Origin of the sequence: Thalassotalea atypica, from assembly GCF_030295975.1 — a bacterium.
In the GTDB taxonomy this organism is placed as follows: Bacteria; Pseudomonadota; Gammaproteobacteria; order Enterobacterales; family Alteromonadaceae; genus Thalassotalea_F; species Thalassotalea_F atypica.
In genome coordinates this window covers 1,672,472-1,787,814 of sequence record NZ_AP027364.1, presented here as the reverse complement: position 1 = coordinate 1,787,814, position 115,343 = coordinate 1,672,472, and the positions used below count along the sequence as shown (strand labels likewise).

Below are 115,343 nucleotides of genomic sequence, written 5' to 3'. Positions count from 1 at the left end.
GTTAGACGACGAAGATTTTCAAACGCATATTGGCTTAACTAAAAGTGAACTAGAAGTCGTTTTAAGTAAACTAAATGGTTCAGTGTAAATATATACATAACAAGCTAATAAATAAGGACAAAAAACAGTTGGCTGTTTTCGTTCCTCAACATTTTAGCCAACAATTTTTTACCCATTATTAGGGCGTTATAAGTACTTCAAGGATTGAGTCTGTGTTCAAGAATAAATGGAGATTATCATTTTTTATTTCTCTTCTATTGCTCATTACATCAAACCTATTTTGGTTTTACGCTGTTATTGATCAAGCAGTAAGTTATTCCTATTTATCGGACTCAAATGACGATGCTAACGATTCTATTAAAGCTTTGGGTGGGCTAATCGTAAAAGGTGCGCAACAATATAGTCAAAAGGATATTTTGCACTTGCTTCGTCAAGCAAACCCTGACGATTTTATCGTTGTAGAAGGTAATAAAATAATCGCTAATTCTTCGACTTTTACCTTTAAAAACGATAAGTTAATTAGTGTAGAGTAATGTACTTATAACAAGTCATTCAAAAGGACAAAAAACAGTTGGCCGTGCTCGTGCCTCGCTGATTTTGGCCAACAATTTTTTGCCTCTTAATGAGGCGTTATATACGCTGGTAAATTCAGCTAACATTCAAAACTCATATAAGGAAATGGAAAATGGGTAAATATAATTTTATTGTAGGCATTACACTTTTATTATTTGTAAGTGATACCTTCGGTGGCTCAAATGGTAAAGATGCGATTTGGCATTCAGTTCACAATAATTCTTACCGCACAGCGGAAGAAATCAAACGAGATGAATTCCGTAATCCAGAACAGGTGTTACGTTTTTTTGAAATTAATGAAACATCTTCAGTAGGTGAAGTCGCACCTGGCGGCGGTTGGTATACCCATATACTTGCACCCTTATTAAAAGATAAAGGAAGGTATGTAGGGTTGCAACACAACCCGGCTTACTATGGAAAGTGGCCTGACTGGGCGAAAAAACTTTCTGCCTATCCGGAGAAAATAAAAAGTGAACAAGACTTATACGGGAATAACGCGATTGGTACTTGGTTACCGGCCGTTGAAGGGTTACCAGTAGAGGCGGCGTCATTAGATTTTGTTTTTATCACGCGTACAATGCATAACTGGCAAAATCAAGGAAGGTTAGAAAATGGACTCAAGCAATCTTGGCAAATATTAAAAGACAATGGTGTTTTGGCCATCGTGCAACACAGGGAAGATGAAAGCTCTACAAGGGATCGTGAAGCTTCTTCGAAACGTGGGCGTTGGAAACAATCAGATCTTATTAGTGTAATTGAATCATTTGGGTTTAAATTAGTAGCTAGCTCAGAAATGAACTCTAATATTAACGACACAAAAAACTATGAGAAAGGTGTTTGGACATTACCTCCAAGCCTTGCATTGAAAGAAAAAGACAAAGAAGTTTACACAAAAATCGGTGAATCAGATCGTATGACTCTTAAATTTGTTAAAGTTTCATCATAGGTAATAGCAGTATAAATATAGAAATATGTAATGCGCATATAACAAGTCAATCAAGCAGGACAAATAACAGCTGGCTGTTTCTCCTACGTAGCTAATTTTAGCCAGCTATTCTTTGCCTCTTATTTGGGCGTTAGGCATACAAGGAAGTCATGAGTATTAAATACATATTGTGCATCGCATTTTCATTGTTCTCTTTGCAATCTATTGCTAGTGAATGTTCAATTGATGAAACCAAATACGAAAAATCAATTGAATTACATAGTGAAGGTAATGGTAATTTTTTGGTTTCTGCTCCTGTTGAATTAGAGTCAAAAAAACTTGTAGCAATGCGCCTGAACGTCAAAGTTAATGAACCACTTGCGCAAAGTGTCCAAGGTGAGCTAAAGATAAATATTGTTGAGGGGCGTGGGTATGCCCATATCAACAAACATAGTTCTATAAATTTACAAACTTCGGTAACTATCTTTCATGAGGATTCTACAGGCTGTCCAATCATTACGGTTAAGGCGTTGTAGGTATGCCTAACAAGTTGCTCAAGTTTGTTCGTAAACTCACAGGGACAATTAACAGTTGGCTTGGCGCTTCGCGCAAGTATAGCCAACAGTCAATTGCCCCTTAGCAAAGCGTTATGTGTCAAAAGAATTCTTACTGTATTAAGTTGTTAAAACTTAGCTAAGTATTTAAAGTAAGGCGCATTAATCAGGTGATTAAACTTTTAAGTTCAAGGATTGAATTTACCATTCGTAGTTCTTTTCCTTTTAAACTTTCTAGTTCAATTACAAATTTAAACTTATGTGTTTAATCAAGCGCTCAGGTTACAGGCGTAACCGCCCTGCTTTGGTCAAACACATAACAAGTTGCTTAAATGGACAAATAACAGTTTGCTCGCGCTTCGCGCATTATAGCAAACCATTATTTGCCAGTTAGCATAGCGTTAGGTGAAACGGAGGCACCAGTTGTCTAATGAATAGAAAATTCTCAGTTTATCTAGATTTTATAAGGTTTGCGGCCGCTTTAGCAGTCTTTGTTTCGCATGTACCCGGATTCGCTGGGGGATGGTTATGGCAAGTGGCAGGTTTTGGGCATGAAGCTGTAGTCATATTTTTTGTTTTGTCAGGTTTTGTAATTTCTTATGTCGTTTTTGAAAAACAAGAAAGTGCTATTAAATACACTGTTAGTAGGCTTTCTCGAATTTATTCAGTTGCTATCCCTGCGTTGTTTTTAACACTTTCACTATACTATCTAGGACAAGAAGTAAATCAAGCGGCATTTGTCTCGTTAAATGAGAAACTAAACGATCCAATATTGACACTCATTTCGGCTTTTACATTTACAAATCAAAGTTGGCTCGCGAGCCCAGTTTTTTCAAATTTACCATATTGGTCACTTGGGTATGAGGTTCTTTATTATTTATTCTTTGGGATTCTAGTATACTCGCGAGGTAATAAACGTGTAATGTTGTTAGGTCTTGTATGCTTACTCATGGGGCCGAGCATTTTACTTTATTTACCTATCTGGCTTGCAGGTGTTTTCTGTTTTAAAAAGTTAAAAGTCTATAATCTTTCATTTGGTCTTTCATTACTTTTGTATAGCATTTCTATTATAGGTATTGTCGTACTCTCTGTTAGTTCTATACAGTCTGGAATTAACACGTTTATGCTTAATATACTTGGAAGTGATTTTTATAACATTCTTTTAGAGCCTGCCGAAAAATTTGTTTCTGATTATGTTTTAGCGTTATTTGTCACTTTACATATATTTAGTAGCTATCATTTAATTAATAACTCTAGCTTTCTCTCTATTGGTAAAAAAGTTGAATTATTAGTTAAAGAAATGTCTTCACATACTTTTTCTCTATATTTATATCATATGCCAATTCTTTATTTTATTTCTGCTCTGTTTCCATATGACTCCTTACCTATATTAAATCTTGCATTTTGTTGGTTCATTGTTCCTTTATTAATTTTTCTTATAAGTAATTTTACTGAAAAAAAGAAGCACAGATATGCAATATTTTTTAATGCTATTTTTACAAAATTTTCACCTAACAATGCCTTAAAGTCGGATTCGTAACAGTTGGCTCGGTTCCGCTTCGCCTAACATTTTAGCCAACTGTTACTCACCGCTTAAGGCGGCGTTAGCTATTCAAGGAGAGTTTGGTGAAAATTAGAAATGTAGTATTAATTTCGGTGAGTTTACTTTTGAGTGCATGTGCCTCAACAAGTGATTCTAATTCAAGTAATAATGTCGCTGATGAGTCGGTTGAGACTATAAAACAAGGTATAACCGATAAACACCCAATAAGTTATATCACTTTAGCTTCCAAATTGTTGAATGAAGGTAAACTTGATGAAGCAGCTAAATGGTACTACGTTGGTCAAATGAGATTTAGAGCATATCTAATGGCTAATCCAAATTTGGAAAAATCAGGAGATCCTGCACTTTATGGCTCTTTAAAATATGTTGTTGGTACTCCAATCAATGAATACGCTGGTCAAAACCCAGATAACTGGGTGAAACTCATCGAAGAATCTATTAAATGGCATAGCGATAATCCAAATGGTTTTACTCCAAAATCAACCAATAAAGAAATCTACAAAGAAGTTGAAGCTAATTTCTTTAAGTTCCGTGATTATGTTTTAGAGAACAAAGAAAAAATTCGTGAGCAAAGAGCTAAGAACGGTTTAAAGAATAGCTAACAAGCAATTAAAGCGGGACTTTTTACAGTTTGCTTAGTTTCGCTGCGCTACACATTTTAGCAAACTATTAAAAAGCCCCTTAATGTGGGCGTTAGCTACCCATTAATGAACATGGACGTAATATGAAAGTTTTGTTTATCTTATCTATTATTTTCTTTTCTACATACAGCGATGCTGTTGTGAAGAGACATGATGTTCCTCCTGAAAATTATGTTCTTGATAAAGTGCCTGAATACCTTATTGATATGCCCCATGAAGGGCATGGTGTATTAATAAATTCACAATGGGTTTTAACGGTAGCACACACTATTTTTTATGATTATGTCGGTAAAGATTTAATAATTGGTTCAAAAGCTTATGAAATAAAAAGCGTTCATATACATCCTGATTATACAGAACCTAATAAAAGTTTACTTAAAGGCGACTTAGCGCCTTTAATGACCTTTTTCAAATCTAGAAGTGATATTGCGCTCATCAAATTATCAACAAAGGTTAGTGGTGTTAAACCGATCAAAATATACAATGGCAAAAGTGAAAAAGGTAAAACAATAACTGTTTATGGTAAGGGGGCGACCGGAACCGGATTAACAGGGGAAAATATTGATACAAAATCACTTCGTGTAATAAACCAGTTTCAAAATGTAGTAGAAAATGCAGAAGGCAATTGGTTAGCATTCAAATTCGATGAACCGGAAAATGCATTACCACTTGAAGGTATGCATGGCTCTGGAGATAGTGGTGGCGCTTCTATCGTTATTCAACAAGGCATCCCCTTTCTTGTAGGTTTATCAAGTTGGCAATTTGGGCATGGTGATATATCAACTTTTAAAGGTGGTTTGTATGGTACTACTGCATATCAAGTTAGGGTATCGAACTACTATGACTGGATATCAGGTGTATTGGGTAGCTAACAAGTAACTAAAGCGGGACAAATAAAGCTTGGCTTTTGTCGCTGCGCTCAAAATTATAGCCAAGCTAATTATTTGCCCCTTAGTTGGGCGTTAGGTTCACTGATATGGAAGGTCGAGCATTGCGTAGAATTCTAATTGTTTGGGGTATCGTATGCCTATTGTCGCCTATAGCTGCATTTATGCACTATCCGATTATGAAAGTGTCTACACCGCAAGCTGTTAGAAATATTGAGCAAATCATATCTAAAAGTTCAGAGATTAGTTCCGAGACTTCAAATCAATTAAAATTCGCGTTAAATTGGATATTAGGCAACGATAAAGGCTTAAAACGTCATAGTAGCTGGAGCTATAAGCTTTTGAGTGTAATAAGTATTTTATCAGCTCTTATTAGTTTTTACGTAGCATATAGCCTAAGGAACCTAACAAGGCAATAAAGCAGGAAAATTTACAGTTGGCTGTTTTCACTGCGTTCAACAATTTTAGCCAACTACAAATTTCCCCTTATTGGGGCGTTATGTTTTCAATACGATTCGCTAAATTAGTTTTACTAAATAGGCTGTTATGAATATTTATAGGGTGGTTGGATTTGTACTGGGATGTTGGATACTATCCACAACTATTGGAGACTTAATCTCTGGTTCAGTATCCGGGTTTGGAGCTGGTAAAATTGGTTCAGATCGTACAATCACATTCAATTCAAATCCAATTGAGTATGTTGTTCAAATTGGTAGTTACCTTGTAATAGGTCTATTTTTAGTCGTTGGTTCAATTAGAGCCACTACTACGAAAGAGTAAAGTAAAAACATAACAAGAACTTCAAACGGAAAAAATACAGTTGGCTGTTTTCACTCCGTTCAACATTTTAGCCAACTATATTTTTCCGCTTAAGTAGGCGTTAGCTGCTTTGATATCAATCATTAGTAAGGTGCCTTAATGAGAATTTTAGTAACAGGCTCTGCGGGTAGAGTCGGGCGTGCAATCTATATTAAATTAATGCGAACACATGATGTAGTCGGCATTGATAAAACGCCTTGTTCAACAGCCGATTACATTGGTGATATTCGTGATAGTACTCTGATTGATGGGGTTCTTGAAAATATTGATATCATCATTCATACCGCGGCTCTTCATGCTCCTCATGTTGGTTTAGTGCCAGATTCAGAGTTTCAATCTATCAACGTGGACGCGACTGAGAAACTGGCTTTGGCTGGCGTAAAAGCAGGTATTAAGCACTTTATTTTTACCAGTACAACTGCGTTGTACGGTTATGCTTCGACGCCTAAAGGCATTTCAGGTTGGATTAATGAGGAGGTTGCTCCGCAACCTAAGTCGATTTACCATAAAAGTAAAATTGTTGCTGAAACTAAGCTAAAAGAAATTTCAAACCTGTTTCAGCTTCCAGTGACTGTGCTGCAAATGTCGAGATGCTTTCCTGAGGCTGCGGATTTAATGGCAGTATTTCGTCTGACTCGTGGTATTGATGCTCGAGATGTAGCAAATGCTCATTTATGTGCTGTGGAAAAACTCTTAAGCGGTTTTAATCGTTTTATAATTTCAGGTGCAACACCTTTTCATCTTTCTGATTGCGAAGCTTTATATACTGAAGCTGGATCTGTTATTAAGCGTAAGTGCCCAGAAATCGCGCTAGCATTTAAACAAAGAAATTGGCAGCTACCTCAAAGCTTAGATCGCGTATATGATTCATCGTCCGCACGTGAGAAATTAGGTTGGTCACCTATACATGGTTTTGAAAGCGTTTTGGAAATGTTAGATACTGAAACAGCAGAAGTATTGCCAATTTTAAAACGCAGCTAACAAGAATTTCAAGCGGGACTGCTAACAGTTTGCTCGGTTTCGCTTCGCTACACATTTTAGCAAACTATTATCAGTCCCTTAAATGGGCGTTATGGTTACTGATAGAGAGTGGTCTGTATTTTTGATTTTGACCTTCCGGACGGCTTTACGCTGCCCTTAGTCGAAACCTTATCAATGTTCCAGTAAAGGATGTATACGTAAAAATGCCAAAAATAGTGAAAGACAATAACGATGGTACCTTTACCGTTTATAGCGAAAAAGAGTGGCTTCAACGCAGAACAGGTACCGGGATATCGATCCTATTGATCGTGCTTTGTGCCTTTATTTATTTTTTTGTGAGTAATCTCCTTAATACCCAAGTAATTAAGGACTTTGGATTTCGCCAGTACCTTAGTAACTTCACCCATTTTTACGGAGGTGATCGCTGTGTTTGGATAGCAGGCGACACTGATGGCAATACAGGCACGCTTTTTAATCTGTATGCAACCCCAGATATAAATAGCCGCGTTGTGAAAGAACTGTCTTATCCAATCATGGTTCAATATCGTGGCAAAGAGTCGTCAGAGTATATAGAGGTAACAGAGCACTCTACGTATACGCGGCCCGTTCGCTGGAGCGCAGTAACAATCTACAATGACGAAGATATAATGCTAAATGGTTATATGGATCGCGGTCTCGATGATAGCGTTCACGAGTCACATCATTTCGCTATAAAAGAAAATTTAGTTAACGTATATTCCTCTGACTTTGCTCGCCACTATAACTTTGACAATAAGAAGTTAAGAGGCAATCGATATTCACTGTACTTAGATGTACTTTGCAATCCAAGTCTTGTTGAAAACTTAAACTAAGTATAATAGGCAACTCGCTGGTTATTTGTGCTAGCTAGCGTTTATGAGGGAAATATGAATTAGGGCCTTATTCAATTGGATGGCGCTATTTTAGATAAAGAAAAACCATAACAAGCGCATCAACTGGACAAATACTGGTTGGCTCCTACGCTGCGTTTCGGATTATAGCCAACCAGTATTTACCTGTTATCGGGGCGTTATGTTTTTTAATTTTATTCATAACTATAATTAATATTAATTACGGTATTTATAGGTCAAATTTATGCACCAATTAACGTTTGAAGAAAAAAGTGCCATTAAATCGTCTTTTAACCAAATAGCAGCAAATAATGTACGTTTTGGAGAGCAATTTTTTAAAACATTATTTGAAATGGCGCCTTTAGTTAAGCCTATGTTTAAAAAGGAAATTGGAATTATAGAAATTCACTTTTATGAAATTATTAGTACTGCTGTTTCCAAAGTAGATAATTTCGAAGAGATTAAACCAGTGTTATTTGACCTAGGTAGAAAGCATAAAGATTATGGTGCAGTAAAAACCCAGTTTAACGTAGTAAAAGCTGCTTTAATTTTAACTATTCAATCTGAACTGAGACAACAAAGTAATGCGTTAATAGAAATTGCTTGGGCTAACTATTATGATAATATCGCGGCGGTGATGATTGAAGGGCTTGAAAGTGGTAGTTAATTTAGTAATTGTTAGTAGGCAGGAAACTTCTGTAAGTGTATCCAAAACATAACAAGCGCATAAAGCAACGGGACACGCAAAGCTTGCTCGGTTCCGCTGCACGTTTTAGCAAGCATTACTCAGCCCCTTAACAGGGCATTCTGTTTCTATAGGATTACGGTGTTTAAATTAAATATTGATAAACAATTGGAACTTGTTCTGGTAGAGCCGTCTTTTGCAAGTAGTTATTACAATATTGTAAAAGATGAAATAGATTATTTGAGTAAATGGCTTGTTTGGCCAAAGTATGCTGATTCTGAAAAGTTTTTTTTATCATTTGTGAATAAATCACTCGAAGACTATAAAAGTGGAAAGTCTTTAACTTGTGCAATTATTTATTGTGATAAATTAGTGGGAAATATTAGTTTTAATTCAATATCTAATGAACTTAAAAAAGTAGAGGTCGGTTATTGGTTAAGCTCCAAATGCCAAGGTAAGGGTATTGTGACTAAGTCGCTATCAAAACTAATATCGTATGCGTTTAATTCATTAAATATGGAAAGAGTTCAAATATCAGTAGCAACTGAGAATGTACCAAGCCGAAATATTTGTAAGCGTTTAGGTTTTGCATTTGAAGGAGCCATTAGTAATAGTGAAAATTTAAATGGTCGTATTGTTGCTCACGCAATTTATAGCTTGAGTAAAGAGCAGTGGGCCGAAACACAACAAACCATTCAAGCAGGATATTGATCCCTCCACTTTAGCGGACAGCAATTAAATTTATTGTTACCAAAGAGTTTAACCATGGGACATACAAGACGACACTACGACCAATATTCATTAGCATAAAAACTTAATTGCTATTTTATTAGCTTTACAGCAGCACATCTTAGCCACCTATATTTTCTGTTTAATAGGCGCTATGTGCTTACAAGATTTTATCTCTGTGCTCTTCATAAGAAATATTCTTAAGGAGCATTATAAAATTGTCGTATTTTTTCAATCTTATATTTGAAAATCAGTTTATCTTAATACCACTAAATTCTATAAACCGAGATAAAAATGATCAGAAAATGTAGTACTGATGATATTGAAATTATATTGTCTATTTGGTTAAGCGCATCCGTCAAAGCACATGACTTTATCGATGCTGATTTTTGGGCATCACAAGTATCAAATATGCGTGAAATTTATCTTCCCGCTTCAGAAACATATGTGTTTGAACAAGATTCAAAAATTGTTGGATTTTATTCTCTCCATGAAAATATTTTAGCTGCCATATTCGTTGATATTAGGTCGCAGGGGCATGGGATAGGAAAAGCGTTACTTGCACACGCACAAACCATAAGATCCCCTTTATCACTTTCCGTATATAAAGAAAATACTGCAAGTTATGAGTTTTATTTATCACAAGGTTTTTTAGTTATTAGCGAGCAAAAAGACAAACATACAGGCCATCTAGAGTTTACAATGAGCACGCCCACATAACGAGGTGTTCAAGTTCATTCCTGTCTTCGCCCTCCAGCCGGCTGCGCAGCGGCTTAGCTTAGGCGGTTTACAAAATTGATGAATATGCTTATTAACGAAGAAAAAACCTAGCAGGTGGAATTTGGCACAACAAGTTAGATAAAAGGACAAATAACTATTGGATTTTGCTCCTTCGTCACTTATTTTAACCAACTATCATTTGCCTCATAGTGAGGTATTCTGTGAATAATCAACCACGGAGTCTCAATGAAAGTATTACTTTTAATATTGTCACTTAGTTTTGCTTGGTCTGCTTCAGCAAGTAAAATTGATCTTGAGAAATTTGCTCAAACCTATTTTAAGGCGATGGTCGCAACTCAAGCACCAAATGCAACGAAAGAGGATCTTGAAAACTATTTATCTCAACTTACAGATGATATAGGGCACTCGCATTTACCATGGATAACAGACGACTCAAGGTTACCTGATGGAAAAGAAGCAATGCGAAAAGGCATGTTATTTTATTTAGGCGCTCACACTGAATTTAGTGCTGAGCTTCTTGATGTGTTTATTTTCAACAACTCAGCTATTGCTATTAGATATAAGAAAAGTGCAAAGGGCATCCACCCTGAAAGTAAGCAGCCTATTGCTTATACACAAACCATGATGGAAGTGCTCGAAATGGAAAACGGTAAAGTTGCTGTTATTCGCAAATACCACAAGTAGAGCTTGGTTTTTGAAGCGGCTCTAGATATGGGATTAATAAATCAAAAAATAAAATAGTCTTTAAGTGCGATGGCGGCAACAATGTTCATCAATGAGTAACTTTAAGCAAGTATTAATAGCCACTTAACATGGTGTGAAGCTTGATGTTGATACGCCCAAAACACACTCTGTTGACTATCTTGTAATGTACAAACGCGAAAATGAATGGCGTATTATCAATAAAACAATTATCGCAAGAGAAAAACAGTAGTAACGAATTTGGAAGCACTAGAGTTGAGCTTATTTATTGAGCCGCTCAAAGAGTTAGCTGACTCAACGCACGGTTCAAAGGTTTCATACATTAATGGATATTGTAGATCCTATATTCTTTATGGGTTTTGCCCTATGCTTAATAAAAATAGCGGATTTGCAATAATAACCTATTAAAGAAGTACCAACTAACAAGTTAAATAAAGTGAGACTACTGGTTGTATGCCCTGCTCTGCTTTACGTTTTCGCAAACAATTTCTAGCCCTGTTGTGAGGCTATTTAAAAGGACTTCGTTCATGAATTTAAAACTCAAGCTAATACTCTCTGCAATGATGCTAGTTTTGACATGTGGTTGTAGCACTTATAGCACAAGTGATTATGGAACTACGGATGTTATTAAGAAAGAATCATTGTGTGTAAATATGGAACCAGCACAGGAGATGAAATGTAAGGAAAAAGAAGAAAGCTTACTGATAGGGTTAGGTGCCGACGGTAATTGTAATCACCCCTATGAGTACGAAAAGAACAGGTGTAAAAGTGAACAAGCAAAGCAAAGAAAGGCGCTAGATCAATCACTTAAAAAACACACGGACAAATAACAGCTTGGTTTTTGCGATTAAGCGGCTTATTTTAGGCAATTGTTTGTTTCCTCGATAGCATTATACCCACGGATGGCCCATTGAAAGTTGTAGTATTATCAGATATTCATAGCAATGTTTACGCACTCGACGCTGTTATTAACGATACAAAAAAACATGCTGTGGATCTAAAAGCAAACCTTGGCGACATTCTCTATGGCCCAATTGCTCCGAATGCTACTTACGAGTTATTGATGGAACACAAGTTTATTACGATTTCGGGGAACCAAGATCGTCAAATTTATGAATCTACGCCTGAAGAAATAGAACTGAACTCTACCTTGCAGTAAATGACAGTAAGAAAAGACATCGTAATGACTGGGCTCATTTTTTGTCTACCGGAAGAAGGGTATAAACATATATGCAAATGACCGAGGGTTTTCACTTCGATTCACAGCTTTGGCAAATTATGATACCTAATAGGCAGGCATGACATGTTTAATAGAGTGAGTAGATGTTTCAGAATTTGTTAAAAATAGTGTTCTTATCCTCATTTCTTTCAGGTTGCGCTGAAAGAGCAATAAATATTAATGATAAAGATGGAAATATTGTTGGCGGCTGCATTGCTGGCTTTGATTGGCATTTATATGGCCTACAAGACTCTATCGATTATATGTTATACGAGTGTGCTAAGGATTCCATTGAGAAAGGTTTCACGATATCAGACAAGAGGTTACTCACGTTAGATTTTACACTTCCAGAGACTCCAGACGGTGCACCTTGGAATAAAAAACTGGCAATGTCGCTCTTTCATGAAGGGAAAATAAAGGAGCGAAAGCTGGGTTATATTCTTGCCGCAATAGAATACGAGTACCAGAAAATCGTATGGCCTGCGAAAGATGATTTGGCCAATGGAAAAATAACAGCAGCTGAGTTTGATAAATTAGAGAAAGAAGCACGATTCAAGTGGCTTGGTGAGTAAAACACAAATCACGCATAGGATTTCTCGGGATTGTAGTAATCCTCAGTGTTTCACTTCTTAGGTGCAAGTATCAGCCTTTCCAACCTCTTAGTGATAGAGTAAAAAAGGATTTAGGTAAAAAGGACTTATGCCACGTAGCCATAAGCTGTAACTCTATTAAGAAATCTGTATTATTTTATACAGATATATTTGGCTTCAGTGTTAATAGCGATTTAGGCTATAACAAAGGAAACATTAAACTTGATGTTGGCAATGGCACGTATATCGAATTATTTCCCTTTGCTATGTATCAGACAAAAGGTAGAGGCTGTATTGCTCACTTTGCGCTACGCGTTGACAATCTGGCTATGGCAATAGAGCACATGGAAAGTCATGGGCTTGATATTTTACGTGGACCCTTTACAGTGCGCTTTCTAGAATCCACAAAAGTGATAAACAAAGTGGCATTTTATGCGGGCCCTGACGGAGAAGAAATAGAACTCATTGAAAGCTTAAATTCATAACACGCAAGTCACAAAAAGAGAGGCGTTGGCTTTTGACTTTGAAGGCCAATCAAAAGCCGTCCTTCTAAAACTTAACGACCAAAATAATACAATAAGAAAAGGGAATAAATAATGTTTCGTTTGATGCTAATCTTATTTTTACTCACGTTTAACGTCAGTGCACAACAACCTATTATTAGCGGCTATGTTGACAGCCACCAATCAAAAATTCTCAATCAGGAACGTCGCTTTATGGTCGATGTACCTGAAAACTATCACGATAATGATCTTACCTATCCAACACTTTATGTCATTGACAGCGATTTTCAATTTCAGCATGTTTCTGCAGTAGCAAAGAATTTAGCTCGCATGGGTAAAATCCCACCAATGATTGTTGTTGGTGTCGCTAACCAAGGTAATGCTGACTATATCTATCACACCACTTGGCAGGTTGAAGGAGAGCACGACTTTGGCGGCGCTAAATCATTTCACCAGTACATAGCAACTGAATTAGTTCCTATTATTGATCAAGCATATCGCACAAACGACAATCGCATTATGTCAGGCTATTCACTAGGCGGTTTATTTACCACGTACACCATGATCCAAGCAGACACGCCTTTTAATGCCTTTTTAGCCATGAGTCCGAGTTACTGGGTAGACGACTACGCCGCTGCAGACAATATTAGCCAATACATTGGTGCACAATTAAAACAAGGCAAACAACCTGCACCATTATTTCTATCGGTTGCTAACGAGCAAGGCATGGGTGTTAAAAAGGTATTAGAAAAACTGCAGGCTTTGAATATAGAAAACTGGCCATTACAATTTAAAGCTTACCCTGATGAAAATCACTTCAGTACTTCGCTACCCGCTATTGTCGACGCACTGACTTTCCTATTCAAAGACTTCTACGAAGACGGGTACGCCTTAGCGGAACACAAAGACATTGACGATGTACTCGCGACATTTAAGCAAAAACAACAGCACTATAATGGTTTTAGAATCGAGTGGTTACAGGCCTATAAACTTGCTCGATATGTTTTTTCTTCCAAACAAATCGATAAGGTAGATGCATTGCTTGCTGCTGTAGAAAAAGACTTTCCTAGCTCTCTACTCAGTGTCACTAACTATTTAGCAAAAGGGTTCAATGCAAAAAAACGCTTTCAAGAAGCCCAAACGATATTAGACAAAGTGGCAGTACAAGGGAAAAATAATGCCCTGTGGCATCATCAATACAGCAAAGCAATGGCTGGGCTAGAACACTCTAAAAAAGCAGAACACTATCAAACAACGGCGATGCAGCTTGCAGATAAACAACAACTACCTATGTGGCAAATTTGGGAAATGAAGTAGCCCGCACTGTGGCTTAAAAACGACATTAGATTTTGCGCCGATAAAACATAATAAACACTGAATAACGGTACTGATATAGCCCTGTGCCGTTTCACATTTTCGCCAGCTAGCGCTTATTGGCTATTGATGAATTTAACTGATGGAGTTCATATTGAACGGAATCAAAACAAATAGACTGTGTATTCGCAAAATAACTCATAAAGATGCAAATGCATTATCAAAAGTATTAGCCGACCCAATCGTAATGAAATACTCAACTGTAGGGGTGCATTCGAAAGAACAAATCAAGGCGTATATTAACAACTGCCAGAAGCAATATGAGCAAAAACAGTATGGACGCTGGGCGATTTATGAATCAACTAATACAGCGTTTGTTGGCATTTGTGGCCTAAACGAAGATGAGTTAGATTCAAAAAAAATAATTCACATTAATTATCGACTGGCGATTCATCAACAAGGTAAGGGCTATGCTATTGAAACAACACGGGCTTTATTAGGTTATGCAAAAAACACATTAAAATTAAAAGCTGTGCATGCGCTCATTGAACCAGAAAATATTGGCTCTGTTAACGTGGCAAATAGAACAGGCTTTGAATTGATTAAGTCGTCAAATTTCCGTGGTTTCAAAATTGATGTTTACCAAGTGACGTTTTAAAGGTTATATGATTTTTTATTGCTGTAGAGCAAATATTAAAGCGAAGACACATCGAAATCTTGGATAGCCACTCTAGGTATTATTGCTGAGTCTTGGCATTACACTGCTGGAGACTGTGATAGTTGCGGTGAGGGTGGTTACGATTAAGTCAGTTTTTCTGGACTTAAACAACCCTAAACTCAACAATTGAACTTAGGGTTGTTGATATAGCCAAGGAATTTATGGCAAGGTAATTGTTACCTTAGTGCCCTTTCCTTCCTCACTTTCAATCTCAATATTGCCTGATAATTTTTCTTTGATCAGTTCATAACTAGTGCTCATACCTGCACCAACGTATCCACGGTCACTTGCAGTAGTAAAAAATGGTGTAAACACTTGAGCCAACACCTCTTTACTCATCCCTTTACCGTCATCAGCCACGGTAATTTTAGCACCGCCTTTCACTCCTTTTTCAACGTTTAACGTTAATTTACCATGGCCTTTATTGTCAAAACCGTGCTTCAACGCATTATTAACCACACTCATTAATACCAGTGCAATATAGCTAGGTACTGATCTAATCGTTAAAGCATTTTCGCCAGTATAATTATATGCAGTGCTGCTTTGCTCAAACTCAAATTGATAAAGCATCATCATTTTTTGAATGTATGCAATTAAATCAAATTGCTGAACGTCAGTGTCGTCTTGGTCTGCGGCGATGGTATTAAAATTATCTAATAGGGTTACAGCAGACTTAAGCGAGCTAGCTTTAGCACTATCACCACTTGACTCTAATTGCTCATGCAACTCATCTAACGACACGTTAACCGCATACGTTACGTCCGTAGCAATGTAACCAATGGCCGCTAAGTTTTCTGATTTAACTAATTGATTTTCTCTGACTGACAACAGTGAAGGTTGCGTTTCATCCTTGTTTGCCTTTTTTCGCATGGCAAATACAGCAAATAGAGACGCTAAAGCAATAACGACACAGACATAAAACAAGAGTTGAAAAATACTAAGGCTTTTATTTTCATCGGTCATTGCTTTTAGTTTCGCCGCGTTGTTGTTCACTATTTGTTTTTGTTTGCTCAACTCGTCGGTAAGCTCCATAAGCGTTTGTTCTTGCTCTTTAACTTTTTCTTCAGCCGCTAGCTGTAAATCACCTTTGCTCATGCTTAGTTGAGATTCTTGACCCTCAAGCCGCTCTTCCAAACGTTGTAGTGTTTCATCTTTAGTTTTGATGTCTTCACTTTGCTTTTCGATTTTCTGCTGTACTGCCTTTAAACGCTCAGACTCTTTCTGCAATGCTAAAGATTGCTGCTTTGACTTTTCAGTAGTTATTTTCAATTTTTCATTGAGTTGAGCCACTGACGCCTTTTGTTTAGCTAATTCGTTTTGCAGTGCTAACAACTGCTTTGCTTGCTTGTTCTTTTTCAAAAAGGTAGGACTAACCGACAATACATCATCATTATTTGAGGTGAAAAGTGACAGCTCTGGCAAAGTCAGATTGCCCTTAGCAATATTGTCTTCAATAACGCTAAAGCCAATTTTAGTTGTTTTTTCGTTGTAAGAAAGATCAATCATGGTTTTTGAAACGTCTTTAATACCTTCGGTTACCACTAGCACATTTGAATCATTAGTGATTTTATTCGTTAGTTTTAACGCTCTTCGTTTATTGGGTGAAGACACATATAAAATACGAACATCTTTCGCTTCATTAGAGGTTTTAACCAAGCGTACAGATATGTCTTTTCCCTTTACGCCTTTATTAGCAAAGAATTCACTAAAGTATTGATATTTTTCAACGTCGTCATAAACACCAATGACAAACTGAGGTTGTACGGCTTCAGCGGACCAAATAATGTACTTAGCGAACTTACTCACCAATACGGCTTTTTCATAATCAATGGCACTAGATTGTGCCCAAGTTTGACCACCAACAACCAAGGCTACACTGACAACGAACATCACAAAGCGAGACTTTAATTGCGCAAACTTCCCTTTCATAACAATCCTCTTACAACATTTTAACAACACATTTGGTTACATATTACGTTTTACACTCTTTAAATCAATCTATTTATTAATGCGTTAGCTAGTTGTTCTCAGCTCAAGTTCTTTTCGTCAGTGCCCTTTGCACAAATTTTAGCGAAGCTAGCCAACATGAATGACTTATGACAACATATATGCTTGATTGGGGTAAAATGGAGGGAATGGTGATTAAACCAACGGTTTGGGTTCAGCCAGGGGTGGTGATTATTTACGGCTCAAGCCTCGATGCGGCGCCGCACAATCACCATGCAATACAAGTGATTTGGCCCAATAACGACGCTTTGTGTAAGTTAAATAGCAAAGCCACTTCAACGCTCACTATAATAGACTCAAACGTAGAGCATCAATTACAACTGTCTGCTGGTTGGATTTTGCTGGTGGAGCCTATGTGTGAACTAGGGCAAGCCTTAACAAGTAAATTAGCAGGACAATCCGTTAGCCGAATTCCACTAACTAACCATACCGAATTAGTGCCGACTAAAATCAGTGATGTAGCAATACAGTTAGCCCCTTTATTTGATGCCTTATCATTGCAGCATTCAATATTTGCTCTTAAAACTACGGTGCAAGATAAGAGAGTACAGGAGCTAATTGCCGATCTCGATCTATGCTTACAAGGTGACTGTATTAAACCAACGCATTGGCGGGCTTCAGAAGTGGCTGAGCAATTGGCTCTGTCGGAAAGTCGTTTTCTCCATTTATTTAGTCAAGAGCTTGGTATAGCTTGGCGCCCTTACTTATTATGGCGACGCATGATGTGCGCCATCCAGGCTTTAATTAACAAAAGCTCGGCAACAGAGGCCGCTCACCTTGCAGGATTTTCAGACAGTGCCCATTTAAGCCGCACGTTTAAAAAAAATTTCGGTATGACCATCAGGCAAGCCTCGTCACTTTTTGCAGCTAGATAGCGCGCAATAAATCGCTTTAACAAAAAATTCGGCTAGATTTAGCCAAAGTTAGCCAGTTTATTCAAGTTTCCTGTAAATCAATTATTTAATATTTGTACATATTGTTGGCTCTGATTGCGTATGCAGCCTGCCATAACCTTTTACGAACTCGATAAAGAAACCATTATGCAAACATTATATCGTTCATTTTTCATCTTCATTGCATTGGCAATCGTATCATCCGTTTTGGTACATGGCAGTATCGCTGAGCTATCCATATTTCATGGGCTTATTATTCATCCAATCGCGTTGTTATCCGGCCTCTCTTTGTTGTCGTTCGCCGTTAAAACCCAGCAGAAAAAATAAATATTTGACAGCTAAAATATAGGAACACTTTATGAACCAAGTATCAAATGACTTTTTACAAGCAACAAAAATTCTTGATTTTAATCACCCTAAAATTCAAACCCTCATCGAACAAAAAAAGTGGCGAGAGCTCGCTCCTTATGACGCTGTAGGGGCAATATATCATTTTGTGCGTGATGAGATATGCTTTGGCTATAGCTTTGATGATCGCTTATCCGCCAGCCAAGTCCTTAGCGACGGTTACGGACAGTGCAATACTAAAGGCACCTTATTAATGGCACTATTAAGAGCTGTTGGTATCGCGACGCGCTTTCATGGTTTTACTATATACAACGAATTACAACGTGGCGCTATTCCACATTACCTTATCTTTTTTGCTCCCAAACGCATCATTCACAGTTGGGTTGAAGTCTACCTCGACTATCGCTGGATAAATCTTGAAGGTTATATCATCGACAAGCCCTTTTTAACCCAAGTACAAAGTAGCTTTGCCGACCAATGTCAGCAGTTCTCAGGCTATGGCATTGCCACTAAATGTTTAGCCACACCAGATATAGACTGGCAAGGAAAAGACACCTACATTCAAAGCGAAGGCATCGCGGATGATTTTGGTGTGTACACACAACCCGACGGGTTTTACGAGACTCATGGCAGCAATTTATCAGGTGTTAAAAAACTTCTATTTCGCTATGTGCTTCGACACTTAATGAACAGGAATGTTAACAATATTCGTGCAAATGGCATTAGCTAAAACCAATCGAACTTAGTTTTTTAATCGTTCAAAGTGATACAATTAGTTGAACTGCTATTTGATGGAATAATACATAAAAGATGATCAGCACTAGACCTGCAATGTTAAGTGATATCGACACCCTGCTCGACTTTGAACAAGGCGTAATAGCCGCAGAACGCCCGTTTGATGTCAGCATCAAACCAGATCATGTCACATACTACAACCTTGAAAAACTGATCACTGGCGATGATTCCTTGTTATTAGTTGCGGAGGAAAACGGTATATTGGTTGGCTCTGGTTATGCCCTGATCATGAACTCAAAGCCATTTGAAATACATGCGAAATTTTCATACCTTGGTTTCATGTTTGTTGACCCAAACCACCGCAGAAAAGGCATCAATAAATTAATCATAGATGACCTAATTGAATGGAGTAAAAGCAAAGGAATGGTTGAAATTCGTTTAGACGTGTTTGACAAAAACGAGCCGGCGGTACGCGCCTATGAAAAAATAGGCTTCAGCAAGACCTTAGTTAAAATGCGCATGGATATTAAGTAATAAAGCAAAAAGTTTAAACATCAATCTACAAACAATAAAAGAACACTGCATGAACATAGAAATACTCGATAACCCTGACCAAGCATTGATTGACTTTCTCGATGGGAAGATCGCCGAATTTAACTGGGCTAATTGGGAAGTCAGCGAACGATTACCTCTGGCGGTACAAATAAGGAATGACCTAGGAGATGTGGTTGCAGGCGCCTATGCACGTACATTCGGCAATTGGTTGTTGTTAAGTACCTTATGGGTCAGTAGCGAGCTACGCGGTAAAGACAAGGGTAGCGAAGTGTTACAAGCTATTGAACAAGCAGGAAAAGAAAGAGGTTGTAAAAAATGCCTACTCGATACACTAAACTTTCAAGCCATGCCGTTTTATCTAAAACACGGCTACGTGACCCAATGGGTGCAAGAAAATTACCCAGAGACCGGTTGTAAATATTTTATGGTCAAAGAGCTTTAAGGAGACTTCGTGATACCTCAAAAGTATACTAAACTTGTTTTTTCATTTTTCATGGCACTCATGATGTCATGCATCATGTCATTGGTGGTGACCACGTTTAACATTGGTCTAGTTGACGGATTATTTCAGGCGTGGCTTAAATCGTGGGGATTTGCCTTTATCGTTGCCTTTCCAACCATAAATGTCGTCGCCCCTATAGTGCAAAAGCTGGTGCAACTTGTCATTAAAAATCAGCCATCATCACCGAGATAGTAGTAAAATAAGTCACTATTTTTTTTCTTCCATCACTAGAGGATGCACTTATGAAATACTCCGTATTTATCGCCACCAGCGTTGATGGTTTTATCGCCCGCGAAGACGGCAGTATTGACTGGCTAGACAACGCAGGCAATAAAGATGCAGACATGGGCGAGCATGCCGATATGGGTTTTAACGCTTTCATCAAAAGCGTTGATTGCATGATCATGGGTCGCAACACCATGGAAATTTTATCTCAATTCAACCTATCACCAGATCAATGGCCTTATGGCGACCTCCCTATTTTCGTGTTAAGTCGAACATTAAAAACGTTGCCTGAAAATGTCACCAGCAAAATGACTTTATGGTCAGGTGGTATTGAAGATTTAATTGCCAAGCTCAACAACGAGAACTTTCAGCATGGCTATATTGATGGCGGCCAAACGATTCAAAGCTTTATTGATTTAAGATTAGTCAATCAACTTGTTCTGACGCGCGCTCCTATATTATTGGGCAAAGGCATTCCATTATTCACTGGCAATGAAGAAACAACTCAAGACATCAAACTAGAGCACGCCTCAGCCATTGCTTACCCTAATAATTTTGTGCAGGAAAGATACAAAGTACGCTACGATTAAGTCATCAACACAATTAAAACTGCAATAAATTCAAAGGCAGAACCACAATGCAAAAGTCCATTTCAGCCTTACTGGTGATTGTTGCAATTATTCACTTAATACCATTAACTGGTGTACTCGGCGCTGAACAACTTAGTTCGCTTTATGATATAAACCTAGCCGATCCAAACCTTATTATTTTGATGCGCCACCGCGCAATATTGTTTGGATTACTAGGCGCATTTATTTTGTATGCTGCATTTATAAAACAGCTGCAGCCCCTTGCAATAACGGCGGGTTACATTAGCGTTATTTCATTTCTAAGTATTACCCTTTTAAACGAGAGTGTTAATGAAGCGATAAATAGAGTCATTATTGCCGATATAATTGCATTGGTTTGTTTGGTGATAGCGACGGGGTTCTCGATAAAACAAAAATGATCGTTTAATCTTCCAAAATTGCAACACTCCATTACCACTTTGCAACAGCTCTGCTTCCAAACCGTGACAATTAACCACTTGTTTTTATTGTTATTTATGTTAGGTTACTGGCTATTCATTCAGGTGTTAGATTGGCGGCGCCTTGATTTGTCTATTAATAAAATATACAAGGACAGTGTTGTGCACCAGTACAGTGATATATATGGCGATTCCAATATCGTAGGCTATCAAGTAGACGAAACGTCATTAACTGTTTGGTTTAAAGACGTAGTAACTCCCTATATTTACAGTTATATGTCAGCAGGTGCAGAGCATATCGAGGTGATGAAAATCTTGGCTGCTTCAGGTCGTGGGCTGAACGACTATATTAATAATAATGTTCGGTTCAAGTACGTAAGGCAAGCCAAGGATACCGCGGACTATCTCATTTTTTTCAACAAACATTTTACTTGATTCCCCCTCAACTGTTTCGCATTATAGTCAGTCAAATTTCAGACGCTTTAGCTGCCTTGTATTACATGCTTTACATATAATTCAATAATGTCTAATTTCATCACCTTATTATTCGAGTGTTAGATAAAATGAATAAAAACTCAATTTCTCAATTTATCGGCGTGATTGTTAGCATCATCGTCATATTGGTCCTCAACAAATTTACTATTGTGGATAACTGCTTAGATCATGGTGGCCAATTTAATTATCAAACTGGAAAGTGTATCTTAGCTAATAGCGAAATCTATACTGCCGAGTACACAAACTATTTAATCGCTTTGTATTTTCTGATGGGCATACTGGTTGCTTATGTAACATCTAAATTTATCAGAAAAGCATTAAGCAAAAACTAGCTAACCACATTAATTAATAACAACATTAGTCTTAACCGCGAAGCAAAGTCACTATAGGATTGTCATCGATGAAGAAAATTAACATTAGCGAAAAATTCGATTTATTTAGTGAGCTTTGGACACCCAAAGTGATTGCTGAGTCTAACGGACAGTTAGTCAAAATAGCCAAAGGCGAAGGTGAGCTAGTTTGGCACAAACATGATAATGAAGATGAACTCTTCATTGTATTTAAAGGGCAGCTAACTTTGCAGTTAAGAAGTGAAGATATCGTACTTAATGCTGGTGAAATGTACGTTGTACCTAAAGGGGTTGAGCATTGCCCTAAAGCCACACCGGATACTCACTTTATGATGGTTGAACCTTCATCAACGGCACATACAGGTGACACCAACAGTGAACTCACTGTCTCATCAGATAAACAAGCTTGGATTTGATTAAGTTTAAATAAATTTACACAAAAAGCCCTCGACAGAGGGCTTTTTTAATTCACAAATCATAAATGGGGTGGTTAAAGTAAAGCGTTTAACCGCTCAAAACCACGTTCTAAGTCCGCAATCAAATCATCCACGTCTTCTAGGCCAATGTGCAAACGAATTAGTGCTGCTTTGTATGGCCATGTGGTCGCGCTCCGCAATGCATTTACGTTTTGTACAGCAAGAATTAAACTCTCAAAGCCGCCCCAAGAATAGCCCATTTTAAAATGTTCCATACCGTCGAGTAATGAAGTAATAGCATCATTATTACTTGCTTTTAATACAAACGAGAACAGGCCGTTTGAACCAGTAAAGTCACGTTTAAAAAACGCATGACCTGGACACGATTCGAATGCAGGGTGCAATAATGTTTCTACTTCATCACGCCCTTGTAGCCATGTAGCAACTTTAATGGCATTTTTCTCATGCTGAGCCATACGAACGCCTAACGTACGTAAACCACGTGCCGCTAAATACAAATCATCCGGTGAAGTACACTGCCCCATGATGTAACTGTTTTCACGTAGAGTTGGCCAGTATTTTTCTGTGGCAGTTGCCGTGCCGAGCATCACGTCTGAGTGGCCAACCACATACTTAGTTGCCGCTTGAATTGACACATCAACGCCTAGTTCAAACGGTTGGCAGTTGATCGGCGACGCCCATGTGTTATCGAGCATGACGATACAATCATGCTGGTGCGCTACCTTTGCAATACTTGGAATATCTTGCACTTCCATGGTGATAGAGCCCGGTGACTCTAAAAACACGATACGCGTATTATCTTGAATTAACGCTTCAATTCCTGCGCCAATAAGTGGATCATAGTAAGTGGTTTCAACACCTAATTTTTTCAGCATTTTATTGCAAAAATCACGCGTTGGCTCGTAAGCCGTATCAACCATTAAAATATGATCGCCTGATTCAACAAACGACAATACTGCATTGGTTATCGCAGCAGTACCTGATGGGTAAAGCGCACAGCCTGCGCCTCCTTCTAACGACGTCATCGCTTCGCTAAACGCAAATGAAGTACTGGTGCCACGACGACCATAGAACATGACTTGATTGGTTTTGTTCTTAGTCGCGTGTTTCATCTCTTCAACAGAATTAAATACGACCGTTGACGCGCGCGTTACCGGTGGATTGACCACATTACTTGCCCACTTTTTGCCGCGCCCTGCATTGATAATTTGCGTTTGTTTTTTCATTTTAAAATCACTTGCCTTTGAAACGTCGTTCAAAACTAATTTAGCTATCTAGCCATCTATAATTTATTTATACAGGTTATGTGATTAGGCTACAAGTAGTGAATTGTTATAAAGAATAAAAAATGAATATAGGTCAAACTGTTAGTAGAGCCTAAAAAGCGCGGTGCGCTTGTATTATTTTACCTAAAACAAGCCAAGTTGTTGGCTGGTAATATCATCAAAATCTTCATTGATAAACGGCAGAATATCATCAGCGATGGGCTTTATTTGTTTCTCGATATAGTAATCATAATCAAGCGATGAGCTGATAAGGTCGACAGGGACAACACCGGTTACCGAAATTACATACTCTATTTTACTTCCTCTTTTGTATTTGATTTTTTGCCCTTTTTCTTGCGCTACTTCATTCCCTAATTTGGCCGCTTTTATATGGGGTGGCGTATTGGCATAGTCTTCTAACTTACGCCGCAACTTTTTACGATAAACAAGAGCCTTATCATGCTTACCAGCCCTAATATCGTCTACCAATACCTGAATGTATTGTTTGACGGGAATATCTTCGAATACTCTTCTGTAAAGCTCCTGTTGGAATACTTTGCTGATATCCGTCCAGTCACTTCTGACAGTCTCTAGCCCTTTAAATTTAAGTTTGCCGTCTACCATGCCTGCATAGCGTTTCTTAGTGCCTATATTATTTAGCTCTTTAGCAGCCCCCTGCCCGCGAATGGTCGGCATAAAGAACTTACTGAAATGTGTTTCAAATTCTATTTCAAGCTGGCTTACCACCTGATGTTCATTCTCAATAATGGCAGACCATTTGTCGTTGATGTACGAGGCTAAATCTTTGCCTAAAAGCTGGCACGACGCAGGGCTTTGCTCATTCCCTACAAAGACAAAAATGGAGTCGGTGTCACCGTAAATCACCTGATGCCCCAAATCCTCAATCCACTCTTTGGTGGTTTTTAAGATGCTATGGCTTCGTTTGGTAATTGAGCCAGAGAGCCTTGGGTCGAAGAAGCGACAACCGGTCGACCCCAACACCCCGTAAAACGAGTTCATGATAATTTTTATTGCTTGCGAGAGCGCCGCATCTTGATCTGCTTTGGCTTTGTCACGCTCTTGCCACAACTCAGTAATAATGTCCGGCAGAAAGTTTTTGTCTCGAGAAAACAATGCCCCGTCATAACCCACAATGGCATTGTCAGGTGATTTAAGCCCTTCAATAAGTCCCATCGGATCGATTTGAAAGGTACGAATAATTGATGGGTATAGGCTTTTAAAATCCAGTACTAATACATTGTTGTATAGCCCAGGAATGGAGTCCATCACATGACCGCCGGGCGAGACTAAATCAGACTTCCCATCCCCTAAATTAGGCGCTATGTAACCTGCACGATGCAATTTAGGTAAATATAAATTAGTGAACGCTGCAACCGAACCACCGACTCTATCAAGTGATAACCCGGTTAATGAAGCACGCAATTTAGAAAAAGAGAGTAAATGTGTTTTTTCAAAAATTTGCCAAACCAGAACGCAGTCTTCTAAATTGTAGGCAGCTAACGCTTGTTTGTTATAGTTAAAGTTATCAATAATTTCAGCAAGACGGTTGTCTACATCAGTAACTTTTTTACTTTTACCAAGCAACTCATTAGAAACATTTTCCAGTGAAAAGCTGCTAAAACTATAAGTCGCAGTTTTCAGCACATCAATGCCATCAAGAATAACGCGCCCAGCAATTTCTATGAATTTTTGATCGCTGGTTTTAAGTTGTCGCCAATGCGGTGTAGAGCCATCACGGCCAATTCGAAACGGGATTTGATGTAGCTCACAACGCTTCTGTAGTAAATTAAAATCAAAATTAATTACGTTCCAGCCGATTATAATGTCGGGATCGTATTCATTAAGCCAAACAATAAAACCTTTCAGTAACTCAATTTCGTCATCAACCCATTGAATGTAAGACTCAGAGTCAGGCTCAGGCTCGCCAATCATCAGTACAAGTTGGCAATCGTCACTATATGCGCCAATTGAATAAAGCTCGCCTTGCGGCGAACACTCAATATCAATGGAAATCATAGTTAAGCTAGGATCATACTCGTCCGTTTTGCACCGTACCCGTTTATAGCTAGGGTATTGTTTACTGTGGCGCGATTGAGTTTGGTTTGATTGGGGGTGGCTAAAAGACAGTTGGTCACTGGGTGTAAAAGACAATGACGAGGTAATAAAACGCTCCATCATGTAACGTTCTTCGGGGCGAATATCGTCCTCGTAACACTTAATTGAATGCTGCTTTAAGATTTCACGGGCAAAATAAAAATCCTTTAACAAGTCAAAATAAAAGGCAGTAACCGGTTGTTGATTAAAGGTTTTAAGGGGTAAATCATTTTTTTTACTCAGTCTGATTTGGTTTTCATTAAGTAAATTAACGCTTTGCTGTGCATGTTGTGTTTCAACAAAGAATATCGCTTTCTCGCCAATTACTTTGACTTGAGTGGGTCCCGCTTGAGTTTTCAGCCAATAGGTTAACTCTAACCCTTGGCGCGTATCCATGGCACGTCTTGTTAGGACAAAACCTTGTTGTTCATTATTGCTGATCGATGTTGGCATCTGAGTTTTAGCGATTACTATTTTGAAAAAACAACATAAAGAAGTCGCAACTTCACTTGGAAAACTGGTAATATATACAGCAGTGTAATTGATTCTCGACGACTTTGAAATATAAGCGTATTAAAATCACTTCATTTCTTCAAAAGACACAGTAAAGGAAAGCCAGCGCTTTATGCTAAGTGACAACATTAAAGATACCATTAGACAAGCGTATAAAAATATTGGCCAAGAATTAGAAAACTTTACTCCTCGAAAACAACAAACCTTTCTTATTGCCGAGATCGCTAAAACCTTAGCTGGTGAATACGACAAGTCACGAAAAATCATCACAATAGAGGCTGGAACAGGTACAGGTAAGTCTCTGGCCTATGCGTTGGGCAGTATTCCTCTAGCCAAAGCGCGTAAGAAAAAAGTTTGTATTGCCACGGCTACCGTCGCACTGCAAGAACAGCTAGTTGATAAAGATCTCCCCTTTTTAAAGAAGTTTGGCGGCGTGGATTTTAGTTTTACGTTGGTTAAAGGCAGACAACGCTATGTTTGTGCGCAAAAGCTTTCACAAGCGGTCAGTGATGACGATAATCCGCAAGTCGGATTCACCTTCGCTGAAAGACCGTCGCTTAGTGATTTAAACAACTTAAAAGCCATGCACAAGGCGCTAAAAGATAACAGCTGGCAAGGTGACATAGATTCATGGAAAGAGCCAATCGCTCCACAGTTATGGCATCAAATTCAGTCAGACAAACACAGCTGTTTAAAGCATTTAAGTGAGCATACTCACTGCCCTTTTCATAAAGCGCGAGAAACCACTGAACTATCAGACGTTCTGGTCATCAACCACAGTTTATTACTGGCTGATCTAAGCTTAGGTGGTGGTAAAATACTGCCCGATCCTGAAGAGTGTTTCTTCGTCATTGACGAGGCGCACCACTTACCCAAAGTGGCGCGCGATCACGCCAGCGCCAGCGTAACCGTGAAAGGCGCGCTTGATTGGGCAGCTAAGTTACAAGAAACCTCAGATAAAATGGCGCGCTTGATCAAATCGCAAAGTGCCATTTCACCGTCATTGAAAATTGCTGATGATGCTCAAGACTTAATCGTTGAGCTCACTAAGGTCAAAGGCTTTATTGAGACAAACGCCGCAGTGTATTTTGACAAGGAAGCCTTGTATCGTTTTGAAAACGGGTTAATACCCAGCACGCTAAAGCATTGGGCAGCAGATATTAGTGATATCAGTAAAAAGCTAATCAGCCAAACGATAAAGCTATACAATTTGCTGATGGACGCCGTGAAAGAAAATGAGGTACAACTTTATTTAGCCGAGCCGCTATTAGGCGAGTCCGGTTTTATGATTAATCGCTTGGAAAATTTGCAAGCATTGTGGCAAATGTATGCCCACACCGACTCAGAAAAAGGTGCACCGCTAGCGCGTTGGATTGAAAAAACGGAAGGTAAAAAACAAGATTATGTGCTAAGCGCTTCCCCATTAGAAGTCGGCTTTACCTTAGAAGACGGCTTATGGTCTAAATGCGAAGGCGCAGTATTGTGCTCTGCTACCGTTCGGGCGTTAAATTCATTTGATCACTTTAGAATTCAAGCCGGCTTGTCGAAAAATGACGGTAGCCAATATCAATTTGTCGCCTCGCCGTTTGATTATCAAAGCAATGCTACCTTGGTGATCCCGACCATGAAGTGTGAACCTAGCAGTGATAAATTCCCTGAAGAAGTGATTGAAAAACTGCCTGCGCTGATGCCCGAAAACGAAGCCTCATTGGTGTTGTTCTCATCCTATTGGCAAATGGAACGCACCGCAGAAGCACTGCGTAAGAAAGGCCACAAAATATTAGTGCAAGGCGAACAGTCACGACAATCAATTATAAAGCGCCACAAAGTTCTGTGTGATAAAAACGCAACCAGCATCGTTTTTGGCACTCAAAGTTTTTCAGAAGGATTAGATTTGCCCGGTAAATACTTAACTAATTTGGTGATCGCTAAATTGCCATTTTCTGTTCCTACCTCCCCTGTTGAAGAAGCACACGCAGAGCACATCACCAATAAAGGTGGCAACCCGTTTATGCAAATTGCAGTGCCAGAGACATCAAAAAAATTAATTCAAGCCTGTGGGCGTTTACTGCGTAATGAAAAAGACACAGGTACCATTTCAATATTAGACAGGCGTTTGGTCAGTAAACGTTACGGGCAAGATTTACTCAATTCGTTACCGCCGTTTAAGCGAAAAGTAGAGTACTAGTTAAGAATCAAGACAAAAATGAGCCCTATTGCAGGGCTCTGTTGCGTTGGTTGGTGCTAGGCTTTGAGTTAACGTTTTAGCCTAGTAGTTTTTAGCAACTTGGGAAGGTTGCTGGTGAAGCTTTATCATTACGCGACGGTCGTAAAAGCTTGATTCTTGTTGCGCATTAGCAACAACGGGAGCACTGTCACCAAAAGCAAAAGTGTTAATTCGTTGGCCGTCTATACCTAGTTCAGCCAATTTAGTTTTGACCGAATCAGCCCGTTTAGACGACAATGCTAAATTAGTATCACTATCTCCTAACAAGTCGGTATAGCCAGATAGGTCAACGGTGATTTCAGGTGATTGCTTCAGTAGTTCCGCCAATGCGACAAGTTGTGGTTGGTAGTATTTAGGTACTTGGGCTGAGCCCGTCTTAAACTGCAGGCTCATTAATAAATTTTCAGCCTGTAATTGTGACAACGCATATTGATTTGAGTTTTCTTGTTTTTGCTCTAATGCAATTAACTCCCGTTGGTGGTTTTGCTCTGCGTTTTCTAATTGAAGACGAAGCGCGGCGACTTGTTGCTCAAACTCCATTTCGCTTAATTCTTGGTTAGCTTGTAATTGGTTAATTTCATCTTCTGAATTCATGGTCTTAGCAATTAAGTTACCTGCAATACCAGTAATAAAGGCGCCCGCTGGCCCCCCAAAGATGGCACCGACTAAGGCACCGGTTCCAAAACCAATTTCTTCTTTAGTAACTGGGTCCATTTTGTCATCAGCTTGTGATGAATTTGCGTAGACAGATAATGGTGACGTGGCTAGTGTGGCGATGATAGCTGTGGCGATAAGTTGTTTTTTCATGTTGTATTCCCTCAAGGCGATTAAATTAATTTGTTATCTTTTCGATAAGCCTATTAAACACAATAATTTAGGCGCTTTTTGGACAAGAAAATGGCAATGTGAAGTTCAAATGTGGCATAAATATGGCAATTTCATTTAATCACTTCGTATTTGAAACAAAATAGATATACTCGTTGGCATGAGTAGTATGAAGAGCTAATTATGAGCAAGAGAATAGCAATTGTAGAAGACGAAGCAGCCATTAGAGAGAACTATGCTGATGTACTGCGTCGTCAAGGTTATCAGGTGCAAACATTTGAAAACAAGGAAACCGCAATGAACGCCTTTGGCGTAAGGCTGCCTCATTTAGCTATTTTAGATATCGGTTTAAGTGATGCCTACGATGGCGGCTTCGAACTATGTCAATGGCTCAGAGATCAATCTAAAACCCTACCCATTATATTTCTTACTGCCAGAGATAATGATGTTGACACAGTATCAGGCCTACGTATGGGCGCTGATGATTACTTAACCAAAGACATTAGCCTGCCCCATTTAACTGCACGAATAGCCGCTCTTTTTAGGCGTCAAGAAGCATTAGTACAACCCGCCGAGCAAGAACAGTTGCTCAATGTAGGTAAGCTAACCATAGATAGCCAACGTATGATTGTGCATTGGAATGAAAAGCACGTTGATTTAACCGTAACAGAATTTTGGATGATCCACGCCTTGGCAAAGCATGCAGGTCATGTTAAAAACCGCGCACAGTTAATGCAGGACTCTAAAATATTCGTTGATGATTCAACCATTACATCGCACGTGAAACGCATTCGGAAAAAATTCATCAAAGTAGATGAGCAATTTGATTGTATCGAAACCGTTTATGGTATGGGCTACCGATGGAATACACATTAATTTGGTGAACATTAGAATAGGCTTGCGCACTAAGCTGTTACTACTATCTTCGTTTCTTTTTTCCATCCCTTGGCTGGGTTATCAATATGTATGGGAGATGGAGAAATACTTGCGCTTTGGCCAAGAGCAAACACTCGTTGGTACTGCAAGAGCTCTAGCAACAGCATTGCACGAGCGTCCTAACCTATTTAATAATCAAGCCAGCTTTTTACCTAATGTAGAAAAAGGCAAAGACCTCTACGGTTTCGAATTTAAGCGCCCATTACAGCTTGACGGTAAGCCCGATGATTGGCCGGAATTCATCGAACGAGCACATTTGTATGACGTTAAAAATACAATCGCATCTTATAGCGTGGTTCCCCATTCATTAAGCTTTACTGGTGCCGTAGGTAAGTTTGACAAATATTTGTACTTATTCTTTCAAGTTAATGACAATCAAAGCATTTTTCGCGGCAAAAATACCCGTTCAATTTTCAAAAATGACCACTTAACGCTCAGCTTAACTGACAACGACAATGTCTTTCATCAATACGTAATCAGTAATAAGCAGCCTGGCTGGCTTGATGCTTTTCGAATGACAAACATAGCAAATAATATTCCGGAGGCAACGCCACAAATTCAAGGAACATGGCAGCTTACGCCACACGGCTACAATATTGAGATGCGTCTGCCACTTTCCATGCTCGGTGATAAAATTGCTTTTAGCCTCAGTGATGTTGACCATGAAAATGGTGACATTGAGTCCATTACTGGCTCTGCTGATACCAATGATGTTGACGCACTCGGTACCATTGTTGTGCCTTCACCAGAAATTGAACGTATTGTTAAAGGCATGAGCTATACCTACTCTAGTATTTGGGTGGTTGACCAACACCAGCGTGTACTAGCCAGTGCAGGCGACTTACAACAAGCCAGTGGCGTATGGCGTAACACCAGTATTAGTGATAAAAACGAAAGCTTCTTGAGCAAGCTTGAACGAGACTACCTACACCCTATTTATTATAAATTTTTGACTAGGCCACCTAAGGCATTTGTAGATAAACTTTATGATCGTAGTAATTTAACGGGCAAGCATATTGAAACAGCGTTAAACGGAACAGCGGACTCTCAGTGGCGGTTGACTACCGATCAACAAGCATTGGTGCTGTCTGCCGCCTACCCTATTTTCATCGAAGACGACGTGATGGGTGCGGTGATTGTTGAAGAAACCACTAACGGTATTCGCACCCTAAGAAATCGTGCCTTGGAAAAATTATTTACCTCTATTTTGGCGATATTATCATTAGGTACTGTGGCATTTTTCTTATTCGCCTCGCGTATTTCAAATCGGATCCGAAAATTAAGAAACCAAGCAGAGCTTGCTATTGATGAACATGGTCGCATTAAGCATGACCTAGAGGAAGTTAAAGCAAACGATGAAATTGGTGATTTATCACGAAGCTTTTCAACAGCAGTCAGTCGTTTAAGCCAATATAACCATTACCTTGAAAACATGTCATCTCGGCTATCTCATGAATTACGTACCCCTATAGCGGTAGTACGTACCTCGCTCGAAAATTTGACTATGCAAAACATTGATGAGTCTGCCAAGGCCTATATTGACAGAGCACAGTCAGGGATAGAACGTTTAAATTACATTCTCACCAGCATGTCAGAAGCAACAAGAATAGAGCAGATGCTACAATCTACCGATCCTGTCGCGTTTGATCTAACCCAGGTGATTGCTGGTTGTATTGGAGGGTACCAGCAGATTCATCCTGACTTTCAATTCCAATTAACCATTGCTGAGCAGCCACAAAAAATAAATGGTTCGCCTGAACATTTCGCCCAATTGCTAGATAAAATTATCAGTAATGCAGTCGATTTTAGCGAAGATAAGAAAATCAATATTGATGTTATTCGCGTAAAAAATGACATCAGCATCAGCATTGCTAATCGAGGACAATTATTGCCTGAGCAAATGCAAGGAAAATTGTTTGATTCTATGGTATCAGTGCGAACCAATGAACAGCAACAGCAGCCTCACTTAGGATTAGGATTATTTATCGCACGTCTAATTTGTGAATATCACCATGGCACTATTACTGCCGAGAACTATAGTGAGATATCGACAGGCTTTGATGTTAATACAAAAGATACGTCAAGCCGTGAACATTCAGGGGTAAAAATAATCATACGGCTGCCTCTTCAAGATTAGTGTGATTTAGGCCTATTCTATGCCAATATATTTATGAACTTGTACCGATAAGCGCCAGTCGTTTTCTATACAGGTGCGAATGGCCAATTCTGTCGCTCGTTGCTTTTGGCTGATCGGTTGTAAATATACTTGTTTGTCTGTGACATTAAACTTGGCCAGCAAAGCTTTTAAGTCATCAACATGTTGCTCTGTGGCCACAGGATGTTTAATTTCGTTAGCTCGGGCCATCGCACTCGCCAAAATTGGATAGCCGCCCTTCATGTTCACTTTCGGTGAAACCGTCACCCAACAATTATCAGTCGTTTTTATTTCAAACGTGCCTGAAGTTTCAATTTGGCAACTAAACCCTTGCAACTCCAGTGCCTGACACAGTGGTTTGAGATCATACATGCAAGGCTCTCCACCGGTAATAACCACATGCTTAGCGTTAAATTCCTGCTTTTTAAAAAGCGTAATAATTTGTTCTGCGTTCAACTCGCTCCAGCATTCAGTCTCTTCGTTTTGCGCCAGCAAATCGTTTATTTCGATTTTTAACTCAGGTTTAACTTCCCATGTGTGTTTGGTATCACACCAAGAACAGCCAACAGGACATTCCTGCAAACGGATAAAAATGGACGGTTGCCCAGTAAAAGAGCCTTCTCCTTGGAGAGTCTCAAATAATTCATTGATTTTATAAGTGATCGACATCATTGTTCTGCTATGACCAAAGCCCTTTATTGTCAAAGGTTAGTACAGTAAAATTAACGGAATAATTGATTATACCCTAAGAGACAAACGAAATGACTGAAAAAGTTGTTGTAATATATTCTGGCGGCATGGATTCGTTCACGGTTTTAAATCGCGCATTAACCGACGGAAAGGAAGTGTATGCCCTGTCTTTTGATTACGGTCAAAAACATGTAAAAGAGTTAGAGTGCGCCGCCAGTGTTTGTAAAAAACTCAATGTTCATCATAAAATTATCGACATTACTGCAATAAATCAGCTCCTTGCCGGTTCGTCTTTAACTGATGATATCGATATCCCTGAAGGCCATTATGAAGCAGATAATATGAAATCTACCGTGGTACCTAACCGTAACATGATCTTATTATCACTTGCAGTTGGCTATGCAGTCTCTGTTCAAGCCAGCCAAGTATATTACGGCGCACATTCAGGCGATCATGCAATTTACCCTGATTGTCGTCCAGAGTTCGTCATGAAAATGAATGATGTGTGTCAGATCGCCAACTATGAGCCTATAGATATATTCAGCCCTTACTTGCACGACTCTAAAGTCGATATTTTGACCGACGGACTGAAAATGAACTTGGACTACAGCCAAACGTGGACCTGTTATAACGGGCGAGATCGGGCTTGTGGTAAATGTGGTGCATGCCAGGAAAGATTAGAAGCATTCGAGAAAAATAACGTCACTGACCCTATTGCATACGAGTAAAATATCTTTACTGATTAATCATTTATTCAATCCACGGTTTGCAAAAATTCGAGTTACACGTTACAAACATATATATACATTAACGATTTATCGTTAATTTCGATGATAAAAGGTCGAAGGTTTGTAATGGAAACTCAAAAAAGAAAACGAGAACAGTGGATTGATTTTATCGTTCATAACGAACTTCCTGCGCTGACTTCCACTGCTCGCCTGTTACAAAAATTTAGTAATGACGATGTCTCCTCTTTGCCTAGACTTAGTAAAGCAATACTCCACGACCAAGCGCTTTCTTCGTGCCTTTTAAAGGTTGCTAATAGTGCATCTCGCATCGGTGTCGCTCCTGTGACCACGGTTTCAAGGGCAACCGTTGTGCTCGGCATTCAAGCCGTTAAGAACATTTGTCTAACGTCCAAGGTCATTGAAAGCCTTTTGAAAAATGAACACCTAGAATTTGAAGTTTACGAAAAAATAAAACGTTCTATGGCTTCGTCCTTTTATGCTGGTCAACTCGCCAAAATGATGATGCCAGATTATGACGATGATACTCGTGAAGAAGTCTACTTGGCCTCGATGCTTCATCGAATAGGTGAAACGGCGTTTTGGTGTGTGGGTGCTGAATTAAAATCTCCACTCGCAGAACTTGCTGTGTTATCCAAAAAAGAATTCGAACAACAAAGTAAAAAGCTTATAGGAATGAGCCTAAACGATCTCAGTTTAGGGCTTGCTCGGCACTGGAATTTGGGGGATCTATTAATTAAGTCCCTTGATAGCCCTGATAGTCGAACAATAGAAATAAAAATCATAGACCTCTCTGATAAACTAGCATCCTATATCGACATGCCGCCCTCACAAGCAGAGTTCGACAGAGTCATCGGTGAAGTTTCTTCGCTACTTGAAGTAAACGAACGACAGCTTAGGCACAGGATTAATCAGACCCGTGAAAAATCAATGGAGTTGCTGGATTCATACGGTGCTCAAATGCTCAATGAATATATAAAGGACTTACCTAAAGGTGGAGATTTTCAAGCAAATTACAATACAAAAACGCCGACTAGAGTTAATCAAGATATGGCACAATTAAATGTAATGCAGCACTTAAGCAATTTGACGTTAACAAGTTCTGACATTAATGAGTTTTTAGAATACACCCTTAAAAATACTGCTGCGATTTTAAACTTAGATTTATGCTCTTTTTACCTGTTAGCTACCGCCAAAAGTGAATTAAAGCTACGAACCTCTTTTGATCAATTCGGCACCGACTATCAGCATGACAATACGATAATTATAGAACGCGCCAGTTTTTTATTTGACCGTGTATTAAAAGAACGGCAACCATTACTGATCAACAACCGAGAAGATAAAGCTATTCAAAAATTTGTTACGCCACAGGTAGTCACTATGCTAAACGAAGGAAAGATGGCAATTGCTCCAGTAATGATTGATAACAATGCGATAGGTCTAATCACAGCCAATAACTATGATACACAAGAGAATATCTCAGACGCTGACTTTTCAAGATTTACCTTTCTTGTTCAGCACCTGAGTATGTGTTTATCTACACTTTCAAAGCGAAAATGATTTACAGTTGCATGATGTGTTAAACTCGCCCCAATCCAATTAATTAAAAGTTGCTGTTAATTGCTCCGACGCAGTTTGCCAAGCTTGCTCTGCAACCTGTTCTCCCATATTTAAACCTTCTGCGTAAACGAACTCAACATCAGTTATACCTATCAAGCCAAATATGTTTTTAATGTAACTTGTTTGTGTATCGAATGGCGTACCTTGATATTGACCACCTCTTGCGGCTAATACGATCACACGCTTATTTTTCACCAAGCCTTCAGGTCCATTTTCAGTGTATGTAAAAGTGACTCCAGCTCTGGCAATACGATCAATATACGCTTTAAAGGTTGAAGGTATACCCATATTGTACATTGGCATACCAATTACAATGGTGTCATGGGCTTTTATCTCATTAATTAATTCATCTGAGATGCGTGCCAACGTCTGCTGTTCTGGCGTTCTGTCTTCAGGAGCAGTCATCCAGGCCCCCATTTCTTGTTGAGATAAATGAGGTAACGCTTGTTCGTTTAAATCACGAACCGTATAGTTATCGTCCAAATGGTGTGTTTTTCGCATATTTTCATATAATGAAGTTAGCTTGTTTGAATTACTTTGTGCGCCATTTAAGCCACTATTTAAAATTAGAACGTTTGACATAATCGTCTCCTTAACTTGATGAAAGCAGTTTAACGTTCTTTTTTTATGAAATAAAACACAATTAATTGGATTAACCGTTCGAATTATTAGAAATAAAAATATGATTAGAAAGTTTTTTGTTAGTAGTATTGATCATGCCGGGTTCACACTCAGCTTTATTGTTGGTGTGCAGTTGCCAGAATTTATTCAGCAATATACCCAAATGATTAACGGAAAATTAGCGGAAGCACAATTTCATCTAAGCAAATTCCAATCAGTGGCAAACAACCACTTTAATGGCGACTTACAAGTGCTTGTTGAGCGTTACACGAACAATGCTGATCCAGCGATTAAACAAACCGGCATAGTCGTTTCTGAATTAATCGATCGCATAGCCTTACTGTCAGAGCAATTATCGCAACTCACTGAAGTCCCTTATATGGAAAAGCTGTATTATTTCATTGTGCACCTCGATCTCGAGTCTGCTCAACTAACCGCGCAGCATTATCAGCTAGCAGTTCCCTTGACGATTGATGCACTACTTACAGGGGCTTTATTTGCTTCTTTTATTATTTTGATCCCAAGGGCGTTCATAGCACTACTTAGTGCTAAGAGCAGTAAGTTTTATTATCAAGAAGGGAGGCATTGAGAAATGTGCGATTATCTTAGCAGCGCAATGAACAGATAATAAAGGAGAAGAAGTACTGATTTCTACACGTTTATCTATGTTAGCAACGATAAGTCATTAACTTATCGATAAAAAAGGCCACATGAAAATGCAGCCTTATTATAACTTGCTAACCGTTGCCGTTTTCAACACGGCTTTTTAGTTTCTGGCCAGGTCTAAAGGTCACGACCTTGCGCGCAGAAATTGGAATGTCTTCACCCGTTTTAGGGTTACGACCAGGTCTTTCACTTTTCACTCGAAGATCAAAGTTACCGAAGCCAGACAGTTTTACCTGTTCGCCATTTTCAAGTGTTGCACGGATTTCTTCAAAAAACACTTCAACCATTTCTTTGGCGTCGCGCTTACTTAATCCAACCTTTTCATACAAGTGTTCTGCGACTTCTGCTTTGGTTAGCGCCATAGCTTAATCCCTCAGTGATGCATCTAATTCGTCTTTTAACGTATCGACCACACGATTAACGACTTCGTTAATGTCTTTTTCTTCCAGAGTCTTCTCAACGTCTTGTAACGTCATTGCGATAGCCAAACTCTTGAATCCAGGCTCGATACCTTTACCTTGGTATACATCGAACAAGTTTAGATCAATTAAATAATTTCCGCCAACCTTTTCAATGAGTTGTAACACTTTTTTTGCTTCGACTTGTTCTCCAACAACAACTGCAATATCACGTCTATTTGCAGGAAAACGAGATATATCGCTAGCTGCAGGGATATTTTGAGTTAAAACTTCAGCCAAAGAAAGTTCGAAAACTAAAGTACGACCGTTTAGTCCAATTTTTCTTTCTAATTCAGGATGTAACGCACCAACATACCCCACTAAGGTTTCACCTTTGTAGATTGCTGCCGTTTGTCCAGGGTGCAATGCATCGATTTCAGCTTTTGAAAAGGTGTATGCAGATTGATTCGCAGTTAATGCTAACAATGCTTCAACATCACCTTTTGCATCGTAAAAGTCTGCAGCACCATTATCTAACTGCCAATGTTCTTCATTACGCGTACCAGTGATAACACCGCCAATCATCATGTCCTGACGAACGCCATTTTCTGCGCTTTCATCAGGTACAAAGCGTAGCCCCGTTTCAAATAATCGAACACGCGACTGTTGACGATTTTGATTATAACATACTGATTGTAGTAAACCTGTCCACAAGCTCAAACGCATTACCGACATTTCTGAAGAAATCGGATGAGGTAACGTCATTACTTCACGGTTTGGGTGCAATAGCTCTTGAACTTTCGGGTCAACAAAACTGTAAGTAATTGCTTCTTGATACCCTTTGTTGACAAGCACATTGCGAAGTTTTGACACTGAGATATCACTTTCTTTGTGAGAGCGCATCGTTAAGCTTGCTACCGGCGAAACATTAGGAATATTGTTGTAACCGAATATACGAGCAACTTCTTCAATTAAATCAACTTCAATTGAAATATCAAAACGATAAGCTGGTACATTCACTGCCCATAAGGAAGTATCCGCATCAAAATCGACACTAAAACCTAAACGCGTAAGAATCTCAGTCACTTTTTCATCGTCGATATGAAAACCAATGCGGCGGTCTAACATGCAGCGACGTAACGTCACTTCTCTTGGCGCTGGGATATGTTCTTCAGATTTAGCTTCAACGATAGGGCCTGCTTGACCACCGACAATATCAAGCAATAACTGAGTTGCTCTTTCCATTGCGTCACGTTGTAACTGTGGATCAACACCACGTTCGTAACGGTGAGAGGCATCCGTATGTAAGCCGTATTGACGTGCTTTTCCTAAGATAGCCAATGGAGAGAAAAATGCACTTTCTAAGAAAATGTCTGTAGTTTCATCCGTTACACCTGAATATAAGCCACCAAAAATACCTGCCATAGCTAATGATTTACTATCGTCTGCAATAACAAGGGTTTCAGATGACAATGTCACTTCGTTTTCGTCAAGTAGCGTCAGTTTTTCTTCAGCATTTGCAAAACGAACATCGATCGCACCATCAATTTTAGCCAAGTCGAATGCATGCATCGGATGACCAAGCTCTAATAATACGTAGTTAGTAACATCCACCACAGGGTCGATTGAACGCACACCACAACGGCGAAGCTTTTCAACCATCCATAATGGCGTTACTGCATCAAGGTTAATACCTTTGACAACACGCCCTAAATAACGCGGACACGCCTTAGGTGCTGATAGTTTAATGTCACGCACATCATCAATAGTTGGCGCAACAGCGGCTATAGTAGGCTCTGTTACCGCTAAGCTGTTGAGCACACCTACTTCACGGGCAAGACCTTTAAGGCCAAGACAGTCACCACGGTTAGCCGTTAAATCAACGTCAATGGTGACGTCATCAAGCTTTAAGTATTCACGAATATTTTGTCCAATTGGCGCATCAGCTGGCAATTCAATAATGCCATCTGCACTTTCTGCCATGCCCATTTCAGATTCAGAGCAAAGCATACCGAACGAAGGCTGGCCACGTAGTTTTGCTTTCTTGATTTTGAAATCACCTGGTAGCACTGCACCAACCATCGCAACAGCCACTTTGAGGCCTTGACGACAGTTTTTAGCACCACAAACGATATCGATTAACTCGCCATCTTCCGCGGCATCACCTACATTTATTTTTGTGACCTGTAATTTATCAGCATCTGGATGTTGACCACATTCAACCACTTCACCAACAACAATACCGGTAAACTCGCCAGCAACAGCGTCAACGCCATCAACTTCAAGACCCGCCATTGTAATTTGATGTGCTAATTCTTCTGATGTATTTGCAGGATTAACCCACTCACGTAACCATGATTCACTAAATTTCATGCTGGCAAATCCTACTTAAACTGTTTCAAAAAACGAACGTCGTTTTCAAAGAACGAACGTAAATCATTTACGCCGTAACGAAGCATTGATAAACGCTCAACGCCCATACCAAAGGCAAAACCCGTATAAATTTCAGGATCAATTCCCACAGAGCGTAATACATTTGGATGCACCATGCCGCACCCTAATACTTCCAACCATTTGCCGTTTTTGCCCATGACGTCAACTTCGGCAGAAGGCTCAGTGAACGGGAAGTATGATGGTCTGAAACGAATTTCTAAATCTTCTTCAAAGAAGTTATGCAAGAAATCGTGCAAAATGCCTTTTAAGTGCGTAAAGCTTACGTCTTTATCCACCATCAACCCTTCCACTTGATGGAACATTGGCGTATGTGTTTGGTCGTAGTCGTTGCGGTATACACGTCCAGGAGAAATAATTCGTAAAGGTGGCTTTTCCGTTTCCATAGTACGAATTTGAACACCTGATGTTTGTGTTCTTAATACTAATTTAGGATTGAAGTAAAACGTATCGTGATCCGCACGTGCTGGATGGTGCTCAGGAATGTTTAGCGCATCGAAGTTATGAAAATCATCCTCGACTTCTGGACCGGCTTTTACTTCAAAGCCTAACTCACCAAAGAAACTCTGAATGCGCTCGATAGTGCGTGTAACAGGGTGTAAACCGCCAAGTTCATTGGTGTTACCAGGCAATGTTACATCAATCGATTCTGCAGCTAATTTTTGCTTAATTTCTTCTGCGCGCAATAACGCACCACGTTCGTTAATGAGTTTCTGAACTTGTTGCTTGGCAACATTGATAAGCTGTCCTGCTTTTGGCTTTTCTTCTTTTGGAAGCTTACCCAGCTGTTTCATCTGCTCGGTTAATAGACCTTTTTTACCCAAAAAGTTCACGCGCACAGCATCTAAGGCTGTCGGATCTGATGCAGCAGCAACAGCTTGTTCTGCCTGCAAAATGATATCGTCTAAATTCATGATTTCCTCTAAAGCATAAATGCTTGGGTTAGACTTGATTAATTACGTCAAAAATGGCGGATAATTCTACACAATTATCCGAATGAAATGTAGCGTAAATCGTCGATTTAGCTAAAAGAATTGATTTTAATTCAAGTTTAAAATAGTTAATGAAATGATTTTAGTTTTTCAGGATTAAAAATAACTAAAAGTAGCCGGTTTTATTTACGTTGGAGAAACAAAAATAGCGCTTTCAGAACTAAATTCATTCAATGTTTGTATGCTATGGTGATAAAATACTCTTTTTCTTCGATACAAGCGCAGTATTTATTGCTGCTGTGCATTTCGAAAATCCACCAACATGAAAGGCATAATTTGCACACATTTGCTGCAAGTTTGAATACAGAATGAATTTCACTATTGAATTTAGCAAACCAGAAATCAAATCATCATTTGATTGGCAATTAATACAAGAAGCAAACGTTTTAAACGAAAATAACGAAATTATCGCTAAAGCAGAAATCGAACTTATCACCTTAAATAAACATCGTGATGCATTAAAAAGCTATGCATTAATTGAATCAGATGACGAAGCGACAGATTGGGAACTGCCATTAAACTTGTACTTTAAAGGACAAAACCTATCTGCTGACTTGTGCAAATCGCTAGACATAACAGCAGATATTAAAAAATCTAAAACCCACATTATGCTTGAAGCAATCAGCGTTGTGCCAGAGTACAGAAATCAAGGTGTCGCGAAGTTGATGCTTGCAGAAATCGCCAAGAAATACCCTAAAGTTCAATCAGTAACGGCATTGTCGATGCCGATGAAGATGTTTGTTGATGCACAAGATTGTGAAGAGCAATCGGCAAAAACCTATTATGAGTCACTATCTTTGGAAAAAGAAGATATGTCAGCGGAGCAAGTCGCTACCTTTTTCGAACACAGTGGTTTTGTTGAATATAACGTTGACGAAGCATTACTTCATGAGCCGTTAGCATTTCAATTATTTATTTCTACACCAAGTAAACTGTTAGCCGAGATAGTTTAATCATTATTTGATAATAGCCCAGAAATAAAAAGCCCAATGAATCATCATTGGGCTTTTTATTGCAACAGATATAACTAGTAGTTAATCAATCAATTGATATTGTACTTTTAAAATATCGATAATTTCTGCTTTCGGGTTATCGCTTAAAGTGATTTTTTCACCGGTAATTTTCTCCGCAATATCTGTATAAGTTTTAGATACTTGCATCAATACGTCTGCCGGTAACTCATTATCACGAGCTAGTGCAGTTCGTTCATCCATTCGATCCTTGTTTAATAAGATATCTGGATCCGGGAAGTGCTTAAGCAATAACTGACGGAAGCCTTCTTTCGAGTTTTCAACAACGTGACCTTTGCGATATTCTTCTCCATCCCAAATACGCGAAGAATCAGGTGTACCTACTTCATCCATATAAATTAATTTGTCTTGCCCGTTAGTGTCTTTAACATAGCCAAATTCAAACTTGGTATCGATAAAGATTTGTCCTATTTTTTCTAAAGCGCCTGAGATAACGTCAAAGCCTTCTTTCAGCAATTTTTCATACAAAGCAATGTCATCTTTAGACTTAAAGTTAAAAGCCTCATAATTATCTTCAATATTCTGACGCGTAATATTAACGTCATCAACAGCAGGAACACCTGGGATACCGGTTAAAATCCCTTTAGTTGAAGGCGTTTGAAGTAATTCTGGTAATTTACTGTCTTTTTCCAAGCCTTCGGGTAACTCAATGCCACAAAAGTTTCGTTCGCCTTTGGTATACGCTCGCCACATTGAACCAGTAATATACTGACGGCATATTGCCTCAATCATCACTGGTTTGGCTTTTTGTACAATCCAAATAAAAGGGTGCGGAATATCAAGGATATGAGAATCGGCCAAACCCTGGGCTTTAAACAAACTGAACCAGTAATTAGAAATGGCGTTTAGTGCTGCACCTTTACCCGGCACACCGCGCATTCCACCCTCGCCTTGCCAAATACAATCAAACGCTGAAATTCGATCACTAATGACCATAATTGCCAGAGGTGTATCACTGGGGACATCATAGCCTTTTTCTTTAATGAGTCGTTTACTGTCACTGTTAGTTAACCAATAAACGGAGCGAACTTTTCCGCTATGGACAGGTTTGTCAGTACGTATCGGTAAATCGTTATTAACCGCTAAAACTTGATCAGCAAGACTCATCTTTTTAGGCCTTCAAATAATAAAACATTAATGGTAGCGAATAAGATCTAATCAATAAGTAAATATCATTCGCTACATTTAATGAAAACTCCGAGAATAATTATTTTGATGTTAGTGTATTTTTAAGTAAGAAAAAAGCGCGGAATTTATAGGTATAAATGAGCACTTTTGACGTCACATAAAAATGCAATAACGCAAAAGAATATTTTCAGAAAAAGAAAAGGACGCTAATGCGTCCTTATCCAAAGTTTTCAGTCTGTATTATGCTAAAGCAGCGTTTGCTTTTTCAACTAATACAGAGAAAGCTGCTTTATCGTATACAGCGATATCAGCTAAGATCTTACGATCAATCTCGATAGATGCTTTCTTAAGACCGTTGATGAAACGACTGTAAGATAAACCATTTTGACGAGATGCTGCGTTGATACGAGCAATCCAAAGTTGACGGAATTGACGTTTACGTTGACGACGGTCACGGTAAGCGTATTGGCCAGCTTTAGTAACAGCTTGGAAAGCAACGCGATAAACGCGACTACGAGCACCGTAGTAACCTTTAGCTTGCTTTAGAACTTTTTTATGACGTGCGCGTGCTACAACACCGCGTTTTACTCTTGCCATTTTCGATATCTCCTATGCGTGACGTAAAAGTTTTTTAACTGACTTAATGTCAGAAGCAGCGATTTGACACTTAGCACGTAAGTGACGCTTAACTTTAGTACGGCGCTTAGTCAAGATATGACGAAGACCAGCTTGTTTGAACTTGTAGCCGTTAGCTGTTGGCTTAAAGCGCTTTGCAGCACCTTTGTTTGTTTTCATTTTAGGCATGAATATAACTCCACATTCATTACATCACTCAAATGAGTAAGTAATTGCCATTAATATTTAGCAATTAGGGCGAAATTCTCATTTATGAATTAACTTAATAAAACATAACGGACTTTACTTGCAGGCCTCAATTACCCGTGTATTCGATAATACAGGTGAGCCAATGTGAATAAATTCAACTGACTACTTTCATTTTACCCAAATATTATCGCTTAATTGGTGCTAGAACCATAATCATTTGACGACCTTCAACCCTTCTAGGGAAGGATTCACATGTCGCCAAATCTTCTAAATCCTTTTTAACACGATTTAGTAGGTCTAGACCCAACTCTTGGTGGGCCATTTCACGACCGCGGAAACGTAATGTTACCTTAGCCTTGTCACCACCTTCTAAAAAGCGTCTCAAGTTACGTAATTTAACTTGATAATCGCCTTCATCTGTACCAGGACGGAATTTAATTTCCTTAACCTGTATTTGTTTCTGCTTTTTACGCTGTTCTTTCTGTTCCTTAGATTTCTCATAAAGGAACTTGCCGTAATCCATGATTCGACAAACTGGAGGTTTAGCAGTTGGACTGAGCTCTACGAGATCAACACCTGCCTTATCAGCTTGATCCATTGCTTCGTTTAACGAAACAATCCCAATAGGCTCACCTTCTAAACCAACTAAACGTACTTCCGTACCCGTAATTAACTCGTTTAAACGATGTGCCGGCTCTTTTTGACCGCCTCTTTGACCACCTTTAATAGTCTGTTCCTCCAAAGAACTTAATAAAACCAGACACAAACCTTATTGTTGTGCCTGAGCTGTAATGCGTTATACCCGTGAGTTGACTTCTTCAGATAGCTTAGCTACGAAGTCGTCCACAGACATTTTACCTAAATCTTCACCACTGCGTGTGCGAATAGCAATTTCGCCGCTTTCCATTTCTTTGTCGCCTACGACTAACAAGTATGGAACACGCTTTAATGTATGCTCGCGGATTTTAAAGCCTATCTTCTCATTTCTCAAGTCTACTTTTGCTCTAAATCCATTTTCTTTTAGTTTTTTAACAACTTTTTCACAATATTCACCCTGTTTGTCGGTAATATTCATCACAGTTGCTTGAATTGGCGATAACCAAGTTGGGAATTTACCCGTATATTCCTCGATTAAAATACCAATAAAACGTTCAAGAGATCCTAAAATCGCGCGATGGATCATCACTGGAACATGTTTTTCACCATCTTCACCAATGTATGACGCATCTAAACGGCCAGGAAGAGCGAAGTCTAATTGTACCGTACCGCACTGCCAATTACGACCTAAACAGTCTTGTAGAGTGAATTCAATTTTCGGCCCGTAGAAAGCACCTTCACCTGGTAAATAGTCAAACTGGATGCCCATGTTATCAAGCGCATTTGCAAGCCCTTGCTCGGCTTTGTCCCAGATTTCATCTGAGCCAATACGTTTTTCAGGACGTGTCGACAATTTAACAATAATGTCTTCAAAACCAAATGTTTTGTATACATCGTAAACCATCTTAATGCATTCGCTCACTTCGTCTTGCACTTGCTCTTCTGTACAGAAAATATGTGCATCATCTTGAGTAAAGCCACGAACACGCATTAAGCCATGTAGCGAGCCTGAAGGCTCATTACGATGACAACACCCAAACTCTCCCATACGTAACGGTAAATCCCTGTATGATTTTAAGCCTTGGTTAAAAATTTGAACGTGACCAGGGCAGTTCATAGGTTTAATAGCGTATTCACGCTTTTCAGACTCAGTTGTAAACATGGCATCACCATATTTTTCCCAATGACCTGATTTTTCCCAAAGTACTCTGTCCATCATCAATGGACCTTTTACTTCGTCATAATCATATTCATGAAGTTTTTCACGAACAAATTTTTCTAATTCAGTGTAAATAGTCCAACCGTCGTTATGCCAAAATACCATGCCTGGCGCTTCTTCTTGCCAGTGGAATAAATCTAACGTTTTACCAATTTTTCGGTGATCACGTTTTTCAGCTTCCGCTAAACGTTGAATGTATGCTTTAAGCTGTTTTTTATCAGCCCATGCTGTGCCATATATACGTTGCAACATTTTGTTGTCCGAGTTACCACGCCAATAAGCGCCTGCAACCTTCATCAATTTAAAATGATGACAATGACGCATGCTTGGCACGTGAGGACCACGACACATGTCGATATATTCTTGATGGTGATACAACGCTGGGGTATCTGTTTTAGCAATATTTTCGTCTAAAATTTCTAATTTGTATGTTTCACCGCGTTCAGTAAATGCGTCGTAAGCATCTTGCCATGTGCCGGTTTTCTTTATCACTTGATAGCCCGTGCGCGCCAATGTCGTCATTTGCTTTTCAAGCTTAGCTAAATCGTCTTCCGAAATGTTGTGTTCTAAGTCAACGTCATAATAAAAACCATTGTCAATCGTAGGACCTATCGCCATTTTTGTATCTGGCCATAATTGCTTAATCGCGTGGCCCAATAAATGTGCACAAGAATGGCGAATGATCTCAAGCCCTTCTTCGTCTTTGCTGGTAATTAACTGAAGGTCAGCGTCTTCGGTGATTAGTTCACACGCATCAACTAAGGTACCATTGATTCGACCAGCAATGGTCGCTTTAGCTAGTCCTGGTCCGATATCGGCTGCAACATCCATTACAGATATTGCTTGTTCAAAAGAGCGTTGACTTCCGTCAGGGAGAGAAATTACGGGCATGAATTTTCCTTTATACAGTGGCGACACATACAAGATGCCGCTTGTTTAATAGTATCTACTTTAACAGTAGATTGTGGTGTAATAGTAATAAGCTCGGAAATATAGGAAATATCTAATGACAATGCAATGCCAGAGAAGTTTATTTTGAAGAAAAACACTATATTTCAACCAATCTTTCTTTTTTTCATCATTTTCAGCTCTTTTTTTATAAATGCTTCTGACAGCTCATCAACAATTACTCCTTGGGAATTATGGAAAAAACAAGATGATATTCATCTTTTTTATTATATCTATAATAGCAAAGCCAACGATTCAACGAATGATGAAAATATCAACATAAAAGCGCAATTTACCGTCAAATCTTCGCTGTCTGGTTTTTTATTATTTATTCAAGACACAGAAAACATCCCTTCTTGGCTGGAGAATGCTTATGAAAGTAAAATCATTAGGCAAGTTAACCAACACGAGAATGTTTTTGTGACCTATTTTTCGAGCATTTGGCCATCACAGCCTAGGCATATGGTTTTGCAATCGAAAATAGTTCAACATGATGATTTTAGTATTGAGATTATTTCTAAAGATGCAGGTACACATGCGACTGAGAAACATGGTTCAATTCAAATGAAAGTAGAAGAAGCCCGCTGGCTTATTACGCCACTTGCTGAAAACGGACTACAACGTATCGACTACACGTTACGTGTTAATCCAAAGGGAGATATTCCCCTTTCTGTCTTAAACCAACTCGCATTAGACTCGATGCTTAGCACGATCATGAACATCAAATCACAATTACCCAAATCACGTTGGCAAGCATTTGACCTTCAACATATAAAAGAGTTGCCAAGGCAACCTTAATTCTCTTATAGACTATAATATGGATAGCGCATAAAACATGTTTGGTGCACAAAAGGCTATGCTATGTGGAATCATATTGAACAGGCAATATCTCAAGCAACAAACACGGACTTTCATATTAATGACAAGGCCGTAATCACAGGTGGAGACATTAACCTAAGCTATAGTCTGACAAATTCTACCCAGCAGTTTTTCGTCAAAATAAATGACAAACAAAACCTTTCCTTGTTTGAAGCTGAAGCGTTTGCACTACAACAAATTAATGCACAGAGTCCATTTCATAGCCCTATGCCAATTTGTTATGGTGAAACATTAGATAAAAGTTTTTTGGTATTAGAAATGCTCGATCTCATCTCAGCTAATAATGAGCAATGGTTTGAGTTGGGCCAACAACTCGCAATAATGCACAAACAATCACAGCACGGTCAATTTGGCTGGGATGAAGACAATTATATTGGCTCAAACTTGCAACCCAATGCATGGTCTAGTAACTGGAGCGTTTTTTTCGCAGAACAACGTATCGCTTGGCAACTGCAGCTGTTGAGTGAGAAATCGATTCGGCTTGGCGATATAGAGCATATCAGTCAAATGTGTCACGATGGACTTCAACATCACCGCGTATCGCCTTGCTTAATTCACGGTGATCTGTGGCAAGGAAATGTTGGATTTACTAACAGCGGCCCGACAATCTTTGATCCCGCTAGTTACTACGGCGATAGAGAGGCTGACATTGCGATGACAGAGCTATTTGGGCAATTCCCGGCAGCTTTTTATCAAGGATACGAAGAGCAATATCCGTTGCCAAAACATTATGAACAACGTAAACAAATCTATAATTTTTATCATGTGTTAAATCATGCGAATTTGTTTGGCGGCGTTTATATCGAACAAGCTAAAGCGATTATGCAGCGCATATTGTCGATGAGTTTTCATTAACGATTAATATAAAACGTTAATAACTAAGTAAAAATTAATCGATATCAAACAATACCTTTTTACTACTCGAAATTTGAAAAAAAAACGCCATACTTAATCGTAAGCGCACTCAATCTAGGAGGCAAAATGCTCCAAGATATAAAGCAAGAACGCATAGAATGTCCTCATTGCGGGCACCATATTCATATTACTTTAGACACCACTAGCGGCGATCAAGATTATTATGAAGAGTGCCCTGCTTGTTGCTGCGATATCCATTTAAACATGCACATAGACGAGTACCAGCAAAAAATTAAATTAGCTGTTGATGCGGATGACGAACAGGTTTTCTAAGATACAGACATTCGATTTTGTAAGTTCATTCGTTCAATCGTTTTAACAATGGTCATGGTTTGTTGATCAAACTCGATATTAACATTATCGGTTAGCTGAAGGTCGCCTAAATTAGTACGTGATAACGTTTCAGGAATTAAATGCACTTTAAACTTGTTTTCTTCAACTATTCCTAGCGTCAAGCTCGTGCCATTAATGGCAATAAACCCCTTATCAAATAAATACTGACTAAAGTCACCGTTTTTTTCATTGTCTAGTTGAAATTCAAGGCAGGTATTTTCAGGTGTTTGAACGATAGAAGTAAGTGCGGCTTGAACATGGATATGGCCAGAAAGGTAATGCCCTCCTACTTCGTCCCCCACTTTTAAAGAGCGTTCAAAGTTAACTGCATCACGCGCTTTTATCTCGGCTAAATTTGTCACCCTTAAAGTTTCATCGATAACATCAAATTGTAGGTGATATCTATCATCATCAATTTGGTCGCTTTGTACGACAGTTAAACAAACCCCGTTGATAGCGATACTTGCTCCCAACTCAAGTGCTTGAGCCTGTTGCTTTTCAACTTCAATTACAAATTTAGCTAAGTTATTTTTTGTATTAACAGAGAAAACTGTTGCAACTGACTGTACAATACCCGTAAACATATAATATCCACGTTTCAATTCAATTATCGTATTGTAAACACAGTTAAAATATTAGGCCACGCCAATCTCATGCAGCAGTACAATTTCATCACACAGACTAAAAGCTTAATGAAGCTTGCCTATCCTATTTTGATCGCACAGTTGATTCAAAATTTAATGGGCTTCGCTGATACAGTGATGGCCGGACGGGTGAGCGCAACAGATATGGCCGCTGTTGCTGTAGCCAGTAGTGTTTGGCTACCTATCATTCTGACAATTTCCGGTATCATGATGGCACTCGCCGCCATAGTATCTCAATACTCAGGCGCTAAGGCTTTTAACAAAGTTGCCAATGCGACTTTTCAAACCGCTTGGATAGGGTTGATTCTGGCACTAATGGTCATTGCTTTAAATTCTATGGTTTCAGGGCAAATATATGACAAGGTACCGATGGAGTCCGAGTTAAAATCACTGATGTTTGATTATCTCGACTATATTGTATGGGGCGGCCCAGCCTTTTGTTTATATTTAGTATTGCGAAATTACTCTGAAGGACTATCTCACACCCGCCCTACCATGATCATCAGTATTCTTGGGCTATTGATCAATATCCCTGCAAACTACATTTTTATTTACGGTAAGTTTGGCATGCCGGCTTTAGGCGGTGCAGGTTGTGGGGTGGCTACCGCACTTGTTTATTGGGTAATGTTCATTGGCATGCTGGTTTATGTTTACTTTTCAAAGCACCTAAAACATGCAACCTTATTTGAAAAAATATATTGGCCGCATTGGCAAGACATAAAGGGCATATTAACGGTGGGACTACCTATTGCATTTTCTTTATTATTTGAAGTGAGTCTATTTGCAGCCGTAGCCATTATTTTAGCACCACTAGGAGCTGAAATTGTCGCGAGTCATCAAATTGCGATCAACTTTTCAGGCTTAGTGTTTATGGTGCCATTAAGTTTAGCGATGGCAGTGACAATCAAAGTCGGCTTTGCTGTCGGTAAAAATAACCACGATGAAGCCAAAGCGATATGTAAGCACTCGGTTACATTAGGGCTACTCATTGCCGTGATTACCGCAGCTTTAACCTTAACGTTTAAAGCACAGATTGCCAGCATTTACACCACTGATTCTGTTGTTGTTGAATTGGCAGCTAGCTTAATGTTTTTAGCCGCTCTATTTCAGTTCTCCGATGCCATTCAAGTGATATCTGCGGGAGCTTTGCGAGGTTACAAAGACACCACATCGATTCTTATTATCACTTTTGTATCATATTGGGGTGTTGGACTATCCATTGGCTTAGTCTTAGGGATAACTGACTGGGTAATTGAGCCAATTGGCGCTTCGGGTTTTTGGATCGGATTTATCTCTGGCTTGTCTACTGCAGCAGTATTTCTAGCATGGCGTTTAAAAATCGTTCAACGTAGATTTGACTTGCAGGCTGCTAACTAAAGTCATATCAAATGATATTGAATAATTAATTAAAAAAGCCGACTTGAAGTCAGCTTTTTTAATTAGAACATAAGGAGGGCTATTTTTTCACTGCAACCTTATTCACCACAGAGACTTTCGCTTTAATTCTTCTGTTATCAGCATGGGCTTGAGCGTTATTTTCAAGGTTTAATAACTGCTCTTCACCATAGCCTACAGCCGTCAGTCTTGATGCGTTAATACCATATTGATTTACAAGCATATCTACCACAGCCGTTGCTCGCTTCATTGACAGTTCTTTATTGTACTTCGCATTACCTTGAGCAGAAGTATGTCCTTCAATAGTAAGGTTTACATGCTTATATGTCTCAAGGAAGTTTACAGCACGTTCAACCTCTGAAAGATAATCAGTTTTGATTTCAGTTTTGTTGTTATCAAAATTAATCTTTAATTCCATGGTTGAAGTTTCTTCGGTAAACATCGTACAACCGTTTTCATCAACCTTATCTGACATCGGTGTTTGAGCGCATTGATCTTCACTATCTATAACACCGTCGCCATCAGAATCCTTAACCACTGGAGACACTTCCTGCTTAACCGGCGTAACTTTTGCTGGCGCACTTTTAGCAACAGGCTTAGCACTGTTGGTACCAAAATAGTAAATCAAGCCTAACGATGCACTAAAGTCTCTCTCACCTTCATCAAATTGATAATGCCCTTTAGCTTCAACGTAGGCTGCAAACCTCTCATTGAAATGATGGCGGAAACCCGCACCAATATTCATCGTTAACTCTTCTTCATCTAAATCGATTTCTTTAAATCCACCTAGAACATATAAATTTTGATGTTGTAAAAAGTGTAAAACATCAATTCCAAAAAGAGAGCCATCTTTGTCGCCAAAGTTACTGTTCCCTGCGTCTATCGACATATCTGTATACTGTATTCTTAACTCGTTAAATTCAGACAATCGATAGCCCAACTCTAAACCAAGGCCGTCTCCATCATTTAAATATGAGTTTTCAATGCCATCGATAGCTAAACGATCTTCATCTACGGAAAAATAGCTATAATGTACTCCCCCGTATGTTTGCCCAATTAACGCTTTTCCATTAACCGACTCAAACGCAGTAGCATTCGTTGTAAACAGCAAGGCCATCGACAAGCTCAAGAATGACTTCTTATTCATTTGTTTATCCCTTTTCAATTTTTAAAATCTAGGCTTTCTTTCGCTCTAATCTTCGTTAGATTGATTGACACCTATAGTTTAGCTAAATAAGTAACAAAAACGTTAAAAATTATTGGGTTCATTTCAAATAACTTGAATTAAATGCTTTCTTTGATGTTAAATTAACCAATCAGTCAAAATTATCATATTAAATGCTTAAAACCACTTGCAACCAATTCAGGACGTCGTTAACATAGCGCTCCGTTAAACACTCCTGTCCACAAGGCATTGTGTATTAACATTGGTGACAGACCGTTTTCGTTTATGAAATAAAACTACAAAATCTCTACGTCCGTAGCTCAGTTGGTTAGAGCGCATCCTTGACATGGATGAGGTCGGTGATTCGAATTCACTCGGACGTACCAAATTAAAAAAAGCTGCCTTAGGGCAGCTTTTTTGCTTTTGTATATCGAAAAATTTTCCAAACGTTATTCATCATATTATTCAAGTCATTAGACTGAGCACAGAGTTACTTTCGCTCTATCTTTATCTTCTCGCGCGGTAGAGAACGTTAAGTAAAAATCAAATAACCAAATTAAAAACACAAAAAATCACTATGATAACAATGAGATAGAAATACATTATCAAATCATGATAGTATTTTCGCGATCAGTTTAATGGAGGATGTATTATGATCAATAAAAAATGGCAAAAGCGTATCGAAGAATTCAATTTTTGCGTAACCTTGGCGGGAGGAGCTATTTCAGCAGCCTTTGCGTTGTACTACTTACTAGCTCATCCTGACGATATTGCTTGGCAGTTTTATTCTAGTTGTATTCTGATTTTCATTTCTCTTTATCAAATAAGGAGTGGTTACTCTTTTAGAAACGTAGTTAGCTGGACTTCAGCATTAGGTTCCATTTTTTTAACTTACTTAAGTGTTCCTTACTTATGGTATGGAATAAAAGAAGGGTTAAATTCGCTCTTTTAGTATTTTTGCCACAAACAAATAGCACTTAAATTTTTGTAAAAATTAAGAATAATGATTAATGCAGTATTGTGTGAACCGATTCTAGCTCAAATTTTCAAGGTAACGCCCTCTATATGATTAATATAAAGGGCTAAATTCGTTAACCAACTATTGCTAATAAAATTTTAGGCTAGTTCATTCATACAATTAACATGAACACAACCAACGCGTGAAAGTCTATAAATTTCATTATTTTAGTGTGGACAGCAATTTAAAGGCCAGCCCCTCAATAAATTACCTATTAATTGAGAACCTTAAACAATTGGTTATCAAATACTTACGTTATAGTCTTATATTCCAAATCTCATAGCACTGCTTACACAATTGCTCTTTAAAGTCTGGATGTGCGATGCTGATTAACGCCTCTGCCCGCTCTTTAAGGCTTTTACCCCGCAAATTCGCTACGCCGAATTCCGTGGCAATATAATGGGCATGTGCGCGTGTGGTAACCACTCCTGCACCGGCATCCAATGTGGCGACAATACGCGAAAGTTGACCATTTCTCGCGGTAGACGGTAAAGCAATAACGGCTTTACCGCCTTTAGATAAACTTGCGCCACGGATAAAATCCATTTGCCCACCAACACCTGAATAGATTGAAGTACCAATGGAATCAGCACAAATTTGCCCTGACAAATCAATTTGGAGCGCACTATTGATGGCAGCAACGTTGTCATTCCTTCTGATGATAGATGTGTCGTTGACGTATTCTATGTCCAAAAAAGCGACCTGTGGATTATCATCGACGAAATCGTAGAGCCTTTGAGTGCCTAGCGCAAAGCCTGTTACGATTTTCCCAGGGTGTACTTTTTTCAAGCGGTTATTGATCACACCCGCTTCGACTAAATCTAATATACCGTCAGAAAACAACTCGGTATGAATGCCTAAGTCTTTTCTATCGTGAAGACATGACAAAACCGCATCAGGTATTGCGCCAATGCCCATTTGTAAACAGTCACCATCATTAATCAATGCCGCGACATTTTCACCGATTGCTTTAACCACATCATCTTGTTTTGCCATTGGGTGGCTAGGTAGCTCATCTTCTTGCCAATAAACACTGTGAAACCTATCATAAGATATAAATGCGTCACCATGAGTTCGGGGCATTTTGGGATTAACATGTGCAATAATTTTTTTTGCAACTTGGCAAGCTGAGTTAGTTGCTTCCACCGATACTCCCATCGTACACATGCCATGTTTATCAGGAGGGGACACTTGAACTATTGCAGTATCGATAACTTGCTCGCCGTTACGAAAAATTTTCGGGACTTCAGACAAAAACACCGGCACATAATCAGCATCACCTTTAGCTAATAGTGGTCGCGTGCTTGCACTACTAAAATAACAACGATGGCGTAAATGCCCTTTAAGCGAAGGATCAGCTAGGGCATCGCCACGTTCAGTATGTAATTGTAATAAGGTAAGATTTCGCCTAGTTTTTGCATGTTCAGCTAGCGCTGAAAATAAGAGCCTAGGCGTTGCCGCCATCGAATGAGTCCAAATAAACTCGTTGTCTTCAATTGCTGAAACAGCTTCCAACGCTGTTTGACATACTTTGACCGTCATGACTTTTCCTTGCTATTTGCATTGAAAACCATTTTATTGCAGATAGTCTTGTCAGGTCATGACCTATATCAAGGCTCGATTAAGCTAGAGCAGGCGATGTGGGTTGAAGGGAGTGAGAAGCATATTCGCCTATTTATCAGTTTCAAAAATTATGTACTCACCATATATAATAGTGAGTCCATTATCTTACTTTGCGATAGAGGCTAGCTCTAGTGAAACTTGATCCACACCATGTTTAGCAATCCTTTTTGATAACTCAGCTTGCTTAGCATCTAACAGTGAAATCCCCTCAACCACCATATCAAACGCCTTCCATTGTAGAGTTTTCTTGTTTTTGCGCATTTTGAAAACCATCTCAATTGGTGGTCGGCTAGAATCGATAATTTGTGTGCTGATCGCAACAATACGTTTTTTTCCTGTCGGTTTTTCTGGTTCAAAAACAACCTGTTGATCACTATATTGTGTTAACGCTTTAGCATATGTGCGAATCAAATAATAACGCATTGATTCAACAAATTTTTTTCGTTGTTCCTTGGTAATCTTTTTCAAATTCTTACCGAGAACACGATAGGCCGCATATTTATAATCGATTGCCGGCATTAATTCGTCTTCAACAATATTGCGCATCACTTCAGGAAATTTTTCTATCTCTTTTTGGCTATTAGAAATACGACCAAACAAGTTAGTCCCTGTAGTTTCTAGCACTTTATAGGGAGAAATTTCCTCAGCAGCAACTGAACTCACGAAGAGTGAAACAGCTATTATTGCTGCTGAGGCGAGGGAAACAATTGTACGCATTAGTTTATTCCTTCAATGTATTCGTTTTTAGCATGTGGATTCGTGTCGCATTAACAATAAACCGACCGGCCGGTATTTCATGTAACACATGTTAACACCGACCGACTGGTTTGTAATCAACATTGAAATAGTTTAACGTTTTAACTTAGTGTAAAACGTAATAAAGAGTATACGGATGTATGAAAATGTATCACCTGCATAACATTATGCTTTCAGGCTGCGCAAATAAATACAAAGCTGATTGACGACTTGCTCAAATAGCTCTTTATTTCTTGAGCTCTTACTTAAACTGGTCGCACCGTGAAATGTCGCTACGATAAAGTATGCTACTTGTTTGTAACTGATACCTGATTGTAAATGTGCTTGATAATCTTCCAGTGCGGAAGCAATCAAACTATTCAATTTTGTTTGCATCGATAAAATTCGCAGACGAAAGCCTTCATCAACATTAGCCATTTCTTCACACAAATTGTTCAATGGACAGCCACATACCATTTCATCACACTCCATCTCATTGCAAATATCGATAAAATGTTGGCAAAGGCCTTCAATGGGATCTTCAGTGCTCACAGCTGGCTCCCATGACTCTAGAATCATGGGAGCAAATATTTCTTCAAAAACGGCATAGCCTAATTCTAGCTTACTACTAAAGTGATGATATAGCGCACCTTTAGATATGCAGCAACGATTCAGAATAACTGACAGACTTGTCGCAGTAAAACCATGCTTATGAATTTCATCGGCACTGATCTCTAATATATTTTGTCTAGTATTCTCGGCATCGCCCATGATTATCTGTCTTACTGCTATATTTTATAATACGTAAAAATAGTAACCAACCGAGCGGTTTGTTGCAAGAAGTACTTCATGCTTGGCTCGGCAAACTTTATTGATAACCAAATGCCAGAGATGACGAAGTAATTAGTTTACAACTAAGGTATTCAAGAACTTACGCACTTCTTCAACGTACATTGTTTCATTTTCCCGCATGGTTGAATGCCCTGCATCAGGAATAATGACAACTTTAGCTGTTTGCATCGCGTTAGCATACTTACGACAACTTTGCGGTGCTGCCTCATCAAACTCTCCACAAATCATCAAGGTAGGAGTCTTTATTTTTGCGAGTTCACTTTCAATGCTGTAGCTCTTAAGTGTCCCCGAAGCAAAGAAGTCACTTGTACCCCACATGTATTTATACAGCTCAGGGTTCCAGCCTTTATCACCAATTCGATAATTTCCGTGAGGACATGGTTTCTTTCGGCACATATGGCTGTCATAAAACACTTCAGACGCCGCGAGATATTCAGGGTGATCCGTTGTTTCATTCTCTTCATGTTTGAGTAGAGTGGCTTCGACTTTTTGTGGGAGCTGCTTGCGCCATTCGTTATTATCTTCAACCCATTGGGCCGTGCTAATGAGTGGACTAGATAAAATAATGCCTTGCAACCCTTCAACTTGTCGTAGTGCGTATTCTGCGGCAAGTGTGCCGCCCCAACTGTGGCCTGCAACAATAATTTGATCCAACTTTAGGTGGGCTTTAATAGCTGAAATTTCACTAACAAAACGCTCAACTGTCCAGTTGGATGTTGATGTAGGCCTATCTGAATTACCAGAGCCTAATTGATCATAAAGAATGACAGGAAATGCATCAGCAAGTTGTACATAGGGCATGTTTCCGCGATGAGTACCGCCCGGTCCACCATGTAGCACAATAAGTGCGGGCTTATTGCCTAAAAATCCCCGACCATTTAGGCGATACCAAATATTGCCCCCCTTAACTGCTACGTAACCCGAGAGTTCAGGATCTTGGTGACTATAAGCATTGAAGGAAAAAGTAATAAACAAAAAGAAGAATACTGAGCGCATACTAAACCTTTCAGAAAGTATTGAAAATATAGATTAACACGTCAGGAAAAATTACGCCTCATATTAAGCAGTTAGAGAGTGTACAGTATTTATAAGACTATTGAATTATTTATATAAATCTGGGTTTTGCTTTATTTTTCATATCTCAAAAGTGCACGGTTCAGCAAAGCAGAACTAAAGACCATTTCTTGACTAACTGAACTTACTAATTGCATCAATAAAAGCACTAGCTTTGGAATACTTCTCAATCCATTTGATTATAGATTTGCATGGGCATTAACTACTGTTCCCCAAAATACTCTGTTTTTTGGCTGGTGGATAAAACGATTGAATCTCTACTGCTGAAAGATAGCGCCACTGCCCAGGTGCGACATCTAAGACAACGCTCCCTATTTGCTCTCGATGAAGTGCGGTTACTTTGTTACCAACCGCGGCAAACATGCGCTTTACTTGATGGAACTTCCCTTCCGTAATTGTCAATAAAACCCGTTGAGGGCTGATCACAGAAAGGCTAGCAGGTAAAGTGAGTTCTTGTTCACCTTGAAGCTGCAACCCTTGCTTAAATTTTTCTGCCGTATCGTCAGCAATAGGACGCGATAAATCAACACGATACACTTTCGGGCATTTACAGCTTGGCGTTATAATATTGTATGACCAACGTCCATCATCGGTAATTAATACCAACCCTGTGGTATCAGCATCTAAGCGACCAGCAATGTGCAGCTCTGACACTTTATCAATAGAAACATCATTAAATAATGAGGGATAAAGTTCATCGACGTTCGAACAAATAGTGTTTACTTTTTTGTTCATCAATAAATAACGAAACGGTCGTGCAATTAATCGCTTTCCATCAAGTAAAATTTCATTATTCTCATGCACTTGAGCTGACTCAGATAAAAAGGCCTCGCCGTTGACCAACACCTTGCCAGCATTGATGAGCGCTATGGCTTCTGATTTTATTAAAGCGGTGCTCTTACACACAAATTTATCTAGGCGCATACATTGAAAAATGGGTGAGATTAATTCTGCCTGATATTTTAACTGACTTTCATGTCGTTTTATTCAGAAATTTGTATGAGTCAAAAAATTTTATATTCCATTGAATGAAATAATTAAAAAGCTCTTACTCAATAGAGCAAAAGCTATATAAGTTCACGTTAAAATTTTGACTAAAATAGGTAGGAATATAAATAGCCCGCACCTATGGCCATCGACAAGATAACCGCTAAAAATGCAATAATCATTGGGTTTTTAAAGAGAGACTTTAACAATATCACTTCTGTTAAACTTGCACCTGCGCTACCAATAATTAGCGCCATAACCGCGCCCAAGCCCATTCCTTTTGTTACCAATGCAGCGCTCAAAGGAATAACCGCTTCCGCTCTTATGTATAACGGTATACCAATAACTGCCGCCACGGGCACAGCAAATGGATTATTTTCACTGGCGACTTGCGCAACAAGCTCCGTCGGCATAAAGCCATAAATCATGGATCCCAAAGCAATACCGCCAAATAAATAAGGGAGTACTTTTTTAAAATCAGACCAAGTACTTCGCCAAATTCTAACCCATTTGCTGACAGGCTTTTCTTTTCCTTTGCAACCAGGCGAACAGCTAGTAGTTTCAGGTTCAATATAGGCTTGAGCCTTAATATATTTTTCAAAACCCAGTTTTTCCAATAAGTAACCCGCGATCACAGATACGCCCATGGCAATGCTAAAATAAAACATCGTAACCTGCAGACCAAAAGTCACTGCAAATAGGCCAATAATTACGGGGTTTAATAAGGGGCTTGCGAACAAAAACACCATCATCGTGCCAAAGCCAGCTTTAGCTCTGAGCAGCCCTTTTAGAAAAGGAATTGTTGAACACGAACAAAACGGCGTTATAGCCCCCAAAAAAGCCGCAATGATATACCCTTTGCCATTTTTGCTACTGAGTATATTTTGGATTTTTGTTGGCGGAATGTATTCCTGTAGAACACCTACAAAATAGCTGATCAACAAATAAAGCAGCGTGAGTTCAACGGATAAAAAGCCAAACATGTTTAATGCTTCAAAAAACATTTCTTGAGTAAAAGTCATCATTACCTCAAAACAATTTAATTCGATATTTCTAGATTTTTCGAATTATATAGAAATACCTTTCACTGTCAATTTATTTCTAGTAATATCGAAATATTATTATTCCTAGAGAGTTGGAGTTACTTTATGGATATAGAGATAATTGCAAAAGCTTTAAAAGAATTAGGCCACCCTACCCGACTCGCCATATTTAAACGTCTTGTTAAAGCCGGTGAGCAAGGTATTTCAGTAGGTAGTGTGCAAGAAGAATTAGTTATTCCAGGGTCAACATTATCACATCATATTTCAGGTTTGGCTTCCGCTGGACTGATTAAGCAACGTCGTGAAGGTCGTACGTTATTCTGTGTGGTGGAATACGATAAGTTGTTGGCAGTGATTTCTTTTTTGCAAGATGAATGCTGCATTGATGAGTTGAATTAACACTATGTATTAATAATACTTGCGGCATTGGCTATTTTGATGGAAGTCGATAAGGAATTAAAGACGAACAACTGACTTTAAGCAAGCCATTCGTCTATTTAAGTTACTGAGAATTTATCGTGCTTTTAAGTAGTTAAGCATAGTATCAGCGTCTGATACCTCAAACGGATCCGTTGGGCAATTATCGGCATAATCGTCTTCAATGAACATTTTTTTGATATTGCCTTTTTCGACGTACATTGAATAGCGCCAGCTGCGCATACCAAAACCTAAATTTGATTTATCAACTAGCATACCCATTTTTCGGGTAAACTCGCCATTTCCATCAGGTAGTAAAAAGACGTTATCTGCATTTTGGCCTTTCCCCCATTGATACATCACAAACGCATCATTAACTGATAAACATACTACCGCATCTACGCCTTGAGCTTGAAATTCAGAATAAAGCTCCTCAAAACGAGGCAAATGAGAAGTTGAACAGGTTGGCGTAAAAGCGCCAGGAAGTGAAAACAGCACAACATTTTTATTGGCAAACACATCATCACTGGAGAGGTCTTTCCACTCGAACGGATTATCTCCGCCTAACGCTTCATTTCTCACTCGCGTTTTAAAGATGACTTCAGGTACAGTATTTCTCATGATGAACTCCTTGGTTTATGGCGAATAATTTGAATGCCATACCGTATTCAAATTATTCTATGACTGGCTTTCATTTAGCTTGGAACAGTTTTGCAAATCTGCAAGTTTTATAGCAATGATTTTTCAATATTTAGTATTTTAATAGGTACCTTTCTTACTATAGCGGCTAATTATCGTGGCAAATAGAACATCATCACAATACAAAAAATAAAGACTAACCAGTACCATTTTTTAAAAAAACCTCTCCGCGTGTTAGCACTTTCAGGCGATTTTGTTGGCACCGGCATGCCACAATTAGTACAAGATTGCTCAGAGACATTATTTTCAGTCTGGCAATAAAGACATTTTACTTTTTCGTCTGGCATAATTAATGGCTCGTCAATTGATGATATAACTGCGGTAATCTAACTGGCAGCTGAGAAGGACGTAATATTACCGTGTAGCCGTCACTACCAAACAAATATGGTAGGTACTCTTCTGCTTCTTGATCAATAGTAATACAAAATGGTTTGATTCCTAATTTGATGGCTTCAGTGATCGCCTGATGAGTATCTTCTATACCGAAACGACCTTCATAATGATCAATATCATTTGGCTTACCGTCAGTTAAAATCAGCAACAACTTTTGGCTGTTTTGTTGCTCAGACAGCACTTTAGTTGCTTGTCGTATCGCAGCGCCCATGCGGGTATAAAACCCTGGGCGTATTGCTTGTATTCGCCCTCTAACATGGTCGGTGTACGCCTCATTAAAATTCTTCAGCATGGTAAAACGTACATTACTTCGCTTCACCGATGAAAAACCGTACATGGCAAAATTATCGCCGACACTGTTTAGCGCTTCACCAAAAAGCATCATACTGTCTTGAACAACATCAATTACGCGATTATTGTCGTCTAAATATGAATCTGTTGACATTGAAAGATCCGCCAGCAACAGGCTGGAAATATCACGGTTATTACCACGATAACTCCTAAACAATCCCCTTTCTTGTGTTGCTGATATCTTACTTTCGACATGAAAATCTAACCAAGCAGATAAATCAATTTCTTCGCCTTGTGGCTGGGCCTTTAGCCAATACCTGACACTTCGCAATTGTTCAAACTGTGCTTGGATAACTTTTGCAGTTTTCTGCAATTTATGAGGCAACTTTTTAGGGCCACTGTCTTTAGGTAGCATAGGTTGCAGCAGGCAACGATCTTCTTCTAACGACTGGATTTTGTAATTCCACTCAGGAAGTTTAATCCCCTCTCCCATTGGAATATCGTCTTCTGACGCTGAAGGCAAATCCAAATCGATTTTTACACGAGCACTTTTCTGTTCTTGTTGTTGCGACAAGGTAATGGTGTCTAAATCCTCAATGACGCGTTGGTTCTCTTCATCGTCTTCATCGGTATCATCAGTACCACGATCGAGTTTTACAAACTCACTCCAAGAAAACATACTTTCAAGACGAAAAATCATCATCCCGTCTTTACCGTCGCCCGCATCAACACGCTCAGCCTTTTTACGGCTACTTTGGCTTTTTTTTGCGTTGGACTTATTTTCTTCGCCTTCTGTCTCCTCAAAGTCACCATATTCTGACAACAATTGCGGATCAACATGCGCTGACGGGTATAACCACAAGTACACCGCTTGGGGTGCATAGTTAACCACAGGAAACTCTGTAACAGAGCCAGGTGTGATTATCGCTTGGCAAATCGCTTTTTCCATTGATTGCTCATCAGCAGGACGCTTTGAATGATCAGCTCGATGTTCAACAAATGCTTTGGCCAGCTTTTGATAGCGAGGTCTTAGTGATGGGAATTTTTCTAGTACCTCAACAACCAGCTGTTGATTGTCAATGGCCCAGTGTTTAAAAGAGCCTTGGTGATGAGCAGCTAATACAGCCAGCCATATATATAAGTCTCTATTTAGCTCTGTTGATGGAAAAACAGCGAGGCTTTCAGGCAGGCGCAAACTTTCTTCATCTTGCCAAGCTAAACTTATTGGAGTGTTATCGGCGGCAATTTTTTGCAAAAAGGTTTTTCGAACTAGGTAGTCTCTCGCACTGGCTGGCTCGACACGTTTAAGTGCGTCTCCTCCTAAAGCACGATAAACAACTCCGACAGACTTACTGATTTCAGAAAATTCTACCTTTGCTTCTTTATGATCTGTACTGGCTTTACGTGTTATGTACTTGTGCCAGATTTCACCAACCCATTCTTCCATTTTACATACTAATTCGTTGCTTCAATTGCGTATATTTAGCGTAGCAAAAAGTCACATAAGATGTTGTGATTTGTATCAAATAACAGGGATTCTCGTTTAGCTATTTTGAGCCGTCGTCATCACCCACTTTTAAGTTAGGTAGGTTTGTGTTTGCTATGGCATTTAACACCATGCCGACCGTAAAACAGAAAAACGCCAGCGCTCCCATACTTGCTCTCATCACTTTATCATCAGCATCTATCGTCAATAGAGATAATGCACTGATAATTGCAACAATGATTGAAATAATTGCTATTACCTTTGATATTTTTTGCAATACTCTTTTATGCCCTTCTTTACGCGGCATATATTTTTCTTCTGTATCCAACTTAATACTCTCATTTAAAAAGTTAAAGAAAAGCCGCGGTATAAGCCACGGCTTTAGTTTGCATTAGATATGTTTTATCCGACTACGCTTCTGCTTTTTCTTTGATAAAGAAACTAGCAAAGTAAGTAAGTAAGCCTAATAAGAAGAACACACCTGCCACTTCACGCATCCAGTAGAAAATTGATAATTTATCTTGTGTTGCCATAAAGCTTAATGCTTCACCTGACTCTGGTAAACGTTGTAACCATACCTGTAGTACACCAGCACCTGTTAAGAACAAGGTGATAAATACCATGGCAACGGTCATTAACCAGAACCCCCACATTTCCCATACTTGCGCACGGTTGCAATTAGCTTCACCAATACCACGAATTTTAGGCATTGCGTAAGAGATAATTGTCATCACGATCATTGCATAAGCACCGTAGAATGCCATGTGACCGTGAGCCGCAGTTATCTGAGAGCCATGTGTGTAAAAGTTTACAGGAGCCAACGTGTGTAAGAAGCCCCAAACACCAGCACCTAAGAATGCCATAACAGCTGTGCCTAATGCCCACAAAGTAGCGGCTTTATTAGGGTGTTCACGACGACGACGGTTAACCATGTTAAACGCGTACAATACCATAGCAAAGAAAGGTAACGGCTCTAGTGCAGAGAAGATAGAACCAACCCACTGCCAATATTCAGGTGTCATTAACCAGTAGAAATGGTGACCTGTACCTAAGATACCCGTGATCAACGCCATAGCAATAATGACATACAACCATTTTTCAATTACTTCACGGTCAACACCAGTAATTTTGATTAATACATAAGCCAAGATAGCGCCCATGATTAATTCCCAAACACCTTCTACCCATAAGTGAACAACGAACCACCAAAAGTACTTATCTAGTGCCAAGTTTGTTGGGTTATAGAAAGCGAATAAGAAGAATACCGCAAGGCCTACAAGACCGGTCAATAACACAAGGTTAATAACTGTTTTTCGACCTTTAAGAATAGTCATACCTAAATTGAATAGGAAGCCTAAACAAACAACCACAATACCAATTTTAGTGATGGTGGGTTGCTCTAAGAATTCACGGCCCATCGTTGGTAATATGTCATTACCGGTAATGTGCGCTAACGTAGAGTATGGAACCAGTAAGTAACCTAAAATGGTTAATGTACCTGCTGCTGCGAATATCCAAAACAACGCAATAGCCAACTTAGGGCTATGTAGCTCTGTTTCGGCTTCTTCAGGAACTAGGTAATAAGCAGCACCCATAAAGCCAAACAATAACCATACAATTAGTAAGTTAGTGTGGACCATACGTGCCACGTTAAATGGAATTGCGCCAGCCAAGAAATCGCCAACTACGTATTGTAATCCCATAATTAAGCCAAATAATATTTGACCTGCAAATAATAGCATTGCAAAAATGAAGTAAGGTTTTGCGACCGCTTGTGATTGATATTTTAATGTACTCATTGCACTACCCTTCAATATTTGGTGGCCAACCGTTAGCATCCATTTCTGAAGTCCACTTCAAAAACTCTGCTAAATCATCAATTTCTTGATCGGTAAGATGGAAGTTAGGCATTTGACGACGGCCAGGAATATTCAACGGTTGAGCTTTCATCCAACCATTAAAAAACATTTTAAAGCCAGCTTCCCCGCCTCGACGTTGATACACATTAGCTAATTCAGGCGCAAAATAAGCACCTTCACCAATTAATGAATGACAACCGATACAGTTATTTTCTTCCCAGAGTTCTTTCCCGCGCTCTACAGCTTCGGTTATGTTCTCTCGGTGATCCCGTTGTGGCATCTCTTTGGTAGTGTGAAAGGTCAAAGCTAAAAATATTAGAAAGAAGAATATACTTCCCCCATAATAAATATTTCGAGCCATCCCCTTAGTAAAGCTCTCAGACATGGTTTTTTTCCCTTATTAAGAAATAAAGCTTAGCTATGATATACCTGAGTGTTTTACTAGGATTTGATGGAAATCAAGTTTCTATTGATAGAGATAACAATACGTTAAATATTTTATCAATTTTACTCTATATCAAAAAATCGGTAGCTTTCTCGCCATAGCCCTTGCAATGTTTAACATGCCTAACATTACAAAACCGGCATGTATGGACACAAAATAAACAACCATAACAAGTATAGAAGCTTCAAATTGTTTTGCTGAAAAAACAACCAATAACGGAATGATTATAATGAAGAAACCGGCCAGAAAAGTTAATTGCACTGAACGATATAAGTGAATTCTTTGCCAACCAAGTTGCTGATACTCTTTTTTGAAAAACCATAGCAAGATGATAAACGCAATGCCGGGGATAAGTAGCAAATTCATTAAATACAGTGATTGATAAATTACAGCAGAGCGCTGGTGTTGCTCAGACTTACTCATTCATAATCTCCTTATAAAATAATATTGCTCACTCATCTCACTATAAAATATAAATTAACGAAATAACACCCGGCAAAATAAAAACATAGCACAAAAATGCAACTCGCCAGATACGAGGCGCATGCTCCAATTCCATAAATTTATCAACTATTTGCTGGCCTTTGAGGAACACAATAAATAAGACGGAAAGTACAAATATTGCGGGTTCCTCAAGGAAACGGCCAAGGCCAACCGATACCAATGTTAATATGATTAACCAAGACCAACTCAGTGAGATTTTTGTTGTTGTTAACATTACAGGTCACCCCACTAAATAACGTAAATTAGAGGAAATAAAATAATCCACACTAAATCAACCATATGCCAATAACTAGCACCAGCTTCATAACCTGAAATAGACAAGCTATAACCACCTTTCGACACTTTAACTGCGATAAACATCAATATTACAATGCCAAGCACGACGTGAAGAAAATGAAAAGCCGTTATCAAGAAATATAGAGTGAAAAAGGTGTTAGTTTCTAGGTCAATACCCAGAGAAAATAGCTGGCTATATTCCCAAAGTTTCACCACCATGTAGACACCGGCGGCCAACATACCAAGTACGAGTAAGACAACTGTTTTTCTACTATTCCCGTTTGAAACCGCAACTAAAGACAACGCTACAAAATAACTGCTTGTGATCAATGCAATAGTATTTATTAAACCTGACACGGTATGGAGCTGAGCTTTACCCGCTACAAACATCTCACTATTGAATTGTTCTGTGACAGCGAAAGCAATAAAAAATATGGCGAAAACGGTAAGTTCAGCTAAGATAAAAAACCACATGGCCAAATCACCAGGTAGTTTTTTATCGTTACTCATTACAGCGTTGTTAGACGCTAACGAGTACGTCATTGACTCACTCATCAAAGTATATTTTAGCAACATCCATTAATGCATTTACTGTTTCTGGGTCGTCCGATAACGGCTCAGCCAAACAACAGCGACATACATCCATTGGGTTCATGCCACTAGAAATCATCTTTGCTGCGTAAATAAGCAACCGCGTAGAAGCCACTTCGTCTAAATCATTTTGCTCTAAACGCCTTAGTGCTTGTGCTAATTCCACCAACTTAAAGGCTAAATGAGGATCTGCACCGGCTTCTTTAATTAATATTTCTTGTTCTAGTTCTGCTGATGGATAATCAAAACGTAAAGCAACGAAACGTTGACGAGTACTGGGTTTCATTCCTTTTAATAGATTTTGATAGCCGGGATTGTAAGAAACCACCAACATAAAACCTGGCGCCGCCTCAATTAGCTCACCTGTACGTTCTAACGGTAATACGCGTCTATCATCGGCTAGTGGATGCAATACAACAGTAGTATCTTTACGCGCTTCAACAACTTCATCTAGATAGCATATACCACCTTCACGAACCGCTTTAGTTAACGGGCCGTCTTGCCAATATGTACCGTCTGGACCGATCAAATGCCGACCAACTAGGTCGGCCGCGGTCAAATCGTCATGACATGCGACGGTGTAAAGCGGCTTATTTAACTTTTGCGCCATGTGCGCAACAAAGCGAGTTTTACCACAGCCTGTAGGGCCTTTTATGAGTACGGGTAATTCATGTCCAAAAGCATATTCGAAAAGTGAAACTTCGTTCGACTGCTCTTGATAAAACAACGATGAGTCCGAGTCATGCGCATTAATATTTTTATCAATCATAGTATTCTTTTTCGTCAAATTTAGGTTAAGCAGCAGCTAAAATACTCTCTTAAATTACCTGTCGCAAGCCGCATTAAAGCTTGTTTGATTCCGATCAACCTTTACCCAGATAAACGCAGTTTAGCGATGAAAAATTATCTATTTTCAAATAAATAGATACCATATTAGTATGTACCAAGTTCAATAGTTTTGAGTAATTTATGGATAAACATGACGTATTTATTTTGGCTCGTACACTCCATATATTTGCCATTGTGATATGGATAGGGGGTGTTGCGTTTGTCACTACAATTCTCATTCCTGCACTCAAAACACAGATTGATCAATCAAAGCGCATGGATTTATTTGAACTATTAGAAGGAAAATTTGCAGTTCAAGCCAAAGTCGTATCATTATTGGCAGGGGCTAGTGGTTTTTTCATGCTAGATTACATGGACGGTTGGTATCGTTTTTATCTATTTCAGTACTGGTGGCTTCATGCAATGGTATTGATATGGTTAGTTTTCACTATCGTGTTATTTGTACTTGAACCCCTGTTTTTGCATCGCTGGTTTAAAAAGCAAGCAGAGCTTAAAAGCCGCGCCACGTTTAACAAAATCCATGTCATGCATAAAGTTCTATTAACGTTGAGTATTTTCACTGTTTTAGGTGCTGCTGCAGGCTCTCACGGATTATTGTTTTAGACAGTAAATCCGCATTATTTTCGCTAATCAGGCTACTTGCCTTTTACTGTGACCATGCCTTTCATTTTAGGGTGTGGCCCGCATTCATAAGGAAACTCCCCTGCACTGTCAAATGTTCTCTGATAAGTTTCGTCAGGGAAAAAATAATCCGGTTCTTCTTTATCAAATTGTTTAAACCACACATTGTGGTATTGACGCTTCTCCACATTTTTCCATACCACGGTATCACCTACTTCAATAGTGACGTGGGCAGGAATGTATTTTTTCTTTAAAATCTCTACTACAACTTCTTTGGCAAATAATGTTCCAGAAAAGCTTAAAGTTAAAACTAATATCATCAAGACACGCATGAACAATTATTCCTTTTTACGTTCGTTAAAATTAAGCATTAAACATTCTTTGTGAACGCAAACGCTTCTTATTGAGAGTGATTATTATTGCTCCCGTAATTGCGACTAGGGCAAATAAGACAAGCAGTAACCCTTCAAGATGACCAAGCTTGAATGAGCCGCCAATCGTGGCTGCTAAAAGCCCCAATAAAACAGCACAAACAGACACAATTGAAAGTAGCCCAGCTAAAATCACGCCTACAATATTAAGTTTAGTAATGAATGCTGAAATGAAAACAATTATACCAATTATCACAATCACCCAAAACCACATACCTGCGCCCATAATAGTGTTTGATACGAGCGCAGTAGCGAGACAAAGCAATGAAAATACAATTGATGTTATTTTCATACCTATTGCTCTTCCTTTAAATAATATATTTTTCAGTGTTTGCCTAGGCTAATTCATTGACGAATAACACTCAACATGATTATGACTTCATCATGTCAAATTGTCTTCTTCTAGTCTAAATGTCCAATGAAGCATTGCATTGTAAAGGCGCTATTAATTGCCCCAGGCAATTCTTATGTATTAACAGCAGGCCAATAAAAAAGGCCTCTTGTTTTCACAAAAAGCCTTTTTCTACATTTCCTTATATGTTGTAGAAAGTACTACAGCTTAACTGCGTTGATTTCTACATCGGCATTGTCTAATGCTAATTTATAGCCAAATGATACATGGTGATAACGACCACTAGTGTAATCATCATGTATTGCGAAGCCAAAGTTGTAAACCTTACCTGCTTCAATGCTTACATCACCTGATTTATCAGATTTCAGTTTGCGTTTAATAACAACAGACCAAATACCATCGCTTAATGTCGCCGCAAATTCAGCACCTTGTCCGCCATGCATTTTGCGCTCAGCTAAGATAATACCGTCTTCAACCTCACCAGTACCAGCCTTATAACGAACAAGATCCATGAACTGATTTGCGTCTTCAGCAGTTTTGATTTCGTCTTCACTTTTCAGCTTATCCCAGCCACCAAGTGCTTTACCACGTCGGCCTTTTAGCTCTAGTTCAGTACGAGACTCTTTAACATATTTGGTTAATCCTGCATTAAAGTCTAAACGTTTAGCCAAGTCAGAGCCTAATAGTGTCTCTTTAGTCGGCTCAAAAGGCATACCATTCGCGTCAGCGTGACAGGTTCCCCAGCAGCCTGCTCTGTCAGCATATTCAACTTCATCTGTAGCGATCATGAACGCAAGTTTCATGGAGTTTTCAGGATCCATTTTACCGCCATCAACAAATGGTGCTGGTGCATGCTCACCTTCAGACCAGCTAAATTTCAAGTAAAGATTTTCGCTATCATGAGTCGCGTTTATAGCGACATCAAAACTACCACGTTTACCAGGTATTAATGCTGGATCTTCAATTTTCTCACTTTCACCTGAGGCGATTAAATTACCAATATCTGCAATTTCTTCGCTATGACATTCTGTACAGCGATCACCTTTTGAGAATGCACGTTTACCACCGTGATTTCGTCCTAAGATCCACTCGATTGAAGCAGTACCAGGGTAGAAAACACTAATATCAACGGCACTTGCATTAGTCCAATCAATGTCAATATTCGACGCAGATTTTGCACCTTTATCACTTATTTTAGGAGCTGCTTCTAATGGAGCACCTACTGACATTTTGCTTGTTGCCTCTGCGACAGCTTTTTCTATCTGCGCTTTAACTTTCGCTTTCTCAGCCGCTTTTTGCTCTTTCAATTTCGCTTTTTCAGCCGCTTCTTTTGCTTCTACCCTAGCTAAACCATCTTTGTACAATTGAGGTACTTCACGAATATAATCAGGATTAGGCGCTTCAATTTCTTCTAGCTCTTCTTCCGTCAACTGATCTCTCACCCCATGATGCGCAATACCTTTGTGACAATCAATACAGGTTTGTCCTGTTTCAAATGCATTTAAGTGTTGTTTACGAGCACGTGGCTTTTGAAATTCTGGGTTCATGGATTCGAAATTATGACAGTTACGACATTCTCTTGAATCGGTAGTTTTCATCGCTTTCCATACGCTCTTTGCCATGGTAAAACGATGTTCATTGAATTTTTCTTTTGTATCTAGTTTACCTGTTAACCAGCCATACACCTCATAGGATGCTTGGATCTTACGGACAACTTTATGTACCCACGGACGCGGTACGTGACAATCAGGGCAACCAGCCCTTACACCCGTGCGGTTAGAATAGTGAATTGTAGGTGTATACTCTTGATATACATTATCTTTCATCTCGTGACAGTTAATACAAAATTCGGTTGTATTGGTCGCCTCCATTGCTGTGTTGAAACCACCCCAAAAGATGATACCTACAATGAAAAATACGACAGCACCCGCTACGGTAGTGCCAAGAATTAATCGGCGTGACCAAAAGCTTGGGGTTTCAGACTTACTATTATTTACCATAATGAACTCGTACGATGTTTGCGAATACGCGCGAGCATAGCTGTTGCTATGCTCGCATAATCAATAAATCATTTATCGACTAAGTTTTGTGATTCATACGGTTATAAACGTTGAACTTACCAGTTGGCGTAGTTAAGCCTTTGATACGGTGCTTCTCTTTAAGAGTTTTGGCATCATATACAACGATTTCACCTGTTGGGTTCTTGTTATCTGTACGGTTCCAAACTGAAACCCAAACCTCTGTACCGTCGTCATTGAATTCCATATGAAGAGCGGCTTTACCTTCTTCTTCAGTTACACGGATAGTTTTAACGATTTCGTGAGTATCTTTATCAATAACTTGTACTGATTGTTGTACTTCTGGCTCTGGGTGTTTCAGCTGATCAGCCCAAACATATTGTGAAGTTTCGTGAGTACGGATGAATGCACCTGCACCATCTGTTTCAACTTCATAACATAGTTTCCAAGCATGGTCAGGGTGGTTGATTGGATCATTACCCCATACTGAAATAAGACCAGTACCTAAGTGAGTTGTGCCGCCAACAGGACCACATTTCTTATCAATCCAGTTAGCACCAGGACCTGGGTGAGGTAAGCTATCTACGTCAATCATAGCTTCTAATTGACCGTCTTTAGTATCAACTACTACCATTTTGTTCGATGCGTTAGCAGCGATTTGGAAGAAGCGACCTGAAGGGTCGAAGAAACCATCATGTAAAAATTCAGCTGATTCAATTGCAGTAATTGTTAAGTTGTCTAAATCAGAGTAGTCAACTTGTAACATTTTACCTGTTTCTTTAACTGCAACGATGAAAGCAGACTCATTTGGTGCCGTGTAAATTGCAGCTACACGTGCTTCATTAATGAACTCACCTTTTGTATTATAACCGCGAGTTGAAACAACTTTTAATGGATTTAACGTTTCAGCATCCATGATAACGAAATGCGCAGGCCAGTACCCACCAGCAATTACGTATTTTCCGTCTCCTGAAACAGCGATATCACGTGCGTCATATGCCATTTTAGTTTCAGCAACTAACATTTTATCAGGTGTTTGCCATAAATCGATCTTGTTAACTTTACCGTCACGACCAATGGTGTACCAGAAACGACCAACATCTTTGGCGTGGTCTTTCTTATGATGCTCAGTACCTTTGATTACGTGTACCGCGTAACCTGTATCGATATGTGTGATAATTTTCTTAGTGTCGCCATCAACGATTGCAGCTTTACCGGCATCACGCTCAATTACAACGAAGAAGTTTTTCCAGTTTAAACCGTGTAATGGTTTAGTTGGATAATCTTTAAGAGCAACAAATTCTTTAGTGTGAGAGCGCATTTGCTCTAGCGACATTTCTGGTGGAACTGGAGGAGTCATTTGGATGAACGTTGCTAAGTTAGCAATTTCTTCTTTGCTGAATAAATCATCAAAGTTGTTCATACCACCTTCAGTACCTAGAGAAATAATTTTCTCTAAACGCTTTTGGCCTTTTTTAAGCATTGCTTTTGGCTCAAGGTTTTTACCTGTTGCACCTTTACGTAAAACACCATGACAACCAGCACAGCGTTGGAAGTAATGTAATTGTGCTTTTTCAAAGTCAGCTTCAGACAATGTTGGTTCTGCGGCAGATACTGACATGCTTATTCCACTTGCCGCCATACCTATTGCTATACCTAAAACTGAAAGGCCTTGTTTCATTGTTTTCATCGGTTCATCTCCAGATGTAATTTTCGGTTTTTTACAAATCTAAAAATCATACTACGATCATAGATTTTAATTTTATATTTCAATGCTTTAACAAAAAAATAGTGTTAACCGCCGTTCAAATTTCATACTTAAATATATACTTGATTTCAATTAATGCACTATAAAACCAGATATTACATTGTGTAAAAAATGAGCGCGTATTTGTTATTTACTACTATCCTGTAATTTGCTGATGAAATAACTGATACAGATCAAGTTTAAAAACAAAAGTATCATTGAAGGGTTGTACATATTGATCGAGGTCAACAAATACACCTAAACCACTTAAGGTTTAGCAAAATAACTTTAAGATGTAGTGACATACTGAAGTTAAGCAAGCAGAATAACCATATATTTTTTAGGGGTAATATCAATGAATAACAGAACTAAGTCTTTAATTTATGCTGCAGTAATTGGGCTTATTATTGTGACCATTTTCTTAGGATTCCTGTCGAGTATCACTAATCCTGTGTCTTGGATTTTAATTGTTGTACTTTTACTTATTTCGACACTTTACAAAAAAGCTGCTTCCAACAAAGAAATGTTATGGAAGGAAGAATATTCCGTTGGTGTAGATGTTTTAGATAACGATCACAAAAAACTTATCAGTTTACTCAATCAATTTACAACAGCATATGATTATGCCATGAGCGAAGAATACGAACGTGAAGCATTGAATGACTTAGTCAACTACACCAAACATCACTTCCAACGAGAAGAAGAGTTAATGGCTAATGCACAGTACCCAGATTTAGAGAATCATAAGAAGCAACATGTTGTGATGATTGAACAAGTGGGTAAATTTGTCGAGCTATATAACGAACAAGGCCATGACTCAATGAATGAAATAAGCACATTTCTAACGAATTGGCTGATCAATCATATCCAAGGTACCGATCAAGAATATACTGAGCACCTTAATAGCAAAGGCATCAAGTAGAAAGAGACATAAAACGTAGGTTTTACATAATGTTAGCCTACGCTCCAGCCTTATCTTCAAGTAGTAAACAATAACTACCGTCGACAACAACCGAATAATATTCTGCCCACTTATTTCGCACTAAACCTTTAAATTACATCAACTTAACCGTAGTCAATCGAATTTAAATCAATACAACAACTAACAAATTGTCAAAAATCCGATTTAAATCAAAAAAACCTCACCTAAATCCAGCAAAGTATGATCTTTGACAACATTTGAGTGCCTACTATCATGATATGGTACAGACCATTATTTGATGCTTCGTTTTAATGGAGAAAAGATGAACTTGAAACAAAAACTCTTCATGTTTTTTTTGTGTGTATCTCCTTTGGTCACAGGATTTTCCAGTAGTGCAACAGAACAAGAGAAGACACTAACTGAACAAAGAAAATCTGATTTAGTTCATCTGGTTAAACAAGATTGTGGCTCTTGTCACGGTATGACTCTCAAAGGCGGTTTAGGGCCATCCCTACTAACAGAAAATTTAAGAGACAAACCACTTCTTTTCATTCAAAACACAATTTTACACGGCCGTCCCGGGACAGCAATGCCACCATGGAAAACGATATTGACAGTAAAAGAAGCCGAATGGATTAGTTTACAATTACAAAAAGGAACTATTGATGAAAAATAGCCGTGCTCGAGTTTTACTAGCGCTATTGCTAGGGTCGACTCTAATAGCTTGTTCTTCAAATACCAATGACACTTCATCGAACAATACCACCTATAGACCTACAGGTGATTTAGGCGTGATTATTGAACGTGCTTCTGGACAAGTTCAAATTGTTAATCATAGCCACAAGCAACAAATCAGTGAAATTGATGGTTTAGGTGATTTATCCCACGCATCAATTGTATATTCTCGCGATGAACGATTTGCCTATGTTTTTGGCCGCGATGGTGGTTTAACTAAAGTTGATTTGCTCAAAGATAAAATTGACCGTCGCATAATCCAATCAGGTAACAGTATTGGCGGCGCCATCAGCCAAGACGGTAAATTAGTCGCCGTTTCCAACTATACACCAGGTGGTGTAAAAGTCTTCAACAGCGACACCTTAGAGCTTGTTGCAGATATCAAAGCGACAATAGTACCGAGTAAAGGTTTAACCAAAGATGGCCTACCCTACCGCTCCAAGGTTGTCGGATTAGTCGATGCTCCCGACAATAAGTTTGTCTTTAGCTTGTTTGACAGTCATGAAACATGGGTAGCCGATTTTTCCGGTAAAAAAGTTGAGATTACCAAATATACAGATATCGGATTATTTCCTTATGATGCCCTAATCAGTCCTGATGGTCGTTACTATATTGCCGGTTTGTTTGGCGAAGATGGCATGGCATTACTTGATTTATGGCACCCAGAAAAAGGCATGCGTCATATATTAAAAGACTATGGCAAAGGCGACAAAAAATTACCTGTTTATAAGATGCCACATTTAGAAGGCTGGGCCATTGCAGGAGATCATGCTTTTGTCCCTGCGGTTGGTCAGCATAAAGTACTCGTTATTGATACGAAAACATGGCAACAAGTCGCTGAAATTCAAGCTCACAGCCAACCTATTTTCGTGATGGCACAACCAGATAATCGTCAGATATGGGTGAACTTTGCTTTTCCTGATAACAATACCATTCAAATATTTAACACCGAAACTTTTGAAAAAGTAAATACGCTGCAACCTGGTCCTGCGGTCTTGCATATGGAGTTTACGCCGCGTGGCGAGCATGTTTGGATGTCAGTTCGAGACAGCAATGAAGTGCATGTGTATGACACGAAAACACAAACATTACTGAAAACAATACCTTCAAAAAGTCCAAGTGGTATTTTCTTCACCAACCGTGCGCATCAAATAGGTCTGTAACTATGACACTTTCACTATTGCAGCAACAAATTATCAATAGCTATCAAAAAGGCTTCCCTGTTTGTTCTCGCCCCTATCAAGTAGTGGCAACAGCGCTAAATAGTACTGAAGATGACGTTATTTCAGCTATTAAAGATTTAAAAGACAAAAACATATTGTCACGATTAGGACCAGTGTTTTGTCATAAAAAAGCAGGCGCAAGTACTCTAGCCGCAATTGCAGTACCGCCAGCTCAACTGGATAAAGTGGCGGGCATTGTTAACCAGTTCGAACAAGTTAACCATAATTATGCGCGTGAACATGAGTACAACCTTTGGTTTGTCGTTACAGCAAATGATGCTGTAGCACTAGAATATACGTTAATGGAAATAGAGCTTTTAACTGGATTACCTGTTTTGGTACTGCCGATGGAAGCGGCCTATCACATTGATCTTGGTTTTAATATTGATTTTCAACAGTCAAAGATGAAGGAACATTAGTATGACGAGCTTACGACCTATTGATGCCAAAGCCCACGTTCTCGGACAAGTACCGTATTGCTCTCTCACCGAGCAGCAGCAAGTTAAGCTAAGAGCCATAATCGAGCAAGGGTTACCGCAAGTGGCTCAACCTTATTTAGCTATTGCAAAGCAAATAGATGCAACAGAGCAGCAAGTATTAGAGCAAGTAGCTATGTGGCAAGAGAGTGGATTAATAAAACGCTTTGGCATAGTGGTCAAACATAGACAACTTGGCTATACCGCAAACGCAATGGTGGTATGGAATATTGCAGACGCCGACGTAGAAAAAGTCGCAAGTAAATTATCACTCTATGATGAAGTTTCACTATGTTATCGCCGCCCTCGCCGATTGCCTGACTGGCCCTATAATCTATTTTGCATGATCCATGGTACAGATCGAGATTTGGTCTTGGGTCAAATCGATAAAATCACCAATGAGTTAGCCCTTGAAGACGTACAAAAAGACGTATTATTTAGCTATAAAGCTTATAAACAAAATGGTGCTCGTTACGGTAAAAATGGGCAAAAATCATGATCGAAGCCTCTGCAAAAACAAAAATAGACGAACAAACAGACCGTAAAAGAACGCATGAAGTTGTCGAGTTAACGCCGTTAGATAAAGGACTGATTAACCTCTTGCAACATGGCTTGCCAGTATGTGAGCGTCCATTTGAAGTTATCGCCAATGAGTTAAACTCTACAGAAGAAGAAGTCATTACTCACTTAAATCAATTGCTAGAAAGTAAAGTGTTGAGTCGATTTGGTCCTATGTTTGATGCAGCCTGCTTAGGTGGGGCATTTACGCTGGCGGCACTTGCTGTGCCTGACGAGAGATTTGAAGCAGTTACAGCACAAGTGAACAGTTTTGAGCAAATTGCTCATAACTACCGACGAACTCATCAATACAACATGTGGTTTGTTATCGCAACGGAGTCTCAACAAGAAATTTATCAAGTCATCGAAGAGATAGAAAATATGACTGGGCTTGAAGTTCTAAACGCACCTAAATTAGAGGAATTTTATGTCGGTCTCTACCTCCCAGTCTAATGCACTTACGCCTATAGAGCGTGAATATGTGCTGCTAACTCAAAATGGTTTACCTATTGTAGCTAGACCCTACCATTGGATTGCTGAACAGTTAAAAATATCAGTAGAACAAGTTTATGAGTTAACTGAAAAATTCTTAGAAAATGGCATTGTTCGTCGAATCGCTGCAGTCCCTAACCATTATAAGTTGGGCTACACTTATAATGGCATGACCGTATGGGATATTGCTGATGAACATGCCACTACGTTTGGTGATGCAGTCGGCAAACTTCCTTTTGTCAGTCACTGTTATTTACGTCCACGAAAATTACCAAGCTGGAATTTCAATTTGTTTGCCATGGTACACGGGAAATCTCCTGATGAAATCGAGCAACAACGTAGCCAAATTAAAAAATTACTGACTGATGTACTGGTTGAACGTTTTCATGATGATGAGCAAAAAACACTCTTCAAACCATATGACATGTTAACCAGCACCCAAATATTAAAAAAGACCGGATTGCGTCTTAAACGAAATTCAACAGAGAAGGCATAGTAGATTATGTTTAGGATCTCACAATTACTTAAAACCTTTCACGATGATTTACCTCCAGGCAAGGCACACAAAATGCCTGGACCTGTCGTGATCTGGAACTTAATTCGCCGTTGTAACCTCCGCTGTAAGCACTGTTACTCAACGTCCCTTGATATTGATTTTAAGGATGAACTGACGACAGAGCAGATTAAAGCAACGATTGATGACCTGAAAGTTGCCCATGTCCCTGTACTAATCTTATCTGGCGGTGAGCCATTAATGCGCCCAGATATTTTTGAAATTACGGCATATGCTAAATCAAAAGGTTTCTATGTCGCACTATCAACTAATGGTACGCTCATTGACGAATCAAATATTGAGAAAATAAAGGCTGCAGACTACCAATATGTTGGAATTAGTATTGATGGTTTGGAAGAGTTCCACGATGAATTCCGTCAACAAAAAGGTAGCTTTAAACAATCAATGCATGCCCTAAAACTGTGCAAAGAGGCAGGGATTAAAGTGGGCATGCGACTTTGTTTAACACAGGATAATTTTGCTGACTTACCTGCGATGTTGAACTTAATGGAAGAAAATAATGTCGATAAATTCTATTTATCACACTTAAATTATTCCGGTCGTGGAAAACGAAACGCAGAAAATGATGCAGTATTTAAAATGACCAAAGACGCAATGGAGATGCTTTACGAACGAGCTTGGTCGCATATTTCAAAAGGAATAGAAACCGATTTTGTCACAGGAAATAACGACGCAGACGGTCCTTTTTTGCTGCAGTGGGCACAGAAAAAGTTTGGTGACAAATACCCAGAGCGTATTGAAAACCTACGCCAACGCCTAATAAATTGGGGCGGAAACGCCAGTGGCGTAAATGTTGCAAACATTGACAATACAGGAACCATTCATCCTGATACATACTGGTGGAACCACCCAATTGGCAATGTCAAAACTGAAAAATTTTCAGACGTTTGGCGAAATACTCAAGATCCACTAATGCTAGGGTTTAGACAATCGCCAAGACCTGTCAAAGGTCGCTGTGCTAAATGCCAGTACTTGAACATCTGTGGTGGCAATACTAGAACCAGAGCGTTTGCCCAAACCAAAGATGCATGGTCAGAAGATCCTGGTTGCTACTTGGAAGATCATGAGATTGGCATTGCCAGTCAAGTAGCCGAAGAAATTTCCGTTGTACAAGTATAGATAAGACAAATTAAAGGAAAATATATGACAACCTCACCACTATCGATTAGCAGCGCAAAAATAAAGTCTTATGGAAAGTCTTGTCTTAACGCTGGAGAAGTTGCTTTAGTTGGCTCAGGTCCTGGTGACGCAGAATTACTCACCATACGAGCAGTAAGGTTTATTGAACAAGCAGAAATAGCTATTTACGATCGTTTAGTTAGCGAAGAGATACTGGAATTGCTGCCTGAAAATTGTGAAAAATACTATGTTGGTAAAGAGCAAGCGAAACACTGTGTACCACAAGACAAGATCAACCAACTTCTCGTAGACCATGCCAAAATGGGTAAAAAAGTCCTACGACTAAAAGGCGGTGATCCATTTATCTTTGGGCGTGGTGGTGAAGAAGCAGAATTCATGCTAGAACGTGGCGTAAGCTGTCACGTTTGCCCCGGAATTACGGCGGCTTCTGGCTGTACAACATATTCTGGCATACCGCTAACTCATCGCGGTGTTGCTCAAGGTTGTACCTTCATAACAGGTCACATGCAAAATAATGGTCAGCTAAACTTACCATGGGAAAGCTTATCTAGTAAGGCGCAAACCGTGGTGTTTTATATGGGCATTAATACCTTACCTAAAATTACCGAACAGTTAATAAAGCACGGCCGAGAAGCAGATACGCCTGCCGCACTAATCCGTAAAGGAACACAACCCGAGCAGCAAACCTATCGTGGTACTATTGGTAACTTGGCTGAATTAGTAGAAAAGCATAACATCACGCCACCTACCCTTATCGTAATTGGTGATGTAGTGAATCAATTGACTGACAAAAACCTGAAAACACCGGGCTTTTTCGATGCAAATGATTACGTCCAAGCTAGCGAAATCCAAATTAAGACGGCTTAATCTTTGGAATTAAGACATTAAGGCACTTAAATGAAGTCAAAAATTTTGATGGCGGTAGTTAACCTACCCGTCTTTAAAGGTGTATCTTTTGCACTAACGTTGGCAACAAGCTTTGCTTTTTCTGCCAATTTACAAGCAGCGGATAGTACTATAGCGAAAGCTGAAAAGCTCTACGAAACACATTGCCAAACATGTCATGGCATAGAGCGCATGGGCGCAATGGGTCCAGCTCTTTTCCCTGAAAACCTTTCTCGATTAAGAAAAAATAAAGCGGTAAATGTCATTAAACATGGCCGAGCGGCAACGCAGATGCCTAGTTTTGTAAAAACATTGAATGATAGTGAAATCAATACGCTTATTGACTATATCTATACGCCAGCGAAAGAGCTTCCAAAGTGGAGCATGGCGGATATGAAAGATTCTCAGGTTCAACATTTTGACCAAAGTAAGTTGGGTAACACGCCTGTTTTTGATGCCGACTTGATGAACTTGTTTATTGTTGTCGAACTTGGCGATCATTCGGCAACTGTACTCAATGGTGATACATTTGAGCCAATCACACGATTTAAGACTCGTTTTGCCTTGCATGGTGGTCCTAAATATTCACCTGATGGCCGCTATGTTTACTTCGCCTCAAGGGATGGATGGATCAGCAAATACGATATATACAACCTAAAAGTTGTTTCGGAAATCAGGGCTGGGATTAATACTCGAAATCTAGCCATTTCTTCAGACGGTAAATACGCTATTGTGGGTAATTACTTGCCGCACAATGTGGTTATTCTAGATACTAAAGACTTAACTCCAATAAAAACAGTTGAAACAATTGACTCACAAGGCGTTAGTTCACGTGTCAGTGCGGTATACAACGCACCACCTCGTCATAGCTTTATAGTGGCCTTAAAAGACGTTAAAGAGGTATGGGAAATCCCATACAGTGATAAAGGTGGTGTTGAAGTGTTCAAAGGTTGGGCACATGATTACCGTAAAGACGGCGGCGAAGGGGAATTAGAAAACTGGAAAATTGAAGATGCCTTCCCTATTCGACGTATTCGTACCGCAGATTATCTGGATGACTTTTTCTTTGACCCTGAGTACATCAACTTGATAGGTGCTTCTCGCGATAGTCAAAATGGTCAAGTAATTAATTTAGATACCAAAAAGAAAGTTGCCACTATCGAGATGGCCGGTATGCCACACTTAGGCTCAGGGATTACATGGGATTATCAAGGTAAAACTATATTTGCTTCTCCTAACATTAAAGATGGCCGCGTATCTGTGATTGATATGGAAAATTGGAATGTAATTAAAGAAATTAAAACCGAAGGCCCCGGTTTCTTTATGCGCAGCCATTCTAATTCACCTTACGCGTGGGTAGATGTATTTTTTGGTCCAAACAAAGAAAAAGTACACGTCATTAATAAAGAAACATTAGAAATAGTGAAAACCCTCGCTCCTGCCCCAGGGAAAACTGCAGCACATGTGGAATTCACCAAAGATGGAAAGTACGTTATTTTAAGTATTTGGGATAATGACGGTGCGATCATTGTATATAACGCTAATACACTGGAAGAGATAAAGCGATTACCAATGAAAAAACCATCAGGAAAATATAATGTGTTTAATAAAATAAATTACGAAAAAGGCACCAGTCACTAAGTTTCATTTATTAAGCCATACTCCTTTAAACGGAGTTAATTAAGAGGGAGCTCATGTGGCTCCTTTTTTGTTCCGGCAGATGTTTAAGGCTCATCATTAAACGTTTAACAAAGCAATATTACGATCTTCAAAGGAAAAGCTCTCATGGCAAAAGTCGTGCTAATTACAGGTGCAAGCTCCGGTATCGGTAGAATAACTGCGTTAAGACTCGTGCAAGAGGACTATATTGTTTATGCTGGCACTAGAGAGCCCTCAAAATTTTCAATCACTTTAGAAAACTTACATGTTGTCGCCCTTGATATCACCGATAATCAAAGTATTGATAAGGTCATTAAACGCATAATTGATGAACAAGGCACGATAGATGTTCTCGTTAACAACGCAGGCTATGCGCTAGTATCAGCGGTTGAAGACGTCACGGAAGAACAAATGTACCAACAATTTAATATCAATGTATTCAGTCTTTTTCGCTTGTGTAAAGCGGTTACGCCTTTAATGAGAAACCAAAGCAAAGGCGTGATCATCAACATCAGTTCCTTCCTTGGCAAAATAGGACTGCCCCTATTCACCTTTTACAACTCAAGTAAGTATGCGGTTGAAGGTGTAACTGATTCACTTAGATACGAGTTAAGCCCTTTTAATATCAGGGTACACTCGATCATGCCGGGTTTTTTTAGCACTAACTTCTCCAAAGGTAATTTAGTTGTTAATTCATCAACTATGGCAAAAAGCAGCCCGTACTCCGCCTTAACCGATAATTTAGTCCCAAATATTTTGGAGCAAATAAACGAAGGAAATGATGCTACCGAAGCGGCAGATCTTATTATTAAGATCATCGAAGATAAAACGTTCCCCGCAAGAGCGACGATAGGAGATAAAGCCAGAAAGTTTATCCCCATGCGACGAGAACTGTCTGACGAAGATTTCGAACGTAGAGTCAGGGAGTACTATAGCTTACATGGATAGCTTCTTTTTTAATATTACTGATAGATGTTATAAACTTACTGAACTGTACAAACATTGTAATCAGCATATCTATCGTGTTGATATCTCAAATGGTTTAGTCTTTTTTGATATTTCACTTAATATGACTGAAAACAAAGTACTACGCCTGAAAAACCTCGATCGCATGAACTTTATCGTCTCTGTGCGCCAAGGTGCATGCTTAGTAAAAGACAATATTGCCCAAAAGGACGTCAAGTTAAATAGGGACAACACATACTTATTTGGTTCTTCTCGGCAAGATTTAGAAATAACCATTGAACACTCAGAAAAATCCGAGATATTCATTCTCTTTATCGGTGACTTTTTCATTAAAAGGTACTTAAGTGACAATACCGACGAACCGATCAACTTTTTATATGAGAAGCTGCAAACTGAAGTTAGCCTTGAGCTAATCAATGAGACACCGACCGACGCGCTTAGCCTTTATCTTATCGATAAAATCATTAAAGCTAAACACAATGAGAAGATGAATAGTATTATCAGTGAGCATCGCGCCATTGAGTACATCATCCACCGATTTTCATTACTTGATATACTTGATCCGAGCGTGCACACCGAAGAGGAAGTTGAAATAGCTGCAAGGGCTAAAAATATCATCCTTCAACACTATTGCAATCCGCCTTCTCTTAAAGAGCTGGCAAGGTTATGTGCTACTAATGACTTCAAGTTAAAAAAATCTTTTAAAAAAGTCCATAAAACCACCATTTACGCTTATATTCAAAAGCTTCGTTTAGAAAGAGCTAACCTGCTTTTGCGAGAAAACATCATGAGTGTTGCCGATATTGCACATGAAATTGGCTACAAACATCAAGGGCACTTTAGCTCAATATTTTATAAAGCATATGGCGTATATCCTAAAGACTTAAAAAGCTCCGCATTGTGATACTTAATAATCCCTTTAGTGACAAAACCCTATAATAATAATTAGTCCGCCAAGGTAATATTTGCTTAATGAAATCACTACTTAGGAAATATTATGACTAAAGTTGTTTTGATCACTGGTGCTAGTTCTGGAATGGGCGAAATTACCGCTCGTTTTTTAAATGAAAATGGTTATACCGTTTATGCAGGAACGCGAGATAAGAGTCTTGAAACGCCCAAAATACAAGGCGTAAACAATATTTATCTTGATGTCTCTGATACTGAATCAATGCAAAAAGCGGTAACGTCAATTATCGCTAAAGAAAGCAAGATTGATGTGTTAGTTAATAATGCCGGATTTGGACTTGTTTCGACCGCTGAAGAAGCGACTGACGAAGAGATCTTTAAACAGTTTGATGTGAATGTTTTCGGCTTAATGAAAATGACCAGAGCCGTACTTCCTTATATGCGCGAAGCAAAAGCAGGTGTCATTATCAACATCAGTTCATTCTTAGGAAAAATGGGGCTACCACTATTGTCTCATTACAATGCAAGTAAGTATGCCGTTGAAGGCTTCGTTGATTCTATTCGTTTTGAAGTCGCCCCGCATAATGTGCGTGTTCATTCTGTTCAATCAGGGTTATTTGGCACTAATTTTGTTAAAAAAGGCCTTGTAGCAAATGCTGCAACAACTAGCGATGACTCACCCTATAAAGAGCTGGTTGCCCATTTTGTTCCAATTGTTGCTAAAGCGATCAATGAAGGCCCTAGCCCTCTACCAATTGCTGATGCTGTAAAATCGATTATAGAAGATGAAAATTCTGCTATTGCCGTCCCTGTAGGCAGCGAAGCGACAACATTTGTCCCTTTACGTAAAGAGCTCTCTGACGAAGCCTTTGAAGTAAAAGTGAAAGAAACGTTCGGTATCTAATATTTACTGCTCACCATACTGAGCGAACAGTAGCTTTGTGCAATAGTTACACACTGAACTCCATACGCGGGGTTGCTTGTTCGCTTTCATCGACACTTGGCGCGCACAGCAAGATACGTTTAGACTCAATATTGTGCTCGCTCATCAGGTAACTTTTTAAATGACCTGCGCGTTGGAGACTTAGTTCACGAAGCTTTTCATCAGCGTTCTCTTTTGGCGTGGCCATTTCACTTATAGCTGCAACGGCACACAGCTTGATGTGCATCTCTGGACGTTCAATCATTAAACCAGCAATTTGATCAATATATTCACGTTGCTCAGGCGCCAAATTGATTTGCTCTTTTTCATAGTTCATTGGTTTTATATCGGTTTTTAGCATATAACCGCCAGCAAACTTAGCAATAGAGACGATATTGGCATATGGAACAAATGTTTGAATCAAATAAGTTTCTGTCGCCGCCATTATCGCTTTCTTACCGACAATATTAATAAAGCTCGCGAAGCCAAATTCAGGATCAGAAATATTTCCGGCCAATGGGATTTCTAAATCAACATTACCATTTTCATCTTTTAGCATATTAAATGCTGAACCCAGTGAAATCAGGCTATCACTTGAGGGTTGCTCATTGTGATTACTTTCTTTCTCAGTAATATCAACACCGCGTAGCACGATATTAGAATCCCCCTGCAAAACGTCATCTTTAATTGTTAAATCAATATTTGTATCAAGTTGACCACTAGCAAAACTCAAGTCTGCCATATCGCCCAAATATGCTGAAAGCGCAGGCAAAGAAAGCTCTTCCAAATTACCTTTGAATGAAACATTTGTTTTATCTGCCCATGGTCTTACAGTCCCGTCAAAGTTTAACTTGGCATGTTGATCTACTTCGGCGAGCAATGTATAGGTTGTTAGTTCATTTATTTCACTGGATAGATTATCTAATGCAAATTTTTCAATTTTAATGTCGCGCTCAAAGGTTTGCTCAAAACTCATATCTCGAAAATATATATTCGCTGGCTCTGCAAGAAATATCCTATGAATCAAAAATTCAAATATCGAGTGATCTTCATCTTTTGGTTGTGTTGGTGATACTTGAACAATCTCAATAGTGTCTTGTTGCGTAGAAATCTCATTGTTGTCTTGAGCTACCTCTCCATCACGGTTGAGTAGTGGCAGGTTTGCAAGCTTTCGTTGCGCATCTAGAATGATGTTAGCGTCAATGGCGCCAAACTCAATTTCCGATAGGTTTAAAGCTTCATTAGAAAAAACAATGTCTCTGAGCGTTATTTGCTTAAAACTAGCTAGAGTGGGCGCTTGGTTGTCCTCAGACGCTTTGTCTTCTTGATGTATCGATAAATGTTCACCAATGAACAATTGTTTAGCCATAACTGCTTTTGAAGATATTTCAACACGGCCTTGTTTGAAGCGCAGCGTTATCGGCTCTGTTGTAAATTGGCCGAGAGAAAGCAACTTTTGTTTTTGCTCCGATTGCTCAATCGCTAGTTTTTCTAGACCTACGGTTAACTCACTTTCGATATCTATAGCGAAATTACTCTCTTCTACTTTTTGTTGCTGTTTAGGCAACTTAATAACGACATGCGTATGATCACTTTCGATGGAGAAAGCCCCAACCGAAGCAACACGCTCATGATCTGTTACCTGCACGTTTTCAGCACGAATATGGGTATCACTAATGGCAAAATTCATTTCGCTGGGGTTTAGTGTTGTTTCAATGGTCATTGCTACATCGGTGTTAGCTGACAGATGATGAATGGTTGAGGGCAAGTATTGCTTGAGCTTTTCGAAGGTAAAATCTGATAATCGAATTTCTGTGAGAATTTCACCTGCTGAATTGTTAAGCCCACCATCGAGTTTCACCTCAATATTGGCATTGTTAACCGAACCATTAGTGGATAATAAAAAACGTTGCTCGAAAGCAGAAGCTGTTAATTTATCAACATTGATTGCGTATAAGTTCAACTGGTGCTCAATACCAAATTCGTTAAAAGCAATATTTATATTGCTGACGTCAATATTTGATAAATCAACCGACCAGTTACTTTGTGCATCACTCAGTGGCTCTTTGAGTTCTTTCTCTTTAGTCCCTGCATTTAATTTTTGAGTGTTGATCCCGGCAATAATGAGCCCTTGTGTATTCTTTAATATAGAAAGATATACCCCATCAACGGTTAGTTCATCAAACATCAACTGTTTCGAAAATAATGCCAATAAATTAACGTCAATTTTCACTGTCTTTAATGCGAATGCTGGTGTTGTTCCTAATACATCCGTTAATTCAGCATTTTCAATTACTAAAGCGCCCTTAAAAGGATTGAAAGACAAGTCACTCTTGTTTGAAAATTTAACATCATATACTTTTAGCTCTTGATTCAATTGGTATTTCAAAAAGTACCCACCAAAAACCCATACACCACTGAGCATTATAAATAGACAGGTAAACAGGATGAGAACTGGTGTTTTTAGCCATGAAAGTGCTCGGGAGGTTTGTAATTTATCTGTCATTAATACGTCCATTTCTATTGGTATCTAAACTAACAATCATTATCCGCTTTTCAATTTTACATAAAAAACCTAAGTAACTCGAAGATAACTCAATACATAGGATTTTAATCTATAAAACAATATTTTACGACATTATAATTTCAGGTTTAACCGTTTATCTATTTGTTTTGTTCCCCAATTAGGACTGAAAATTTTAAATACTTCATCTACTAGGAAACAATGTGAAACATACCTATTCCCCAACCTAGTACGAGCAAAATACACCAATAAAACTGTTAGTTTTATTGTGCAAATTATTGCCTAACATGAAGGTTGCTTTAACTTTTGAAAAATATGAATCACTTAAACTTAGCTATAAAAAAGCCAACAATAAAGTTGGCTAATTAATGTCTAATAAACCAGCAATTGGTTAATCTTCTTCAGAACGAAATAGACAATGTTTTGTATAATCCTTGCTTTCAGTCATTGTCCAATCTCCTTTAGGCTTTTCAGACAAAGCCTCACACCACTTCTTACTACCCACTTCAGGAGCACATGCCGTAATTGTTATACAGACCGCGAACATTCCAATTATTTTTTTCATCGAACACCTTTTCATAAAATTAATTGTCGATAACATATCATAACAAAAAGCCACTTAACGTTAAGCAATAAAAAGCCGTTATTGTGAAATCACAAGAACGGCTTTATTAATCAATGGTCTTAGAAAGGTTCTCTAAGATCTTTAAGGTGGCTAATTAAAACTTAGCGCCAACCCATATCCAAAGCTTATCAGTGTCTACATATGAACCATCTTCAGCTGAATATGCGGCAAACTTAACACCACCAGAGAAAGTTTTGTTGAAACCGCGTGTATAAGCAATATCGATTTCGCTACCAAAATCATCAATACGACTTACTGAGCCATCATCGTTCGCAACGTTAGTATCTTCATCCGCACTGAAGTCGTGGTATGTTGCAGACCATTTGCCGCCAAAAGCTTTACCAGCAACTGTTACGTACATGTCAGCTAAACCTTGCTTAGGCGTACCTAAGAACATGTCCGCCCAACCATTGAACTTATGTAAAGTTGCTAATGGAGTTGAGAACGCATAATTACCATCATCGCTACCTAGTAACTCGTAACCACCTTTAATTGTGATACCGTTTGTCACATAACCTAACTCAGCTAACATGTAATCTGCATCGTAGTCAGTAGTATCTGTTTCTGATGATTGTGTTGCATACTCAGCAGTATAAAGTAACTTGTTGTCACCCATTTTCTTAGCGCCAGCAAAACGCACGCCGTAAGTATCTAACGAGTTGTCTGCACCTTCATCAACTTCTAATAAGTAGCTATATGCAGATAATTTACCCGCATCTAGCTTGTATGAAAGGTTGATTAAGTGATCTTTTGCATCTAAATCAGCTTCTTCACCGAAAATACGGTTACGCTTAGTAATGTATGCATAGTTAAGACTTAACTTATCTTGTTTGTACGCAACGCTTGCTGCGTCAAACGTTTGCTTATCTTGGCGCCAGCCAACATGACCGACAAAACGGTGATTGTCTAAAGTGATAACTTGGCGACCTAACTTAGCTGTTACGCCGTCTGATTTGTATTGAACATAAGCTTGGTCAAGCTCTGTTGTTTCAGGATCAGCTATGACTGAGTATTCGCCGCCATTACCTACTTTATCATTGTAATCGTCAATGCCCACTTGACGGGAGTCTTCAAATTCTACATAACCTGAGAACTTGTTATACGATGCCGTTTTATAGCTTAACAACGTGCGAAGTGTTAACGCGTCAGCGTCTTTTTTCGCATTATCTTGTTCAACATTTTCGTAACGTAGTCGCATGTCTAATTTAACTTCGCCCTTATCTTCCGCGTAAGCTGTACCGGAAAGAGCAACAAGAGCTGTGGTAATCGCAATAGATAAATTTTTAAGTTTCATGTTTTTAGTTCCTAACTAATTGTATGTACCATTTTTTAATGGTTAATTCTTTTGAGCATTTCGTAAATCTGGCGCCACTATAGATCCGCCTTGCTCGAAATTTATTACGCTACATCAAAGTTTTTAACTGTTTTATAACTTTTCGTGACGTTTCTTTGACCTATATCTAATTTAAATTACGTTCTTTATTTCTTCTTTATTAATACAAGCCATACCCGTCAAAATATCCCTATATTTAGTCGGCATTTTTTAATCGCTAATGATAGTAAAACCAAAAGTCTTATCAAGTATAAACAAGCATTTAAATAAATATGTAGTGAAACAAGATTTAGCCGAAATAAAGCCCCAAAAAGTGAATGTCTTTTCAAGTGAGTATAATGTGACAGTGAGGTAATGTTTGGAAGAAGTCATAGAAAAAAGGTTATGTAATTTAAAACCACATAACCTTTTGCATTAGATAATCAGACGGTTCTATTTAGATGCACGCACTTCTACTTGCATTAAATTACCATGAGCACTAACACTCTTTATTCTAATCTGAGTACCTGTATGCGGATTAATTACGCCCGCAGTTGGTGTTAAAGGGTTCCAATATTGATTATTGTCATCAAAAATTCTCTCTCCCGCTTGGCTTGGGTGATATGACTCAACACTAAACCAATGTAAATTAAGCTCATCCGTCGGCGCTATAGAGAAAGTAGAATCAAAACCTTGAACACGATTTCTCCAATTACCGCCGTCAGGGCGTATCATTACTTCTGGGTGTGCATCAATAGGTAAAATTAATCCCCGCCCTGGATGAGTATTGGTATTATTGTTAGCTTGAGAAGTATCCCAATAATTGATTAATAAACCATCTTGGTATGGGAAACGTTCTACTCGGTCAAACGACTCATCCAAGAAACCAAAGTTATACGGGCCAACAGCTAAGTTTTTGTCATAACCATAATAATTTCGATTTGCCGCGATATAGGCATTGAAATGTGATGAGCTGTCGTTACCGTCCGTCATTTTGTATCCATTAAACGCCCAACCGGTGTCTGATTCAGCACCCTCAATTGCATGACCAGTGATATTGAGATCATCAACCATAATACCCACTTCGGCAACCGCACTATCCGTAACATAGCTAAAACCTAACATGACCTCACCGCTGTAGGCCGATAAATCAGCAGTTAAGTCAATCCATCCGCCACTATAGCCAGTAATGCCATTACCTAAATTAGTCGCATTAGGGTTTGTATTAGTCGAAATGTTGGTTTCAACAGTAGACCAATTTTGACCGCCATCTGTCGACACAATGAGGTATGCATAATCCCAATCTGACTCTATATCAATATTTACTTTCGCTGACAATGCAGAGTTATCTTCAAGGGTGAACGCTTTTGACATAGTATTGCTGAGATTATTCCCAGATCCACTGTAGTAAAAGTAATCACCAGCATAAGGTGAGCCAATGAAAGAGTCGACAACTTTATCCGGTAACACAACAATCAGTGCTTGCGCTTGCTTGGTGTTTGTCGCTGCTGGCCCCAGCTTATGCTGTGACTTTTGACCCGCATAAGCAACTTCATAGTTTAGCCACCCTAACTGAAGCTTTTCCCATGCGCCCATATGACCAGGCATTGAGCCTATATCTTTAGTTCCATCGCTAAGCCACGAACCTGACGACATTAAACTCCAAAAACCGGTAGAGTTGCTGCCACCACTAGTATCGTATAAATCAGGTAGCCCTAGATCATGAGCAAATTCGTGTGCAAACACGCCAACACCACCATTTTCGGGCTCAATGGTGTAATCCCCAATCCAAAAGCCACTGTCGCCAACTTGAACACCACCCGCTAGATTGCCCGTTGGCCCCTCGCTACCTATCACATGAAAACGAGCATACCAGCGGTGACTCCAGATCGCAGCGCTACCAAGAGCTCCACCACCGGCTTCTTCACCTTCACCCGCATGAATTGATTGGAAGTGGTCAATGTAGCCATCAGGTTCATCAAAGTTTCCGTCACCATCGTGATCATAACGATCCCAAACATCAAATTTGCTTAAATATGCATTTATTTCTTCGGGTGTCTTACCTGCATTAATCTGATTTTGATACCAACCGTCCACAGAGTCCTGGATAAATGACCATAGCGCTAGAGCTCCAGCATCATCGTCATAACTTTGTGCTGTTCCTGGCACAGAGACCCAATCGGTAACATCGCCGTCAACGGCGTATCGATTTGAAGATAATTCAATGTAGAAATTCCTTACTGAGTTCGCTCCTTTTTCCTCAGAAAAAAGCATCGTTTCATAGTGCTCGCGATTGAAATTTTCACGCCAAATAGTGGAATTATTATCGGTGCCTGGTTGGGCGATATTGTTATGAGAAAAATTAGAAAATTCTCCCAATACAGACCAGATGAGATCTTCTCCTTCACGCTCCAGTTCTACAAATTGCCCACGAGCAACTTGATGTGTTTTGCCATGTGCTTTGCCAATGATTTTCGCCTGTATAGCTTTTTGCCTAAGTTCTTTTTGCTTTTTCCCCAATGGATGACTGTAATCATCTCCTTTTTTATTTAAACCTGGAGGCCCATCAACAGGAGGAACCGCCTTAACCAAAGTAGAAAATGAAAAAGCCAACGCCAAACAAAGTAGTTTTTTTCGTTTTATTATCATCGTAATTTCCTTAAAAAATGATTTTTTTATGAAACAACTCTTAACATAATCTGTAAGCTTTGATTAAGACAAACTAAGGACAACTTGTTAAATTGAACGGTCTAAAAAAGCACGAACAGTGCCAGATGATTTAATTACAATAATTTCAATACGTTAATAAGTTATGAGATATAATAAACATGATGTTGGTAAAGTTATCTGACAGTTAGCATACGCCCTAGAAGCTATTGGAAGTTGGAGGTTTAATTAACTAGAAGTTGTTATTTTAGAAGTTAGGCTTTCAACAAGGGGAATGTTGCTTAATTAGCGCAACGCTCCCCGAGTCAATATATTCTTACCTATGATTAAATTTCGTCATGACGTGTATGTTTTACAGACAGCATATTGATATCTGCCAATGCTTCAATTTCAGCTCGCAGTTGTTCTTCTTGTTGATCAATCACAACCAATGACTCGCATAGTTTATCAGCATCTCGCTCTAACGCTTCTCCACGAGATTCCATCTCATGTTCAATTTGCTGACCAAACGTTTCCATTCGCGCCTCAAAGGCATCCATGTCACCACCAGAGAACAGCATTTCTTGACCGACAGCGATCAATAACGAACCCATCGAGTCTTTGATAGCACTTTCCATCACGTCTTCAATTCTTTCTTCAAAATCATCGCCTAAGATATCTTCACCAGTAAAACCATCTTCATCAACATATAAACCTTTTTCCAACGACAAATTCTCGTTTAACTCAACACGAATATCATTCAGCGATTCTGTTAAATCTCGGCCTAAATCATTGCCTTCACCCAATAATTCATTGAATGCTAAATTGACCCCATCAACTGCCAAATCCATGCCTTCTAGAGCAACATTCTTAATTTCAGGTACCAATGATTTAATATTCTTAGAGTACTCAGAGACTAGCGTTTGCTGACTGCTGTTTAAGTCAATGCTTTGCCCGTCAACAAATAAGTATTCATCATCAACTATTTTATAGAGCGGTTTATTGTTCTTACTAAATTCAACCACCGCACTATTAATTGATACGCCGCCATTTAAGTCGGCGTTACAAGAGTTGTCATGAGCCAAAGTTGAACTTGAAGCAAGTATTGCAGAAGTGATTAACAAAGCTTTCATTGTTTATTCCTTTGAAATGAGTAGAAGCTTCTTATTGTTATCAAGGAAAGTGCCAAATATTATTATTTAATATAATCAACAAGATACAGAAATCGTGGACAATTACTTATTTAAAATGAAAGTAACATGTAGCGAATATCACCACTTATTAGTGTATATACCAATTCGAGTATGCGCATTTATCGCTACAGTAAATAATATCCATGGTCTTTCAGTTTGATGTATATTGTCGGCAAAGGAGAACATAAATGAATAAATTTCCACTACTTACTTTAGTTACATGCTTAGCATCACCATTAGCTGCTTTTGCGCAAACAGAGCACGCGCCACTCGTTTCCATTGACACCCACGATAACTTTTTTAACCAAATTAAAAACCTCTGTCATAAGGCATTTGAAGGTAAAATCGCCATAGACAATGCCAAAGGTGATAGCTTTGCCAATAAAAAGCTGATTATGCATGTCAGAAAATGTAATGATCGCCAACTGCAAATCCCTTTTCATGTTGGTGAAGACGCCTCAAGAACGTGGATCATCACAAAAACAGGCTCAGGACTCTCTTTAAAGCATGATCATCGTCATAAAGATGGTAGTCATGATAAATCAACCATGTACGGCGGCCATACGCTTGATGCAGGTTGGGATCAAGTGCAATCTTTCCCTGCCGATCAATACTCAAAAGAACTGTTTGTTGAATTGGGCATACCCCAGTCTGCTGGCAATACTTGGCAAATGTTCATTTACCCCGAGAAATTCAGTTACAGAATGATCCGTCAAGGCCGAGAATTTCGTGTTGACTTTGATTTAACTAAACCGATAGAAGCTCCAGCTGCGCCTTGGGGTTACTAACAGTTGTCTAATCACGATTTGATTACGGTGATTTGTTTGCAATGATCTTTAAACACACACAAAAAAGGCGAAGTAAACTTCGCCTTTTTTCATAAAATTAATCCCCTAAAAAGGTTGATGCTACGAACCTGCACTTTTGATTTTTTCACGCATCTGTTGTACAAGCTTATAAAAGTATGGAATTAACAAAGTACCAAATATCGTTGCAGCTAACATACCTGACATTACCGTCAAACCTAATGACACACGACTTCCAGCTCCAGGGCCACTAGCAAAAACAAGCGGTAGCACGCCAAGTACAAATGACAATGCCGTCATCAATACAGCCCTAAACCTGAGTTTAGCGGCCTTCTCTGCTGCTTCAACAATACTCATGCCTGAATTTCTGAGTTCTATTGCAAACTCAACGATAAGGATCGCGGTTTTTGTTGACAGACCAATTAACAATATCAAGCCAACCTGGGCATATATGTTATTTGCAAGGCCAATCGTATAAAGCGTAGCCATAGCACCAAAAATAGCCAAAGGCACAGCGGCAAGCACGGCAAAAGGTATCGTCCAACTTTCATATTGTGCCACCAAGAATAAATAAACAAAGACAATGGCTAAGCTAAATAGTATTGGCGCTAAATCCCCTGCCTCAAGCTCTTGTTTAGACTGTCCCGCCCATTCATAACTAAAGCCATCAGGTAATTGACTCGCTATCTCTTGCATCACTGCAATTGCTTGACCTGATGAGTAGCCCGCAGCTGCATTACCGGTAATGCTAGCACTGCGATACAAGTTAAAATGATCAATTGAGGTGGGACCAAGAATTGGCTCTAATTTGGCGAGCGTGGTAAGGGGTACCATTTCACCTTCACTGTTTCTCACATAGTAATACTGCAAGTCTTCTGGCTTAGCTCGATATTCACTTTCCGCTTGAATAGTCACTCGGTACGTGCGGCCAAACTGGCTAAAGTCATTAATGTACAATGAGCCCAACTGAGCCTGTAAAGTTGTGAATATATCAGATAATGCAACGCCTTGTGCTTTTGCTTTATTGCGATCCACTTCTAAACGATATTGTGGCACGCTCGCACTAAAAGTGCTGAATACGCGCATTAACTCAGGGCGCTGGTTGGCTTCAAATATGAGTCCATTCATCACTTGTGCAAGCTGCTCTGGCGTTTTACCACTGCTATCTTGCAGCCTAAACTCAAACCCAGAACTATTGCCAAGCCCAGGGATGGGTGGTGGATTAAAAATCATAATTTGCGCATCAGGAATAGACCACAACTTGCCCATTAATCTTGGGATCACTTGTCTTAATCCCATGTCCGGCGCTGTCCGTTCTTCCCAATCTTTCAACATTATGATGCCGAAACCATTGTTTGAACCAGCGCCACCAAGCAATGAGAAGCCTGAAACCGTTATAACATCTTCTACAGCAGGGTCATCTTGAATTAGCGGCGTGATTTGTTCAATCAATGTCTGTGTCCGTTGACTCGCCGCGGCATCCGGCAATTGAATATTTAAAAAGACATAGCCCTGATCTTCACCTGGTACAAATGCAGTCGGTACTTTCTGACTAAGCCAGCCAGTTAGGACAAAAATACCCAGTACAACTATTCCAACACGTAATGATTTCTTAATTAAATACTGGACACTGTGACTATAACTGCTAGTTAATTTTGTAATTAATCGCTCAAACCCTGCCAACCACGTCACAGGTTTCATGTGTTTTTGGTGCAACAATACACTGCATAATGCAGGACTTAAAGTCAGCGCGTTAATGGAAGAGATGATAACCGCAAATGAAATAGTCACTGAAAATTGTTTGTATAACTCTCCGGTAATACCGGGCATGAAAGCCACTGGAACAAACACCGCCAATAACACGAGCGTTGTTGCGATAATAGGGCCAGAAACTTGTTCCATCGCTTTGGTTACCGCCTCTTTGACCGCTAGGCCTTCTTCTTTCATCAGGCGTTCAACGTTTTCTATCACCACGATGGCATCATCAACCACGATACCAATTGCCAACACTAGGCCAAATAAAGTAATAGTGTTAATTGAATAACCCATCACCAACATAAAGGCGAATGTACCTACCAATGACACCGGAATAGCTATCGATGGAATAATCGTTGCGCGCCAATTCTGCAAAAATAGGAATACCACTAGCACAACTAGAGCTACCGCTTGATATAACGTTGTTTTTACTTCTGCGATAGAGCGAACAATAAACTCCGTGGTGTCAAACGAGACGACGTAATTTAATCCTTGTGGAAAGCGTTCTGATAGTTTTACCATTTCCGCTTTTACATTGTCCGCTACTTGTGTCGCATTGGCATCTGGTAGTTGATAAATCACTAAAAACGCAGTCGACTGACCGTTATATTTTGCCTGAATACCATAATCTTGCGAGCCCAACTCAATACGTGCAATATCAGATAAACGAACAAAGTCACCACTACTGTTTGCTCTGATCACGGTTTTGGCAAATTCTTCTGGTGTTTTTAGTCGACCTTTTGCTTGAATAGAATATTCAAACTGCTGGTTAGGTAATGAAGGGCTTGCCCCTAATTTACCCGCCGCGACAATAATGTTTTGCTCTTTTAGTGCTTGTTGTACCTCAGCAACCGTAATTTCTAAAGAGGCCATACGGTCGGGCCTCATCCAAGCCCGCATGCTGTAAGTCATTTCACCCATCACTACAGCCGAAGCTACCCCTGGAATTCGGCTCAATGGTTCGGTTAATGAGTTGGTGGCGTAATTACTTAAGAACAATTGATCAATTTCTGGCGTTTCACCATAAAGGTTGACCGCCATTAGCATATTAGAAGACTTTTTCTTAACACTGACTCCTTGGCGAGTCACTTCCGCAGGTAACGAATTTTCCGCAAGTGCTACCCTATTTTGTACATTGACTTGTGAAATATCACCGTCAGTGCCTACTTTAAAGTAAACGTTTATCGTCGCAGTGCCGTTATTTGATGCCGTTGATTCGATATAGAGCATATCTTCAACACCATTAATCTGCTCTTCTATTGGCCTAATAACAGCCTCTTCAACCACTTGTGCACTTGCGCCAGGATAAACCGCTGAGATTTCAACTTGTGGTGGCGTGATTTGCGGGTACATATTGACCGGCAATACACTCATCGCAATCACGCCTGCAAGCGTGATAAGGATTGAAATGACAAACGCGAGCTTAGGACGCTCAATAAAAACTTTACTGATCATGTCAAAAGCCTATTAATTAACTAAATCTTGTACGGCGCCAGTTTTAGCGTCAACGTTTTTTTCAGTCGGTTTAACCGCAATACCTGCCCTGACTTTTTGTAAACCTTGGATGATAATTCGCTCGTCCGCAACTAAGCCCGATTCAACAACCCACATGGCATTAATTCTTCGACCAAGACTCACGGGACGCACTGCAACGGTGTTTTGTTCATCTACTACAAGAACAAATTTACCTTGTTGATTTTCTTGCACAGCCATTTGCGGTACGGTTATTTGTGGCTTTTTGTCTTGACCATCTATCATTAAGGTGACAAAAAGGCCGGGTAAAATAATACCATCAGGATTTTTAAATTCTGCTCGCATATCAATGGTGCCTGTACTTTCACTGATTTTAGTATCAGCATATTCAAGTACGCCCATTTGATCATACATGGTGTTATTAGGTAATTTTAATGACACATCTACGGGGGTCTCGTTACGAGACTGCTTTGACATATTCTTCTGCATATAGGAAACCACTTCCGCTTCCTCTATTTGAAAACTAACGTACATAGGGTCGTTAGCGGTAATAGTAGCTAAGGTGCCTGATGTTGGTCCAACAACGTTGCCGGTATTGACATTAACGCGACCAATTCGACCTGAAAACGGTGCTTTTATTTGGGTATAGCTTAAATTCAATTCCGCTTTTTCTAGCGCAGCCAATGCTGAACTTACTGCAGCTTTTGCTTGTAAATCTTCGGTGATTAGCTTGTCTAAATCAGACTGAGATATAAACCCTTGTGGTGCAACTTCTTGACCACGAGCCAAATTACGTTTAGCCGTTTCAAGTACAGAGTGCTTTCCTTCCAAATCAGCTTTCGCTTGTGTCAACGATGCTTGGTAAGAATCCGCTTCGATTTCAAATAACAACTGATTTTTCTCAACAAAACGGCCTTCTTCAAAGTGTCGTTTGACTAACTGTCCTTCTACACGCGCTGTAATATTTGCTTCTTGAAATGGAACCGTTCGAGCAACAAACTCTCGATGCCCCCCTAATTCAATGTTTTTGACACTATAAACCGTTACTCCCGGTGCAATCGCTTTGGGAGTTGCAGCCTCTTGCTGACTACAGGCCGCTAGCAACGCACTGGTAAATACAATAGTGAGTTTACTGAGCCTTGGTAAGGAGATAGATTTTACATAATGAGTAATAAATTTCACAAAATTGTGCATAAAGCGTCCATAGTTAGTAATGAGAGTTACAGTATGTTTTTATAAGTATCTCAATTGTTAAGGTTATATTCGAGTAACAATATGTTAACAGCATCAATCAAAGATCTACATAGAAGTAACACCGTAACTCACAAGTAAAAAACTGTTAAAAAACTAAACTTTTTATTTTTCTTTCCGATAGCTTAAATATCATACAACAACATACTAAAATATAGACGCATGAATTACCCGAATGTTTCATTAGCTCGTCAAAATATTGTAACGGCTGCACCTACGACGCAAGATAAGCAACAAAAACAACAGCAGCAACATCATTCAAAGTTAATGAGTGCAATCACCTCTATTGAAAAAGAAAATAAAAATCAAAATCCACATATTTTTGTTGAGCGCCGCTCAGGTATCGATCGTCGAAATCAAAATTTGATCAAACAAAAACGATTAGACTCAAGGTGCAGCAATGATCGCCGTGCACCAAGTTTACTTATTCAAATATAAAAGTTATCGTCCAGTCAATAAATTCCCCTCCTGTTGAGCATCGATTGTAAAGTCGAGGTTTGGGCTGTTCAATTACCAGTATCTAGATATACTTTATAAGTAAGTACAGTTTTTGTTTAAAAGGAAAAAACATGAACGGAACAACCATGGTAGTGCTGATAGTGCTGATATCAGTGGGTTTTGGTGTCCTTTATGACATGTATGCCAAGCATCTAAAATTTAAAGAACGCACTTTGAACGCCAATAACCTGCATGATGAACAAGCTGAAAAAATGCAATCACACATTGCGGCATTAGAGGAGCGTATACAAATCCTTGAAAAAATAGTCACCGATGAAGGCTTTTCTGTAAGCCAAGAAATAAACAAATTGTAGGTTTAGCATGAAGTTAATTATGCGATCCGAGTATGATAATTTGCGTTTAAATCAGGCTCATCAATGCGAAAGTGACACCAATGGCGATAAACAAGTCGTTAAAATATATTGCAATGAAAAGCTTATTGCTAAAAGAGTAAAGCACAAGAAAACAACCCGTTATTTTGGAATACCTGAGTATCAGGAGTACATAAGTGACCCTGACTAATAGAACAACTCGTTTTGTAACCCAAACCTTAAGCGTTTCGCTTAAGGTTTGGCGTTTGCACTTTAACGCCACTCTGCTTTTATGTGCCTTCTTTTTGCTTAACGTTTTTGTGAAACAAGTGAATGCAGCTCCTGTGGTTAGCAGAGTAAAAGTGGTCACAGAGAATGCAGCACCACTACAATACTTGATTAACGATAAAGTTGAAGGCCTTACTACTGACATCGTCAGGCAAATATTCGACAAAGCAGGGATTGAAGCTGAAATTAAAATCTATCCTTGGGCAAGAGCATTACAGCTTGTAAAGTCCAAACCAAACACCTTTATTTATTCATTGATTCGTTCTCCAGATAGAGAGCGTGAGTTTCATTGGGTGGGTGAAATAATAGCTTTTGAGTTGGAATTTTTGGCCATAGATGACCCGAGCAAACCACAAATTAATAAACTGGCAGACGCCAAGCACATTAGGCTCGGCGTTTTAAGAAATGACTACACACATAACCTACTAATAAATAATGGTTTTAAGGAAAATGAAGACTTTCAATTATTTAGTAACCTGCCGCAGCTTCTTCACCTGCTATATGCTAAAAAAATAGACTCTTTCATTGCCGACCTTAGATTAACTCAGCAGATGGCAAATAGCTTAGGGCTAGCGCCAAACAAGCTGATCAGTATACACGCGTTGCCCAACCAGAAGGTACCTGTATATTTAGCGGCAAATAAGGACTCTGATTATTCATTAATTCAAAAGTTACAACGCGCATTAAAGCAAATAACACAACTGCAAGACACAAAACAAGCTCCAATTCCTAAGAGCAGCGACGAATAAAATGCTAGAAAACACAAGTACTGCATTGAGTTATTAAACTACTTGTGTTTTCTAGCCCTCCCTGAAGGCTTGTTTGAACGGCTCGAGTTTTGGTTTGCTTTACTGCTTCGGCTATAGATTTTACTGCTTTTATGATGGCTACTTTTACTGTAGTTTTTTGAGGAGCTATTCGATTTGCTCACCTTAGCGTGCAATGCTTTGTTTGACGAGTTTGCATATTTTTTGGAATTGCTCGCGTAATTATTATTTTTCGAAACTACAGTGCTTCTTTCTTTATTTTGCTTATAACTAGTATATGATTTGGCCTGTTTTGTAGTGTTTACACCTCTTCTATATTTGCTTGGCTCCTTTTCCAGCGCAAAAGCTTTATTCTTGTATTGATTTGACGAGTTAGGCTGCGTTTTATTTACTTGTTTAATGGTTTTCTGGTACGAAGTTTTGCTCGCATAGTGTTTATTTGAGTAAGACTTTACTTCGCTAGTTTTGATCGCCCTTCTGTCACTCTTGCTTATTTTATGCGACTTGTTGTAAGTCTTAGCATACTTATTCGTGTTAAGGACACGTTTCTTATTCAAATTGTGTTTGTTGGCATTTACCCCATGTTTATCACTGTATCGATGCGGTTTGCTGTACCCTGCGTAGTGCTTAGTTTTTACACCGTTCGTACGATACGAAACACCTTTTCTGTGGTGAGCCTTATGCTGCCATTGTTTGGCGTAACCACTTTTAACAATATGATGCTTTTTGCCATGACCGTAACGATCATGATGGTGCTTGTTGTGATGACTATGATATCCACGGTGGTAATTATGAAAGGCGTAATCAACTGCTACGTAATGGTTATGCCAATGAATAGCGCTAAAATAAAACGCTGTTGAAATATAAACCCCTGTGCGCCAGTAATACGGATTGTAGTAGCTATAATGATGTCCCGTATAGTGCCAGTGCACAGGAGGATAATAACGCCAAGGCCAATGACCATAAACAATGCGTGTATCATAGTAAGGTACATAAATTATTTCTTTTTCTCTCGGCGCAATAATGATTTTTTCCTGGTCATAGCTGACATCGAGATTGTCCATCGATGCCAAGTTACCTGCCTCTTCAGCTTGCGTTCGTAGGGTTTGAATACTGGCCATCACTTGTTTTTCACTGGCCAAAAAGGCGTTACCGAGATCTTGTGTCCACTGTAGGTCATCATGCAACTTTTTCAGTACGGTGGTAAACGGTAATAATGCCTTCACACTAGGATCCCAGTCTTTGTCTTTTGTTAGCTCTATTATTTGCTCTGATGTGTGTGAGGGATAGTTTTCTCTAAAGCGATACGCTTCCACAATTTCAAGGGGATAAGTTGTCGCGATTAAAATGTGGCTTAATAATGTGTCTGGATATAGTGCAATCGGTGCTAACAACTGCTCCAGCTCACCTTCTTGATAGACAACTTTATTAAGCGTCGGCTCAGCACTAAGAGAGGTATTCGCATATCCAGCTTGTGTTTCACCCGCGTTAACAACGCTCGTATCTAGTGGTCTGCTATGAGCGACATTAATAAAACTCAATGATAAAAAAAGTAATACTTTAACCATATGAACCCCATGTCTAATTGCATTATTTTGATGATGACCAGAAGTTTACTCCGGCGAAACTGAACAAGGACTGAACATATTGCCCGAATGTTGCGCTGACCAGTGAATATCATGCGCTAAACACCAAAAATTTTTGTACAATGGCGCTATTGCATAGACTGCGCTAACAGGAGCCTTTATGGCTGATGAACTCTCACAAGAAAAAATCAATCAAGTATTAAGCTTTAATGATGAACAACGAGCAAAGTACTTTTTTACAGAAGTCACAAAAAATAATGAGATTTGGATTTTAAGTGATGAACACGGCTGCGTTATGCTAAACAGTGAAGACGAAGATTGTGTACCTGTATGGCCAAACCAAGAATTTGCACTCGCTTGGGCCAATCAAGAATGGCAAGACTGTCAGGCACAAGCTATTTCCATCAACAAATGGTTTAGCCGCTGGTCACACGGACTCACAGATGATGAACTTGCACTGGTGGTCTTTCCTAGCGCAGATGAACAAGGCCTTATCTTCTATCCAGATGAATTAGAATTTGAACTTAAGCAACTAATTAAAAAAGGTCGAAAATAGCACATGAGTTTTTCATCATTATCGCTTAATAACGCTTTAATAAAAGCCGTGCAAGAATTAGGATACCAAAGCCCTACTCCAATACAAAAACAAGCAATTCCACATATTCTCGCAAATAAAGATATCATGGCAGGTGCGCAAACAGGGACGGGTAAAACGGCCGCTTTTGCCTTGCCTATATTACATCAGTTACTAGAAAAACCTTCTGAGATAAAAGTCATCCGTGCATTGGTATTAACGCCAACGCGAGAACTCGCGCAACAAGTGCATCAAAGCTTTGTTCGCTACGCCGAACATACCGACATTAACTGCGTCGTCGCCTACGGCGGTGTCAGTATTAACCCTCAAATTGAAGCACTAAACAAAGGAACAGACGTATTAATCGCGACCCCTGGACGTTTGCTCGATCATCTAGTTAAAGGCACTTTTGACTTAACGCAATTGCAGTGTTTGGTTTTTGATGAAGCCGACCGCATGCTGGACATGGGCTTTAAAGACGAAATTGACCGCATTTTGAATCGTATCCCCCCTACGCGCCAAACAATGTTATTTTCTGCGACCTTTGACGATGCAATATTTAAGTTGAGTAAAACACTCTTAACTGATCCCGAACTGATTGAGGTGAGTGAGCGAAATGCCACCGCAGCTAAAGTAGATCAAATAGTGTATACCGTGGATACTGATAGAAAAAGGGAACTAACCTCTTTTATAATCGGCTCAAAAAACTGGCAACAAGTCCTGATCTTCACTCGAACCAAAGAAGGCGCCGATAAACTAGCGAAAGAGATGTGTTTAGACGGCATCAAGACTCAGTCAATACACGGCGATAAATCACAAGGTGCTAGAGAAAAAGCACTTGCTGAATTTAAGGCAGGGAAAACACGCGCTTTAGTGGCCACAGACGTCGCGGCAAGAGGTATAGATATCCTAGATTTACGCTATGTAATTAATTTTGAATTACCCTATATAGCCGAAGACTATATTCACCGTATCGGCCGTAGTGGTCGAGCTGGTAATGATGGACTGGCTATATCGCTTATGAGTCCATCTGAGCAATGGTTATTAGACGCGGTTGAAGAAGTACTCAACAAACGTCTCCTTCAGCAATGGTATCCTGGGTATGAGCCTGACTTAACGAAAACGGAAGAAAAGCAGCCACGAAAAGTGTCGAAAAGAAAACAACGAGAACGTGCCCTTTCAGGACATAAAAGGCCACAAGGTCGAAAAAGGCAAAGGCGTTAGGGTAGATTTAACATAAAAGCATTCAGGTAAGCATGGCCGATAAATCCATTAACGGGTTTATCGGCCATTTTATGATGTAGTTTTAGTTATTCAAACCTAAAAGTAAGGGCTATGATAAGACTGAGAATGACAGTAAAAATTGTGCGCCCTGATACTCATTAGAGCGAGAAATGGTTAATTCTCCTTGGTAGCTTTCTACTAGGTCTTTAACAATGGCCAGACCGATGCCATGTCCTTTTTCATAAGTATCAGCGCGACTCCCCCTTTGCAGCACTTTTTCTGCTTGCTGCGCCGTCATCCCGATGCCATCATCAATAATACGAATTTGTAGTTCATGCTCTATAGAACTTACCTTTACTACAACGTGACGAGAAGCCGCTTTGCACGCGTTATCCAATAGATTACCCAGTATTTCCGTTAAATCGGCTTTGTCACCTTTAAACACTGCGTTTTGTTGCACATCGCAGGTAAAGGTTAAGTGCTTTTCTTGATAAATCTTTTTCAGTGCCATTATCAATTCATCGACCGCTGATTTGATATCACAACCAAGACGCCAAGACGACTCTCCAGCACTTTGTGCTCGTTTCAGTTGATGTTCAATGGTTTGATTAATTTGGTTAATTTCGGCCTGTACATCGCCTTGTTGGTGCGTTTTGGTTTGCATAACCGCCAGGGGCGTTTTCAAACTATGCGCTAAATCAGCCAATGAATTCCTATATCTTACCCTTTGATTTTGTTCTGTTTTTAAAAGCAAATTAAGTTGCGTTGTAACCTGTCTTAACTCTGCGGGATAATCATCTTTAATGTTTGTAGCATGACCACTTTTGATTTGCTCCAATTCTCGACTAAACCTCGCTAGAGGCTTCAATGTCCAAGATAGCCAAACAAGTTGTACGCCTATTAACAAAACAAAAATAATCAATAACCACACAAGAATTTGCTCGTTAAATTCACTCACCGTGTTATCAAATTCCGTTTTATTCTTAATTAGATACAGAACAACAGGTAATTCATGGCCATTTTCGGTAAAACTAACGCCATAACTAAACACTAAGTGCTCTTGTTGATCTATTATCTGCTCAACGTACTCAACTATGCCTATCTGCTTAGGGTGAACACTGGGCTTAAAATCTAAAGCAAGCGCCGAAGCTGAACGCCATAAAGGTGACAATGGCTCATCTTCATTCGCATTGTTATTGAGGTGGAATGGAAACACTAAGGCATATAAACCAGAGTCGATTACATTGAACTGATTTTCTAACAATTGCTCAGGTAAAAACAACTGGTTATCGATCGGCTCAGCGACCGCTAGGATGCTATAGCTATATGCGATTAACTCATTTTTTATCGCCGCTTTTATATGTTCCTCAAAAGCCTGACTTAGTGCAAACGCCAAAATAGGCAATGCAATAACGGTTAGCATTAACATACTAAATATCAATCGCGCTTTTAATGAGTCAAATACCCGTTTTATCAACATAAGCAAAGACAGTGTTATTCTTTTAACAACGATTTTAATCGATACCCTTGACCTCGAATGGTATCAATAAACAGTAGGGAATTTTGGGGATCAATTTTTTTCCGTAGTCGTCTGATAAATACCTCGATGACATTAGAGTCTAAGTCAAAATCTTGATCGTACAGGTGCTCTGTTAACGTGGTTTTCGAGTGTACTTGGTTAGGGTGTAACATCAAGAATTCTATCAGACGATATTCCATAGCACTGAGGCTAATATCTCGTTCATCTAACGTAAGTAACTGACTTTGAGTGTTGATAGCCAATGGCCCATTAACAATAATAGGCGTTGCTTTACCTGCACTTCTTCGGATCAGAGCATTTAACCTTGCTAGCAACTCAGGGGTTTGAAATGGCTTAGTTAGGTAATCATCCGCACCGGCATTGAGGCCTTGGACTTTGTCTTGCCAATGATCACGCGCAGTTAAAATGATAATAGGAAAGCTTATGTCATTTGCGCGTAATTTTTCGATTAGACGAATACCATCAATTTTAGGTAAGCCAACGTCAATTATAGCAGCGTCATAAGGATATTCGGACGCCTGAAACAATCCTTCTTCACCGTCGGCTGCAACATCTACAACGTATTGATGCTCGGTTAATGAAGCTCTTACATTTTCTTGCAACTGCAGGTCATCCTCAACAATCAATATTCGCATTACCTATTACCCTTTTATTCTTCCTGTCGTGCCGTCAACATGCACTGAGGAAATTCGTCCATCACTTTTCAATACTTTAACGCGATAACCTGTAGAGGTACTTTGCACTTTTAATACTTTTCCACCGTATCGCGACTTAACGATGCTTGCCGCTTGCGCTGAACTAATATTTTTACGTTTAGCTTTTTTGTCATTGTTATACGATTTGCCCGCTGTAGGGGGTTTAGTCTTTATCGAAGGCTCATAACCTGCTGTTGCCGGTAGAGTCAACATCATCCAGCACAATAAGCTAATTAGATAAAAAGACGTTTTCATGATGATCCCATCGTCAAATTCAATATTGTCAGTACCTGCAGTGTAAAAGATTGAAACTGCTAAATAAACTACAAACATCATTCATCGAGTGAAAATGAATGAACTCAATAATAACTAATATGCCTTAACCTATCCTGAACGCAGTGTTCAGGATAGGTTCATTTGACTTGTTATTTAATTGCAACACATTTGCAAATCAAGCAAGGCAGGAATTATATGAAACCACTAAATAAAGTCAGGCGTTATAAAAAAAGTGAGTATGGCTTGGCTTCACTGATGCTAGAAAAATGTATTTATTGCATTGTTGTACTTATATTCTTGGCTGTTTTTTCAAATAAGGTACTCGCCCAAGAAGTGCAGTCATCCACGTTATCTCAAGGGCAATATAAACTTGATGAACTTAGTCGCCAAGCTATGGCTAATGACCTTAAGCAAAAGACTCTAGACAACGACAATAAGATAAAACAGCCATATGCGCGCATATCCCGTTTGCAAAAAATTGCAGCGAAAGAAGCACAGCATACATCATCAAAAACGATCAATAGCCCGATTGCAAAAGACAGCTTTCACGAATTTGTAATTTACAGTGCTGCTACCAAACTCCTCGAAGATGACGATGGTGATGGCTATTACAATACCTTTGGCGTGTTATTTGATGCTGATGTACTCAGCGCGATGCCAGACCGCCCTGCTGATGTATATGCTGAAATTTACCTCAGCCAAGATGGCGGTCCATGGTTTCATTTATACACCACGGATGTGTTTGGCATATATGGAGACTCTACAGAAGATGAGTATGAAGTTATTACCCATTTATCTGAGAATTACCACCCCGATCACTACAATGTGTTAATTGATTTATATGAGCCTGGGTATTCAGGTATCGTCGCGACCTATAGCTCTGATGATTCCGATTTATTGTATGCGCTACCATTAGAAAGTCAGGATTATGAGTATATCGAAGAATACCATGATGATCATGGTCATGGTGGTTCGCCGTCAGTTTTGGGATTAATAATACTGATAGCTTTTCTACTCATTCGCCGTGCTTCTTCATTCCGTCAAAAAGCATTCTGAAATGTATTACTAATGTAAGAAAAGCAACAATTGTGATTGAAATGTTATCGGTGAATAATATATATTTCACCTTTGATATATAACGATTTAAGGATAGATCAATGTCTGTTGTCGCCCTTTCGCTGACTTCCTATGTACTTTCCCTTAGCGGAAATGTGCAAGATAATGATCATCAGCGCATGGCGCTCACGGAAACATCATTGCTGATTAATTTTCAAGAGTTAAATATTCCATTTAAACACCAAAATTGGAAAATTATCGACGAGTCTGTTTGTGCCAATCGAGATAGAAACAGCTCGGATTACTCACAGTGTACTGTGGGTGCTAAATCTTTATTTCGCCAAATATGTACTGCATTAACCAATAAACGCTCTCCGTATTGGCATCATCAAAAATATAAAACGATGTATTGTGACGCAGCCGTTAATTATGCACCATTAGTTGCCACGATTACGTACGGTGACGATACACAAATGAGCGCAATTGAAAAAGAATGTAATAAGCTAATTTTAAAAGCTATGGTAACTGGTAGTAAAGCAGACAATGATCGCAAAAAATCCGCATGTCAAAAGGTTAAATAGTTAAGTATTAGTGCTGGTGTGGCCTTAGCAAAGTCTGTTGTCAATATTGCTGATAGTCTTAACCTTGCAGATATGTTGATGTATCAAGCCAAGCACTAACGGACGAAATCGAATTGAATATCTAATACAAACCATCTCATCTAATATAGACTCTGTTGCGACCTAGCTGTCTTGTATAAATTTTCCCACGTGTTGTAAAGTCTGTCGCCTAGTGGGTACTGCTTAAATAGTGACTCTACGTATTTTGATTCATATAACTGACCAATTTGTTGGTCTATACGATCAGCTAATGGTTGTGCCGACAAATTACCTTTTTTATACAATACATGTATGCTGTTGATCGAAAGAGGTTTACCTACTGACTTTAAACAGTTTTCTTCCTTTTTCTTGTGATAACCAAAACAATATGTATTAATAAAAGTATCAGAATAAATAAGGTAATCTAAGCGCCCTGCCAATAACATTTTATACAGTGAGCTTCGATCTACAATCGCATAAATGTTACTAAAATCTAATTCTCTCGCCATATCATGCTGAATTGAATCTTTTGTCACGCCAACAGCGTCGGTAGATTTGTTTATTTGTTCTTTCGATTCTACGGGATTGTCAGGCTGCGCAAAAATATGAATCTCATCATAGGACAATGGCACACTAAACCGACCCCATTTTAAGCGCTCGGTTGTGATCATTGCACCATATACACCGTCAAATTGTTCAGAATCAAGCGCGCTTAACGATCGTGTCCATGTCTCTCTAATCGTCTCTAATTCAATGTTCTCGCGAGCTGCTGCAACGGTTAATAACTTCCAACCAATAGCATAAGGTGCTGATGTTTCTATATAGATTTCATGCTCATTAAAAATTCCTATCGTTAAGCTATTTTTAGCAAGCGCGAGCGATTGAAAGCTCAAAATTAAGCTAACAACAATAAATTTAATGATTTCATTCATAGTTAACATTTATACAGCCTATATAAAATTCATCATCTTGGACAAAGCATAGTTGATAAATCATCGCTCATTTTATCCACGTTTATTCTTTTGTTTTCCTTTTGCATTCACTTTTTGATCGTTTTCTTTCTTTACCCACAAAAATGTTAAATACATTTTTGTGGGTAAAGAAAATACCAAACCAAACGCAATACAACTGGCACTGATTATCATCCCTGTTACGCCATATTTTTGTGGAAAATGCGCATATGACAACAAATAGTGCCCTAATAACAAAAGGCAGAGTCCTATAACAATAAACCCTTTAAGCAGTTTTATTAGTTGAGTTTCACTCAAGATTGGCTCTTTACTATTTTAGGTAAATAACAGTGTAAATAGCGTAATTCAATTCAGTATGTCTGGCAATTAGACTAAACTCTTACGATCGCTCGAGTTTACTTTCAACAAAACCGTAATTTTGTCAACGAATAGAATATGTTGCGGATAATAACTTTGTAGTTAGGGAGTTACAAGGAATTGCTACAGCAAAGAGTAGCGGCTCAAACCCACGCGTAGCATAAACAATTTTAATGCAGTCTGTGCTTCTTTGGATACACACACATCTGAAAGTAAGTGAAAACCTATTTGAATATGAAGAGCGCATCTACTTTCTAATGCGCTCAGTTAGAATTACGATAGCATCAGGTAGCTAACACCAGTTGTAGTAAATACAGTCAACAAACTTAAAATAAAGCCTTCTTTAACCATGTCCTTTATCTCCACGGTACCTGTGCCATAAGCAATGGCATTTGGTGCTGTTGCTACGGGCAACATAAACGCACAACTCGCACATATTGTTGCCGGGATCATAAATAGCAAAGGATCTTGTTCTACTGCTATCGCTGTTGCCGCTAGAATTGGCAATAGCAAGGTTGCTGTCGCTGTATTACTGGTTATTTCGGTAAGGTAAGTCACCACAAGACAAATAATGAGGATCATGACAAGGGTAGATAAGGTTGCCATAGATGCTAACCAGTCACCAAGCATAGTGCTCAATCCTGACGCAACAAACCCTTTAGCAATCGCTATTCCGCCAGCAAAAAGTAATAGCATGCCCCAAGGAATACTCACTGCTGTATCCCAGTCAAGCAAACGCCCTTTTTTACCGTCAGAAACGATAAACATAACCACGACAGATGTTAATGCGATGGTACTGTCTCCCACGCCCTTAAGGTCAAGTAAACCTGTCCAACCGCCAAAAGGCTCTTGACGGGTGATCCATGCTAGTGCCGTCAAACCAAAGACAATCAACACCCGCTTTTCATCCGTCCGCCATGGGGTCAATTTAGGTAATGTAAGATCGAGTGAAGTTTTAATATTTCGAGTCAACCACAGGGCCATCAATGGTAATGAAATCAGCACAACAGGTACACCTATTTTCATCCATGACAAAAAACTAAACTCTTTACCAATGCTTTCTTCATATATTGCCATGAAGATAACATTCGGCGGCGTTCCAATAGGAGTAGCAACACCTCCTAAGCTAGCGGCATACGCTATTCCCAGCACCAATGCGCATGACATCGCTTTATTATCAACTTTTTTTAATATCGCAAGAGCAATGGGTAACATGATCAAAGTTGTTGCTGTATTTGATATCCACATGCTCAAACACGCAGAAGTCAACATAAAGGCAAAAACAAGTCGCTTACCGCTAGATAACCCGACAAGATTAATCATATATATTGCTAAACGCTCATGCACTTTGCTTTTCTCAAGTGCTTTAGAGAGCATAAAAGCGCCCATAAGTAATAAAATGACATGGCTACCTAGTGCAGAGGCAACGTTTTTATGCTCGACAACGCCAAAAAGAGGTAAAAGTGCGAAAGGCACCAAAGAAGTAGCGGGTATTGGCAGTGCTTCACTAACCCACCACGTAACAGTCAATGCCGTTACGGCCGCAGTGATAGCAGCTTTTTCAGGCACGCCAATAGCTAACAAGCCAATGTAAAAGGCTAAGGCTAGAATGAGCCCTAATGTCAGGCTGAAATATCTATTGTTAAGTTGTGCTTTTATCATGTCCATACCGTGTTCATTTTTATTTTTATTTTTCACAGACCAGCAATAAGCCAGTTTCGAATGACGTATTGTTCGTTTAGCCTATTTTCAACATCTCGCGTGCTAACGTCCACTCTTTTAAACTACGTAACTCATCGAAGGGTAGTAGTGTTTTGGTCAGCATTTTTCTCAGACGACGTTGTGACTGGTTGCACACGCTAATATTAGCATTATCTAGTATTTCAATGGTTGCATTTCGATCATTGCATACCAACAACATATCACACCCTGCTTGTTGTGCGGCTTCAGCACGTTCAACAAAGCCACCAATGCTAGCCGCTCCAGTCATCGATAAATCATCACTAAATACAACACCATCAAAACCTAACTCACTACGTAGAACTTGTTGCAGCCAAAAAGGAGAAAAACCTACAGATAATTCATCAAACGCTGGATAAATAACGTGTGCAGGCATTACAGCATCAAGCAATCCTTGTTGGTTTATTTGAACAAATGGCAACATATCCAATTCTATAATTTCTTCTCGACTTCTCCTGTCAACAGGCAAGGCAAAATGCGAATCTTCTTTAACGCTGCCGTGGCCAGGAAAATGTTTTCCTGTAGCTTTCATACCAACCTGATGCATTCCCTTAATGAAAGAGGACGCTAATTGCGAAACGATTTCAGGCGATTGATGAAATGCTCTATCGCCAATCACATCACTTATGTCATTGATATCCAGTACTGGCGCAAAACTAATATCAATACCGACCGAACTCACCTCCAAAGCCATTAATAAACCCGCATGAAAGCAAAGCTCTATCGCTTTATTTACGTTTTGTTGAGCTAAAGTCCAAATATTTCCCATCGCAGGTATGGCTGAAAATTGTTCTCGAAAGCGTTGTACTCTGCCACCTTCATGATCAACTGAAATTAAGATGTCTTTACCAGCCGCCAGCCTTATTTGTTGGGTTAGATGTGAAACTTGTTTGGGATCTTGATAATTTCGGGTAAATAGGATTAGTCCGCCCACTAATGGGTGAGCCAATATTTCTCTGTCTTCTTGGGTAAGAGATGTTCCTTGAACATCCATCATCAATGGACCCATAGCATTTATTCCTTGGGAAATTGGCAAATAAAAAGCGATATTTAATGATAAATATCGCTTATCGTCGACTAAAAATGAACCGCTAATTCAATGGTGCAGCAACGCCTGCGGCAATATATGGAATAACGTGACGGATTACACCGGAAATGTCCGTGTCTTCGTCATAATCATTTTTAGCAATATCTAATAATGCATCACTTGACGACATGGTAAATACAACCGTGCCCATTGTGAAGTGTAATCGCCAAAACATTTCTTCAGGCGTTAATTCCGGATATGCTTTGTGAACGGCTTCTACAAACCCTGAAATAACATTAGGGTATTCCGTTGTTAGAAACCAACGCAGAAATCCTTGACTGTCAGTATATCCACGTCCTAATAACTGTAAAAAATTACTAGTACCACTTTCTCGATATTCATTTAAAGACAATAGTGGCTCGACAAAAGCCGTAAACACTTCTGTCAATGTCGGTGCTTCTTTCGCGCACACACTTTGCAAAGCCCTTTCTAAATTAGGGGAAAGTTCGTCCATATACCTGGACATTACCGCTTTGATCAGCTCTTTCTTTGAACCGAAATGATAATTTACCGCAGCAAGATTGACTTCGGCTTGACTAGTTATTTCTCTTAATGACGTACCATTGAAGCCTTTATCGGCAAACAGCAACTCTGCTGCATCTAAAATTTTATTTTTTGTGCTCATTTTTTCCTACTAGCATCGACAGGTATTCAAACTAAATTCAAACATCCGTTTAAAATAGCGCAAATTGTTTTATTGCGTCAATAAGGTATGTTGATAAAGCAGAATTAAACATAAATAATCAATTAGTTTTCCCCATAGAATCGAGTTCTACGAAGAATTTAATATTTATTTCAAATTACAGGGAACTTTATCTAGTTTAGTTACTCAAATCTCTCAGAAATACTTTATCCCTGGACTCAGTGACCTGATCTGTCAATCTGCACTGAGTTTTTTTTGGGCTAGAAATAGCCGAAAGCAAGCTGGTTACAATTGAATACAGAAGTACGACAGTAAAATACAGCTCTGCATTTTATACTGTCATCACTTTCAAGGTAGAAGCTTGTAAAGTGACTTTGTTATACTCTCCCTTATATATAGGCTCAATCATTCATTCGATTGAGCTTTTTTTTTGCCCAAAATTTAATGCTTAACCGATTACAATTGAACACAAAGACACAACAGTAAAAAACACTGTTTCTCCCTATACTAAAATCACTTTCAAGACAGAAGCTTGTAAAGTGACTTTGTTATACTCTCCCTTATATATAGGCTCAATCATTCATTCGATTGAGCTTTTTTTTTGCCCAAAATTTAATGCTTAACCGATTACAATTGAACACAAAGACACAACAGTAAAAAACACTGTTTCTCCCTATACTAAAATCACTTTCAAGACAGAAGCTTGTAAAGTGACTTTGTTATACTCTCCCTTATATATAGGCTCAATCATTCATTCGATTGAGCTTTTTTTTTGCCCAAAATTTAATGCTTAACCGATTACAATTGAACACAAAGACACAACAGTAAAAAACACTGTTTCTCCCTATACTAAAATCACTTTCAAGACAGAAGCTTGTAAAGTGACTTTGTTATACTCTCCCTTATATATAGGCTCAATCATTCATTCGATTGAGCTTTTTTTTTGCCCTAAAGAAAAACATTATGAAAAAAAGCCTAGATCTATCAATGCACCAAAGCGATCCCGCTCAAAAAAAGAACTATTTTCGATTAAAAAACAATATGTTACTGCTGTGTTACAAAAAAATGTAACTATCTCCAAAAATAAGGGCTACAATTAAATTAGCTTAGCAATTCAACCTTTTTGTTAAGCGCTATGTAATACTTCCTTGTTTCATGATGTTAAGCCAACCGCACAACCGGATGTTGTGCGGTTGTGTCTTATTCCTTCAACCATTTAGTTCATTCCAATCTTCATATATACTGCCCTTTGCAATTCTTCCATACACAATAAATATAAGAATGTAATCATGAAAAATACGTTTAAAATTACAACACTTGCCAGCCTTGTAGCACTCGCGTTAAGCGGATGTGGACAGGAGGCTGCAACTAAGAATACATCAATGTCAGACAAGTCAATTCCGACACAAGAAAAAGCACTGACATCACAAGATGCAGAAACCTTTTTAAAAGAGGTAGAAAAAGAAACAAATCAACTAAATCAGATTGGTGCTCGCGCCGAATGGATTTATCAAAACTTCATAACTGATGACACGGCAAGTCTTGCTTCTGAAGCAAATCAAAACTCAACCGTTGCCGCCGTAGAATTTGCAGTAGAGGCGGCAAAGTTTGATGATGTTGAGGTTACCGCAGACCAACGAAGAAAACTTAATATTCTTAAGCAAAGTATTGTTATTCCAGCGCCGCAAGACACTGAAAAAGCAGCTGAACTAGCAAAACTTGGTGCTGAAATGGGCGCTATGTACGGCAAAGGCACCTACACCACGCAAGCAGGTGAAAAACTAAGTTTAGTTGCTATGTCATCGAAAATGTCGACTTCAAGGGATTACGACGAATTATTAGAGCTATGGCAAGGATGGCGTGATGTTAGCCCTGCGATTAAACCACTTTATGAACGCCAAGTTGTCTTGGCTAACGAAGGTGCAAGTAACCTAGGTTATGAAGACTTAGGGCAAATGTGGCGTTCAAATTACGACATGCCAGCTGATGAGTTTGCTAAAGAGCTTGATCGATTATGGGGTCAAGTAAAGCCTTTATATGACGATTTACATTGTTATGTTCGAGCTGAGTTAGGTGAACATTACGGCGCAGAAAAAGTACCTCAAGACGGCCCTATACCAGCTCACTTACTGGGCAACATGTGGGCGCAACAATGGGGCAATATTTATGACCTAGTGGCGCCAGACAATGCGGATCCTGGTTATGATGTGACTAAACAACTTGAAGTTCATAATTATGATGAAATTCAGATGGTTAAAGGAGCTGAGAAATTTTTTACTTCGTTAGGGTTTGAAGCATTACCAGAAACTTTCTGGCAGCGCTCTCTGTTCACTAAGCCTGAAGATCGCGATGTCATGTGTCACGCGTCGGCATGGAGCCTTGATAGCCAAGACGATATTCGCATTAAAATGTGCATTCAAAAAACCGGTGAAGAATTTTCTACCATCCATCATGAGCTAGGACATAACTTCTATCAACGTGCATATAAAGCACAACCGGTATTTTATCAAAACAGTGCCAATGACGGATTCCACGAAGCGATTGGCGATACTATTGCCTTATCTGTTACGCCGAAGTACTTAAAAGAAATTGGTTTAATTGATGAAATTCCTGATGAGTCAAAAGACATTGGCTTATTAATGAAAATGGCACTAGACAAAGTTGCCTTCATCCCGTTTGGTTTACTTGTTGACCAATGGCGCTGGAAAGTATTCTCAGGAGAAGTTGCCCCTGAAGATTACAACAAAGTGTGGTGGGAATTACGTGAGAAATATCAAGGTGTAGCAGCTCCAATTGACCGTGCTACTGATGCATTTGATCCAGGTGCAAAATACCACGTACCCGCAAATACTCCTTATTCACGTTACTTTCTTGCGCATATTCAACAATTTGAATTCCACCGTGCATTATGTGAAATTTCAGGTAATACAGATCCTATCCACCGTTGTTCAATTTACAACAACAAAGATGCTGGTGCTAAGTTGAATGAAATGTTAGAAATGGGCTCAAGCCAACCATGGCAACAAGCTTACAAAGTAGTAACGGGAAGTGAGCAAATGGATGCGACAGCAATCATCGACTACTTTGCACCATTGCATTCTTGGTTAAAAGAGAAAAACAAAAACCGTCAATGTGGCTTTTAACATTTACTTTGATGTAACTTTTCTAACTTAACTACTTTAAGCCTCTGCAAAACAGAGGCTTTTTTATACCCTACATTTTTCCCTTTTTTCTTCTATAGTTACACCATAGCTCATCATTAAAATGGTATGCCGATGACAAGGTTATTGATGTTATTAGGGATAATCATAGTTCTAATTTTACCGCTCAAAACTCGAGCGATGGACGATACGCAACTTTTTATCGTCGGCTCAACTTCTATGGCGCAGGTATTGGAGGTAGTTAAACATCAATTTCATCAAGATAAAGGCATAAAAATACTGGTCCGGCCCATTGGCTCTGATAAAGGCGTTGTTTCAATTGCTGAAGGTTTGTCAGATATAGGTATTGTATCTCGCTTTTTAACTGAACAAGAAACATCAAAATGGCCATACCTAACTCAAATAGCTATTGGCCAAGATGCCATTGTATTTTTAGTCAACGCTCAGAATCCAATCACTAATTTAAATGCGGCTGAAGTTAGAGGTATGTACACAGGTGCACTATTAAATTGGCAAGACATTGCACAACCTCCTGACAACCATTACAAAGCATTAGATGATGACATTATGCTGTTAAGTAAGGCCAAAAGACATGGGACTCACTCGGCTTTTATCGATTATTTCGGATTAAATAGCAGCCTAGCGAATGGCCAACAAAATAAATTAACATTTAAGAAGGAAGGAATTAACAACTTATACGCTAAAAAACATACTTATATATTCAAT

The 115,343-nt window shown here is 39.1% G+C and carries 117 protein-coding genes, 1 tRNA gene and 1 pseudogene (2 of these 119 running past the window's edge); 68 read left to right on the top strand and 51 right to left on the bottom strand.

Annotated elements, in window-relative coordinates; translation table 11 throughout:
- From QUE03_RS08300 to QUE03_RS08205, 19 genes are all read left to right on the top strand, one after another.
- Nucleotides 1–88: the final stretch of a hypothetical protein gene (locus tag QUE03_RS08300; protein WP_286266997.1), read on the top strand. 206 nt of this gene lie to the left of the window's left edge; the window shows 88 of its 294 coding nt (coding positions 207–294); its start codon lies beyond the left edge, outside the window; it ends in the stop codon at nt 86–88.
- 124 nt (nt 89–212) lie between these two features.
- Nucleotides 213–533 carry an Imm58 family immunity protein gene (locus QUE03_RS08295; RefSeq protein ID WP_286266995.1) on the top strand — a complete coding sequence of 107 codons (321 nt, stop codon included), beginning with the start codon at nt 213–215 and terminating at the stop codon, nt 531–533.
- Nucleotides 534–685: 152 nt separating this feature from the next.
- On the top strand, nt 686–1,519 hold the full coding sequence (locus tag QUE03_RS08290) for a class I SAM-dependent methyltransferase (protein WP_286266994.1): 834 nt from the start codon (nt 686–688) through the stop codon (nt 1,517–1,519).
- Between the two features lie 149 nt (nt 1,520–1,668).
- A complete protein-coding gene (locus QUE03_RS08285; RefSeq protein ID WP_286266992.1) occupies nt 1,669–2,034 on the top strand; it encodes a hypothetical protein in 366 nt (121 codons plus the stop codon).
- A 448-nt stretch (nt 2,035–2,482) separates the two neighbouring features.
- Nucleotides 2,483–3,592: an acyltransferase family protein gene (locus QUE03_RS08280; protein ID WP_286266990.1), complete on the top strand. Its 1,110-nt coding sequence runs from the start codon at nt 2,483–2,485 to the stop codon at nt 3,590–3,592.
- Nucleotides 3,593–3,678: 86 nt separating this feature from the next.
- Nucleotides 3,679–4,218, top strand: coding sequence for a hypothetical protein (locus tag QUE03_RS08275; protein WP_286266989.1), 540 nt, complete (start codon nt 3,679–3,681; stop codon nt 4,216–4,218).
- Nucleotides 4,219–4,340: 122 nt separating this feature from the next.
- Entirely contained in the window at nt 4,341–5,129 is a 789-nt protein-coding gene (locus tag QUE03_RS08270; RefSeq protein WP_286266988.1) for a trypsin-like serine protease, read from the top strand.
- Between the two features lie 933 nt (nt 5,130–6,062).
- Nucleotides 6,063–6,944 (top strand): NAD-dependent epimerase/dehydratase family protein, encoded by an 882-nt coding sequence (locus tag QUE03_RS08265; protein WP_286266987.1) that lies wholly within the window; start codon nt 6,063–6,065, stop codon nt 6,942–6,944.
- 203 nt (nt 6,945–7,147) lie between these two features.
- Nucleotides 7,148–7,795: a hypothetical protein gene (locus QUE03_RS08260; protein ID WP_286266985.1), complete on the top strand. Its 648-nt coding sequence runs from the start codon at nt 7,148–7,150 to the stop codon at nt 7,793–7,795.
- Nucleotides 7,796–8,057: 262 nt separating this feature from the next.
- Nucleotides 8,058–8,480, top strand: a complete 423-nt coding sequence (locus QUE03_RS08255) for a globin domain-containing protein (protein WP_286266982.1) — start codon at nt 8,058–8,060, stop codon at nt 8,478–8,480.
- A gap of 159 nt (nt 8,481–8,639) precedes the next feature.
- On the top strand, nt 8,640–9,209 hold the full coding sequence (locus tag QUE03_RS08250) for a GNAT family N-acetyltransferase (protein WP_286266980.1): 570 nt from the start codon (nt 8,640–8,642) through the stop codon (nt 9,207–9,209).
- A gap of 312 nt (nt 9,210–9,521) precedes the next feature.
- Entirely contained in the window at nt 9,522–9,947 is a 426-nt protein-coding gene (locus QUE03_RS08245) for an N-acetyltransferase (protein ID WP_286266978.1), read from the top strand.
- Nucleotides 9,948–10,193: 246 nt separating this feature from the next.
- The gene (locus QUE03_RS08240) at nt 10,194–10,652 is read left to right on the top strand and encodes a nuclear transport factor 2 family protein (RefSeq protein WP_286266976.1); all 459 of its coding nucleotides are present in this window, start codon (nt 10,194–10,196) and stop codon (nt 10,650–10,652) included.
- A gap of 545 nt (nt 10,653–11,197) precedes the next feature.
- The gene (locus QUE03_RS08230; RefSeq protein ID WP_286266972.1) at nt 11,198–11,500 is read left to right on the top strand and encodes a hypothetical protein; all 303 of its coding nucleotides are present in this window, start codon (nt 11,198–11,200) and stop codon (nt 11,498–11,500) included.
- Nucleotides 11,501–11,580: 80 nt separating this feature from the next.
- The gene (locus QUE03_RS08225) at nt 11,581–11,829 is read left to right on the top strand and encodes a metallophosphoesterase family protein (protein WP_286266970.1); all 249 of its coding nucleotides are present in this window, start codon (nt 11,581–11,583) and stop codon (nt 11,827–11,829) included.
- A 164-nt stretch (nt 11,830–11,993) separates the two neighbouring features.
- Entirely contained in the window at nt 11,994–12,461 is a 468-nt protein-coding gene (locus tag QUE03_RS08220) for a hypothetical protein (RefSeq protein ID WP_286266967.1), read from the top strand.
- Between the two features lie 14 nt (nt 12,462–12,475).
- The gene (locus QUE03_RS08215; protein WP_350227415.1) at nt 12,476–12,964 is read left to right on the top strand and encodes a VOC family protein; all 489 of its coding nucleotides are present in this window, start codon (nt 12,476–12,478) and stop codon (nt 12,962–12,964) included.
- 111 nt (nt 12,965–13,075) lie between these two features.
- Nucleotides 13,076–14,299, top strand: a complete 1,224-nt coding sequence (locus QUE03_RS08210) for an alpha/beta hydrolase (RefSeq protein WP_286266965.1) — start codon at nt 13,076–13,078, stop codon at nt 14,297–14,299.
- Between the two features lie 151 nt (nt 14,300–14,450).
- Nucleotides 14,451–14,954, top strand: a complete 504-nt coding sequence (locus QUE03_RS08205; RefSeq protein WP_286266963.1) for a GNAT family N-acetyltransferase — start codon at nt 14,451–14,453, stop codon at nt 14,952–14,954.
- 219 nt (nt 14,955–15,173) lie between these two features.
- On the opposite strand, the gene QUE03_RS08200 is transcribed toward QUE03_RS08205, so the two are convergent.
- On the bottom strand, nt 15,174–16,943 hold the full coding sequence (locus QUE03_RS08200) for a YfiR/HmsC family protein (RefSeq protein WP_286266961.1): 1,770 nt from the start codon (nt 16,941–16,943) through the stop codon (nt 15,174–15,176).
- Nucleotides 16,944–17,110: 167 nt separating this feature from the next.
- Between QUE03_RS08200 and QUE03_RS08195 the strand changes: the two genes are divergently transcribed.
- From QUE03_RS08195 to QUE03_RS08145, 11 genes are all read left to right on the top strand, one after another.
- On the top strand, nt 17,111–17,896 hold the full coding sequence (locus QUE03_RS08195; protein ID WP_286266959.1) for a helix-turn-helix transcriptional regulator: 786 nt from the start codon (nt 17,111–17,113) through the stop codon (nt 17,894–17,896).
- A gap of 165 nt (nt 17,897–18,061) precedes the next feature.
- Nucleotides 18,062–18,241: a hypothetical protein gene (locus tag QUE03_RS08190; RefSeq protein ID WP_286266957.1), complete on the top strand. Its 180-nt coding sequence runs from the start codon at nt 18,062–18,064 to the stop codon at nt 18,239–18,241.
- Nucleotides 18,242–18,272: 31 nt separating this feature from the next.
- A complete protein-coding gene (locus tag QUE03_RS08185; RefSeq protein WP_286266955.1) occupies nt 18,273–18,992 on the top strand; it encodes a transglutaminase-like domain-containing protein in 720 nt (239 codons plus the stop codon).
- An 80-nt stretch (nt 18,993–19,072) separates the two neighbouring features.
- Complete coding sequence (locus QUE03_RS08180; RefSeq protein ID WP_286266953.1) at nt 19,073–19,531, top strand: GNAT family N-acetyltransferase; 459 nt, start codon at nt 19,073–19,075, stop codon at nt 19,529–19,531.
- Between the two features lie 49 nt (nt 19,532–19,580).
- Complete coding sequence (locus tag QUE03_RS08175; RefSeq protein ID WP_286266951.1) at nt 19,581–19,994, top strand: GNAT family N-acetyltransferase; 414 nt, start codon at nt 19,581–19,583, stop codon at nt 19,992–19,994.
- A 9-nt stretch (nt 19,995–20,003) separates the two neighbouring features.
- On the top strand, nt 20,004–20,246 hold the full coding sequence (locus tag QUE03_RS08170) for a DUF2798 domain-containing protein (protein WP_286266948.1): 243 nt from the start codon (nt 20,004–20,006) through the stop codon (nt 20,244–20,246).
- A 50-nt stretch (nt 20,247–20,296) separates the two neighbouring features.
- Nucleotides 20,297–20,869, top strand: coding sequence for a dihydrofolate reductase family protein (locus tag QUE03_RS08165; protein WP_286266946.1), 573 nt, complete (start codon nt 20,297–20,299; stop codon nt 20,867–20,869).
- 47 nt (nt 20,870–20,916) lie between these two features.
- The gene (locus QUE03_RS08160; protein WP_286266944.1) at nt 20,917–21,288 is read left to right on the top strand and encodes a hypothetical protein; all 372 of its coding nucleotides are present in this window, start codon (nt 20,917–20,919) and stop codon (nt 21,286–21,288) included.
- A gap of 180 nt (nt 21,289–21,468) precedes the next feature.
- The gene (locus tag QUE03_RS08155) at nt 21,469–21,741 is read left to right on the top strand and encodes a hypothetical protein (RefSeq protein ID WP_286266942.1); all 273 of its coding nucleotides are present in this window, start codon (nt 21,469–21,471) and stop codon (nt 21,739–21,741) included.
- Between the two features lie 128 nt (nt 21,742–21,869).
- Nucleotides 21,870–22,133 (top strand): hypothetical protein, encoded by a 264-nt coding sequence (locus tag QUE03_RS08150; RefSeq protein ID WP_286266940.1) that lies wholly within the window; start codon nt 21,870–21,872, stop codon nt 22,131–22,133.
- A 68-nt stretch (nt 22,134–22,201) separates the two neighbouring features.
- Nucleotides 22,202–22,567 (top strand): cupin domain-containing protein, encoded by a 366-nt coding sequence (locus QUE03_RS08145; protein ID WP_286266938.1) that lies wholly within the window; start codon nt 22,202–22,204, stop codon nt 22,565–22,567.
- Between the two features lie 74 nt (nt 22,568–22,641).
- Here the strand turns inward: QUE03_RS08145 and QUE03_RS08140 are convergent, their stop codons facing one another.
- Nucleotides 22,642–23,814, bottom strand: a complete 1,173-nt coding sequence (locus QUE03_RS08140; protein WP_286266937.1) for a cystathionine beta-lyase — start codon at nt 23,812–23,814, stop codon at nt 22,642–22,644.
- A gap of 183 nt (nt 23,815–23,997) precedes the next feature.
- A complete protein-coding gene (locus QUE03_RS08135; protein WP_286266935.1) occupies nt 23,998–26,421 on the bottom strand; it encodes a DNA polymerase II in 2,424 nt (807 codons plus the stop codon).
- Nucleotides 26,422–26,593: 172 nt separating this feature from the next.
- On the opposite strand from QUE03_RS08135, the gene dinG reads away from it, so the two are divergent.
- Nucleotides 26,594–28,669, top strand: coding sequence for an ATP-dependent DNA helicase DinG (gene dinG / locus QUE03_RS08130; RefSeq protein ID WP_286266934.1), 2,076 nt, complete (start codon nt 26,594–26,596; stop codon nt 28,667–28,669).
- Between the two features lie 81 nt (nt 28,670–28,750).
- On the opposite strand, the gene pdsO is transcribed toward dinG, so the two are convergent.
- Nucleotides 28,751–29,515 carry a sortase-associated OmpA-like protein PdsO gene (gene pdsO / locus QUE03_RS08125; protein WP_286266933.1) on the bottom strand — a complete coding sequence of 255 codons (765 nt, stop codon included), beginning with the start codon at nt 29,513–29,515 and terminating at the stop codon, nt 28,751–28,753.
- A 201-nt stretch (nt 29,516–29,716) separates the two neighbouring features.
- On the opposite strand from pdsO, the gene pdsR reads away from it, so the two are divergent.
- Together pdsR and pdsS are read left to right on the top strand one after the other, a co-directional pair.
- Nucleotides 29,717–30,409: a proteobacterial dedicated sortase system response regulator gene (gene pdsR / locus QUE03_RS08120; RefSeq protein WP_286266930.1), complete on the top strand. Its 693-nt coding sequence runs from the start codon at nt 29,717–29,719 to the stop codon at nt 30,407–30,409.
- 1 nt (nt 30,410) lies between these two features.
- Nucleotides 30,411–32,606: a proteobacterial dedicated sortase system histidine kinase gene (gene pdsS, locus QUE03_RS08115; protein WP_434020163.1), complete on the top strand. Its 2,196-nt coding sequence runs from the start codon at nt 30,411–30,413 to the stop codon at nt 32,604–32,606.
- Between the two features lie 12 nt (nt 32,607–32,618).
- On the opposite strand, the gene queE is transcribed toward pdsS, so the two are convergent.
- Nucleotides 32,619–33,296, bottom strand: a complete 678-nt coding sequence (gene queE / locus QUE03_RS08110) for a 7-carboxy-7-deazaguanine synthase QueE (protein ID WP_286266928.1) — start codon at nt 33,294–33,296, stop codon at nt 32,619–32,621.
- A gap of 89 nt (nt 33,297–33,385) precedes the next feature.
- On the opposite strand from queE, the gene queC reads away from it, so the two are divergent.
- Entirely contained in the window at nt 33,386–34,042 is a 657-nt protein-coding gene (gene queC / locus QUE03_RS08105) for a 7-cyano-7-deazaguanine synthase QueC (RefSeq protein ID WP_286266927.1), read from the top strand.
- A gap of 126 nt (nt 34,043–34,168) precedes the next feature.
- On the top strand, nt 34,169–35,620 hold the full coding sequence (locus QUE03_RS08100; RefSeq protein ID WP_286266923.1) for an HDOD domain-containing protein: 1,452 nt from the start codon (nt 34,169–34,171) through the stop codon (nt 35,618–35,620).
- A gap of 39 nt (nt 35,621–35,659) precedes the next feature.
- Here QUE03_RS08100 and QUE03_RS08095 read toward each other — a convergent pair whose 3' ends face one another.
- The gene (locus tag QUE03_RS08095) at nt 35,660–36,262 is read right to left on the bottom strand and encodes an FMN-dependent NADH-azoreductase (RefSeq protein ID WP_286266921.1); all 603 of its coding nucleotides are present in this window, start codon (nt 36,260–36,262) and stop codon (nt 35,660–35,662) included.
- Between the two features lie 100 nt (nt 36,263–36,362).
- On the opposite strand from QUE03_RS08095, the gene QUE03_RS08090 reads away from it, so the two are divergent.
- On the top strand, nt 36,363–36,890 hold the full coding sequence (locus QUE03_RS08090; RefSeq protein ID WP_286266919.1) for a DUF2937 family protein: 528 nt from the start codon (nt 36,363–36,365) through the stop codon (nt 36,888–36,890).
- Nucleotides 36,891–37,038: 148 nt separating this feature from the next.
- Here the strand turns inward: QUE03_RS08090 and ihfA are convergent, their stop codons facing one another.
- The 3 genes from ihfA to pheS are packed head-to-tail and all read right to left on the bottom strand — an operon-like array spanning nt 37,039 to nt 40,730.
- Entirely contained in the window at nt 37,039–37,329 is a 291-nt protein-coding gene (gene ihfA, locus QUE03_RS08085; protein ID WP_286266917.1) for an integration host factor subunit alpha, read from the bottom strand.
- 3 nt (nt 37,330–37,332) lie between these two features.
- Nucleotides 37,333–39,738, bottom strand: coding sequence for a phenylalanine--tRNA ligase subunit beta (gene pheT / locus QUE03_RS08080; protein ID WP_286266916.1), 2,406 nt, complete (start codon nt 39,736–39,738; stop codon nt 37,333–37,335).
- Between the two features lie 11 nt (nt 39,739–39,749).
- Nucleotides 39,750–40,730 (bottom strand): phenylalanine--tRNA ligase subunit alpha, encoded by a 981-nt coding sequence (gene pheS / locus QUE03_RS08075; RefSeq protein ID WP_434019919.1) that lies wholly within the window; start codon nt 40,728–40,730, stop codon nt 39,750–39,752.
- Nucleotides 40,731–41,116: 386 nt separating this feature from the next.
- Here pheS and QUE03_RS08070 point away from each other — a divergent pair, with 386 nt between their 5' ends.
- Nucleotides 41,117–41,761: a GNAT family N-acetyltransferase gene (locus QUE03_RS08070; RefSeq protein WP_286266914.1), complete on the top strand. Its 645-nt coding sequence runs from the start codon at nt 41,117–41,119 to the stop codon at nt 41,759–41,761.
- Between the two features lie 81 nt (nt 41,762–41,842).
- Here the strand turns inward: QUE03_RS08070 and QUE03_RS08065 are convergent, their stop codons facing one another.
- The 5 genes from QUE03_RS08065 to thrS all read right to left on the bottom strand — a co-directional run bounded on the left by QUE03_RS08065 (nt 41,843) and on the right by thrS (nt 46,499).
- Entirely contained in the window at nt 41,843–42,946 is a 1,104-nt protein-coding gene (locus tag QUE03_RS08065; protein WP_286266912.1) for a phosphoribosylaminoimidazolesuccinocarboxamide synthase, read from the bottom strand.
- A gap of 261 nt (nt 42,947–43,207) precedes the next feature.
- The gene (gene rplT, locus QUE03_RS08060) at nt 43,208–43,564 is read right to left on the bottom strand and encodes a 50S ribosomal protein L20 (RefSeq protein WP_286266909.1); all 357 of its coding nucleotides are present in this window, start codon (nt 43,562–43,564) and stop codon (nt 43,208–43,210) included.
- Nucleotides 43,565–43,576: 12 nt separating this feature from the next.
- Nucleotides 43,577–43,771, bottom strand: coding sequence for a 50S ribosomal protein L35 (rpmI, locus tag QUE03_RS08055; RefSeq protein WP_169075772.1), 195 nt, complete (start codon nt 43,769–43,771; stop codon nt 43,577–43,579).
- Between the two features lie 205 nt (nt 43,772–43,976).
- Nucleotides 43,977–44,534 carry a translation initiation factor IF-3 gene (gene infC, locus QUE03_RS08050; protein ID WP_286266904.1) on the bottom strand — a complete coding sequence of 186 codons (558 nt, stop codon included), beginning with the start codon at nt 44,532–44,534 and terminating at the stop codon, nt 43,977–43,979.
- Between the two features lie 54 nt (nt 44,535–44,588).
- On the bottom strand, nt 44,589–46,499 hold the full coding sequence (gene thrS / locus QUE03_RS08045) for a threonine--tRNA ligase (RefSeq protein WP_286266902.1): 1,911 nt from the start codon (nt 46,497–46,499) through the stop codon (nt 44,589–44,591).
- Nucleotides 46,500–46,625: 126 nt separating this feature from the next.
- Between thrS and QUE03_RS08040 the strand changes: the two genes are divergently transcribed.
- The 3 genes from QUE03_RS08040 (at nt 46,626) to QUE03_RS08030 (ending at nt 48,623) form a co-directional block, all read left to right on the top strand.
- Nucleotides 46,626–47,354: an START domain-containing protein gene (locus tag QUE03_RS08040; RefSeq protein ID WP_286266900.1), complete on the top strand. Its 729-nt coding sequence runs from the start codon at nt 46,626–46,628 to the stop codon at nt 47,352–47,354.
- Nucleotides 47,355–47,417: 63 nt separating this feature from the next.
- Nucleotides 47,418–48,290: a fructosamine kinase family protein gene (locus QUE03_RS08035; RefSeq protein WP_286266898.1), complete on the top strand. Its 873-nt coding sequence runs from the start codon at nt 47,418–47,420 to the stop codon at nt 48,288–48,290.
- A gap of 126 nt (nt 48,291–48,416) precedes the next feature.
- Entirely contained in the window at nt 48,417–48,623 is a 207-nt protein-coding gene (locus QUE03_RS08030; protein ID WP_286266896.1) for a CPXCG motif-containing cysteine-rich protein, read from the top strand.
- Here the strand turns inward: QUE03_RS08030 and QUE03_RS08025 are convergent.
- The gene (locus QUE03_RS08025; protein ID WP_286266894.1) at nt 48,620–49,267 is read right to left on the bottom strand and encodes a riboflavin synthase subunit alpha; all 648 of its coding nucleotides are present in this window, start codon (nt 49,265–49,267) and stop codon (nt 48,620–48,622) included. The genes QUE03_RS08030 and QUE03_RS08025 overlap by 4 nt on opposite strands.
- A gap of 69 nt (nt 49,268–49,336) precedes the next feature.
- On the opposite strand from QUE03_RS08025, the gene QUE03_RS08020 reads away from it, so the two are divergent.
- On the top strand, nt 49,337–50,704 hold the full coding sequence (locus QUE03_RS08020; RefSeq protein WP_286266892.1) for an MATE family efflux transporter: 1,368 nt from the start codon (nt 49,337–49,339) through the stop codon (nt 50,702–50,704).
- Between the two features lie 79 nt (nt 50,705–50,783).
- Here QUE03_RS08020 and QUE03_RS08015 read toward each other — a convergent pair whose 3' ends face one another.
- Nucleotides 50,784–51,869: an OmpA family protein gene (locus QUE03_RS08015; protein WP_286266891.1), complete on the bottom strand. Its 1,086-nt coding sequence runs from the start codon at nt 51,867–51,869 to the stop codon at nt 50,784–50,786.
- 327 nt (nt 51,870–52,196) lie between these two features.
- Here QUE03_RS08015 and QUE03_RS08010 point away from each other — a divergent pair.
- Both QUE03_RS08010 and QUE03_RS08005 read left to right on the top strand, forming a co-directional pair.
- Nucleotides 52,197–52,273, top strand: a tRNA-Val gene (locus tag QUE03_RS08010).
- 266 nt (nt 52,274–52,539) lie between these two features.
- Nucleotides 52,540–52,839 carry a hypothetical protein gene (locus QUE03_RS08005; protein WP_286266889.1) on the top strand — a complete coding sequence of 100 codons (300 nt, stop codon included), beginning with the start codon at nt 52,540–52,542 and terminating at the stop codon, nt 52,837–52,839.
- 321 nt (nt 52,840–53,160) lie between these two features.
- Here QUE03_RS08005 and QUE03_RS08000 read toward each other — a convergent pair whose 3' ends face one another.
- The 6 genes from QUE03_RS08000 to QUE03_RS07975 form a co-directional block, all read right to left on the bottom strand.
- The gene (locus QUE03_RS08000; RefSeq protein ID WP_286266887.1) at nt 53,161–54,447 is read right to left on the bottom strand and encodes an acetyl-CoA hydrolase/transferase family protein; all 1,287 of its coding nucleotides are present in this window, start codon (nt 54,445–54,447) and stop codon (nt 53,161–53,163) included.
- 186 nt (nt 54,448–54,633) lie between these two features.
- On the bottom strand, nt 54,634–55,245 hold the full coding sequence (locus QUE03_RS07995) for an MlaC/ttg2D family ABC transporter substrate-binding protein (protein ID WP_286266885.1): 612 nt from the start codon (nt 55,243–55,245) through the stop codon (nt 54,634–54,636).
- 204 nt (nt 55,246–55,449) lie between these two features.
- Nucleotides 55,450–56,034, bottom strand: coding sequence for a TetR/AcrR family transcriptional regulator (locus QUE03_RS07990; RefSeq protein WP_286266883.1), 585 nt, complete (start codon nt 56,032–56,034; stop codon nt 55,450–55,452).
- Between the two features lie 132 nt (nt 56,035–56,166).
- Nucleotides 56,167–57,111 (bottom strand): proline iminopeptidase-family hydrolase, encoded by a 945-nt coding sequence (locus QUE03_RS07985; protein ID WP_286266881.1) that lies wholly within the window; start codon nt 57,109–57,111, stop codon nt 56,167–56,169.
- Between the two features lie 276 nt (nt 57,112–57,387).
- The gene (locus QUE03_RS07980; protein ID WP_286266879.1) at nt 57,388–58,113 is read right to left on the bottom strand and encodes a pseudouridine synthase; all 726 of its coding nucleotides are present in this window, start codon (nt 58,111–58,113) and stop codon (nt 57,388–57,390) included.
- Between the two features lie 170 nt (nt 58,114–58,283).
- Nucleotides 58,284–59,201: a permease gene (locus QUE03_RS07975; protein ID WP_286266877.1), complete on the bottom strand. Its 918-nt coding sequence runs from the start codon at nt 59,199–59,201 to the stop codon at nt 58,284–58,286.
- Between the two features lie 123 nt (nt 59,202–59,324).
- On the opposite strand from QUE03_RS07975, the gene QUE03_RS07970 reads away from it, so the two are divergent.
- The gene (locus QUE03_RS07970) at nt 59,325–59,618 is read left to right on the top strand and encodes an ArsR/SmtB family transcription factor (protein WP_286266875.1); all 294 of its coding nucleotides are present in this window, start codon (nt 59,325–59,327) and stop codon (nt 59,616–59,618) included.
- A gap of 126 nt (nt 59,619–59,744) precedes the next feature.
- Here QUE03_RS07970 and QUE03_RS07965 read toward each other — a convergent pair.
- From QUE03_RS07965 to QUE03_RS07925, 9 genes and pseudogenes are all read right to left on the bottom strand, one after another.
- Nucleotides 59,745–60,257 (bottom strand): annotated as a pseudogene (locus QUE03_RS07965) (peroxiredoxin); the annotation flags it as partial.
- A 367-nt stretch (nt 60,258–60,624) separates the two neighbouring features.
- Complete coding sequence (locus QUE03_RS07960; protein WP_286266873.1) at nt 60,625–62,466, bottom strand: nitric oxide reductase activation protein NorD; 1,842 nt, start codon at nt 62,464–62,466, stop codon at nt 60,625–60,627.
- 100 nt (nt 62,467–62,566) lie between these two features.
- Nucleotides 62,567–62,833 carry a hypothetical protein gene (locus QUE03_RS07955; RefSeq protein WP_286266868.1) on the bottom strand — a complete coding sequence of 89 codons (267 nt, stop codon included), beginning with the start codon at nt 62,831–62,833 and terminating at the stop codon, nt 62,567–62,569.
- 82 nt (nt 62,834–62,915) lie between these two features.
- Nucleotides 62,916–64,304 carry a cbb3-type cytochrome c oxidase subunit I gene (locus QUE03_RS07950; RefSeq protein WP_286266866.1) on the bottom strand — a complete coding sequence of 463 codons (1,389 nt, stop codon included), beginning with the start codon at nt 64,302–64,304 and terminating at the stop codon, nt 62,916–62,918.
- Nucleotides 64,305–64,308: 4 nt separating this feature from the next.
- Nucleotides 64,309–64,749: a c-type cytochrome gene (locus QUE03_RS07945; protein WP_286266864.1), complete on the bottom strand. Its 441-nt coding sequence runs from the start codon at nt 64,747–64,749 to the stop codon at nt 64,309–64,311.
- A gap of 132 nt (nt 64,750–64,881) precedes the next feature.
- Nucleotides 64,882–65,232 (bottom strand): hypothetical protein, encoded by a 351-nt coding sequence (locus QUE03_RS07940; protein WP_286266863.1) that lies wholly within the window; start codon nt 65,230–65,232, stop codon nt 64,882–64,884.
- A gap of 40 nt (nt 65,233–65,272) precedes the next feature.
- Nucleotides 65,273–65,527, bottom strand: coding sequence for a cytochrome C oxidase subunit IV family protein (locus tag QUE03_RS07935; protein ID WP_286266861.1), 255 nt, complete (start codon nt 65,525–65,527; stop codon nt 65,273–65,275).
- Between the two features lie 14 nt (nt 65,528–65,541).
- Nucleotides 65,542–66,132, bottom strand: coding sequence for a cytochrome c oxidase subunit 3 family protein (locus QUE03_RS07930; protein ID WP_286266859.1), 591 nt, complete (start codon nt 66,130–66,132; stop codon nt 65,542–65,544).
- A gap of 4 nt (nt 66,133–66,136) precedes the next feature.
- Nucleotides 66,137–66,949, bottom strand: a complete 813-nt coding sequence (locus QUE03_RS07925) for a CbbQ/NirQ/NorQ/GpvN family protein (protein WP_286266857.1) — start codon at nt 66,947–66,949, stop codon at nt 66,137–66,139.
- A 200-nt stretch (nt 66,950–67,149) separates the two neighbouring features.
- On the opposite strand from QUE03_RS07925, the gene QUE03_RS07920 reads away from it, so the two are divergent.
- Nucleotides 67,150–67,632 (top strand): hypothetical protein, encoded by a 483-nt coding sequence (locus QUE03_RS07920; RefSeq protein ID WP_286266855.1) that lies wholly within the window; start codon nt 67,150–67,152, stop codon nt 67,630–67,632.
- A 32-nt stretch (nt 67,633–67,664) separates the two neighbouring features.
- On the opposite strand, the gene QUE03_RS07915 is transcribed toward QUE03_RS07920, so the two are convergent.
- The 4 genes from QUE03_RS07915 to QUE03_RS07900 form a co-directional block, all read right to left on the bottom strand.
- Complete coding sequence (locus QUE03_RS07915) at nt 67,665–67,982, bottom strand: cupredoxin domain-containing protein (RefSeq protein WP_286266853.1); 318 nt, start codon at nt 67,980–67,982, stop codon at nt 67,665–67,667.
- A 31-nt stretch (nt 67,983–68,013) separates the two neighbouring features.
- A complete protein-coding gene (locus tag QUE03_RS07910; protein WP_286266851.1) occupies nt 68,014–68,373 on the bottom strand; it encodes a hypothetical protein in 360 nt (119 codons plus the stop codon).
- Nucleotides 68,374–68,633: 260 nt separating this feature from the next.
- Nucleotides 68,634–70,433, bottom strand: a complete 1,800-nt coding sequence (locus QUE03_RS07905) for a NapC/NirT family cytochrome c (protein ID WP_286266849.1) — start codon at nt 70,431–70,433, stop codon at nt 68,634–68,636.
- Between the two features lie 79 nt (nt 70,434–70,512).
- Nucleotides 70,513–72,141: a cytochrome D1 domain-containing protein gene (locus QUE03_RS07900; RefSeq protein WP_286266847.1), complete on the bottom strand. Its 1,629-nt coding sequence runs from the start codon at nt 72,139–72,141 to the stop codon at nt 70,513–70,515.
- A gap of 412 nt (nt 72,142–72,553) precedes the next feature.
- Between QUE03_RS07900 and QUE03_RS07895 the strand changes: the two genes are divergently transcribed.
- The 13 genes from QUE03_RS07895 (at nt 72,554) to QUE03_RS07835 (ending at nt 83,641) form a co-directional block, all read left to right on the top strand.
- Nucleotides 72,554–73,120, top strand: a complete 567-nt coding sequence (locus QUE03_RS07895; RefSeq protein ID WP_286266845.1) for a bacteriohemerythrin — start codon at nt 72,554–72,556, stop codon at nt 73,118–73,120.
- A 322-nt stretch (nt 73,121–73,442) separates the two neighbouring features.
- The gene (locus QUE03_RS07890; protein ID WP_286266843.1) at nt 73,443–73,796 is read left to right on the top strand and encodes a c-type cytochrome; all 354 of its coding nucleotides are present in this window, start codon (nt 73,443–73,445) and stop codon (nt 73,794–73,796) included.
- Nucleotides 73,786–75,018: a cytochrome D1 domain-containing protein gene (locus QUE03_RS07885; RefSeq protein ID WP_286266841.1), complete on the top strand. Its 1,233-nt coding sequence runs from the start codon at nt 73,786–73,788 to the stop codon at nt 75,016–75,018. The genes QUE03_RS07890 and QUE03_RS07885 overlap by 11 nt, the downstream gene beginning before the upstream one ends.
- A 2-nt stretch (nt 75,019–75,020) precedes the next feature.
- A complete protein-coding gene (locus QUE03_RS07880) occupies nt 75,021–75,497 on the top strand; it encodes an Lrp/AsnC family transcriptional regulator (protein ID WP_286266840.1) in 477 nt (158 codons plus the stop codon).
- Between the two features lies 1 nt (nt 75,498).
- Nucleotides 75,499–76,053: a siroheme decarboxylase subunit beta gene (ahbB, locus tag QUE03_RS07875; protein ID WP_286266839.1), complete on the top strand. Its 555-nt coding sequence runs from the start codon at nt 75,499–75,501 to the stop codon at nt 76,051–76,053.
- Complete coding sequence (locus tag QUE03_RS07870; RefSeq protein WP_286266838.1) at nt 76,050–76,565, top strand: Lrp/AsnC family transcriptional regulator; 516 nt, start codon at nt 76,050–76,052, stop codon at nt 76,563–76,565. Before ahbB (QUE03_RS07875) ends, QUE03_RS07870 begins: the two co-directional genes overlap by 4 nt.
- The gene (ahbB, locus tag QUE03_RS07865) at nt 76,540–77,100 is read left to right on the top strand and encodes a siroheme decarboxylase subunit beta (protein WP_286266837.1); all 561 of its coding nucleotides are present in this window, start codon (nt 76,540–76,542) and stop codon (nt 77,098–77,100) included. The genes QUE03_RS07870 and ahbB (QUE03_RS07865) overlap by 26 nt, the downstream gene beginning before the upstream one ends.
- 6 nt (nt 77,101–77,106) lie before the next feature.
- A complete protein-coding gene (nirJ, locus tag QUE03_RS07860; RefSeq protein ID WP_286266836.1) occupies nt 77,107–78,297 on the top strand; it encodes a heme d1 biosynthesis radical SAM protein NirJ in 1,191 nt (396 codons plus the stop codon).
- A gap of 24 nt (nt 78,298–78,321) precedes the next feature.
- A complete protein-coding gene (gene cobA, locus QUE03_RS07855; RefSeq protein ID WP_286266835.1) occupies nt 78,322–79,185 on the top strand; it encodes a uroporphyrinogen-III C-methyltransferase in 864 nt (287 codons plus the stop codon).
- Between the two features lie 30 nt (nt 79,186–79,215).
- Nucleotides 79,216–80,844 (top strand): nitrite reductase, encoded by a 1,629-nt coding sequence (locus QUE03_RS07850; protein ID WP_286266834.1) that lies wholly within the window; start codon nt 79,216–79,218, stop codon nt 80,842–80,844.
- Nucleotides 80,845–80,988: 144 nt separating this feature from the next.
- On the top strand, nt 80,989–81,810 hold the full coding sequence (locus QUE03_RS07845; protein WP_286266833.1) for an SDR family oxidoreductase: 822 nt from the start codon (nt 80,989–80,991) through the stop codon (nt 81,808–81,810).
- Nucleotides 81,803–82,732: a helix-turn-helix transcriptional regulator gene (locus tag QUE03_RS07840; protein WP_286266832.1), complete on the top strand. Its 930-nt coding sequence runs from the start codon at nt 81,803–81,805 to the stop codon at nt 82,730–82,732. The genes QUE03_RS07845 and QUE03_RS07840 overlap by 8 nt, the downstream gene beginning before the upstream one ends.
- Nucleotides 82,733–82,825: 93 nt before the next feature.
- On the top strand, nt 82,826–83,641 hold the full coding sequence (locus QUE03_RS07835; protein WP_286266831.1) for an SDR family oxidoreductase: 816 nt from the start codon (nt 82,826–82,828) through the stop codon (nt 83,639–83,641).
- A 46-nt stretch (nt 83,642–83,687) separates the two neighbouring features.
- Here the strand turns inward: QUE03_RS07835 and QUE03_RS07830 are convergent, their stop codons facing one another.
- The 5 genes from QUE03_RS07830 to QUE03_RS07810 all read right to left on the bottom strand — a co-directional run bounded on the left by QUE03_RS07830 (nt 83,688) and on the right by QUE03_RS07810 (nt 91,899).
- The gene (locus tag QUE03_RS07830; protein WP_286266830.1) at nt 83,688–86,165 is read right to left on the bottom strand and encodes a DUF748 domain-containing protein; all 2,478 of its coding nucleotides are present in this window, start codon (nt 86,163–86,165) and stop codon (nt 83,688–83,690) included.
- 409 nt (nt 86,166–86,574) lie between these two features.
- Nucleotides 86,575–86,748 (bottom strand): DUF3012 domain-containing protein, encoded by a 174-nt coding sequence (locus QUE03_RS07825; protein WP_286266829.1) that lies wholly within the window; start codon nt 86,746–86,748, stop codon nt 86,575–86,577.
- 154 nt (nt 86,749–86,902) lie between these two features.
- Nucleotides 86,903–88,102, bottom strand: a complete 1,200-nt coding sequence (locus QUE03_RS07820; protein ID WP_286266828.1) for an alginate export family protein — start codon at nt 88,100–88,102, stop codon at nt 86,903–86,905.
- Nucleotides 88,103–88,573: 471 nt separating this feature from the next.
- Complete coding sequence (locus QUE03_RS07815; protein WP_286266827.1) at nt 88,574–90,769, bottom strand: immune inhibitor A domain-containing protein; 2,196 nt, start codon at nt 90,767–90,769, stop codon at nt 88,574–88,576.
- A 344-nt stretch (nt 90,770–91,113) separates the two neighbouring features.
- Complete coding sequence (locus QUE03_RS07810; RefSeq protein WP_286266826.1) at nt 91,114–91,899, bottom strand: DUF2884 family protein; 786 nt, start codon at nt 91,897–91,899, stop codon at nt 91,114–91,116.
- A gap of 248 nt (nt 91,900–92,147) precedes the next feature.
- Here QUE03_RS07810 and QUE03_RS07805 point away from each other — a divergent pair, with 248 nt between their 5' ends.
- Entirely contained in the window at nt 92,148–92,747 is a 600-nt protein-coding gene (locus tag QUE03_RS07805) for a hypothetical protein (RefSeq protein ID WP_286266825.1), read from the top strand.
- 120 nt (nt 92,748–92,867) lie between these two features.
- Here the strand turns inward: QUE03_RS07805 and QUE03_RS07800 are convergent, their stop codons facing one another.
- Complete coding sequence (locus tag QUE03_RS07800; protein ID WP_286266824.1) at nt 92,868–95,975, bottom strand: efflux RND transporter permease subunit; 3,108 nt, start codon at nt 95,973–95,975, stop codon at nt 92,868–92,870.
- Between the two features lie 12 nt (nt 95,976–95,987).
- Entirely contained in the window at nt 95,988–97,187 is a 1,200-nt protein-coding gene (locus QUE03_RS07795; RefSeq protein WP_286266808.1) for an efflux RND transporter periplasmic adaptor subunit, read from the bottom strand.
- A gap of 219 nt (nt 97,188–97,406) precedes the next feature.
- On the opposite strand from QUE03_RS07795, the gene QUE03_RS07790 reads away from it, so the two are divergent.
- From QUE03_RS07790 to QUE03_RS07780, 3 genes are all read left to right on the top strand, one after another.
- Entirely contained in the window at nt 97,407–97,682 is a 276-nt protein-coding gene (locus tag QUE03_RS07790; RefSeq protein WP_286266806.1) for a hypothetical protein, read from the top strand.
- Nucleotides 97,683–97,813: 131 nt separating this feature from the next.
- Complete coding sequence (locus QUE03_RS07785) at nt 97,814–98,056, top strand: hypothetical protein (RefSeq protein WP_286266803.1); 243 nt, start codon at nt 97,814–97,816, stop codon at nt 98,054–98,056.
- A 194-nt stretch (nt 98,057–98,250) separates the two neighbouring features.
- Nucleotides 98,251–99,090, top strand: a complete 840-nt coding sequence (locus QUE03_RS07780) for a substrate-binding periplasmic protein (RefSeq protein ID WP_286266801.1) — start codon at nt 98,251–98,253, stop codon at nt 99,088–99,090.
- 38 nt (nt 99,091–99,128) lie between these two features.
- Here QUE03_RS07780 and QUE03_RS07775 read toward each other — a convergent pair whose 3' ends face one another.
- Nucleotides 99,129–100,676 (bottom strand): DUF3300 domain-containing protein, encoded by a 1,548-nt coding sequence (locus QUE03_RS07775; RefSeq protein ID WP_286266799.1) that lies wholly within the window; start codon nt 100,674–100,676, stop codon nt 99,129–99,131.
- 178 nt (nt 100,677–100,854) lie between these two features.
- Here QUE03_RS07775 and QUE03_RS07770 point away from each other — a divergent pair, with 178 nt between their 5' ends.
- Both QUE03_RS07770 and QUE03_RS07765 read left to right on the top strand, forming a co-directional pair.
- Entirely contained in the window at nt 100,855–101,250 is a 396-nt protein-coding gene (locus tag QUE03_RS07770; RefSeq protein WP_286266798.1) for a DUF2750 domain-containing protein, read from the top strand.
- A 3-nt stretch (nt 101,251–101,253) separates the two neighbouring features.
- Nucleotides 101,254–102,492 carry a DEAD/DEAH box helicase gene (locus QUE03_RS07765; RefSeq protein ID WP_286266796.1) on the top strand — a complete coding sequence of 413 codons (1,239 nt, stop codon included), beginning with the start codon at nt 101,254–101,256 and terminating at the stop codon, nt 102,490–102,492.
- Between the two features lie 109 nt (nt 102,493–102,601).
- Here the strand turns inward: QUE03_RS07765 and QUE03_RS07760 are convergent, their stop codons facing one another.
- From QUE03_RS07760 to QUE03_RS07750, 3 genes are all read right to left on the bottom strand, one after another.
- Nucleotides 102,602–103,915, bottom strand: coding sequence for an ATP-binding protein (locus QUE03_RS07760; protein WP_286266794.1), 1,314 nt, complete (start codon nt 103,913–103,915; stop codon nt 102,602–102,604).
- Nucleotides 103,916–103,986: 71 nt separating this feature from the next.
- Complete coding sequence (locus tag QUE03_RS07755) at nt 103,987–104,667, bottom strand: response regulator transcription factor (protein WP_286266792.1); 681 nt, start codon at nt 104,665–104,667, stop codon at nt 103,987–103,989.
- 6 nt (nt 104,668–104,673) lie between these two features.
- Nucleotides 104,674–105,063, bottom strand: a complete 390-nt coding sequence (locus QUE03_RS07750; protein ID WP_286266791.1) for a PepSY domain-containing protein — start codon at nt 105,061–105,063, stop codon at nt 104,674–104,676.
- Nucleotides 105,064–105,198: 135 nt separating this feature from the next.
- Here QUE03_RS07750 and QUE03_RS07745 point away from each other — a divergent pair, with 135 nt between their 5' ends.
- Both QUE03_RS07745 and QUE03_RS07740 read left to right on the top strand, forming a co-directional pair.
- Nucleotides 105,199–106,059 carry a choice-of-anchor H family protein gene (locus tag QUE03_RS07745; RefSeq protein WP_286266790.1) on the top strand — a complete coding sequence of 287 codons (861 nt, stop codon included), beginning with the start codon at nt 105,199–105,201 and terminating at the stop codon, nt 106,057–106,059.
- Between the two features lie 101 nt (nt 106,060–106,160).
- Nucleotides 106,161–106,640, top strand: a complete 480-nt coding sequence (locus QUE03_RS07740; protein WP_286266789.1) for a hypothetical protein — start codon at nt 106,161–106,163, stop codon at nt 106,638–106,640.
- Between the two features lie 140 nt (nt 106,641–106,780).
- Here QUE03_RS07740 and QUE03_RS07735 read toward each other — a convergent pair whose 3' ends face one another.
- The 5 genes from QUE03_RS07735 to psrA form a co-directional block, all read right to left on the bottom strand.
- Complete coding sequence (locus QUE03_RS07735) at nt 106,781–107,599, bottom strand: substrate-binding periplasmic protein (RefSeq protein WP_286266788.1); 819 nt, start codon at nt 107,597–107,599, stop codon at nt 106,781–106,783.
- A gap of 63 nt (nt 107,600–107,662) precedes the next feature.
- Nucleotides 107,663–107,926 carry a hypothetical protein gene (locus QUE03_RS07730; protein WP_286266786.1) on the bottom strand — a complete coding sequence of 88 codons (264 nt, stop codon included), beginning with the start codon at nt 107,924–107,926 and terminating at the stop codon, nt 107,663–107,665.
- A gap of 333 nt (nt 107,927–108,259) precedes the next feature.
- Nucleotides 108,260–109,648, bottom strand: coding sequence for an SLC13 family permease (locus tag QUE03_RS07725; protein ID WP_286267791.1), 1,389 nt, complete (start codon nt 109,646–109,648; stop codon nt 108,260–108,262).
- Between the two features lie 76 nt (nt 109,649–109,724).
- Complete coding sequence (gene nagZ, locus QUE03_RS07720) at nt 109,725–110,735, bottom strand: beta-N-acetylhexosaminidase (protein WP_286266784.1); 1,011 nt, start codon at nt 110,733–110,735, stop codon at nt 109,725–109,727.
- A gap of 82 nt (nt 110,736–110,817) precedes the next feature.
- Nucleotides 110,818–111,438, bottom strand: coding sequence for a TetR family transcriptional repressor PsrA (gene psrA / locus QUE03_RS07715; RefSeq protein WP_286266782.1), 621 nt, complete (start codon nt 111,436–111,438; stop codon nt 110,818–110,820).
- A gap of 1,307 nt (nt 111,439–112,745) precedes the next feature.
- On the opposite strand from psrA, the gene QUE03_RS07710 reads away from it, so the two are divergent.
- Nucleotides 112,746–114,599 (top strand): M2 family metallopeptidase, encoded by a 1,854-nt coding sequence (locus tag QUE03_RS07710; RefSeq protein ID WP_286266780.1) that lies wholly within the window; start codon nt 112,746–112,748, stop codon nt 114,597–114,599.
- A 132-nt stretch (nt 114,600–114,731) separates the two neighbouring features.
- On the top strand, nt 114,732–115,343 hold the 5' portion of the coding sequence (locus QUE03_RS07705; protein WP_286266779.1) for a substrate-binding domain-containing protein. Its footprint extends 300 nt past the window's final position; 612 of the gene's 912 nt are visible here — the first part of the coding sequence; its start codon is at nt 114,732–114,734; its stop codon lies beyond the right edge, outside the window.

Coding starts and splice junctions, on each gene's coding strand:
- QUE03_RS08290 (WP_286266994.1), top strand. CDS start 686: ATGGGTAAATATAATTTTATTGTAGGCATTACACTTTTATTATTTGTA.
- QUE03_RS08285 (WP_286266992.1), top strand. CDS start 1,669: ATGAGTATTAAATACATATTGTGCATCGCATTTTCATTGTTCTCTTTG.
- QUE03_RS08280 (WP_286266990.1), top strand. CDS start 2,483: ATGAATAGAAAATTCTCAGTTTATCTAGATTTTATAAGGTTTGCGGCC.
- QUE03_RS08270 (WP_286266988.1), top strand. CDS start 4,341: ATGAAAGTTTTGTTTATCTTATCTATTATTTTCTTTTCTACATACAGC.
- QUE03_RS08265 (WP_286266987.1), top strand. CDS start 6,063: ATGAGAATTTTAGTAACAGGCTCTGCGGGTAGAGTCGGGCGTGCAATC.
- QUE03_RS08260 (WP_286266985.1), top strand. CDS start 7,148: ATGCCAAAAATAGTGAAAGACAATAACGATGGTACCTTTACCGTTTAT.
- QUE03_RS08255 (WP_286266982.1), top strand. CDS start 8,058: ATGCACCAATTAACGTTTGAAGAAAAAAGTGCCATTAAATCGTCTTTT.
- QUE03_RS08245 (WP_286266978.1), top strand. CDS start 9,522: ATGATCAGAAAATGTAGTACTGATGATATTGAAATTATATTGTCTATT.
- QUE03_RS08240 (WP_286266976.1), top strand. CDS start 10,194: ATGAAAGTATTACTTTTAATATTGTCACTTAGTTTTGCTTGGTCTGCT.
- QUE03_RS08230 (WP_286266972.1), top strand. CDS start 11,198: ATGAATTTAAAACTCAAGCTAATACTCTCTGCAATGATGCTAGTTTTG.
- QUE03_RS08220 (WP_286266967.1), top strand. CDS start 11,994: ATGTTTCAGAATTTGTTAAAAATAGTGTTCTTATCCTCATTTCTTTCA.
- QUE03_RS08210 (WP_286266965.1), top strand. CDS start 13,076: ATGTTTCGTTTGATGCTAATCTTATTTTTACTCACGTTTAACGTCAGT.
- QUE03_RS08200 (WP_286266961.1), bottom strand. CDS start 16,943: ATGAAAGGGAAGTTTGCGCAATTAAAGTCTCGCTTTGTGATGTTCGTT.
- QUE03_RS08195 (WP_286266959.1), top strand. CDS start 17,111: ATGACAACATATATGCTTGATTGGGGTAAAATGGAGGGAATGGTGATT.
- QUE03_RS08190 (WP_286266957.1), top strand. CDS start 18,062: ATGCAAACATTATATCGTTCATTTTTCATCTTCATTGCATTGGCAATC.
- QUE03_RS08185 (WP_286266955.1), top strand. CDS start 18,273: ATGAACCAAGTATCAAATGACTTTTTACAAGCAACAAAAATTCTTGAT.
- QUE03_RS08180 (WP_286266953.1), top strand. CDS start 19,073: ATGATCAGCACTAGACCTGCAATGTTAAGTGATATCGACACCCTGCTC.
- QUE03_RS08175 (WP_286266951.1), top strand. CDS start 19,581: ATGAACATAGAAATACTCGATAACCCTGACCAAGCATTGATTGACTTT.
- QUE03_RS08165 (WP_286266946.1), top strand. CDS start 20,297: ATGAAATACTCCGTATTTATCGCCACCAGCGTTGATGGTTTTATCGCC.
- QUE03_RS08160 (WP_286266944.1), top strand. CDS start 20,917: ATGCAAAAGTCCATTTCAGCCTTACTGGTGATTGTTGCAATTATTCAC.
- QUE03_RS08150 (WP_286266940.1), top strand. CDS start 21,870: ATGAATAAAAACTCAATTTCTCAATTTATCGGCGTGATTGTTAGCATC.
- QUE03_RS08145 (WP_286266938.1), top strand. CDS start 22,202: ATGAAGAAAATTAACATTAGCGAAAAATTCGATTTATTTAGTGAGCTT.
- QUE03_RS08140 (WP_286266937.1), bottom strand. CDS start 23,814: ATGAAAAAACAAACGCAAATTATCAATGCAGGGCGCGGCAAAAAGTGG.
- QUE03_RS08135 (WP_286266935.1), bottom strand. CDS start 26,421: ATGCCAACATCGATCAGCAATAATGAACAACAAGGTTTTGTCCTAACA.
- dinG (WP_286266934.1), top strand. CDS start 26,594: ATGCTAAGTGACAACATTAAAGATACCATTAGACAAGCGTATAAAAAT.
- pdsO (WP_286266933.1), bottom strand. CDS start 29,515: ATGAAAAAACAACTTATCGCCACAGCTATCATCGCCACACTAGCCACG.
- pdsR (WP_286266930.1), top strand. CDS start 29,717: ATGAGCAAGAGAATAGCAATTGTAGAAGACGAAGCAGCCATTAGAGAG.
- queE (WP_286266928.1), bottom strand. CDS start 33,296: ATGATGTCGATCACTTATAAAATCAATGAATTATTTGAGACTCTCCAA.
- queC (WP_286266927.1), top strand. CDS start 33,386: ATGACTGAAAAAGTTGTTGTAATATATTCTGGCGGCATGGATTCGTTC.
- QUE03_RS08100 (WP_286266923.1), top strand. CDS start 34,169: ATGGAAACTCAAAAAAGAAAACGAGAACAGTGGATTGATTTTATCGTT.
- QUE03_RS08095 (WP_286266921.1), bottom strand. CDS start 36,262: ATGTCAAACGTTCTAATTTTAAATAGTGGCTTAAATGGCGCACAAAGT.
- QUE03_RS08090 (WP_286266919.1), top strand. CDS start 36,363: ATGATTAGAAAGTTTTTTGTTAGTAGTATTGATCATGCCGGGTTCACA.
- ihfA (WP_286266917.1), bottom strand. CDS start 37,329: ATGGCGCTAACCAAAGCAGAAGTCGCAGAACACTTGTATGAAAAGGTT.
- pheT (WP_286266916.1), bottom strand. CDS start 39,738: ATGAAATTTAGTGAATCATGGTTACGTGAGTGGGTTAATCCTGCAAAT.
- pheS (WP_434019919.1), bottom strand. CDS start 40,730: ATGAATTTAGACGATATCATTTTGCAGGCAGAACAAGCTGTTGCTGCT.
- QUE03_RS08070 (WP_286266914.1), top strand. CDS start 41,117: ATGAATTTCACTATTGAATTTAGCAAACCAGAAATCAAATCATCATTT.
- QUE03_RS08065 (WP_286266912.1), bottom strand. CDS start 42,946: ATGAGTCTTGCTGATCAAGTTTTAGCGGTTAATAACGATTTACCGATA.
- rplT (WP_286266909.1), bottom strand. CDS start 43,564: ATGGCAAGAGTAAAACGCGGTGTTGTAGCACGCGCACGTCATAAAAAA.
- rpmI (WP_169075772.1), bottom strand. CDS start 43,771: ATGCCTAAAATGAAAACAAACAAAGGTGCTGCAAAGCGCTTTAAGCCA.
- thrS (WP_286266902.1), bottom strand. CDS start 46,499: ATGCCCGTAATTTCTCTCCCTGACGGAAGTCAACGCTCTTTTGAACAA.
- QUE03_RS08040 (WP_286266900.1), top strand. CDS start 46,626: ATGCCAGAGAAGTTTATTTTGAAGAAAAACACTATATTTCAACCAATC.
- QUE03_RS08035 (WP_286266898.1), top strand. CDS start 47,418: ATGTGGAATCATATTGAACAGGCAATATCTCAAGCAACAAACACGGAC.
- QUE03_RS08030 (WP_286266896.1), top strand. CDS start 48,417: ATGCTCCAAGATATAAAGCAAGAACGCATAGAATGTCCTCATTGCGGG.
- QUE03_RS08025 (WP_286266894.1), bottom strand. CDS start 49,267: ATGTTTACGGGTATTGTACAGTCAGTTGCAACAGTTTTCTCTGTTAAT.
- QUE03_RS08020 (WP_286266892.1), top strand. CDS start 49,337: ATGCAGCAGTACAATTTCATCACACAGACTAAAAGCTTAATGAAGCTT.
- QUE03_RS08015 (WP_286266891.1), bottom strand. CDS start 51,869: ATGAATAAGAAGTCATTCTTGAGCTTGTCGATGGCCTTGCTGTTTACA.
- QUE03_RS08005 (WP_286266889.1), top strand. CDS start 52,540: ATGATCAATAAAAAATGGCAAAAGCGTATCGAAGAATTCAATTTTTGC.
- QUE03_RS08000 (WP_286266887.1), bottom strand. CDS start 54,447: ATGACGGTCAAAGTATGTCAAACAGCGTTGGAAGCTGTTTCAGCAATT.
- QUE03_RS07995 (WP_286266885.1), bottom strand. CDS start 55,245: ATGCGTACAATTGTTTCCCTCGCCTCAGCAGCAATAATAGCTGTTTCA.
- QUE03_RS07990 (WP_286266883.1), bottom strand. CDS start 56,034: ATGGGCGATGCCGAGAATACTAGACAAAATATATTAGAGATCAGTGCC.
- QUE03_RS07985 (WP_286266881.1), bottom strand. CDS start 57,111: ATGCGCTCAGTATTCTTCTTTTTGTTTATTACTTTTTCCTTCAATGCT.
- QUE03_RS07980 (WP_286266879.1), bottom strand. CDS start 58,113: ATGCGCCTAGATAAATTTGTGTGTAAGAGCACCGCTTTAATAAAATCA.
- QUE03_RS07975 (WP_286266877.1), bottom strand. CDS start 59,201: ATGATGACTTTTACTCAAGAAATGTTTTTTGAAGCATTAAACATGTTT.
- QUE03_RS07970 (WP_286266875.1), top strand. CDS start 59,325: ATGGATATAGAGATAATTGCAAAAGCTTTAAAAGAATTAGGCCACCCT.
- QUE03_RS07960 (WP_286266873.1), bottom strand. CDS start 62,466: ATGGAAGAATGGGTTGGTGAAATCTGGCACAAGTACATAACACGTAAA.
- QUE03_RS07950 (WP_286266866.1), bottom strand. CDS start 64,304: ATGAGTACATTAAAATATCAATCACAAGCGGTCGCAAAACCTTACTTC.
- QUE03_RS07945 (WP_286266864.1), bottom strand. CDS start 64,749: ATGTCTGAGAGCTTTACTAAGGGGATGGCTCGAAATATTTATTATGGG.
- QUE03_RS07940 (WP_286266863.1), bottom strand. CDS start 65,232: ATGAGTAAGTCTGAGCAACACCAGCGCTCTGCTGTAATTTATCAATCA.
- QUE03_RS07935 (WP_286266861.1), bottom strand. CDS start 65,527: ATGTTAACAACAACAAAAATCTCACTGAGTTGGTCTTGGTTAATCATA.
- QUE03_RS07930 (WP_286266859.1), bottom strand. CDS start 66,132: ATGACGTACTCGTTAGCGTCTAACAACGCTGTAATGAGTAACGATAAA.
- QUE03_RS07925 (WP_286266857.1), bottom strand. CDS start 66,949: ATGATTGATAAAAATATTAATGCGCATGACTCGGACTCATCGTTGTTT.
- QUE03_RS07920 (WP_286266855.1), top strand. CDS start 67,150: ATGGATAAACATGACGTATTTATTTTGGCTCGTACACTCCATATATTT.
- QUE03_RS07915 (WP_286266853.1), bottom strand. CDS start 67,982: ATGCGTGTCTTGATGATATTAGTTTTAACTTTAAGCTTTTCTGGAACA.
- QUE03_RS07910 (WP_286266851.1), bottom strand. CDS start 68,373: ATGAAAATAACATCAATTGTATTTTCATTGCTTTGTCTCGCTACTGCG.
- QUE03_RS07905 (WP_286266849.1), bottom strand. CDS start 70,433: ATGGTAAATAATAGTAAGTCTGAAACCCCAAGCTTTTGGTCACGCCGA.
- QUE03_RS07900 (WP_286266847.1), bottom strand. CDS start 72,141: ATGAAAACAATGAAACAAGGCCTTTCAGTTTTAGGTATAGCAATAGGT.
- QUE03_RS07895 (WP_286266845.1), top strand. CDS start 72,554: ATGAATAACAGAACTAAGTCTTTAATTTATGCTGCAGTAATTGGGCTT.
- QUE03_RS07890 (WP_286266843.1), top strand. CDS start 73,443: ATGAACTTGAAACAAAAACTCTTCATGTTTTTTTTGTGTGTATCTCCT.
- QUE03_RS07885 (WP_286266841.1), top strand. CDS start 73,786: ATGAAAAATAGCCGTGCTCGAGTTTTACTAGCGCTATTGCTAGGGTCG.
- QUE03_RS07880 (WP_286266840.1), top strand. CDS start 75,021: ATGACACTTTCACTATTGCAGCAACAAATTATCAATAGCTATCAAAAA.
- ahbB (WP_286266839.1), top strand. CDS start 75,499: ATGACGAGCTTACGACCTATTGATGCCAAAGCCCACGTTCTCGGACAA.
- QUE03_RS07870 (WP_286266838.1), top strand. CDS start 76,050: ATGATCGAAGCCTCTGCAAAAACAAAAATAGACGAACAAACAGACCGT.
- ahbB (WP_286266837.1), top strand. CDS start 76,540: ATGTCGGTCTCTACCTCCCAGTCTAATGCACTTACGCCTATAGAGCGT.
- nirJ (WP_286266836.1), top strand. CDS start 77,107: ATGTTTAGGATCTCACAATTACTTAAAACCTTTCACGATGATTTACCT.
- cobA (WP_286266835.1), top strand. CDS start 78,322: ATGACAACCTCACCACTATCGATTAGCAGCGCAAAAATAAAGTCTTAT.
- QUE03_RS07850 (WP_286266834.1), top strand. CDS start 79,216: ATGAAGTCAAAAATTTTGATGGCGGTAGTTAACCTACCCGTCTTTAAA.
- QUE03_RS07845 (WP_286266833.1), top strand. CDS start 80,989: ATGGCAAAAGTCGTGCTAATTACAGGTGCAAGCTCCGGTATCGGTAGA.
- QUE03_RS07840 (WP_286266832.1), top strand. CDS start 81,803: ATGGATAGCTTCTTTTTTAATATTACTGATAGATGTTATAAACTTACT.
- QUE03_RS07835 (WP_286266831.1), top strand. CDS start 82,826: ATGACTAAAGTTGTTTTGATCACTGGTGCTAGTTCTGGAATGGGCGAA.
- QUE03_RS07830 (WP_286266830.1), bottom strand. CDS start 86,165: ATGACAGATAAATTACAAACCTCCCGAGCACTTTCATGGCTAAAAACA.
- QUE03_RS07825 (WP_286266829.1), bottom strand. CDS start 86,748: ATGAAAAAAATAATTGGAATGTTCGCGGTCTGTATAACAATTACGGCA.
- QUE03_RS07820 (WP_286266828.1), bottom strand. CDS start 88,102: ATGAAACTTAAAAATTTATCTATTGCGATTACCACAGCTCTTGTTGCT.
- QUE03_RS07815 (WP_286266827.1), bottom strand. CDS start 90,769: ATGATAATAAAACGAAAAAAACTACTTTGTTTGGCGTTGGCTTTTTCA.
- QUE03_RS07810 (WP_286266826.1), bottom strand. CDS start 91,899: ATGAAAGCTTTGTTAATCACTTCTGCAATACTTGCTTCAAGTTCAACT.
- QUE03_RS07805 (WP_286266825.1), top strand. CDS start 92,148: ATGAATAAATTTCCACTACTTACTTTAGTTACATGCTTAGCATCACCA.
- QUE03_RS07800 (WP_286266824.1), bottom strand. CDS start 95,975: ATGATCAGTAAAGTTTTTATTGAGCGTCCTAAGCTCGCGTTTGTCATT.
- QUE03_RS07795 (WP_286266808.1), bottom strand. CDS start 97,187: ATGCACAATTTTGTGAAATTTATTACTCATTATGTAAAATCTATCTCC.
- QUE03_RS07790 (WP_286266806.1), top strand. CDS start 97,407: ATGAATTACCCGAATGTTTCATTAGCTCGTCAAAATATTGTAACGGCT.
- QUE03_RS07785 (WP_286266803.1), top strand. CDS start 97,814: ATGAACGGAACAACCATGGTAGTGCTGATAGTGCTGATATCAGTGGGT.
- QUE03_RS07775 (WP_286266799.1), bottom strand. CDS start 100,676: ATGGTTAAAGTATTACTTTTTTTATCATTGAGTTTTATTAATGTCGCT.
- QUE03_RS07770 (WP_286266798.1), top strand. CDS start 100,855: ATGGCTGATGAACTCTCACAAGAAAAAATCAATCAAGTATTAAGCTTT.
- QUE03_RS07765 (WP_286266796.1), top strand. CDS start 101,254: ATGAGTTTTTCATCATTATCGCTTAATAACGCTTTAATAAAAGCCGTG.
- QUE03_RS07760 (WP_286266794.1), bottom strand. CDS start 103,915: ATGCTAACCGTTATTGCATTGCCTATTTTGGCGTTTGCACTAAGTCAG.
- QUE03_RS07755 (WP_286266792.1), bottom strand. CDS start 104,667: ATGCGAATATTGATTGTTGAGGATGACCTGCAGTTGCAAGAAAATGTA.
- QUE03_RS07750 (WP_286266791.1), bottom strand. CDS start 105,063: ATGATGTTTGTAGTTTATTTAGCAGTTTCAATCTTTTACACTGCAGGT.
- QUE03_RS07745 (WP_286266790.1), top strand. CDS start 105,199: ATGAAACCACTAAATAAAGTCAGGCGTTATAAAAAAAGTGAGTATGGC.
- QUE03_RS07740 (WP_286266789.1), top strand. CDS start 106,161: ATGTCTGTTGTCGCCCTTTCGCTGACTTCCTATGTACTTTCCCTTAGC.
- QUE03_RS07735 (WP_286266788.1), bottom strand. CDS start 107,599: ATGTTAACTATGAATGAAATCATTAAATTTATTGTTGTTAGCTTAATT.
- QUE03_RS07725 (WP_286267791.1), bottom strand. CDS start 109,648: ATGATAAAAGCACAACTTAACAATAGATATTTCAGCCTGACATTAGGG.
- nagZ (WP_286266784.1), bottom strand. CDS start 110,735: ATGGGTCCATTGATGATGGATGTTCAAGGAACATCTCTTACCCAAGAA.
- psrA (WP_286266782.1), bottom strand. CDS start 111,438: ATGAGCACAAAAAATAAAATTTTAGATGCAGCAGAGTTGCTGTTTGCC.
- QUE03_RS07710 (WP_286266780.1), top strand. CDS start 112,746: ATGAAAAATACGTTTAAAATTACAACACTTGCCAGCCTTGTAGCACTC.